Below are 115,343 nucleotides of genomic sequence, written 5' to 3'. Positions count from 1 at the left end.
CAAAAGCCAGCATTTCCGGCTTCATTCCTGACGTAATCCTAAGCGTTTCCAAGAATATGGCTAGCTGCTGGCCATTCATCTTTTTCCAATAGTGTTCCTGCGGCTCCATCCGTTTCTCCGCCATTCCGGCCTCCCTCATACGCATCCTGCAAAATTTCCCCTTACCTCGGATGAATGTTATAATGCGGTCAACTTCTATTCTTTCATAAGGAGGTAGGCCATGTCCACCCTCGGCATTATTGCGATACTCACCCTCCTCTACTGGCTATTCATCTCGCTTGATGCTCACAAAGGGATGCATCTGCTGCACAACCTGGCTCGGTCCACCAAGCTCCCGGACAAGCCTCCGCTCGTCTCCGTCATTATTGCTGCCAAAGAAGAGGAAAGCACGATCCTCGAAACGGTTCGCTATTTGCTTTCTCAGAATTATCCACGACTGGAGATCATCGCTGTCAATGACCGCTCCCAGGACGCGACCGGCGTCCGGCTTGAAGAATTGCGGAGGTGGTCGCAGCGTAAGAAAGATGTTCAAACTCCCTTGCAAATTATCCACATTACGCATTTGCCAGAGGGCTGGCTGGGCAAGAACCATGCTCTCTATCAAGGCTATCAGCAAGCCCGGGGCCAATATTTGCTCTTCACGGACGCCGATATCCTATTCGCTCCCCATACGATTACAGATGCCGTTTCCTATATGAAGGAACAGGATGTGCACCACCTCACGTTAACACCTAATATGCTTGCACGAGGCACTTTGCTGAATGGCTTCGTACATTTCTTCTTGTTCTCCTTCTCGCTCTTCGTGCGTCCTTGGCGAGCTAATCTGGACAATTCCCGTGAACCAGGCATCGGAATCGGTGCTTTCAACATGGTCAGCCGTACGGCTTATGAGGCGATCGGCACGCATAAAGCTATCGCGCTGAGGCCTGATGATGATCTGCAATTAGGCATTTCCTTAAAAAAAGCAGGCTTCCGTCAGAAGGTATTGTCTGGTAAACATGTCCTGCAAGTAGAATGGTATCGCTCACTGAAAGAAGCTATCGTCGGCCTTGAGAAAAATCTATTCTCTGGATTTCGGTACAGCTACACGGTCGCATTGCTTGCTTGTCTCGGGCAGCTCCTCTTTTTCATCTTCCCCTGGATCGGACTTCTCTTCCTGTGGGATTGGCGCGGAGCCCTATATGCCGTTGTAGTTGTTCTGCAAGTTTTGCTGTATCGCAAGCTGATGTCACGACTAATGAGCAAACGCAAAGACGAAGCTTATCTGCTGCCAGTCAGCTCTTCGCTGCTTCTGTATACCATTGTTCGATCCGTCTGGCTCACTTGGAAACAAGGTGGCATCTATTGGAGAGGAACGTTTTACTCGCTGCGCGAATTAAAGAAGAAGTAACTTCAGAGAGGATGATCCCTGCTATGCGTCACAGGCGTTACCGCACTTTCACTCACATCGCCATGCTGGGTTGTATGCTCTCGGCTGTCGCAATTTTCCCTTCGTCCGCTTCCGCTCTTGGAACGGTACAAACCAAGAGTCAGACCGTATCCCATAATGGCAAGTCTTTTACTGCGCAATGGGTGACCGTTGATCTGACTGACCCCTATTTGCGCGTTAAACCTGTTACGGCGGCTGAAGGCATCGGTCACGATGAGTCCTTCGCTTCAATGTTAGACAGAAGCCATGCGATTGCTGGCATCAACGGCACTTTTTTCGATGCGTATGAACAAAATGAAGCCAACCGATACCCGAACGGGCTGCTTGTCAGCTCCGGTGAAATCGTACATTCCGGCACGAACCCTGCCTTTCTTGTCAACGCCGACAAAACCGCAAGCTTGCAGCGCATGCAAACAGAGCAGCAAATCAGCGTTACCCATCAGGGCAAAGCCTATAAATTCGCAGCCTGGGGCGTGAATAAATACTGGGGCGATGACGTGGAAGATCAAGTCGTATGGTATACACGTGACTTCGGGGCTTCTATCGGCTTCCCCAATTCAACGAAGATTGTCTTGCGCGAAGGCAAGGTTACCAATATCACAACAGATAGCGTCAATATGCCGGAAGACGGGTATGTATTTTTATTAGGCAATAGCGCCAATAATCGCACCCATGTGCTGCCGAATATTCATCTCGGTGATTCCGTCCAACTCGTCTCCGCTCTCCATAACGAAGACAACGGCTCTGCCGTCCAATTGCCGACTGTTGATGCCGCTATTGGCGCAGGCCCGCATTTGCTGACCAATGGTGTGGTTGATTTGGATGCGCAGCGGGATGGATTTACCGATCCTAAGATAACGACAAGCGCTAACGTGCGCAGCTTCATTGGGATAGATGCTTCCCGTCAAATGGTCATGGGGACGCTATCTACGGCCACTATGGCCGATATGGCGGAGGTCCTGCTGAAGATCGGACTAACGGATGCAATGAATCTGGATGGAGGCGCAAGCTCATCTCTGTATGCGAACGGCACTATGCTGCGAAGTGCAGGACGTGAGCTTAGCAATGCTTTCGTGGTGGAACGCTTGGATCATCCACAGATCCAGCTTGAGGTGAATGGGCAGTTCGTCCATGAATTCCGAGGTTATTTGCTGCAGGAAACCAGCATGGTTCCTTTTCGCGGGATATTGGAGAGAATTGGAGCCAAGTTTCAGTGGCAGGAAGCTACGCGTACATTAAGTGTTCAGTATGGGTCCAAACAGCTTGAACTGCAGCCGGATCATGCTGTCATGAAAGTCAACGGCAAATCCGTTACGCTCCCCGAGGCGCCAACGATTAAGGATGGTCATATTTATATGCCGCTTAGGGCCATCATGGAGTCCTTGGGCGGAAAAGTTCAGTGGGATCCTTCCCTGTACCGGGCGTCCCTTCAGTTCTAAGTCCCTAGTGAACGCGGTTCATTCGCACAACATGGTAATACAGGTAGCTGCTCACTTCTTGCTCGACTTCCAGGTAACCCTCAACATGCACGTAATCACCCAACATGAAGGTGGATGCATCCAAGGAACTCGTGTGCGTCAGGAAGAGGAGAGCAGCCTTTTCATTCCCAATCACAAATCCGGTTTGTTCTTTCACTTGGAACTTATCCAACACCTTGCCATGATGGGATCTTGCAATATGATGGAATCGCCATGATTCATTTTCCTTCATAATAAAATAAAGCACACGATTTCGCTGATTGTTGCTGAACTCTCTAGTCACACCGATCATGCGCACATTGTCGCCCAAGCTCAAGTACTCATCTACGACATAGGATTTCAACCGCAATCTATGTTTATTTTTGTACTGAATATAGGCTTCCATCTCTTCAATGGATCTTTGATCTGTCGGGTCCTGCTTGGTGGCATAGAAGACTTCTTTAATAAACGTGTCCGTTTGGAGGCTGCGCGCCCCTTTGAAATGGTTGTACGTCCGAAAAAATTGTTCGATGACTTCCCGGATATCCTCCGGTATGGCAGGTCTTTGCTCCACGGTATCCATGCTGTTGGTTCGTTCCGAATGTTTTCTTTTGTGAAACCAGCTTTTCCAGACGCTTAATTGCATGGCATTCGTGTCCCCCGCTCTTTCTTCCAAACATTTCTTCATTATAGGCTAAAATCCATAAAAATTCGATAAAAATCGCATCTTTTCGCACAAAAAAAGAACATCTGCCTGCTATGCTTTCCATAGAAAGCAACCTAGCAAACAAATGTTCGATAAAGTCAATGATTACAGGACTCTTTTGGCTCCTACATACCTTGCGCTCCAATACGAGCTCGATAGGCTCTCGACTGTAACGCCTCGAGATGTTGTGGACGAAATGAACTGATCATTCCCCAGATAAATGCCTACATGATTCACCGTTTTGGCTGCAAAGAAAACCAAATCGCCTACTTGCAAATCGGTTACTGAATTACTGAGCGCACTGTGCATTTCCGCGGATGTTCGAGGCAGTTCAATGCCTTTGGCTTCAAATACATAGCGTACAAAACCGGAACAATCGAATCCTCTCGGCGTTGTACCTCCCCACATATAGGGCACACCCATGTACGCATTGGCCGTCTGGACAATCTGCTCCGGCATAGAAGGAACAACGGCTGCTGCTTTCATCACAGGCGGCGCAGGCGGCGGTGCAATCCAAGCAGGCTTGTGCGACTTCCCGTCGACATCCACAATAGCAATCTGATTAGCTTCATTCCATTCTATCGGAGATCCGAAGGTTTCGGTAATGAAACGCAGCGGAACGTATGTGTTGCCTTGATAGACCGTTGGACTGCTCTCTAAACTGATTTTCTTGCTGTTCACAATCGCTTGCTGCTGATCTGTGATCAATAGAATCGACTGCTGCTTGTTCAGCAGCGTAACGACAATCGCATCTGCTTGCTTCGTCCAGCTCACTTGATAGCCCAGTTTCTCAGATAGAACTCGGAGCGGAACCTGCATGACGCCTTGCTCATCAATGTAAGGCTGCACTTCCGGAAACTTAAGCAATTCGTCATTGACCTGAACCTTTACAGGATGGTCAGCTGGCGATGCCGCTGCTGCTTGCGCGGTAAATAAGGGTACTGCGGCGCAAAGAACTGCGCAGGAACCAATAAAACGTTTAGCCAAAACCTTCAAACCCTTGCCTCCTTGAAGCCTCCGAGGTTAGTTGACGGGTTCGGGAAGAGGTTCCCTAGTCCAATTGGCAAGCCAACTGATCATTCACCCCAAGTAAAGAAGTCCCCCGTACCAGAGCTTTTGCTGCTCATGGATTCGGCATTTTTTGTCTATGTTAGACTAGCACAGTTCGACGCAAGGTTACAACTTTTGCGGAATAGAAACAATTACCAACTAGTTTAATAACCGTACTTATTACGAATCAACCGCTAATTGATCCTCGTCAGGATGATGCTATCATGCGCCAAGGTCAAGCTCGCACTTCCCGGATCCTTGCCGGTAATTTGGAACTTGAACAGCTTGTTGCCCGCCGTTGGGAAGATCTTCTCGCCCAATCCGACGATCGCATAGCCCTGCGGGCTATCATGCTGATCGATAGGGCTTCCCTGCGCCACGCCGTCAATCAGCAGTTGCTCCGTCCCACGGTCCGGGTGCTTCTTGACTCTGGCGCTGATGGCGTAAGTCCCCGCTGTCGGCACATTCACCGTGTACTGAATCCAATCGCCTACGGCATTGAAATTGCCGTAACTCACGCTGCCGCCACTTGCAGCCGTGTCCACCGTATTGGCGAAGCTGTCGCCGGAAGAAACGGACGTCGTTAAGCTCTCATTTTCCAATATGAGCGGTTGCTTCGTCAGTGAAATATAATCCGTTGCCAAGCCGTAGGAAGCACTGCTGGCATTCTTTCCTGTCACTTGGAATTTGAACTGTTTATTGCCAGGCGCAGCGAAGGTCACATCGCCTAGATCAACCACGACATACGCCTGCGCACTTTGGTATTCGTCGATTGGCGCGCCTTGAGCCGCTCCATCAATATACAGTTGCGCGATCCCGCGACTTGGATGCTTCTTGACTTGCACTCTGACGCGGTACGTGCCGGTAGACGGTACATTCACGGTGTACTGTACCCAGTTGCCTACAGCGGTTGCATTGCCATAGCTCAACGAGCCATTACTTGCAGCCGTGTCCGCCGCAATCGCGGAAGTCATTCCCGATGAGACGGTCGTCGTCAAACTCTCATTCTCGTACTTCACCGCTTCCGGCACCGCAGGCGGGAGCAGAATATCCGGCGACTGATAGGTTAGCCGGATATAATCCGTTGCCAGCCCGTAACCGCTGCTGCTCGCGTTCTTGCCTGTCACTTGGAATTTGAACAGCTTGTTGCCCGCCGTGTTGAAGGTAACGTTGCCCAGATCCACCTCGACATAGGCTTGAGCGCTTTGGTACTCGTCTATGGGAGAACCTTGAGCTGTCCCGTCGATGTACAATTGCGCCGTCCCTCGGCTTGGATGCTTCTTTACTTGTGTCTTCAATCGGTAAGTGCCAGGACTTGGCACATTCACCGTGTATTGTATCCAATCCCCTGCAGCGTTGAAATTGCCATAGCTTAACGAACCGTTGCTCGCTGCCGCATCCGCACCGTTCGCCGAAGTGTCGCCCGTAGAGACCAGCGTTGTCAGACTTTCCGCCTCGAACTTCGTTCCGGAATTGATTGTCACACTGCCCGTGCCGCCGGCGCCGATGGCAACATCGCTCGTAATCGCTTTATTGGCTGTCCGGTCAAAGACGATAACTTTCCCGGTTGAATTAGCCGTCCCGGTCACATTCACCATCAAGCTGGAAGCGCCTTCCACTTGTGTAAAAGAGGAAACTTTCTCATCCGCATAGAGAACTTGCATGCCAGACGAGGCATTGTCCTCTTGCAGCCAGAACGCTTTGCCTTTGGACGTATTTTCAGCTAGATTAATGGATAATCCGGTGGATTTCAATTGTGCTCCGGTAAACTTTCCTTTATACATATAGGAGCTGTTGCCGCTGTCATCCATCGTAATGTCTTCCACCAAATACGTTTTGTTGCTGTCCAACCAACGCAGATTGAGCGTTACATCTGTTGCCCCGCCAGTATTGGCCGCCGTCGCAATAACAAGCGCTTGGGCTTTATCCTCCGTCGTATACATCCAGGCATAGGAACCTGACGTATCGAAGTCTGGACCCGCATACAAAGGTCTTGTCGTCTGATCAGTCAATGCCTTGATCCGCGGACTTTTGCGCCAGTCATTGAATTTCCGCAAGGAGCTGATCCCCGCTGTCGTCCAGCTGGTCGGGTCCGTATTGAACTTGATGACCCTCGCCATCATGTACGAGTAATAATCCTCCACTTTACCAGATGGATTACCGCCGTAATAGACCGAATTCATAGGCAGATAGCCGAAACTGTCCATGCCTATTTTCATACTGGTGCCTACGCCGCCATTGGCAGATAGAAAGCCGTTATCTGATATATGCAGCAGACCATTATTCCGGTCGCCTTGCGTCGGATAAATATCCACTTCACTGGTGAGTTTCCCGATGAAATCCGGGTGTCTGGACACCAGATCGTTCATGTAGTTCCGGACCAGCACATTTTTGCGATACACGCTGTCGCTTGGATGTGAAGTTGTCGTAGCCGCTGTATTCGGCCAGAATTCCGTCAAATCAATCATCTGGTGCGATAAATGATACTGTGGAATCAGGGTATCCTCGACCTGGCTTCGCTTAAATTCAATATTCGCCGGATCGGCCAAATCTCGGCCGAGATCATGGTTATCACCCGTCATGCTGAACCACAAGCCAAACCGTAAACCCTGTGAAACAATGTAATCCGTCAGTGAGGCCAAATTCGTAGTAAAACTCGTCTTGGCCGTTGTCGTATCCCGGGTTGTATTCCAAAGATCATCCACCATAACCATATCCAAACCAGCTTGTGCAGCCTTGGGGATCACTGTATTTCGGAAGAAGGCATCCGAACGGCTGGCAATATAGTCCCAATCATTGGTCGTAAACAGCGAGGTCACATCGTGATACTTGAATCTTTTTCTAAAATGTTCTTCCACCGCCATTTTCCCATCCACAATATCTCCCTTGAACACGGTCATATTGACGGAAATGTACTCGAATTCCTCATTCGGGAACAGCACTAGCTGCAGTGCTTCGGTATTCGTGGAAAGCTTGACATTCGTGATCCCGCTCCAAGCATTGATGCTGGCGAATGGCAGCCTGTTCGGCGCCCCTTCGGTTTTCCAGTTCATCTCCGGCTGCAAACCCCAGCCATCCCCTGTGTCATACACCGTGATCGCGTTGCGTCCTGTATTCGGAGCGAGCGCACCTGTTGTACTGAACCACGCCATGTTCGGAACATAGTGCAGCGTATGAGGATCATTCGGCAAGTTAAGCGCCAGAATATCTGAATTCGTAATCGTCTTATCGGAGGCGGCATTATTTTTGATTGAATTGCTGTATTTGATGCCGGAATTACCGTTATAGATTTCGAACTTCAGATTAATCGTGACATTCTGCGGTGTGCTCCGGGTGACCGGAATCGTCAGCAGCTTGCCCCAATTGGTGCCGAATTTGGTGATATCCGTCACGGTTGCGGTACCTAGCGTCCATCCGCCATCGTTCGCGTACAGATCACTTCCGCCATAATTGTAATAAAATAAATACTGACTTCCTGTACCGGTCAAATACTCCTTGCTGGCCTCCTTGTTGTAGAAGCTTGTCATTTGAATGCTTCCGCTGGCAAAAGAGACCACCGACTTCATAACATCATTTTCCAGCGTCCACACATTCCCGCTTCGAGTTACCAAAGCATTCGCTGCCTGAGCCGTCGGGATGCTGCCTTGCGAAGCAAAAGGAATACCTGTGAATCCAATTGTGATCATAAGCAAGAGGGACATCACTATGCGCATTGTTTTACCGTGCATCAACTTTTCATTCCTCCTCATGAAGTGGATGAAATCTCGTAGTCGGGCAAATCTCTGGTAGCCTACTTCCCTTGAACGGCGCGCTGTTGTTTGAAAATATCATAAATATCCTTGGTCAAAATGATTTTGTCGCGATCTTTGGCATAGAAGTTCTTATACCAGTCGTCCACCTGTTTCCCGCCTGCTTTCTCCCAAGCCGCAATCGCATCTTGTTTCGCTTGTTCCGGTGTATAATTGGCTGTCAGGATCGACTTCACCCAAATATCGCCTTCCCCTACACCTACTTGTTTCGTTGTGTTCGTTAGAATCAGCTGCAGCTCCTTAGGCAGCTGCGGCATTTGCTCCGCATGCGTCGGTCCAGCCACAGGCAGATCAAAATTAACGAACGTCGAGTTCAGCTCGAACATCGTCTTCACTTGATTCTGAGTCGCATCCTTCGCGTCCAGCTTCTCTGTGCCAAAGTAGCATTTGCCAGCCAAAGTCGGCGAAGCCAGCATTCCAAAATCTCCAGCGCCGAAATTGAATTCGGTTTTCCACTTATCCATGTCCGTGATTTGTGTACATTTATTTGCTTCCGATTTGCTGTGCACGCCCTCAAACCCGTAGTACATCGTCTTCATGAATTTCTCCGACGAAGCGAAATCCACGTATTTCATCACTGCTTCCGGGTCCTTCGCTTGTGAGTTCACGACAGCCGTCATTTGAATTGGATTGACGAAGATGGAGTTGAATTGACCGACTGGAGTTTTGGGATATGGAATCACCGTTATCTCCGCATCCGGCACGTTCTTTTTCAAATTCAAATAGAAATCATTATAAAAGACGAAGGGCACATTGAATTGCTCCATATAGATGCCGATTTTGCCGTTCAGGAAATCCTGCTTTGCTTTCGAACCATTTTTATCATTGAGGTAATCCTTATCAACCAATCCTTCGCTGTAGAGCTTCCTTTTAAACTCTGTAACCGCCTTAATATTGTCCCACCCGTGAACGAGTTCATTGTTTTGCACGATGAAGCCTGGATACGTTACGCCGAACATTTCATCCAATATTGCGCCTGAATTGTACGACATCGCAATGCCGTAAGTATCCTTCTTGCCATTGCCGTCCGGATCCTGTTCCGTAAACGCTTTCGCAATTTGGTACAGCTCTTCTGTCGTTTTGGGCGGCTGAAGGTTCAGTTTCTTTAACCAATCCGTACGAATGAACAGCCCCCGCTGCGGAATCGTTTCATTAATGCGTCCGAACTGGTACAGCTTGCCGTCAGCCCCGGTTCCTGCCTTTTTCAAAGCTGGATACTTTTGCATCAGCGCTTTATATTCCACACTGTATTTCTCAATCATGTCGTCAATTGGGCGCAGCTGCTTCTGGTCGATCAATGGATTCTTAATTTGCGGTGCATATTCCAGAATTAAATCGGGTGCCCCGCCGCTGGCGAACAGCGTATTAAGCTTTTGCTCAGACTGCGACCGTGGCACAGGAACGAATTTGACATCCGTGGGCCCCGCTTCATTAATCCATTTGGTTATTTTATTATTTTCAATGGTGCCTTCGCTGGAAGGAATATTGCCACGGTCATAAATCGTCGCCGTAATGGCTCCGCGTTTGGCCGGTTTCTGTGTTTCACCTGTTGTTTTTTCCTTGGTTTCCGTTGCACATCCCGCTACTACTGCCGTAACCGCCAAAGCGGCTGCCACGGAAAGGACAACCCGTTTCTTCTTGTTGGACATCTGCTTTCCCCTCTCTTCATAACAAGCCTATCATACCATTTCCTTTGCATTTCAAGCTCCACGCGAATGTCGCTCTGTCTCCCGGGTCTCATCACCTCCTTAGCAAAATGTACTTTACCGCGTGCGGCGGCGAACGATCTCAAATCCTAGCCCTTCACAGCGCCGAGCATAACGCCTTTCACGAAAAACTTCTGGACGAACGGATACACCACCAGCATCGGAATCATCATGAGGACAATCGCCGCTGCTTTCACGCCTTCCGCCACAAGCTGCACTGTATCCTCAGGGGAACGGAGTTCATTGAGCAGCTGCTGATTTTGCACCATTTGCTGCACAAGGACCGTCATATTGTACTTATCTGTGGAGTTGATATAGAGCAGAACGCTCATGAAGTAATTCCAATAGGATACTCCGTAAAATAGCGTCAGCGTAGCCAGCACCGGCATCGACAGCGGAAGCACGATTTGTGCCAGCAGCCGCCATTCTCCGCAGCCATCTATCCTCGCAGCTTCTTCCAATTCAGCAGGAATGCCTTCGAAATAGGTACGCATAATCAGCATGTTATAGGTGCTAACCAAAGCCGGAAGCCAAAGTGCGCCATAGGAGTCTATCAGCCCTAAGCCTTTAATCACTAAGAAAGTTGGAATAATTCCGCCGTTAAACAACATCGTGAATACCATCGCCAGCGTAAAAAAGCGACGCGCATAGAAAGAGTTTTTGGACAGCGGATAAGCCGCTAAGACCGTGGTCAGCATACTAAGCGCAACGCCAACCCCCGTAATGAGGACACTGTTTCCGAACGACTGCACAATCTTCGTCCCTTTAAATACCTCATGATACGTATCCAGCGTAATATCTACCGGCCACATGCCTACTTCCCCAGAGGCGATCGCCCTTGCACCGCTCAGAGACAAAGCAAACACATGAATTAACGGAAGCAAACACGATAGCGCCAAGACCGTCAGAATCACATAATTAATCAGATAAAATAGTTTCTCGCCACGCGTTGATTTCATATGACTATCCCCCTACCAAAGTCCCTGCTTAAATTTCCGGGCAATCCCATTCGCCGACAGCACCAGAAGGAAAGAAACGACCGACTCGAACAACCCCATAGCCGAAGTCAAGCTGAACTGCCCCTGCTGTACGCCAACCCGGTACACATACGTGCTGATAACTTCGGAGACACTGCTGACGACGTTATTCTGCAAGTTAAACACCGGATCGAATCCGACATCCATGACTTTGCCAATGGCCAAAATAACGAGCAGCACGATGGTAGTCTGTATGCCCGGTAAAGTGACATGCCAAATCTGTTTCAGCTTACCTGCCCCGTCAATAGCAGCAGATTCATACAAGCTGGGGTCAATGGAGCTCAATGCAGCCAAGTAAATGATGGCGTTGAACCCCATCTCCTTCCATACGCCTGAGGCAACAAATACAGCAATCCAGGAACCTGGATTATAGAGGAATGGGTACGGCTCCCCGAAGCGCCGCTCAATCCAATGGTTGATGGCGCTCGACTCCATCGAAAATATCGTGAGCACGAGCCCGCCTACCACAACCCACGAAAGAAAATGCGGCAAATAGACAACCGTCTGCACGAATTTCTTGAACCACATTCTGCGCACTTCATTCAGCAATATCGCCAAAATAATCGGCACTGGAAAGCCGAAGATAAGACTGAGCAAGCTGAGCACCAGCGTATTGCGAATAATATTGAGCGTTTGCGACTGGTGAAACAGCGTAATGAAATTATTCAAGCCCACCCAAGGGCTGTGCAGTACGCCGTCCGTGAAGTTGTAATCCTTAAAAGCGATCATCAGTCCAAACATCGGGAGATATTTGAAAATGAGAAAAAATAACACGACGGGAACAAACATCACCAGCAAAGGTATATTTTGATTTAACCTTTTTTTGTCGATTTTCCAAACACCCATCCACCGCACCATCCTGACTCGTTGTTTATCTTGTACCCCTATTGTAAGAAATCGGGCCCCCTGCAACATCTACGATATATGGGGAAAAGGATACGATTTTTAGGTCTTTGCTTCTCTTCCGTGCACAAAAAAACGCCCAAATCGTCTGTAGCAGACAATTTGAGCGTGGAGGGCTTTTTTAGGCATTTCTACCTTATTTTTGATGCAGCTTGCGGTAATCCTTTGGCGATAGCCCTGTCGTTTGCTTAAACAGTTTGGCAAAATAATTCGGCAAATCATAGCCGATCATCCCCGATACATCCGTTATTTTCAAATCCGTATTGGACAGCAGCTGTTTGGCTTTCTCCATGCGCAATTCGATCAAATAATCGATGAAGCTGCGCCCTGTTACCTTTTTGAACAAATGACTGAAATACGTAACATTCAAATGCACATGAGAGGCCACGAGCTGCAAGGGCAGCGCCTCTGCATAGTGATCTTCCATATACCGGGCCGCCTTCTGGATCGCATTCCCGCTGTATTTCTCCTGCCATTTATCAAAGTTGCCCAAGAATCGGTCAATCTCCGCATGCATCCAAGCCTCGATTTCTGCCATGTTCGCGCAGGCATGCAGCATGCCAATCCGATCTGTTAGAGTAGAAGAATCCTGCTCCAACTCAAACTGCTTGCGGGCGGTATCCTGCAAAGCAAAGCTCAGTGACAAAGCCTCAATCGGCCGATTGGCCGGCGGCATTCCGCGAACTTCCTCCATCCATTGCGCCAAGTATTGTTTCAGCAAATCCACTTGCCCAGCTACGATATAGGCGACAATCTGAGCGCTGATGAGCTGCTGGCGAGCTCCGCTTATCGGCGAATCTACACCGGAACGGTCATCTTGGTTCCGCTCCACTTTGCCCACATCCAGCCCGGCCTCATACAAATCGGCCAGCTTCGTGATATCCGCAATGACCCCAGCGGGATAAGAAACAACCGAAAGTCCCAGTAGACGCTGAATCGTCTCGCTGGCAGCCGCACTAGCTTGGTCCGCATCACCTGCATCCCTCATCACAAGGGCGATCCGCCCGTATTCAATGAGCAGCAGCTTGCCCGTTATCCCGTGTTGATTCACCAATTCACTGATAATATTCAAGACCGCAAATTGCAGCAAAGGAACGTCACTTTTGGCATACTGCTTATGAGCAGGATGGTAGTCCATAATTTGAAATAAAATAAGCTTGGAGCCCGTATAACTCTGTTCCAGTTCTGCAAGGACTTCTGTGCGATAGGGAAATCGCAGGAAAATCCCCCTTAATGTATGTTCCAGCAGCAATTGGTGCTCATTCTGCGCTTTGCGGAGCCTTGCTTGCTTCTCAAGCAGAAGGACCTCTACCTTCGCTAACGCGTCATAAATATCCTGTTGGCTGCATGGCTTAATCAATAAATCGAGGGCACCGTAGCGCAAAGCAGTCTGAGCATACTGAAAGTCTTGGAAGCCCGTGATGACAATAAATTCAATTCCCGGGAACTTGCTTTTCGTACGTTTCAGCAGCTCTAAACCATCCATTAAAGGCATTCGAATATCCGTTATCACCAAATCCGGCTGGGTTTGTTCAATCAAGCATTCCGCTTCTTGACCGTTCTCCGCTTCTCCGCATACGTGCCAGTCGGTTCCAGAGCCGCTGATCATCTTGGCTAGCCCTTTGCGGAAGAGAGGCTCATCCTCAACCAGAAGAATTTGATTCATCCAACGTCACTCCTTTGACGGCATGCCTAGCTTCGCACGGTAAAATTAATCTCATGAGCGTTCCCTGCTCCAAACCCTTAATCTCCAACTTGTACGGCTCGCCGCCATGCACCAGATCAATACGTCTCATCACATTGCGAACACCTATGCTCTCCCGTTCCCGCTGCGGATCATAGATCGTCTGATCTTCCTGCAGCGTGCGAATGGTATCCGGGTGAATTCCGCAGCCATTGTCCTCGATTTCGATATGCATATTAGCCTCGTGCCGATAGGCTCGAATCATCAAGCGTTTGTTGTCCGTCTGATCACGGAAGGCATGAACAAACACATTCTCTACTATAGGCTGCAGCAGCAGTCGCTGCATTCGGTAGTCCGTTAACTCCTCTTCAACTTCTATATGGACATAAAGATTTTCCCCGTGCCTTGCTTCCTGAATCGTAATATAGTTGCGAACCTGAGCCAGCTCATCCTGCAGTGTGCTCGGCGTCGAAATGGAGGCCAGCGAGTACTTGAGCAGTTCCGAGAGACTGGTGACGAGAGACGCCGTCTCTGCATCATCGTAAAGAAGAATGATTTTCCAATAAATTGAATTCAGGGCATTATGCAAAAAATGCGGGTTCAACTGCGCTTGAAGCGCCTTAAGCTCGGCCTCTTTTTCACTCAGCTTACTGACATACACTTCCTGAATGAGCGATTGGATGTTCGCTACCATCGTATTGAAGCTCTCCGCTAAGAAGGCAAACTCATCCTTCGAAGTGGTCACAATCTCCACCTGGAGATTCCCTTTGCGCAACTGCTGCATGCCCTTCACGAGCATGTGCAGAGGCTTGAGCAGTCTGCCGCTGAAGAACGAGACACTGACCGCCATGAGGAGGACACTGACGAGACCGGAGATGATTGCGACTTGATACACCCTTCGTCCTTTTGCTTTGATGTCAGCGAGCGATATGCCGCTCACAAGCGTGAATGATCTCGGCTCGTATTTGCTTTTCACAAATAGATACTCATTCCCGTGGTTCCTCTGAATAAACGTACCTTCCCGATTCTCCCATTGTGGAATAAAGGCTTCCTTGCTGTCCGGTTCCCGGCTGTAGAGCAGTTGATTATACTGGTCGTACAAGTAAGCGCCTGTGGTCCGACCAGCCATCAGCGGCTTCATAGGATCCTCCAGGAACGACTCATCAATGATCAGGATCAGCATGCCATAGACGGTTTGCTGCTTCGTCGATTTGAGCAGCCTTGCAGCAACCAGACTGCTTTTCTCCCCAGAGGGCTCCGAGAAGTCAGGAATCTTCATCCGCTGCCACACAATCTCGGCCTGCGTGCTTTTCAAACCGCTTTTTACCTTCGTGTAGAAGTCAGGAAACGTAATTTGAAAAGAGGGATTCGTATGGCTGAAGTAATAATTGTTCCCCTCCAAATCAACGATGTACAGTGCTCTGATTTGTTGTGTTTCATTTTTGAGGGGGAGCAGAATGTCCGATAAATCCCGTTCCAGCAGATAAGTTTTGAAAGCCTTGCTCTCTCCTGCCGCTGGCTCGGCATGCATGTTCTGAACGATCTGCTCGACCAGCGGGTGAAAGAAAATAAAATCCGTGATCCGGTACATATCTTGGATTTTCGACCCGATCTGACCGATCGATTGTTCACTCGTATTCAAATATTGCTTGCTGATCTCCGTCTCAAACAGATTCAAATAGATCCTATACGAAACGTATCCCGTCACCAAGGAGCATACGATAATAATCACAGACAGCGTTGCGATTAATTTCACTTTGAAATGCTGATGAATGTATTGGAGAACATGCTTTGGTTTCATCGATAACCCTCAACTCGATCCCTATTTAGGTAAACACAGTCGGATCAAATCATCCACATGAGCGGTTGCGAGACACTCTACCGTGTCGGCCGCTCCATAATAGATCTTGACCTCGCCATCCTCCTCCAGAATCATCCCGCCGGGGAAAATGACATCATTGCGGAACCCGCCACCCGTCTCGTAGCTGACTTCAGGTGCGAGCAAAGGCTCAGGGCATACGCCGATAATCTTGTACGGATTATCCAAATCCAGCAGCATGATACCTGCTGAATAGCGCTTCTTCCAAGACGGCTCCCAGCCGTTCTTGCCTCGGGATGCGTCAATATCGACCGCATGGAACGTAGTCAGCCAGCCTTGGGCGGTTTTGACCGGCGGCGCTCCGGGTCCGATCTTGTCATTGGCATACGGAACGTGCTCCAAGCCCATGAGCAGTTCAGTATTACCCCAGTATTTCAAGTCGGGAGAATCCGAAATCCACATGTCGAAGCTGTCCTTGCCCCCTTTCCCGTAGACGGGGAAGGGGCGTTCCAAACGTACGTATTTGCCGCCGATCCGTTCGGGAAACAGGACCATATTGCGGTTGTCCGGCGCCGACAAGCTGAGAATCTCGAAGCTCGCGAAGTCATCGGTCACAGCAACCCCGCCTCGCACACCATGCTTCGTATCTACAGCAAAACAAAGATAGCAGCGCCCGTCAATAACGGTCAGGCGCGGGTCGTACGTTCTAATAATCTCTTCGTCCTCAAGGCCGAAGACCGGTTTGTCCTGCACCTGCCAATCAACGCCGTCCTTGCTGTAGGCAAGCCCCAGATTCGTTGTATTTATCGGGAACAGTGTTTCGTCTTCAGCATTTCCGTAATCATTACGGAACATCATGACATACTGCCCCTGGAATTTGGTTACCCCCGCGTTGAAAACAAGGGCTGGTTTATAAGGCACATCCTGAGAAGTCAGAATAGGATTATTCGGATGACGCAGGATGCACGGGTTTGACGTTAACGTTCCACTTACTGGCATAGTAGATTTCCTCCGTACTATATAATATTTCGACATAATGCGCACGCATTTTCATCGAGGGGGAGAGTACTTGACGTCTCTCTATGCCAGTGTACGCGTTATGTTTAGGGATAACATTCAATAACTATCGAAAAATGGAGACAATATTTAGATGCTGCGGCGAGGAAGCCTATTCATTGGATAAATCCAATGGAAGTTCCTGATTTGCTTCCTAAAGGTGAGTTTCATTGGAATTTTCCAATGAAACTCACTTCTAGAGAGCCCCCCGCGATAAGCACCATCCCATCCAATAGCCTGATTCAGCTAAAGCTTCATCTCTAACCCACAAATAAGAGCCCCCAGAGGCTCCTATTCCGCGCAAAACCCCACTTTCCCCGCAGATAGAAGTCTCCAAAGGCTCTTATCCCTTCAACTAGCCCGCTCTACTACGCCAAATTACAAATAAGAGCCCCCAGAGGCTCCTATTCCGCTCAAACTCCCACTTTCCCCGCAGATAGAAGTCTCCAAAGGCTCTTATCCCTTCAACTAGCCCGCTCTACTACGCCAAACTACAAATAAGAGCCTCCAGAGGCTCCTATTCCGCGCAAAACCCCACTTTCCCCGCAAATAGAAGTCTCCAAAGGCTCTTATCCCTTCAACTAGCCCGCTCTACTACGCCAAACTACAAATAAGAGCCCCCAAAGGCTCCTATTCCGCGCAAAACCCCACTTTCCCCGCAGATAGAAGTCTCCAAAGGCTCTTATTCCCCTTGCAATCGTACTTGCTTATGCCTCCACATCTGCAGCCACTCGAGCAAACAAGCACTCTCCGCTACCTTATGTCCGTTTCGAACCACGCAGAAAGGTCCTTTAACAAACTCAGGGAGCCAAGCCCTAAGCCCAAGTACATAACAAAAAGACCACCCGAAGGTGGTCTTTCCTCATTCCTACATGCTGTAAGCGGGCGGCGGGAATCGAACCCGCGCGATCAGCTTGGAAGGCTGAAGTTCTACCATTAAACTACGCCCGCGTAGTTTGTAAAGATCGGGACGACACGATTTGAACATGCGACCCCCTGCTCCCAAAGCAGGTGCTCTACCAAGCTGAGCTACGTCCCGAAGTGTATAAAGAGTAAAAATGGCGCGCCCTGAGAGATTCGAACTCCCGACCTTTTGATTCGTAGTCAAATACTCTATCCAGCTGAGCTAAGGGCGCTTAAAAATTGGAGCGGAAGACGGGGATCGAACCCGCGACCCTCGCCTTGGCAAGGCGATGCTCTACCGCTGAGCCACTTCCGCATGGGTCATTTTACTTGTCGTTCTGGCTGATGTTTCTCCGAGGCGACAAGGAATAATATATCAGGATTCCAGGACAAATGCAAATGTTTTTTATTACCTTTTTTTATTTAATGAAAATTCCGCCGAAAGGTATCACTTCTTTGGCAATTCTCCGCAGCAAACTGTCGCTCTGCATATGCTCATCCAGCTTGCGATCCGGCTTACAAGGCTGCATCAGAACATGCCCCTTCCCCGTTATCTCCCAATGATAATTCATATGTTGGCTCGCCAGCGTATTCCCATACACACATAAACGCAGCTGAGCATTTCTCGGGTAAGCTACGAGACAGCTGATATCGACATACAAAGGCTCCTTCGCATCCAGCGCCATTTGAAACATCGGTCCCGTAGTTAGCAGTCCTAAGCTGCCAGGCCCTTTAAACTGCATCTTCACGAGATCTTGGGTGATCAGTGTATTTTTCACGTTTTGCAAATGGGAAGTAAAACTTACCCCCTCTGTATAGAACAACACGTGACGAAATTCATACAAAAGATCATCTTCAGGCCCAATCGATATTACAGACATACTGTAGCCTTCAGGCAGCCCCAGCATGACATGCGCAGGACCGCGAACACGCGATTGGATTAAGCGTTTTTTCCTATACATGCTTGGCAGCTTCATGAAAGAATCTTCTCTCAGCTCCGACTTCCCTTGAAAAGCAACTATTTGGTTCGGATGCAGCACATGCACGGACTCGTCCTTTTCCAAGCGTAATGTGGTGATCCTTGCCTGTGAACTTGATTTCTCGAAGGATACCTCCATACACGCTGACCTCCCCTTAGCTGCAATTCTCTACTTCCTAAGACGCTTTTGCCTGCGCCAGACAATAAGTCGAAACACGCGGCCAAGCACAAAATAAAACACAACGAGCAAAACAGCCGTCACAACCATATACATAATCTTTCGATTTCGCTTGTCTTTATCAAGCGCTATTTGCTCCATTGCTTTTATTCGTTCTTGCAGCTGCTCATTTTCCTTTTTAAGCGTATCATTCTGCCCTAGAAGCCGTTCTTCCGTTTCCTGCGAGCGCTTGATCGATTCAGCCAACTTATCTTTCTGATCCTCTAATTGCTGCTTAGTAGCGTCATAGTCTTTCTGAATTTGTTCCACATTCTCCGGGAGTTGATAGATTTCCTTCATCCGGTCTAACCAGGAGGCCTGAGCGGCAGATGCAGGATACATAAACCCAATCAAGATCAGCAGCATGCCTATACCTTTGGCGATCCCTGTGAAATGACGCGTTCCTTTCTGCATCTGCCAGCCCCCCCATGCATGTATCGACATTTTCTTCTATTTTACCGCAAAAATCAGACCTGCACCACTTCTATCGCTGCTATGGGATAACGCAAAATCGTCTTCATCCTCGAAGGCTCCACTTTTCTTTGATCTGATAAATAAATCTCATGATGAAGCCCAGTGATACGATATTTGTGCTCCGCCAAATAATGCTCAAGTTGCTCCAAGGACTCCGGTTCTGTCGCATAAGGCCCCACATGGAGCATTTGTACACAAGTCCCTTCGTGCAGGGTTTCATAGTGAATACTCGAAATAACTTCCAGTTCCCTCTTCTTATCCATCGCTATCGCAAGCGCTTCTCCGAAACTCTCCGTCCTGACGTAATCAGGCATACGAATTAGAAGCTTCCAGTGCCATTCTTCCCTTGGAACGTCCAAAGCTTTACTAACGTCTCCGTCAACCCACCATAGGCCCTCTAGCTTGGCCACAGTGAAATCTTTCCCTTCTTTCTTATAAATCCCCTTGATGCTGTAAGAAAGCGTGTAAAGTGCTTCTACCGCATTTGAAAAGGTGGTACCATCAGGATCCCCTTGACCTTGAATGCTTACGTATCGAATAGGATCGAATTCCACGATTTGGGGTTTTGTTGGTGCTGAGTAATAACTTTTGTACGTTTTAGCTAAATCTAACTTGTCCATGCGAACACATCCTTTTCCTATTTTCCCCAGTATATAAAAGGACTCCTGACAACTGTACGTCAGCAGACAAAAAAAACTTACCCTTCGCTAAAATTCGCGAACTGGGTAAGTTTCATCCTCATAAAAACATATGTAATTATTCCGCTGTTGGTGGCGTGAATGAACGCAGTGCAAATTCAGCATCCAACATATAAAAAGCGTTGCTGTCTTTGTCGATACGCTTGAGTTTATTGATAATGCTGTCGAACATGGCTTCTTCCTCGACCTGCTCATCAATGAACCATTTGAGGAACTGCATCGTCGCATGCTCTCTATCATTAAGTGCCAAATCTGACAGATGGTAAATGCGTTTGGTTACCTCTTGCTCGTGGAGGTAGGCGTGCTCGAAAGCATCCAGAATGGATTTATATTCATTGACTGGAGTTTCCATACCAGCAAAGCTGACCTTTTTACCGCGGTCATTGATATATTTGAAAATCTTCATCGCATGGAACTTCTCTTCTTCCGCTTGCACTTTGAAAAAGTTGGAGAAGCCATCCAAGCTCTCCCCTGCACAGTAACCTGCAATCGCTAAATAGACGTGCGCCGAGTAAAATTCATAGTTCATTTGCTCGTTAAGAGCGCCAGTTAGTGTATCGTTTAACATTGATGCACACATCCCTTCTGTATGGTTAGCTTTTATTAATTCCCCATACATACAAGATTACCAGAACTCCGCATACAAATACAAACGGAAGTAACAATTTTAACAGATCTATATTCATGCCATCACGCTTTCAACTCTAGATTCAGCAATAATTTGCTTAATCTGAGCATAAAGTAAATCTGGCGAAGCCGCGCACAGCAATTCTTTTTTACCAATCATCGCGATACATTCTTTCTTGCAATGCTTGCAGTTGCCTAAGCAATCTTTCTTTTTCTGCTTGAGGTCAGGATACTCGTTTTTCAAGGATTTGAAAATTTGCTTGGACCCGAACTTCTCATTTCTACAGCAGTATTTAATCGTTTTCATCTCGATCACTCCCCGCCACTCACTTCAATCGCTACACTTGATATTAGTGATAATAATAATCAATGTCAACACTATTTTGTATGATTCGCAAAAAAAAGAGCTTTCCCTCATCCCTGTAAAAGGATAAAGGAAAACTCTTTGCGTGATGCGGTCAAGAGGACTCGAACCTCCACGGGGGGTTAGCCCACACGGACCTGAACCGTGCGCGTCTGCCAATTCCGCCATGACCGCATAAACAGAAAAACTTTGATCGATGATCAAAGAATGGTGAGTCATGTAGGATTCGAACCTACGACACCCTGATTAAAAGTCAGGTGCTCTACCAACTGAGCTAATGACTCATGCCATAAATAAAAAATGGCGGAGCTGACGGGATTCGAACCCGCGGTCTCCTGCGTGACAGGCAGGCATGTTGGGCCACTACACCACAGCTCCACACTATGTACAATATCTTCTGTAAGAAGATTGGTTGCGGGGGCAGGATTTGAACCTGCGGCCTTCGGGTTATGAGCCCGACGAGCTACCGGGCTGCTCCACCCCGCGTCATTAAGCATATAAATTTCATCGACCCCGTTAAAGGGATATATGGTGGAGGCTGACGGGATCGAACCGCCGACCCTCTGCTTGTAAGGCAGATGCTCTCCCAGCTGAGCTAAGCCTCCATGGGAAGTGTTGTACCGGCCCACGCAAAGTAATCGGAATATGCTTCGTCAGCAATACGTCACTTTGTGGGGATTAGTTGGTGACCCGTAGGGGACTCGAACCCCTGTTACCTCCGTGAAAGGGAGGTGTCTTAACCACTTGACCAACGGGCCTCGTAAAACAGGCTTCTCGGATGTATAAGCTAGATATGGCGGAGAGAGAGGGATTCGAACCCTCGAGACGCTTGTGACGTCTACACGATTTCCAATCGTGCTCCTTCGGCCAGCTCGGACACCTCTCCATGAAAAGCCTGGTATGTTATAAAAATGGCTCCCCGAACAGGACTCGAACCTGTGACAACTCGATTAACAGTCGAGTGCTCTACCAACTGAGCTATCAGGGAAAACTGCTTGGCAACGTTCTACTCTCCCAGAACCCTGCGGTTCAAGTACCATCGACGCTGGAGGGCTTAACGGTCGTGTTCGAGATGGGAACGCGTGGGTCCCCTCCGCCATCATCACCAAACAGTCAAAGCGTGGTTTGCGCCTTGAAAACTAGATACGAAACGTGCGTAAAGTTAGATATTCTTAGGATTTCTGGTTCCCAATCAAGTAGTCGGAATTAGCTACAAAGCTTATCTTCACTTGGTTGGGATTAGGTTAAGCCCTCGACCGATTAGTATTCGTCAGCTGCATACGTTGCCGCACTTCCACCTCGAACCTATCAACCTCGTCGTCTACAAGGGGTCTTACATACTGGGAAATCTCATCTTGAGGGGGGCTTCGCGCTTAGATGCTTTCAGCGCTTATCCCCTCCGTACATAGCTACCCAGCTATGCCTCTGGCGAGACAACTGGTACACCAGCGGTACGTCCATCCCGGTCCTCTCGTACTAAGGACAGCTCCTCTCAAATTTCCTACGCCCGCGACAGATAGGGACCGAACTGTCTCACGACGTTCTGAACCCAGCTCGCGTACCGCTTTAATGGGCGAACAGCCCAACCCTTGGGACCTACTTCAGCCCCAGGATGCGATGAGCCGACATCGAGGTGCCAAACCTCCCCGTCGATGTGGACTCTTGGGGGAGATAAGCCTGTTATCCCCAGGGTAGCTTTTATCCGTTGAGCGATGGCCCTTCCATTCGGTACCACCGGATCACTAAGTCCGACTTTCGTCCCTGCTCGACTTGTAGGTCTCGCAGTCAAGCTCCCTTATGCCTTTGCACTCTGCGAATGATTTCCAACCATTCTGAGGGAACCTTTAAACGCCTCCGTTACATTTTAGGAGGCGACCGCCCCAGTCAAACTGCCCACCTGACACTGTCCCCATACCGGATCACGGTACCAGGTTAGAACTCCGATACGATCAGGGTGGTATCCCAACGGCGCCTCCACCCAAGCTGGCGCTCAGGCTTCAAAGGCTCCCACCTATCCTGTACAGATCGTACCAAAGTCCAATATCAAGCTGCAGTAAAGCTCCATGGGGTCTTTCCGTCTTGTCGCGGGTAACCTGCATCTTCACAGGTATTAAAATTTCACCGGATCTCTCGTTGAGACAGCGCCCAAGTCGTTACGCCATTCGTGCGGGTCAGAATTTACCTGACAAGGAATTTCGCTACCTTAGGACCGTTATAGTTACGGCCGCCGTTTACTGGGGCTTCAATTCATAGCTTCGGGTTGCCCCTAACCACTCCTCTTAACCTTCCAGCACCGGGCAGGCGTCAGCCCGTATACTTCGCCTTGCGGCTTCGCACAGACCTGTGTTTTTGCTAAACAGTCGCTTGGGCCTTTTCACTGCGGCCCCCTCGGGCTATTCACCCTACCGAGGCACCCCTTCTCCCGAAGTTACGGGGTCATTTTGCCGAGTTCCTTAACGAGAGTTCTTCCGCGCGCCTTAGAATTCTCTTCTCACCCACCTGTGTCGGTTTGCGGTACGGGCACCTTCGCCTGGCTAGAAGCTTTTCTTGGCAGTGTGAAATCATGACCTACGGTACTTAAAGTTTCCCTCCCCATCACAGCCCAGCCTTACGATGTGCGGATTTGCCTACACATCAGCCTCACTGCTTGGACAGACATCCATCAGTCTGCGTCACTATCCTTCTGCGTCACTCCATTGCTCATAACGGCTACGGTGGTACAGGAATTTCCACCTGTTGTCCATCGACTACGCCTTTCGGCCTCGCCTTAGGTCCCGACTTACCCTGAGCGGACGAGCCTTCCTCAGGAACCCTTAGGTTTTCGGCGGATCAGATTCTCACTGATCTTTTCGTTACTTATACCGGCATTCTCACTTGTATGCGCTCCACCTGTCCTTACGGTCAGAATTCAACGTACATACAACGCTCCCCTACCCATGCACAAAGTGCAAGCCATAGCTTCGGTGGCGTGTTTAGCCCCGTTACATTTTCGGCGCAGAGTCACTCGACCAGTGAGCTATTACGCACTCTTTCAATGGTGGCTGCTTCTAAGCCAACATCCTGGTTGTCTGTGCAACTCCACATCCTTTCCCACTTAACACACACTTGGGGACCTTAGCTGATGGTCTGGGCTGTTTCCCTTTTGACAATGGATCTTAGCACTCACTGTCTGACTCCCGGAATAAAGTTTGTGGCATTCAGAGTTTGACTGGACTTGGTAACCCTTGGCGGGCCCCGCACCCAATCAGTGCTTTACCTCCACAACTCATCTTCCGAGGCTAGCCCTAAAGCTATTTCGGGGAGAACCAGCTATCTCCGAGTTCGATTGGAATTTCTCCGCTACCCCCACCTCATCCCCGCATTTTTCAACATGCGTGGGTTCGGGCCTCCAGTGAGTGTTACCTCACCTTCACCCTGGACAGGGGTAGATCACACGGTTTCGGGTCTACGTCCACGTACTAAAGCGCCCTATTCAGACTCGCTTTCGCTGCGGCTCCGTCTCTTCGACTTAACCTCGCACGGGAACGTAACTCGCCGGTTCATTCTACAAAAGGCACGCCATCACCCATAAAGAGGGCTCTGACTTTTTGTAAGCACACGGTTTCAGGTTCTTTTTCACTCCGCTTCCGCGGTGCTTTTCACCTTTCCCTCACGGTACTGCTTCACTATCGGTCACTAGGGAGTATTTAGCCTTGGCAGATGGTCCTGCCGGATTCCGACGGGGTTTCACGTGACCCGCCGTACTCAGGATACCTCTAGGGATTTCGTTCGATTTGGGCTACAGGGCTTTTACCTTCTATGCCGGACCTTTCCAGATCACTTCGCCTATCGAACTAACCCCATATCGAGGTCCTACAACCCCAAGGAGCAAGCTCCTTGGTTTGGGCTATTCCGCTTTCGCTCGCCGCTACTGACGGAATCACTTTTGTTTTCTTTTCCTCCAGGTACTTAGATGTTTCAGTTCCCTGGGTATGCCTCTACTAAAGCTATGTATTCACTTTAGAGTAACTGCGCATTACCACAGCTGGGTTCCCCCATTCGGACATCCCCGGATCAAAGCCTGCTTACGGCTCCCCGAGGCATTTCGTCGTTCGCCACGTCCTTCTTCGGCTCCTAGTGCCTAGGCATCCTCCGTGTGCTCTTTCTAGCTTAACCTAGAAAAAACTTTAAAGATTTTTGTGCAACCCGAAGGTTAACACAACCTAAGTTCTTACTTTACGTTTCATTTCGTTATCTAGTTTTCAAGGAACAAAAGTATTACATTGAAAGATTGCTCTTTCAAAACTGAACACGAGTGAGTAAGCGATGTGTATCCGAAGATACTTGACTGGATCTATCAGATCCGAGTCTCCATAGAAAGGAGGTGATCCAGCCGCACCTTCCGATACGGCTACCTTGTTACGACTTCACCCCAATCATCTACCCCACCTTCGGCGGCTGGCTCCCTTGCGGGTTACCCCACCGACTTCGGGTGTTGTAAACTCTCGTGGTGTGACGGGCGGTGTGTACAAGACCCGGGAACGTATTCACCGCGGCATGCTGATCCGCGATTACTAGCAATTCCGACTTCATGCAGGCGAGTTGCAGCCTGCAATCCGAACTGAGATCGGCTTATAAGGATTCGCTCCGCCTCGCGGCTTCGCTTCCCGTTGTACCGACCATTGTAGTACGTGTGTAGCCCAGGTCATAAGGGGCATGATGATTTGACGTCATCCCCACCTTCCTCCGGTTTGTCACCGGCAGTCATCTTAGAGTGCCCACCCGAAGTGCTGGCAACTAAGATCAAGGGTTGCGCTCGTTGCGGGACTTAACCCAACATCTCACGACACGAGCTGACGACAACCATGCACCACCTGTCTTGGGTGCTCCGAAGAGGGGCACTATCTCTAGTGCTTACACCCAGATGTCAAGACCTGGTAAGGTTCTTCGCGTTGCTTCGAATTAAACCACATACTCCACTGCTTGTGCGGGTCCCCGTCAATTCCTTTGAGTTTCACTCTTGCGAGCGTACTCCCCAGGCGGCATACTTACTGTGTTAACTTCGGCACCGAGAAATCGAATCCCCGACACCTAGTATGCATCGTTTACGGCGTGGACTACCAGGGTATCTAATCCTGTTTGCTCCCCACGCTTTCGCGCCTCAGCGTCAGTTATAGGCCAGAAAGTCGCCTTCGCCACTGGTGTTCCTCCACATCTCTACGCATTTCACCGCTACACGTGGAATTCCACTTTCCTCTCCTACACTCAAGTTCACCAGTTTTGGATGCGAACCGGGGTTGAGCCCCGGGCTTAAACACCCAACTTAATGAACCGCCTGCGCGCGCTTTACGCCCAATAATTCCGGACAACGCTTGCCCCCTACGTATTACCGCGGCTGCTGGCACGTAGTTAGCCGGGGCTTTCTTCTCCTATACCGTCACACACAAGGCAGTTACTCCTCATGCTGTTCGTCTAGGGCAACAGAGCTTTACGATCCGAAAACCTTCATCACTCACGCGGCGTTGCTCCGTCAGACTTGCGTCCATTGCGGAAGATTCCCTACTGCTGCCTCCCGTAGGAGTCTGGGCCGTGTCTCAGTCCCAGTGTGGCCGTTCACCCTCTCAGGTCGGCTACGCATCGTCGCCTTGGTGAGCCGTTACCTCACCAACTAGCTAATGCGCCGCAGGCCCATCTACCAGCCACAGATTGCTCCGTGTTTCATAATTCTCTCATGCGAGAAAACCAATTATCCGGTCTTAGCTATCGTTTCCGATAGTTATCCCGATCTGGTAGGCAGGTTACCTACGTGTTACTCACCCGTCCGCCGCTAACTTGTCCCCGAAGGAACAAATCCGCTCGACTTGCATGTATTAGGCACGCCGCCAGCGTTCGTCCTGAGCCAGGATCAAACTCTCCATAGTAGCGAACGATTGCTCGTCCGTATATCTGAAAGCTGAAATGTTCATTGACTTGCTAGCGAGATTTTGCAATCTCTTTTTTGAACGATTTCTCGTTCGTGCTTACTCACTCGTTGTTCAGTTTTCAAAGATCAATTTCTTTCGCTCACTGCCGTGTTACCGAAGCAGCGAGAAGTAATATACCACAGCTCGTTCATCAATTGCAAGCATTTATTTTTCTCAGCAATTTCTGTCGCTATCTGTCGGTGTTTGCTGCTTCAAAAGCAACGAGGACTAATGTACCATGCTCAGCCAGCAATTACAACCCCTTTGGAAATGTTCCACTATTGCCATTGTTTTGAATGTTCTCTCATACTCTTGCAAATAAAAAAGCACCTCTTTACCAGAGTTGTTCAACTCTAATAAAAGGATGCCCGTATTTAACGGAATATAGTAGTAAGGATCATCGCGTCGATTGAAAAAATTCAATGCGCTCTCCGTCCAAACCATTAAAGAAAAAGTATCTCGAGCCGTTCGGAAGCGCAGTAATTTCCGTATCCAATTGCTCAACGTTCAATCCTTGTATTCTAGCAAATTCAATTTCAATGTCATCCACAGTAAAAGCTAAATGATGAACTTTGCCTTCTTGCGGCAGGTTTCCGTTATAACCTTCAATCAATTCTACTTCCGTTTCATTCAACTGTTCAAATCCGAGAAAGCCAAGTCGAATCACTCCATTGGTATGAAGCAGCGTACCTTTGTGTTTAAGCCCGATAACTTCTTCATAGAAACGGATGGATGCTTCCAAATTTGCAACCATGACACCGACATGCTCCAATTTCAAAACTGCCAATACGATTACCTCCCTCATTCATCTTCTTCTATTGTAATGAAATAAGTGCAGGAGGGCTAGATCTCGAAGTTAAGAAATACACAGTGTCTCCATTTCGCCGTCTAACGAATAAAGCGTTACTTCTTGACTCGTAATATTGACTAAGCCAAGATCATCAAATATTTTTTTCACCTGAGCATTCGCTAGATGCTTAATTATCGTCTCGGCAGCCACATGGATGTAACCCTGATAGTTGGGCTCAAAAAACACAAGAACCTCTTTTCCTTCAACTACTATTTTCGTATGCATCATGCCGGCAACACCCCCAATTCGGATAGTTCAATTGTATATATTGGAAACTAGGAAAGTGTGAAGATCATATTAGTTATTTGTTAGGTCATGAAATTTCACTTCATCGTTAGACTCGGTGTATACTGAATATAAAGGATCCGATTGGAGGGTACAGATCATGAGATTGCTAAAGCTTCTTCAAATTTACGAGGTGGATGGATTTACCCCTAAGCATCGTTCGGAACGTTTCGATTTTGATCAGATTCAAGGGCAAACTTTCTGTGAGATGAACCCTACCGAGGTCGGGTCTTCTATGATGCTAACTGCTGTGAACCGCTATATCCCTTTCAAAACAACCAGCGTGCAAGCAATAGATCGAGACGGCATGGATTTCCGGGTGCTGACTCGCAACACGATATATCACTTTGAAGTTCATATGGATCGCAAAGCCAATTAACCCTTGGAAGGTGAACGGCTTTTTTTGTGTATTTTTATAATAATAATTTCTTCACTTCTCAAAAACTAGCAATCTCCTATATACTTATAGACGTATTATTAACCTGCGTTCTATTAATTGAAGGAGGACGATTTCACTTTATGAAAAAAACATTGACCACCCGTCTCACTGCACTTGCTCTTGTAACCGTTCTTACCAGTTCATTCGCCAGCAGTATGGCCTTCGCTGAATCCGCAGCAGCTACTTCCCCAACTACGATAAAATCAGATATGCGCCTTGCCGTTGAAAAAGGAGCCGTTGAGGGCTACGGCGATAATGACTATCGCGGTGCTAATGAAGCAACACGCGCTGAAGTTGTGACCATGATCAATCGGGCTGCTAATTTAACGAAGGCGGATGCCGGGTCTGCGACATTCTCCGACCTTGCTGCTTGGCAGAAACAAGCTGTAGCAAATGCGGTTGCAGCTAAGTTGATCAGCGGTTTCGCTGACGGGACGTTTCACCCGAATGCTTCTGTTACACGTCAAGAGCTGGCTGAGCTGATCGTGAAAGTTGTCACGGGCGGTCAGATGCCGAAGGTGAATGAGAATGTTTTGAACTATTTTAAAGACTCCGCTTCGATTGCCCAGGCGTCTCGCCCTTATGCGGCCTATGCCGTCATTAGCGGGATTTTCGCTCCTTCACTCGACGGCAACTTCAATCCGACCGCCGCTGTAACGCGCGATGAAGTCGCTAAAGCGCTGAAGCCTGTACTATTTAAAGTGGTTGATATTTTATCGACAAATGATATTCATGGTAAAATCGAAGTCGGTTTTGATAAAAAACGCAATCAAGAGCAAGGCGGTATCGAAACGCTCGGTGGGATTGTGAATGATTTCCGTGCTGTTAATCCGAAAGGCACTGTCGTTGTTGACGGCGGAGACGCTTGGCAGGGAACACTGATTTCCAATACGACGAACGGTCAGTCCGTGATGGATACTATGGCTCAGGTCAACTATGATGCTGCCGCGATTGGCAACCACGAATTCGATTTTGGCCGCGACGTTCTCATCAACAACATCAAAAACGCCAAGTTCCCAATTCTCGGAGCGAACATTATTGATGACAAAAGCGGCAAACGTGTCGACTGGACACAGCCGTACGTCATTGTTGAAAAAGATGGCCTCAAGATCGGCATTATCGGCTTCGCCACACCGCAAACAACGACAACGACCAAGTCAACCAATATCGCAGGACTCTCTTTTGTAAATCCAGCTCCGCTTGCCAAGGAATTGTCCGAGGAACTGCGCGCCAAAGGCGTTGATATCATTATGGTCACTTCCCACCTGCCTGGTGAGCAGAACCAAAAATCACAGGAAATCATCAGTGAACTAGCCGATTTGGCCAATGGCACAGGAAACGGAACGCTGGATGCGATCGTTGGCGGACACTCGCATTTGCGTGTTTCCGGCATTGTGAACGGAATTCCCGTGGTTGAAGCGCAAAGCTGGCTTTATGCGGTCGGCCATATTCAACTATTCGTGGATAAAACCACTAAAAAAGTCGTATCTTCGAATGCTAGTTTGCTAGAAACGTATACGAACTTAACCACGGCTGATTCCAAAATTCATCAGACGGTTGAGGATTACAAAGCTAAAATCTCAACGAAATCCAGCGAAGTGGAAGTTGTGGTTGCTGAACCGCTTACCCGGAAATCATTCCGTTATGCAGCGAATGGCAGCGTTGAACGCGATGGCGCTACACAGCTCGGAAACAGCATCACGGATGCGATGCGGGCTGCCGAGAAGTCGGACATTGCCTTCACCAACATCGGCGGCGTTCGCGCTGATTTGGATAAAGGCAATCTGACGTATGGTAAAATGTTTGAAGTTTTCCCTTTCGGCAATTACAACGTTACAGGTACCATGACAGCTGCCCAAATCAAGAAGGCTTTGGAAGTAACCGATAAATACTCCAATCTCCCGGCTATCCAATTCTCTGGCTTAAAAGTCGAGTGGGATAGCACGAAACCGCTTGGCGAGAAATATTCGAAGATCGCCCTCGTAGATGGAACTCCCATTTATGTAGATGGCAAGTTCAATACGGAGCGGACCTTCAAAGTGACAACCAATGATTTCATGGCAACGGGCAGCGGTGACGGATTTACCGTTTTCGGGGAAGTGAAAGACTGGAAAGACGGAGCCGTTATGCTGGATGCTTGGGTAGATTATGCGAAATCATTGAAGGCTGCAGGCAAGGAACTGTCCGTGCAAGACGATGGACGCGATGTGCGTTTGGATTTGAAAAAATAGTAGCAGCTATCATTTGTAACTAGAGCCTTTGATCTTGTCCGAGTGTTGGATAAGGTCAGAGGCTTTTTATCACTTAAAATACTTTACTACTTTACCAAGTTAATGTATTATTACAGTAAAGTAATCATGAATAGGAGTGACTCTGTATGAGCAACCGAACTACCGTAAACATTCGTCCTCGCAATGTGTTAAGTGGCATGAAACCTTATTCCCCTGGCAAGCCGATCTGGGAGGTCCAACGTGAATTAGGCATCGAAAAGGTGATTAAACTCGCTTCCAATGAGAATCCGCTCGGCCCCTCCCCACTTGCGCTTGCGGCGATTCAAGCCTATCTCTCGGATATCCACCGCTACCCTGACGCGGACACCGTAGATCTACGTGCTGCGATCGCCACAAAGTATCAGTTCACTTCTGATGAAGTGCTTGTTACGAATGGCGCCGACGAGCTCATAACGCTCATATCGGAAGCCTTCCTGGAACCAGGCGATGAAATCGTTGTGCCTTCTCCAACGTTCAGCGAATATGAATTCGGGGCGAATCTGATGGGAACCCGCGTCGTCGAGGTGCCACTGCGTGAAGATTACAGTTATGATATCCAGGATATCCTTGCCGCTGTAACTGCCAAAACCAAACTGCTTTACATTTGCTCCCCTAACAATCCAACAGGCACATATATGAAGAAACAGGATTTGCACCAGCTGGTGGATCAGCTTCCTGCACACGTTTTGGTGATTTTTGACGGTGCCTACAGTCACTTCGTGACAGCAGACGATTACTGCGATGGCCTAGAGCTTGTCAAAGCGGGCTACCCGATCATTGTGACCCAAACTTTCTCCAAAATATATGGGTTGGCAGGCATCCGGGTTGGTTATGGCATCGCGTCACCGGCTATTTTGCAGCATATTCGCCAGGTCAAAGAACCTTTTAACGTCAATGCGCTAGCCCAAGTAGGCGCTGTGGCGGCTATCTTGGATGACGAGCATGTGCAAGCCACGCGCAATTCGAATGCTCTTGAACGCGAAAAACTATACGGAAATTTGCAAGCGTTAGGGATCCATTTCACACGCAGCATGAGTAACTTTGTCTTAATTGATCTTGGACCTGAAGCCAAATCAATCTATGATAAACTGATGCGCAAAGGGATCATCGTTCGTTACGGAGCCGGTTGGAATCTCCCCAATCATGTGCGGATATCCATCGGATCAGCGGAAGAACAAGAAGCATTCCTTGTCGCCCTTCGCGAAGTGCTGCAAGAAGCTTGAAACATCTGCCAGGCCTCTCCGACAAAAAGAGGCTGCCCACAAGTCAATTTTATGACTTAAGGGCAGCCTCTTGCTTTCAATATTGCACTACATGGAAAAGCTACCGTTAATTTAGACATTTTTCCATGAAAACCCGGTTTTCATGGAAAATCTCCTGTTATTTCTGTTACTTTCTCATTAAATAGCGATTTTCCTCTAAATTAGCGGGAGGTTTTCCAGTTAGATGACCTTTTAGAGTTAGTAAAGCCAAAAATAGCAGGAGAAATTCCTGTTAGATTTCGCTCCCCATCGAAACAAAGTAGAGGCTGCTCTCTAGGTTTGTAACCTTTTGAGTCAGCCTCTTTTTGTTACATAGGAGGAAGATTGTGAATCCTAGGAGTTACCGCCGATTTGCGAACGATGAGATCACCGCGTATCTGGATCGTTTCGGCTGGCGAGTCCCGGTTGGCGATTCGCCAAAACAACACATCGACCCCTCGCTTGCCAATGGTTTCTTTGGTTACGTTCACTGTCGTAAGCTCTTGAACGCCCGGATAATCAGGCTCAATATTATCGAATCCCGTCACGGATACTTCATCCGGAACGGAAACTCCTAACGAGCGTAAAGCAGCAACCGCTGCAAAAGCGACACGATCGTTCGCACATACAAGCGCTGAGGGCAGCGTCGTTCGCTCCAAATGAGGCCGCAGCGCCTCGCGAATCTGCTCTTCTTGAATGTGCGCATCGAGGTATTCAAGATGAAGCAGCTTCTGAAAAGGCTCCGGCGAGTAAGCTATGCCAGCCTCCTCAAGCGCTTCTCGGAAACCATGCCAACGTTCACGGAAGCTTTTGGAGAAAGCCGTATTGCCGATGAATTGAACAGACCGATGTTCAAGTCCCAATAAATATTGCACAATGCGATAGGCGCTGTCACGGTTGTTGGCAAACACTTGGTCCGCAGATATAAAAGGGTCATCATGGTCTAGCAGAACAAGCGGCAATCCAAGACGCTGAACCTCAAGCAAAAGTGAACGGGAGATTTCACCGACACCGATGACTCCAGCGAGCCCCTGCGGCCGCAAACTGCTATTGAGTCCTTCCGCTGAATTCAGCGTGAGTGTCAGCATATCTGCCCCTCTGTTCTCTAGCTCTTTGGAAATTCCATCGAGAATTTTCCCCCAATACGTTGATTCCTTCGTTTGATGCCGGATGTTAGGCATCAGCACAAGTACTGTACCTATCCCCTCTTCCAATCCTTGGGTTCCCCAACGTTTATCCGAATCTGTCGGTGGGGCGGGCGTTTTTTTCTGCGCAAGGTAACCGAGCTGCCCTGCCATTTGCATGACACGCTGCCTGGTCGCTTCACTAACACCTGACTTTCCGGAAAGTGCTTTGGACACGACATATTTGGAGACACTGAGACGATCGGCAATCTCTTGCATCGTTATCTTTTGTGACACTAGGGTTCCCCCGTTTCATTTAGCAACCACGGCTAGATTGGTGTATACTATTTGTTAGTATTATATTATCATAACAAACGAAATTAGTGCTACCTATTTCAGACGATTTCAAAAAAGATTGGGGATATGCACAAAATGACAACGACAGAAACGGTAAAATCAACTTTAGCTGAGCAGATGCACAAGGAACTTCTATCTCTTCTCTCGTTCTGGGCAGATTACACAGTTGATGAACAACATGGCGGTTTCCTTGGTGCAATCGACAGCGATATGACCGTACAAGCAGAAGCCCCTAAAGGCTTGGTGCTCAACGCACGCATTTTATGGACGTTTGCCAGAGGTTATCGCGTGTTCCAAACAGAGCGATACCTGCACTTGGCGCAGCGTGCCTATGACTATTTGACCACTTATTTCTATGACCCAACTTATGGCGGCTATTATTGGGCGATTGATTACAAAGGCCAACCTTTAGAGCCAAGGAAGCATATCTACGGGCAGGCCTTTACTCTATACGCATTATCGGAGTTTTATCTGGCCTCTGGTTCCCCAGAAGTTTTGGAAAAGGCCAAGAAGCTCTATGCCGAGATGGAAGCCTACAGCTATGACCCTGTAAACAAAGGGTATTATGAGGCATTTGCCCAAGATTGGTCACGGCAAGAAGGTAACGCGCGCTTCAACATCTACGCTCAAAATGATGCGAAATCGATGAACTCCCATCTTCACATTATGGAAGCCTACACGAACTTGCTTCGTGCCTGGGATCTGCCCCATCTGCGCAGCAGGCTGAAAGAACTGATTGAAGTGACACTGGAACATATCGTGGTCGCGTCCAATGAAAGTTTTGCGCTGTACTTTGATGCCCAGTGGCAGGTGACTTCCCATGAGGTATCTCCTGGGCATGATATCGAGGGCAGTTGGCTGTTAGATGAAGCCGCTCATGTCCTTGGCGATGAAGCTTTGCTCGCCAAGGTTAAGAAAGTGGCGCTAGAGATGGCGGAAGCCGTGCTTCAACACGGCGTGGACACAGACGGAGCCGTATGGAACGAAACCGACGGCCACGGCAAGGTCCTTGATGCCGATAAGGATTGGTGGCCGCAGGCCGAGGCCGTCGTCGGCTTCGTCAATGCCTACACTTCCTCCGGCGAGGAGAAGTTCCTTGAAGCTGCGGTGAAGACGTGGGACTTCATCGAGACGACCCTCATTGACCGCGAGCATGGCGAGTGGCATGGCCGCGTGTCCCAGGACCGCGTCCCTTACGCCAAGGACCAGAAGGTCAACGCTTGGAAGTGCCCGTATCATAACAGCCGCGCTTGTTTTGAAGTGGTTGAGCGGTTCGAGCGTTAAATACAAAAAAACCCGCCCATAACCCGGGCGGGTACAATCAAATCCTTAAACCTGCTGACGATAGAAAGCCTCAATCGTCTTCCCAGCCGGCTTGCCGTACATGCAGTAGTCGTCGTTGCGCGCAGCCTCGGTTTCAGGGTACAGCTGCGCAGGCCAATCCCACAGCATGAAGCCGCGAAACCATGGCTTGCTGCCGATCTTCGCCAACATGACGCGGTAGTACTCGTCTTGTTCTTCCAGGCTGACTGGCCCCTCAAGGCCCCAGTCATTGGGCAAGAAGGAAGAACCTTGCCGGCTTGGGCAGCCTGCTTCCATGAAGAAGAACGGCTTGTCATGCTTGGCTGCAAAAGCCTCCAGCGTCGCAACACGTTCTTCCCATGAATCAATCGGATAGTAACCGCTTGAGGAGATCACATCAACGGCATCCCACCAAGTCACATTCGTTTCTTGATATTTATCACAGTTATAAGTAATAACGCCCGTATAGACCTCTCGCACTTGGCTGATCAGTGCTCTCCATTCCGCTGCGCGCCGATCGGTTTGCACCATTTCACAGCCGACGCAGAACATTTCACAGCCTGAATCCTGAGCAATTCCGGCATAATGAAGAATGAATGCGGTATAACTTGCGAACCACTCGCTCCATTTGGGCTCACAGGGCACGTCCATGTCAAAGAAATTAATATGTGCGCGCCATACGCCATTCGCACAATTCACAACCGGTTTCAAACAGACTTTCAGCCCCAACTCATGGGCTTTGTCGATCGCCCAAATGACCTCGGTATCAGTCACCGCAGGCTCATCTTGATAGTTAATTTGGGTCGCTTGCGGATGATCCTGCAAAGCGGACAAAGCAATCGCCGTCCAATTAACGCCAAGCTTCGTCATTTCCGTCATCGAAAAGTTTGCGGCTTCATTCGCCCATGTCCCACGAGTGCCAACCCAGCCCCATGTCATGCCTTTGATATATTCCACTTTCCACACGTCCTTATCTTTGTCAGTCGCGCTCTCTACACCTGCCGTCTATTCCTTAACAGATCCACTTACAATTCCAGAGAAAATGAAACGCTGCAAAATTAAATAAACGATCATCGTCGGCAGCATAACAATCAGAATGGCCGCACAAATAAGTTCCCAGTGCGCACTATTGGGCCCTGCAAAGCGCATGAGTGACGTTGAAACAACCCCAAGCTTTTGTGAAGGCATATAGAGATACGGGATATACATGTCGTTGTAAATATTAATGGTTTTCAAAATAATGGCCGTTGCCGTTGCCGGTCCCAGTAATGGGAAAATAATCGTACGATAAATCCGGAAAAGGGAAGCTCCTTCCATCATGGCACTCTCATCGAGGGAATACGGAATTTTGCTAATAAACTGCAAATACAAGTAAATTTGCACAGCATCCGTGCTTGCATACAGCAGGATCGCTGCCCCCCGCGAGTTGAATAAGTGCAGACCCTGAATAATGCTGAAGGTAGCCACTTGCGTTGTGATTAAGGGGATGAACGTAGCAATAAGGTAAGCACCCAGAATCAGGCCTTTCCCTTTGAAAGTAAACCGCCCCAAAGCGTAAGCAACCATCGTGCCCAGCACAATATTAATCAGAAGCGAAGAAACAACGATAATGCCTGTATTTTTAAATGCTTGACCTAATTTGCCTACTTCCAACACTTTCGCAAAGTTGGCAAAGTTAAAGATATTCGTTGGTAAACTGAAGGGACTAGAGGCCGCATATTCCGCTGCACTTTTGAAGGCATTGACGACCACCACATAAGGAGGAATCAACACAGTCAGCACAGCAAGCAGCAGCGACACATATTTGAGTACGCTCAAAACACTCGCAGAGAGTCTGTTTTCCATGATTTAATCCTCCCCGCGCAAAATGAATTTACGTTGAATAGTAATAACAACTGTAACGATGATTAACAGCACGATGGCCATCGCGGAGGCTAAGCCAATGTTATTGAATTTAAAGGCAACATCATTCACCTTGGTTACAAAAGTATCACTGCCTGGCGCAGCCCCGGTTATAATGTATGGAATATCGAATACTTCCAGTGCTCCTGAAACCGTGAGCAGCATGTTCAGCTCAATGATTTTCCGAATATTTGGCAAGGTAATGTAAATTAACGTTTTGAAAGCATTCGCTCCATCAATCTTGGCAGCCTCGTATAGATCACCAGGAATGGATTGCAAGACACCTAAGTAAATGACCATGTTAAAGCCCATGAATTTCCATAAGGAAACAGATGCTAATGAAATATTGACCAAGCTCTGATTGCCCAGCCAACTTTGCTTATAAGCACCCAAACCTACAGCATCCAAAAGCGTGTTGAGTGTGCCGTGGTCGGTATTGAAAATAAACTGGAACATATACGCCGTTGCGACACTGTTAAGAATATAAGGTAAAAATAAAAAGACCCGGAACATATTGCGCCCTTTTATTTTGGAATTCAAAATAATCGCGAAATACAGAGCTAGAATGTTCTGAATGATACCGCCGACGAAATAATATAAGTTATGGCTAAAGACGCCAAAAATTTCACTGTTCGAGAAAATTTCTTTGTAGTTCGCAAATCCAATCCATTTGAACGACTTCCCTACACCGTCCCAATCCGTAAAACTTAGCTGAACCAAACGCAGGGCTGGGTAGAACGTGAAGGTTGCAAGCAAAATGAGCGGAATGGTCAAAAAGGATAATAAAATAATCACACGCTGTGTTTTGTAGGTCAGATTTAGCATGACAACCCCTCCTTTTCCCGATAATTTCAAACAAAATTCGAACACAAATGACCTCTATTTGCGGCCGCTCATAGGTGAATGACCGCAACAGAGGTATGAATTATGTGATTATTGACCTACCGCTTTTTTGGCATCTGCCCACTTTTTGTTCAACTCTTCTAATCCCGCTTTAAAATCTTTCGCCAGAACTAATTTTTGAACATACGTTCCACCCATGAAGTCGATTTGCGCTTTATTGGCGATTGCACTGTAAGCATCCGGATCCGGTTTGCCTTGCAATGTGTTAGGCTTCATAGCCAGAAATTCTTTGAGCTGCGGCATCGTGGATACTTTGGATTTCAAAGGAGGAATCATACCCGCATAGTCCGCATAGTCGGATTCTTCAATCATAAATTTCACAAATGCTTTGGCTGTGTCGATGTTCTTGCTGTTTTTTGCAACGCCATACATATAGTCAGGGCCCATGTTAGCGTTGTATTTACCGCTGTTGTCATAAGGCATAGGGAAGAATCCGATATCCTCTGATTTGGCCCCGTTCTCGATAATTTGCGGGATAACCCAGTTTCCTAGGAAGTACATCGCTGTTTTACCGCTTGCTACATCTTTCTTCGAGGATTCCCAATCTGTCGACATCAAATCTTTCTCGGTATATCCTTTTGTAACAAACGTTTTCAGAATGGTCAGCGCTTTATTGTACGGCGTTCCTTCTGCGAATGGCGCATCTGTTTTCGTCATCGAACCACGGAATTCTGGATCTCCTGAAATTTCAAAAGCAATGATATCCCACTCGCTCAATGGCCATTTATCTTTGAAGTTTGTGGCCAATGGCGTGATGCCAGCCGTTTTCAATTTTTCGGCGGCTGCATAAAGTTCATCCAATGTTTTGGGCACGGATGTAATTCCGGCTTTGGCAAATGCTTGTTTATTGTAAGCAACACCATTTGTATTTACACCGCTTGGCAGACCAAGTGTTTTGCCATCAGACGCTTTAATGTCAGGGAAATAAACTTTATCATTCAAGCCAAGGTCATTAAGCGGAGCATAGTACTCAGCCAATTTGTTATTAGGCACACCGTCCGGGATCATATTGACATCGCCCAGCTCGCCTGTTGATAATCTGACTTTCATTGTTGGACCATAGTCTTTGATTGATTCAATCGCTACTTCTGTTACGCCTGGGTATTTCTTCTTGAAAGCGTCCGTCCACTCTTTGAACTTTGTATCGACTAAGTCGGTACGGTGCGTAACGACAGTAATTTTACCTTTGACGCTCGCATTAGCAGCTCCACCTGCATCTGTTGTTGCCGGTGCGTTCGTTCCCGCAGGTGACGTAGTTGCCGAGCCGTTATCTGTTGTTTTACCACATGCCGCTGTTATAGACATAACCAATACTAACGCCATGCTGGATGTTAGCCACTTTTTCATTTTCAAAAACCCCCTTGAAAGTTTGAAAATCCATTTGTTATCGCTTACATTTCTAATTATATGGCGATTCAGGAGGGATTAATAGGCACTTTTTTTGTTTTTATTGTATTATCTTCGCATTATTATCGAAAATTATGCTAACAAACTAGCTAACAACATCCCTAAATTCCTTTGGCGTGAGACCAACTACCTTTTTGAACTGTTTGTTGAAATAGGCGGGATCCCGGTAACCAACCAATTCACCAACCTGATAGGTTTTCAACTGCATCTGATTAATCAACAGTTCCTTGGCTTTATTCATACGTACAGATATGATGTACTCGATGATGGTCGTGCCCGTTTCCTGTCTGAAAAGCTTGCTTAAATAACTCGGCGTCAGGAATACCCGTTTGGCCAAGCTGTTTAAATCCAAGGAGTCCGCATACTCCAACTCGATAATTTTTTTGATTTGATAAATGGTCCCGGCCCCCTGCACATTTCTCTCATTCAGCAGCAAGCTGAGGCCTTCTACGAGACTAGTCTCAATTAAGGATTTGGCTTCACCAAACGTGAAACATTGCTTGAGCGCATTTCCCCAATCCCATTGAGCGGCGCCCTGATTCGCTGTTTCCGGCCGCTTCCCCGCTTCTTTATGCAAGGCGTAGAACAACGTTTCCACAAGCTCAATCAGATGATTCATCCGAATCTTCACCGCACCGATTTCTCGCAACATCTCTCTTAAATGCAGTTCCATACCCGCAACATCGAGAATTTCCATACTCTCCAAGACACGCTTGCGATAAGATTCCACACGGTGCAGAGTGCCAAACTGACTATGAGCGGCCCGTGAAAGCGGACATCGCTCAGTACTGTAAAAGTTGATTTCAATAGCATCCAGCGACTCGCGATATGCCTCCGCTAGTTCTTCGACATGACTATGTATGCAACTGATTCCCACAGAGGCTTGGAACGCATGCTCAATGGCTAGTATGTAACTTATATGGTTTTCTAATGCGTGCAGCGCTGCTTCCTCTTGCACAGCAAAAACAGCGATCATGGCGAGAGTTCGTTCATCCATCTCGACCAGCTCCAAGGAGGCAATACGATTCGGTTGATTGAGCTGCAGCCAATGTCGAAAAGCCGTTCGCGGCACAACCGTGTCCGTGACAATCACAGCGACGCAATAGGATGACAGTTCTGTAATCCATGCTAATTGCTGCGTAGATGTGGTGTCTGCTTGGATAACTATTTTGCCTAGCAGCCTATTTTTTAGCAGATGATCCTCCTGGACAGGAACCGCAGCTTGCTGGGAATTCGTATTTTCTCTCTGCAGTTTGGCTAGTAATTCATACAGTTCCTGTTTATCGACCGGTTTCAGTAAATAGGCAGAGACACCTGCTGCAATGGCTGTTCGCGCATACTCAAACTCGCCGAATCCACTTAAAATCACACATTTGATATGCAGATAGAATTGATGAATCGTCTTTGCAAGTTCTAATCCTGACATGCCGGGCATTTTGATATCCGTAACGACGACATCCGGTTGATTGTCCCGCAACGCTTCCAGGCATTCAGCTCCGCTGGCATACACACCGATAATTTCATAATCCGCAGACGCCTTAACGATCAATTTGGACAGACCTAGACGAATCTTTTCCTCATCATCAACGATCATAATTCTCATAAGAAAGCACCCTCCCAGGCTTCACAAATTATAAGGCAGCGTCAACGTGACGACCGTTCCTTCTCCTTCTTGACTTGCAAGCTCCAATCCATAGGCAGGTCCATAATGAAGCTTGAGTCTCTCATCGACATTCAGCAAACCAATGCCCGTAGTCGACTCCTCTTTATCGGGATTTATTCCGCTTAGGAGCCGCTCATGCAGCATGTTCAAGCGTTCCTGGCGAATGCCAATCCCGTTATCCCGAATATAAAAGGTGAGGATATGGCCGCTGATTTCATAGCAGATATGAATATCTATCGTTTCATTGCCAGCTTCCGTTTGCCCGTGAACAACAGTGTTCTCTATAATAGGCTGTAGGATCAGGGGGATGACGGGATAGTGCTGCAGCATTTGCATAGCTTCCAAATGTAAGGTGAATTTGTTGTGGTAGCGGTAATTAACGATTTGGATATACGTTTCCAAATGCTCAAATTCCTGCCCCAGTGTGACCACTCCGTTGGTCGACTTCGTGCTGTGACGGAATAATTTACCTAGCGCCGCGATCATTTCCGCCGTTTCTTCATCATCATTGATCTCTGCCGTCATCCGAATCGTTTCCAGCGTATTGTACAGAAAATGCGGATTGATCTGATTTTGCAAGGCAGAAAGCTCCGCCTCTTTCTTACGGCCCTCGATGTAATAGACTTGTCCAATCAGTTCTTTCATTCGCTCCAGCATCGAATTGAAATGCATGCCCAACCGTCCCGCTTCATCCCGGGTTTGCACAGGATAACTAACGTCCAGATCACCATTCTCCGCTTTCTTCATTAATCTCATTAATCGCTTCATCGGCTTCGTTAGCGCAAAAGAGAGCAAAATCGAAACAAAGAGCGCAAAACTTACCACCAAACAGGTCACAAGCAGCGTAATATTCTGTGTTTGCATCGCTTCTTTCATCATTTGATCCAAGGGAATCCGAATGATCGTTTTCCAGCCGGTTTTCAGAGACTGCGAGTAAATGCATAAATATTTAACACCGTTAATCTCTTTGATGAAATCACCGGACGTTCCTGCGGCCAGTTTCACAAGCGGATCATCGGAAATTCGTTCCGTCATTCTTTGCTGCTCTGTATCATAAATGACATGATCATTCTGATCGATCATCAGCACCTTGCCATTGCCTGCCGTTTCCAAATCCCGCACTAAATTCTGAATAACGCTGATGTTCGCATCCACAGCAATCGTTCCAATCGGCTCTTGCGTATAGAAATCGCGAATATCCCGAATCACAGTAAACGCAAACTTCCCTGTTTGCCAATTCGCTACTTGCTGTGTGCTCAAGAAAATCGATTTGCCGCCGGCATCCCGGGCCAGACGTTTCCATTGATCCGATCTTTCAGCCAAATCTGTGCGAACCCCGCCAGAAACAATCATGTAATATTTGTTATTATCGTTATCAAAAATATAGATCGAATTGGTGCCTCGTTTGATATTGTTCATGATTCGTATGTAGTTCTCCATCTCTACCTGTTTAGCCGTCAGGCTCTGCGACTTATCCTCCAGCAGCTGTTGAAGGGAGGTTAAATACAGCGGAATTTGTGAGATCTGTTCCATATCGCCAATGTAATCGTCCAGCCGATTCGTAATATTGTTGGTGAGTTGAGTGGCATATAAACCTGTATTTTTCTTAATCGATTTCGAATAGTTTTGATAAGAAATATAGCCGGTTAGCATGATGGGCAAAATAATAAGAAAAACAAAGACGATGATCAACTTCTTCTCCATCGACAAGTTCGACATGAGGCTCCCCCTCTAATTAGCTGGAAATAAGCGCTGCTTGATGTTCATTATAGCCACATGCCGTCGAAATGAAAATCAAACCGCTTACAGGCTTAAATAAATTGTCGGAAACAGGAACTAACGATTTGTTTGCGCGTGGCAAAATATGCTACAATGCTAACAATTGCAATCTTTGGAGGTTCACTATGTTAAAGGAATTTAAAGAATTTGCATTCAAAGGAAACATGCTTGATTTGGCAGTCGGGGTTATTATCGGGGGCGCTTTCGGAAAGGTCATTACTTCGATTGTAAATGATTTGATTATGCCGTTGGTAGGACTTCTATTAGGCAAAGTGAAGTTCAATGATTTGTTCATTTCATTGAATGGCACACACTATGACACTTTGGCTGATGCCGTCAAAGCTAGTGCGCCAACATTTAATTATGGTCAATTCATCTCGACGTTTTTGGACTTTTTAATCGTTGCTTTTGTTATCTTCCTTGTGGTCAAGCAGCTCGGCAAATTGCGTAAAAAAGAAGTACATAAAGAAAAGGTCGTTACATCCAAATCGTGTCCGCATTGCTTGTCCGAAATTCCGGCACAGGCTACGCGCTGCAAGTTCTGTACATCAGAACTATCCTCAGGTCCGAGCGTATCGGGCAGCATTCAATAGGCAAAAGCCCGAATCGGCGTTTACGATTCGGGCTTTTTGGTACGCAGATCGGCGATTTCCCCCTGCGCGAATGCATTGCTGTGCAGCAAATGAAGCAGCTGCTTCGCGGTGTCCTCCGGCGACTGCAGCTCGCCGCTGTCATGCAGCCCTATGAAGCGCTGCACCTGCGGAAAGTCGTCTTCGGAAGCAGCGCGAATTTCCCGCTGCATATCGGTGTCCACCACCCCCGGCGCAATGGCGTATGCCTCCACCGGGTAGGGCTGGTTCAACTGCTCGACGCCGATGCACCGCGTCAGCATGTCGAGCCCGGCCTTGGCGGTGCAATACGCCCCCCAGCCGGGATAGGGCTTCTTCCCCGCGCCCGAAGAGATGTGGACGACCCGCTTCTTCATCGGCAGCGCCTGCGTCAGCCAGATGAAGCTGTTCGTCAAGATCGCGGGCGCGATCAGATTGACCTGCAAGCTGCGCTGCAGGTCGTGCGGGTCAGCCCGGCCGATCGATGTCATCGGCTCGAGCTGGCCCGCGTTGTTGATGAGCGTGATGGACTCCACGCCATCGAGATTGTCCAGGATGCGCGCCAGCAGCGCATCCAGGCTCGCGGTCTGCGCCAAATCGCAAGCGTGAAAGGTGAGTTCACCTTTCGCGCGCAGCGCCTCTTGGCGCAGGGTCTCGTTCTCGCTGCGGGAGATGCAGTGAACCGCAGCGCCGTCTTGCACAAGCTGCCGCGTCAGCGCAGCTCCGAGGCCTTTGGAGCCTCCTGTGATGAGATACATATGCATAAGAGTGACCTCGTTTCGTAAGTATGACTGCGAACATTTTACCATAACTACAAGGACGAGTCTCTTCTCACTCTTCGCACGCTTCTCCTACAGGACTGTCATTTTCTTCTTCGCTGGCGTACGAGATTTTGATTTGGGAATGTGATCGAAATATCCTATATACAACATCCCTACTACGCATTCATCGGAACCAACCCCAATGTCCTTGCACAAGGTTGGATTGCCGCATACCGTGTCTTCCATCGACCAGATCATGCCGACTTCCCGCTCCCATGCGCATAGCTGTAAATTCTGAATCAAGGCGCAAGCAGCAGCGAAGTCTTCCTCACGTTTCAAACGATTTTTGTCTTGTTTGACAACAACAAATAAAATGGCCGGTATTTGCTGCATTTTCTGCTTGTACATCTCTTTCAGCTTCCCTGGCAACCACTTGTACCGTTTGAGTTCCGAGATTGCCCTGACAACACCATCCGCCAGCTGCTCCTTTGCCTGATCGCTCGCCGCACAGATGAATCGCCACGGCTCCCGCATCCCATGATTCGGCGCCCAGACAGCAATATCCAAAAGTTCGTTAATCAGTTCTATAGAAACCGGTTTTTCGTTGAAACGCCGAATCGTTCTGCGAGCTTGAATCACATCCGCTATGCTCAATCTGTCACGCTCCTCTCTAACCGAACATTTTCATAAATGATAGCCGCCCCAACAGCCCGGCGTGAGCAATCCCACCAATAACGGCCAACGAGATGAACCAATATGCAGCCAAGAAAATCCAATCACGCGCGCGAAAGGAAAACGGCCGATAATAGGTGCGCACGCGACGCGAGCCGATTCCTCTGGCATCCATCGCATAGGATGTGCGTTCCGCTCGCCGGATTGCCGCTGCCAGAAGCGGCACCATATACCTGCGCAGTCGTTCTACAAGACTTCCTTTCCGGTTAGTGCCTCCCATCCCTCTTACAAAATGCGCTGCACGCACTGCCTCCAACTCCCGTCGCAGGTCAGGAATAAACCGGAAAACAGCCAATGTGGCATACCCGAATCGGTCCTGCAGCTTCCATTGCTGAATCATCGCCCGAATGAAGTCGGAAGGGTCTGTCGTCATCACGAACATCAGCGTAACACTGTAAATCGCATACAACCTTAGCGCTGTTGCTGCGCCATAAATAACACCAGCCCTATACACTTCGATTGGGCCCAGATCAAGCCAGATCGGCGAGCCAGCCGTTATGCGGGAACTCGTTAGAAATGGATAAGCTACCGCGATTCCACAGGCCATCACAAGCATCGGCATGCTGCTTCGCGCGAATTGCCGCGGGGAAATGCGACCGCCCAGGATCACAAGTGCATTGTTAATCAGAATGAAGACCAGCGGTGTCCACGCATCCGTCACCAGGGTTAGAAACAGGATGACAGGCACAGCCGCAATTAACTTAATTAAGGGATTGAGCCCATGAATGCGTGAATTTCCCGAGATGTACAGACCTGTCATTGCACACCTTCCCCTTCCTTACAGGAAGCCAGCGCCTCCATGCACCGCTGGGCCCAATCCTCGGTTGTAAATGGCCGTATGCCCTCTTTGTTCCTGCGCGGCAGCAGGTCTGAGAGCAGATGAATTAATTCCGCAGCAGGGGGACGTCTTAGCCCGGCTCGGGCCAATAGCTTATCATCAGTAAATAGATCGTCCACCGTTCCAGACAGAAGCAATTCTCCTTCAGACAAGACAGCGACATGATCGGCATACTCAGCAACAAGTGTCATATCATGCGTAATCATCAGAATTGTCTTGCCTTCTCTCTGCAAGGCTGTCAACATATTCATCAACTCCGCTGTATGCTGCTGATCCTGACCGAAGGTTGGCTCGTCGAGGATAAGCAAATCCTGACCGACCGCCAACATAACAGCTACACTCAACCTTCTTTTCTGTCCATGGCTCAGGCTAAAAGGATGTGCGTTCGCATATTCAGTTAAACCAATTCGCGCAAGATGGCGCTCCACACTAGCTGCAATATCTTCCGCTTGCCAGCCTAGATTTTTCAAACCAAAGGCTATCTCATCCTTCACCCGTTCCGTGACGAACTGATGCTCCGGATTCTGAAAGACATAACCAATTTTGCGAGCAAGTTCGCTCGCAGGCAACGTTGTCGCGTCGGAACCATCGATATAAATCGTACCTGGCCGCGTCGGAATCAGACCCATGATATGGCGAGCTAGCGTAGTTTTGCCAGCTCCATTCTCTCCGACAATCGCCCAGAATTGTCCTTGATGCACTTGCAGCGAGAGCGGCTTTAACCAGCTGCTTTTTCGGGACAAACAGGCCGTTGGACGTATGTCCAGCAACGGCCTGCCTGCTCTGCCTTTTGATGATGCGGATTGTGTTTCTCTTGCTTCCATGTCCCCCCTGGCAAGCAGTGTATGCCGTACCATCTCAGCCAGTTCATTCAAACAGAGCGGTCTACCTGCGATCGGGAAGCCAGCAGTTCGCAGAGTAGATGTCAACTCTACAGCTTGCGGAAACCAGACCCCAAGACGATGCAGCTCCGCAGCCTTGTCATCAAATAGGGTTCTGGGCGACCCGCTGCATACCAGTGCCCCCGTATGATCCAGCACAACGACACGGTCAACCAGATCCATCAGGCCATCCAGCTTATGTTCGATAAGCACAATCGTTGGCCTGACGGACCTTTTCAATTTGCGCAGCGTGCTGAATACTTGAGCCGTTCCTACCGGATCCAGATTAGCTGTCGGCTCATCGAGCAGGAGTATTGCCGGCTTCATCGCCAGCACGGAAGCAAGGGCAAGCCGCTGCTTCTGCCCCCCTGAGAGCTGATCAATCGGCGTCCCTCTGGGTAGCGATAAGCCTGCCATGCGTAGGGCTTCAGCAATCCGCGCGCTCATTTCACCAGCGGGCACCCCCATATTTTCCAAACCAAACGCCACTTCATCTTCTATTGTCATCATGATGATCTGAGCATCCGGATCTTGAAAAACGGTGCCAATCACCTCGGCCAATTCAGCGGGCTCTGTCTCTCGGGTATCGACACCCGCAAGTCGGATCCGTCCTTTCATATTCCCTACAACTGCATGTGGAATTAGGCCGCACATGCATAGTGCCAGCGTGCTTTTGCCCGATCCGGATGGGCCCAGCAGCAAGACCGTTTCCCCCTCTGCAATTTGCATAGAAAGACCGCTTCTAGTCATCCTGCTGTTTCCTGCATAAGTAAAGATGACATCCTCAACTTCGATACTCATTGTCCGCACGCTCCCCTAGCTCTAGGAGTGCGCATCAGCATAGCCTGAGAGCAGCCCGGTCTTCAGCAGCGAATCCGTCAGCCGTTTGCACAACCATCCGCACAGCCCGCCACTGATTAAGCTGGATGTCAAAAGCCCGATTTGAATTGGCGTTGAAAGCCCCCCATAACCAGAAGATCCATACTCTGCCAACGTGTATATCAGACTTAACATACTCATTCCAATCACCATGACCGCCGTGTTGTACCGTTTGTACCGCGTCACCAGAAAAACCAGCTCCGTGAGCAATCCATTCACAAAGGTTCCGAATAGCATCATAATCCCGAACGGGGTGAGCGGACTCATCACAAGACCCGCAATGATCTGAGAAGCAAAGCCAATACCCGGCTTGCGGATAATTGCCAAAGCCATGAAGCCAGACATGAACCACAGCCCATTGAGCAGTCGGGCATACACAGGGCCAACGGCTGAAGTCATAGCCATGAATGCGTATGTTGCGCCAATTTGTATAAACGCGAAAACAACCGCAATCATCCCTGCCACAAGGATGTCCTTCGTTTTCCAAGCTCTTTTTTTACGCGTTGAACTTGGCAACGGAATGTTTGAAGCGAGTGTTTTGGTTTTCATCGAAGTTCCTCCATTCAACTTATCATCTTTCTTATGAGAAAGATTATCATTTTCACAAGAGAATGTCCGCCACTGTACGGTTAAAATCAGCCAATTGCGGTTGAACACAAGAAAGAGGCTGACTCAAGAGGTTCATTACCTAGCGAGCAGCCTCTAGTAGGATCTGACGAAGTGCTGTTCTCCTCTCGAACGAAGGCATGCAGGAAAACTCCCCCTCATATATTCTAAAAACGAGCAACGGAGTGATCGAATATGAGCAAAAAGCCAATTCCTCAGAAACCTAACATTCTTGTCATACTCGTCGATGAGGAACGATATCCGCCTCCTTATGAAAGCCATGACACCCACGTATGGCGCAAAAACAACTTTGTTGCACACGAGCGTTTAAGATCCAATGGTCTTGAATTTCATCGACACTACATCGACAGCGCTGCTTGCTGTCCCAGCCGAGCCACCTTATTTACGGGGCAATATCCGTCCCTGCATGGTGTCAGCCAGACGAACGGCATCGCCAAGGATGCCTTCGACTCGGATATGTTTTGGTTAAACCAAAACACCGTGCCCACGATGGGCGATTATTTTCAGGAAGCAGGCTATCGTACCTTCTATAAAGGTAAATGGCATATTTCGCATGAGGACATCGTCACGCCAGGCACACACCAAAGCTTAACGAGTTATAACCCTGCAAACGGTGTCCCTGATGTTAGGAAATCCGACTTATACATTCAGGCTAATCCCCTTGGCAATTACGGATTCTCGGATTGGGTCGGACCTGAGCCACACGGGAAAAATCCTAGAAATTCCGCTTCTTCCGCTTCCAGCGGTGTAAGCGGCCGGGACGTCGTGTATGCGGAAGAAGTGGTTGAACTCATCGAGTCGCTTGATCATAGGAAACAGACCCAAGGAGATGAACAGCCTTGGCTGATCGTTTCATCCTTCTTGAACCCCCATGATATTGTGTTATATGGCGCTTTGACAGCCCATAATCCACTGTTCAATTTCGCCGTAGAACCTATGCCGCAGGTAAGTCCCCCGCCTACCCAGTCTGAGGACCTGAGTACCAAACCGCGATGCCAAGCAAGCTATCGAGATACCTACCCGCGAGCGCTGCAGCCCATTTGGAATCACCCTCACTATCGTCAGTTATACTACCAGCTGCAGAAAAATGCCGATGAGCAGGCGAACAAGGTCTTGGACAGCCTGATGCATTCTTCCTTTTATGAGCAAACGATTGTCATCTTCACCTCGGATCATGGCGATTTGCTTGGTTCTCATGGGGATCTGCATCAAAAATGGTACTGCGCTTACGAAGAAATGCTGCATGTGCCGCTTATCATTCATAACCCCCACTTGTTCACACAACATGAGAATATCGATAAACTAACGAGCCATGTTGATCTGCTGCCGACACTGTTGGGACTCGCTCATGCCGATGCGGGAGAGATCCAAAATCGCTTGAAACAGCGGTTCAGTGAAGTACGCCCTTTGATCGGACGGGATCTTTCTGCCTCTATTCTGGGTTTCCCTGAAGAGCTTGATCCTATGGATGAGCCGATCTACTTTATGACGGATGACGATGTGACGCGTGGCCAACATCAGGTTAATCCTTTAGGAGTTCCTTATCCGTCTGTTATCCAGCCCAATCACATCGAAACCATTCTTGTCTATTTAACCAGACATCAGAATAAAGAGTTGTGGAAATACACGCGCTATTTTGACAACCCTCAATTCTGGAGCCAGCCAGGGAAGCGTGATGTGACACTTGAAACGGTTAAAGGAACAGACTCGGCTCACTGCAGCATGACAGTGAAAACCGAGCCTGTTCCCGAGGAATATGAGCTTTACAATGTAACGAACGATCCACTTGAAGTGAGAAACCTTGCCTATCCAGCTTTCGCAACGGAAGAATCGCGTTCCATCCAACCGTACATGGCAATGCTTCTGAACGAACAGCGGAAACGCAAGCGTTTGGTGCCTACTGGGGTCTAATTAACAATCACATAATCAAGATTGACACTTCCGCTATCACCTGAATCAAATTGATAAGCGATCGTGTTGGTGCCAGCATGAAGCAGCAATACTTCCGTCTTATTCCCCCATGTCTCCCAATTGCCTATATTCGGGAGACTGGTCTGCTTTATTTTAATCCCATTCACATAAATGCTAAGCGTTCTTGCCGTTGGGTTGCTATTGGCAAATCGCAAGGTAACCTCATGATTGCCGGATTCATTCGCGTTGACAGTGAATGTAGTTCCCGCTCCTACGGCACCGTAACCAGCAACAAATCCACTTCCGGAATATCCGGTATGATTGCTCTTCCCAACAGCTCCTCCAGAAAGAACTGCGTTCTCTGCTTCATATTTCGTATTCGTTCCCGGTTGTACTGTTGGCCCTGTCTGCAAAGCCGTACTTACGACATTCGTTGTTGTATCGGTTGTACGGAAGTAGTAGGAATGCGTTCCCGCTGGCAGCTTGGTAGTGAACGTATAGGTTTTGCCATCCGTATAAGTTGTATCGTTTACGTTCAACTCCTGCATATCTTTAATTACACCGTCGATAATCAACTGCATCCGGAATGGCTTCTGATTCTCTGCATCGGTATAAGTAGCTTGATAGGTAAACAAGGTCGCCTCATTGCCTGCCGCTGCATTCAAGCCAGCTCCCGTAATCGTAGGCGCTGTGCCGCTGACTTGATTGGAGGCATAGATTTCATCGATCAGCAATTCGCCGTAAACGCCGGTTGTCTGCTTGAGGAACAGCTCCAGATGAACCGCTTTTTTATCTAATTTCGTATTTTGATCCAAATCATAAGAGATCGTTGTCCAGGTGTTCGGAACGGTTATCCAACCGGGACTGAGACCGGTTATATTGACTTGACTGTTCGGGTAGCCAGGGTTTTTCATCACGAAGTTGATATATTTATAGCCGGATAAGTCCACTGTATCTTTCCACGGTTCAAACTTGGCTTGCGATGCAGCTGATGCTGGCGTATGTGCAAATCGACCAACCGTTCGCCCATCTGCTGTGATTTCCTTAAATTCGGCTGTGCCTCCATTCTGATTGTACCAGTTGACCCATCCCTGTTTGGATTTCCCCCAAGTTCCCTTGTCGTCAAAGTCATCATACAGGAGCGGATGCGCAGGATCTGGCAGTGGAGCAGCAACCGTGAAATGAGCAGCGCTATAAGTGAAGTTTCCGAGCGCATCGGTGCCTCTTACATAAATTCGCTTATTGGTATAGGGGGCATCGCCATCTGCGTGATAAATATCCGAGTAAATCCCATTTGTGACGGTCATAGGTGCATAGACACTGCCAGCTACATTGGATTCCACCGCACTCAAAGCCGCATTAGGCTGGGCAAAAATAGTCACATCCCCCGTCACGAAATCTCCGGTTTGCGGGGAAGTAATCGGCAGCTTGATCGGCTCCGTCCCCCCAATTGAAGATCCGTGCGTATCCGAAAGGGCCATAATCGAATAAAATAGTCCGGCTACAATGCTAATGCTGAATTCATTATACCGCCATTGGCTCATATCGTCTGCGTATAGACCTCTGTCCATATACCATGGGCTTACACTTGCTGGATCCTTCGTATCCTTCATGTTAGGCCCGGATGCCATCGCTCCCGGGATCACGACCCCTTTATTGTTCAGATCGTAGGAATCCTCATCCAGATGCGTATGCAGGAAGTCCACGTAATCGGTACCAATGCCCGAAACCCAGCTCATGTTCCACGGATTATTGCCGAATATCCAATACAGTCCCTTCAAAGCAGCGCGCATGACGGCCGGATCAGGGAAAAGCTCATTGTACCTGATCGCATCGCCAATATACGATGCCAATGGTTCATTGACGCCGAAATTGCTAAATTCGTTCAGCACCCCATAGGGTGTATCGTCCATCGAAGATACGAAATATGCCATTTGTTTCTTAAGCAGACTCTGGATTTGCACCTGTGCTGCCGCATCGGCAACTGGATAAAACTCCGCCAATGTCATTGGGCGCAAATCCCAGTAGTTCGTCGATTTGATATCGTTCTCGGTAAGTGGTGCAATTCGCGATTGCGCGCTATTTTTGTAGGCATCATCATTCGTCAGCAGGTATAGTTCTACTTCCGCCCATAGCAAGGTATTCGGAATCCCGCCAATCGTTTCATAAGATCCCTGTGATCCATACTGATTGGCTACGGCATAATTGTAGAAAGTAACAGCAGCATTGGCACATGCCGTGGCAAATGACTGCATTTCCGCTATTTTGGCTGCAGCAATTTTACCGCCTGCCAAAGCTATGTTGATGGCACGCGCCGTTGCAGCCAGAGAGCCGGCTGCTTTCCCAGAACCCCCTACCTGGACAATGGGTACAAAATAAGGATCATCTTGCGTACCGACGATATTATCCGTCACTTTCTCAGGATGCACAAAACCTGCCGTATGTTTGATACTATACATAGCTCCGCCGAATTGATTAGCAAATTTGATTAAGTTTTCGCTGCCATACTTGGCCTCGTCAATCAAATCAGGAATGTCATTGGCATCATTATCATAGTTAACCAAGGCTGAATTCGCATGTCTGGCATAGGACAACGCGATTTCGCCTTGTACCCATTGGTTTCCACCGTACTTGCCATAGTCGCCAGCATCAAACCAGCCTCCCGACAGGTCATAATGGACACCTGTATCATAATTGTAGGCATCATCCAGAAATGAATCCGGGTGGAATAATTTAGTGGATGGCGCTATATCACTGTAGCCAGCCGGATAAGCTATGGTTGTATCGTTCGTGCGCTGCAGCCTGTAGAAGGCCGTCATTTCATCCTTATAAGAGTTCCACATGTTTGCCTGAATAGGAAAAGCGTAAGAAGAAACGCCATTCGTTCTGATCGTAAAATTCGTCCCCGTCTGAGCCAACGATGAGAAATCAATGGCATATACCCGTTTCCCCCACGTCTTCCCCTCATCCTTCATGTTTCCGGAAGCAACTACGTTGGCACCGTCCAAGACCTGATAGGTGGTATCACTCAAGGAATCCGTAGCAGTAACCGTGGCATATTTGTAATCCCCTGAGCTGTATCCCCCTTGAGAAACATTGATACTGTCGATCAAGCTCCCGACATAGAGCGTTGCACGCACCCGATCAACAGAGATGCGGGTTCCTGTCGAGCTTGCTTGCTTTTGCCCAGTGACCCTCACTTTTACGGTATGAATCCCTTTAGACAGTTGTGGACTTGTGTAAAGCAATACATTGTCTTGTCTAGAGGAAGCATATGTGTCAACATTCAGCTCCGTTCCCCCGTCAATGGAGATTGCGGCAATGCCGCCAGCAGGGTCCTTTGCACCATAAACGTTCACCAAGGTTCCGATAAAAGGAAACGAGGCCGTATCGTTCGCATTTGAGGAATAATGGTTATCCAACTGATAGCTTCCCGCTGGAGCAGTATCGTATATCCAACCGTTTCCTGCATATTGAAATTGATTGTAAACGCTTCCAATTACATTATCATTTACATCGACGGTTTGCGTTACACTGCCGACTGCTATACTTTGACTTGTCGTTTTAACCTGATCTGATGTCCCTTCACCTGTACGGAAATAATACGTATGATTGCCCGCTGCCAGTTTCGTCGAGAATGAATAGGCTTTACCATCCGTATAGGTAAGATCCCCTCGATCTACTTCGTCCATCTCATAAATGTCCTTATCATCTACAATGACTTGTATCGCTAACGGCTTCTCATTATCCACTTCGGTATAAGTTGCCTTAAAGGTAAACCGCGTATTCTCATCTCCGGAGCTTGTGTTCACACTGATCCCCGTAATCGTTGGTGCTGCGCCACTTTGAACGGAAGTAGCTCTGATATTGTCGAGTAACATTTCTCCATATTGTCCACTCGTTTGGCTCAGCCATATCGCAATATGAACACTTTTTTTGTTAAGTTTCGGGAATTTATTCATGTCAAAACTAAACGTGGTCCAATCCGTCGGAACCGCTATGAACCCACTGGATAAATCATAGGTTTTTCCTGTATCATCGGAAATTTCGAATCGTATTCGGCTGTTGGCATATCCGGAATTTTTCATTTCCAGAGTTACATAGCGATAGCCGACAAAATTACCTTTGTCATGCTGAGGTTCAAACTTGGCCCATGACGAGCTCGAAGCTGGCGTCTGCGTGAATTTCCCGACAGTCCGACTGTCAATTGTCGTCTTCGCAAAGGTGCCCGTACCTCCACTCTGGTTATACCAATTGGCCCAAACCGACTTGAAGGTGCCTCCTCCTGCAAAATCATCATAGTTCAATGGATTCGACGGTCCGGGAAGTGCGGGTACCGCAGCAAAAGCGGACATCGGCGACATGCAAACCAGCAGAAGAGCTAAATACAAACTAAGGATACGTTTATGTAAGTTCACGAATTTAATCATTTTTGACATTATTAATCCCTCCTTATTTGTTTCACCTCTACATCAACTTTCATTTCCGTTCGTCTGGGACGTATCCCTCATTTTTTGTCTATACTCGTTTGGCGTAATCCCTTGTATTTTTTTGAACACTCTGCCAAAATAGCTCATACTGGCAAAGCCCGTATCCTTGGATATTTCCGTAATCGTCTTATTCGAAGAGGCTAGCATTTCCGTTGATTTCTCGATTCTGACTTCTATAATGTAGTCGTTAATGGTCTTAGATGTATATTTCTTGATCAATCTGCCCAAATAAACGGAAGACATATTCAGAATATCCGCGATACTATCAATGCTTAAATCATCTTTCATATACTGCAATTCAATGATACCGCGTATTCTCCGCATCAATTCATCATATCGGGTGTTTTTTCGCTCGCCCAGCTTCTCTTCAATACGTTGAAACAACTCCAGAAATTGGTTCTGAATATCCGAGAGCCGCTCTAATTCAGATAACGCTGCAAACACTTCACCGAAATTGATAGAGAATCCGTATCCAGACGCCTTCTCGAGCGTATCTACGACCATATTAACGGCAAAAAATAAGCGGAATACGGTCAGTTGAAGATCTTTGTACGCATACCCTTCCGTCGACGCCAGAATCACAGAGCAAAGATTCTTCACATCTTCCATCCGTCCTGACATCAAAGCATCCGTCAACTGCTCCTCCTGTTGAATCGGGTAGCGGAACGTTCGACAGTTTCTTTCAGCCGTGAGCTCCGCGTGAATTAGCGAGCCCCACCCGTAAAAGACCCGGAACTGAGAAGCCTCAAGAGCATCCGTATAACATTGACGGCAATCCCAAATGTCTACACCGAGTCGACTGACAGCGGCCGTAACCGACATTTTAAGATGCTTATTGATCGCCTGTTGAATGTCCGAAATCAGTTTATCGAGATCTACACCTCTACTTTCATTCATCATGAAGACCACGTGATCATCTCCGAGATCCACCGCTTCGCAAGACATATAACCGGATAGAATCTCCGAAGCAATATTCATAACTCCAAATCGGAACAAACCCCTGTCCTTGAAGCTATACTGCATAGAAAATTCTTTGAAGTGATCGATTTTCAAAAGGAGTATCACAATGGGACTATGGGTATCCAAACTAATCTCGAAATGTTCCAATTGCTTTATCAGAATAGGCTTAGAAACTTGACCATCCGATAACATCCATTGTCTTAAGAAATCCTGCTTCAATTTGTAGGAGTTTTCTCTTAAAGCTTGATCTTGTATCCCAACTCTCTTCAGCATAGCGGTCATCGGGCGGTTCAATCTCTTGGAAGATAAATAAGACAACGCAAAGCCCACGACGATCAGCAACAGGCAAATTCCCAGCGTTCTCGTTCTCATCGTATTGACATCCTTAACGACTACCTCATAAGGCGTATAGCGGACGAATTTCCAATCAAGGGAATCCGATGAGGCGAACGTGATTAAAGACTTAACGCCATCCACTTTTCCGATGAAATGTCCCGACTTTTCTTTGGAATGTAAGATATCCTGCACAAATTCTTGATCCGATAAGGCACTTAGCATACTGTTCTTATAGATGCTGCTGAACATAACTCCTTGCGAATCCATCATGATGATGCTTCCATTGCGGTTCTTATCCATGCCTTCAATGACCTTCTTCATCCAGGAATCAGAGACATTCAAGACGATAGCGCTTCCTTCTTCCAAGCCCGTTGCTTCATAATAAATAAAGGTATACACATTGTATTCGATTCCGACGAAGTTGGATTGCCTTTTGATGGTACGTGTAATCGGTTTCAAATTCATATCTGGTTTAAAATCCTTGATAATATCCACAATCTCTTGATCATCCACATTGGATTTTTTTTGCAAGCCGTAATTGCTGATATAATAAACATCCAGCTTGCCATTGTACAGATAGACGGAATGGAGGAACGGCATTGAAGCAATCAGATTGAGCCTATCCGTGATGTTTTTCATATCGACGGGATCGGTCGCTGCTGGATAGAAAATTTTGGACATATCCTTATCGAGCAGAATTTGGGCTATGGCCATTTTGGCATTCTCCAGCACAGAATCCGCCGCCGAACTGATCTGCGACAACGATTCCTCGGAAAACGTATAGATTTTTCTCTGTTCGATCTTCACAAACTGGAGATACAAAATAAAGGATACAGCGAGCACAACGACCGCCATTAAAGTCGATAAATAAACGAACAGGCTGGAGAAGTAACGACTTTCCAGCATGCGAGACGGAACTTTCATTACTTCTCCTCCTGTCCACAACCATTTTATTTTTTAGCTGATGCTTTCCAGCTGTCATATTGCTTATTCATTTCCTGAAGCACCTTATCAATGCCTGCCGCTTTCAGCTTTTCCTTGAATTTGGGCACGTAAGCTTCCGGATCAACCGAACCGGTTTCCAAGATCGGCCTAAATTCGCTTTCCACGTTTTTGATGGCTGCGACTTCTGACGTTAAAGTCGAGCTGTCAAAGTTAAAGCCCAAATCCGGAACAATTTCTGATTCGTCATTGAATTTCTTGAATTGCGCCCAGATATCGTCCGGTTCGCCAGGCATCAAATAGGTCTGGAATTGGTTACCATACGCCCAAGTCGTATTGGGCTTGTATCCTGATTTTTTCCCATTATCCGTATCTGGTGCATAGTCGATCCGTTTATCACCTTTTTTGACATAATGCTTGCCTTCGATTCCCCGCCCTACCAAATTGATCAGTTTCTCATTGGCATACATCATATTATAAAACATCAATACGCGGTCAGGATTTTTGGAATTCGTAGGAATAGCCATCATAGAGCCGACCAAATCGTTGGTTGTAGTAATCGGCTTGCCAAAGTTCTGGTACACCATCGGTATTCCGATTGCATTCCCCACTTGAACATCAACATACGGCTTCAATTGAGAGAGTATAAAGCCAGCTTTGGCTTTGTCATCATTGGTAACCTTCTTAACAGCCGCGTCTGCCGGAATGTATCCCGCCTTGTAATATTTATTCATCGTTTTCAACGTACTCATGTAGGCCGGCTCATCCAACTCCAGTGTATAGCCGCTTCCGTCCTTTTTCAACATAAGCGATTGAATCGGCGATACATTCCAGAAGTCCCGATTATTAAAATTAGGAGCTCGGGTTGTCATGGTAGCTAGAAATGGCGTAATTCCCGGTTCATTCTCTTTGATGATTTTTAGAGCTGGTTCCATATCTTCTATGCTCTTCATTTGAGAAATATTGATTTTATACTTTTCCATCAAATTTTTACTTGCTATAAGGCCGAGCCATGAGCCCTTCTCCTTATACGCAGCCAACGTGTAATTTCGTCCCTTAATCGCGCTGGCTTGCAAGAAACCTTCCGACAACAGCTTTTTCGCATCAGGCGCTAATTTATCGAGCTTATCCGTCAGATCGACGAATGCCCCTTTCCCTACCATCGTATTGTAGTTCATATTCCCATTGGAGGTAAACATGAGATCTACCTTCTCGCCGGTTGCCAGGGACGCAGTCATCTTGTTGTCATAATCCCCGAAAGGAATAACATGCATCTTGACCGTAGCATTGATTGCTGGTTGCGTAATCTTATTAATTTCGGCTTCTACCAGTTCATTATCCGGTTGAGGTGCTGTGCCAATGATATACCAGTCGATTTGATACGGCGCTAACTCCGCTTGAGTCCCTTTGGCACTCGGACTTGGCGTAGTGGTGACACTTGCCTGATTGCTGTTGCTGCTGCAGCCTGCTAATACGATGGACAGTGACAACATCCCCACTGTCAACGCTTGCATCTGCCTTTTCCCCTTTGCCATCTTGATAACCTCCCAATTTGTGAGTATCTATGCTAACCAATATGATTGGATTTAGCCTTTAATTGCACCTACTGTCAAGCCCTGGACAAAATACTTTTGAAAAAACGGATAAGCGAGCACAATCGGGCCTATTCCAACCACGGCAAGCGCCATTCGAACCGTAAGCGAAGGTGGCGAAATCTGCATAACGGTCCCATAATTCTGTCCACTCACGGAGGATAGGAAGTCCGCTGTACTCTGCGCTTTATATAACAAATATTGAATATTCAATATCTTGTCATCTTGAACTAACATAAGGGGCAGCCACCAATCGTTCCAATATACAATGGAACTGAATAGACCGATCGTCGCTAAGCCTGGCAAGGACAGCCGTAACACAATAGAAAAGAAGATTCGATATTCACCGGCTCCATCGATTTTGGCTGATTCAATAATCCCGTCAGGAATCGATGTCATGAAATAAGTTCTCATGATCATTACATACCATCCATTAAATAGATACGGAACGATCAATGCCCACACATTATTCTTGAGTTGAAAGAGTTGCGTCGTCACCATATACCAGGAGACCATGCCACCTGAGAATAACAGTGTAAAGACCACCAGAAAGGTAAATAGCTTGCGATAGGCAAAATCCTTTCTAGACAATGGATACGCAAATGATGAGATAACGAACAGGCTCAATATCGTCCCTACGACGGTTACGAAGATTGTTACGCCATAAGCTTGAATGATGGTTTTACCTTCCTGCAAAAGGTACTTGTAAGCCTCCAATGAAAATTGCTGAGGCCAGAACCTGTATCCGTCAATAACTACGGATTGTTCGTCGGTTATGGAAACCACTACCACCAGGAGCAGCGGAACTACGCAAGTCAAAGCCATTAGGATAAACAACGCGTGAATAATCAAGTTGGCCGTAGCCGATATGGAATTGATTTTTATAGCAGATTTCATCGATCTCCCCCCTTAGAAAATGGCTTTGTCTTTATCTATTTTTCGAACCACGTAGTTCGATAAAAGAACGAATATAAATCCTACGAACGCTTGGAACGTACTTGCGGCTGAAGACATTCCGATATCCCCGCTATTCATCAATGCCCGGAAAACGTAAGTGTCGATTACATTGGTGACGTCAAACAGGGCACCGGAATTCATGGGAACCTGATAGAATAAACCAAAATCCGCAAAAAACATTCGTCCGATTCCTAACAGCACGAGTAACGTTATGACTGTGGAGATGGATGGAATCGTAATATGGCGAATTTGTTGCCATTTGGACGCGCCATCAAGTGCAGCAGCTTCGTAGTATTCATGAGCGATCCCCGTAATCGAGGCCAAATAGACGATACAATTATAACCGGCATATTTCCATATATTAGTGAAGACAAGGATATAAGGCCAATACTTGGTGTCGCTGTACCACTGCACGGCATCTATGCCAAGCGGCTGCAGAATCAATTGGTTGATGATCCCTTTATCGACGCTAAGAAATCCGTAGAACAGGTAGCTGACCGCAATCCATGATAGAAAATAGGGCAGCAAGATCGTCGTCTGATACACTTTGGCTAGCCGTCTATTTCTGATCTCATTTAAAGCGATTGCAAGAAATAGGGCAATTAGAGAACCCAATGCAATAAATATCAAATTGTAGACGACGGTATTGCGTGTTATAAGGAATGCATCCGGCGCTTTCAAAAAAAACTCAAAGTTTTTGAAGCCGACCCACGGGCTATTTTGGAAGTTCGTGAAGAAGCTTCCCCCCGAATAACGGAAATTTTTGAACGCGATCAGTATGCCGCCAATGGGCAAGTAATGAAACGCAATCAATAGAAGCAAACCAGGTAATGTCATAAGCAGTAAAGCGCTATTTTTTGTGAAAGTTCTCATTCAAAATCCTCCCTCGCTCTCTCCAACCTAGATTATCACCTGTTTTCAAGGACCGTAAATCGCAAATCGCGTAACATTTCCGCATTTTAGCGAACAAATGTCATTAAATCCGAATATGTTCTTTCTGGATAATGCTGAAATACGAGAAAACCAGCTTCGCCGCCCTGAGAGATCAGCCTCTTCGTAGCGACAAAACCTGTTAAGGGAACTAGAGGACGCTATTTTGGCAAATAGCAGGGATGCTAGGGCATTAGCGGAACTACAGGGTCTTATTTCCACGAAAAACGCTGAATTTGCCTTGAAACAGCAAAATAGCGGACTGGAGTTCCCTCACCCCCGCGATATGGATACTTTTGGCTAGAATAGCGGACTGTAGTTCCCTCAACTTCGCAATAATGACACTTTTTGCTGGAATCATAACCCAAAAACATATTATTGTGGTAACAAAAGAGGCCCCGCAAAATGCAGGGCCCCTTCATTGTATTGCTTAACAGTCCATTTCCTGAAAAGCCTTAACTGGCGCAGATATCCTTTTCCTCAGAACAAAAAAGCTGGACATGCCAATCAAAAGCACACAAAAGGAGTAAGGAAATGCCGAATTGGCGGTATATAAAGCCGTGCCTGCGATAGGTCCTAAGCATGATCCTCCACCCTGCAAAGCGGCAATGTAAGCAGCAACACTTCTTTGTTCATGATTTTGAACGGCTGCAGAGGCTCCGGCACTATATCCGAGCAAAGTAAATCCGATTCCGATTCCGAGTACAGCAAAATCTAAGTAAGCGAAACGGATAACCGTTAAAAGCCCCGCCAATCCCAAAGCGACAAAAGTGAGTCCAATGATGATGATCCGCTTATATGGCCACATGAGATATTTGCTTATGACAATTTGCGATAGCACGACCATGACACCGGAAATAGCAAGCCCAAGCCCAATTAACTGAGTAGCTTGCTTGGCACTGTACCCCAATCTATCTTGCACATAGAATCCAATCGTTACCTGAACGATATTTAAGGCAAACGATAGCACCAGCCCGATCCACAAGTAGAGGCGAATCCGTCCATCATTAGGTGACAGTGCATTGGCCTGACGCTCTATGGCCTTTTCCTGTTCTTTTGGAATCGCAGCTAGAAATAGGATCGCAAGCAGAAAAAGCAGGAGAGCAGCCGCGTACATCGGAGCTGTAAGACCCAGTGCCACCATGCCGCCACTCATCGCAGGTCCTAACACGAAACCTAATCCATTGGCAGCACCGAACAAGGCCATGCCTCGGGTCCGTGTTTCCTCTGTTGTCCAGCCCATGATATAGGCTTGGGCTAGTGCTGGAATGCCGCCAAAGAAGAAACCAGCGATCGCCCGCAGCAAGAAGAAACTCCAAAACAAGCTGGTTGAGCTGCTAGCTTGTGTCGAGTAGTCAGCTAACCGCGCAAAGATAATCAGCGTCGCCACATAGATAATTATAATGGAAGCTAACCGGATTTTGCGGCTCATGAACGTTTGCTTTTCCCAGAAATATCCGCCAAGGAGCCAGCATAAGCCTGCAATCGATACTAAGCTTCCGGATTGAACATCACTCAGTCCCAGATTACGTGAAAGTGGACCAATGATAGGATTGAAAGCAGCTATGGATATCATCCCGCCCAAGACAATTAGAAACATAATAACCAATCTACTTTTCAAGTCATACCCTCTCCTTTCCTATCCATGGTACTACGCATCCAAGATGACCTTCTACCAGCAGCCGGACTATTGGACTGGTTATAAGGATATCCGAGCAACAAAAAAACTGCTCTCAAGGAGAGCAGTCTACAGGAATTCAATGCGATTGTTTGAATCGCGCCTAGCGGCAGAATGACGAATAAATTCTCCCGGGTTCACGCCATATTTATCACGGAATACCTCAGAGAAGTAGCTGCAATTGGAGTAACCTACTTCGCAGGAAGTTTCAGTCACATTCAACATTCCCTGCTGCAGCAACTGGTAGGCCTTCTCTAGCCGCTTATCCCGCAAGTACCCGAAAACCGTAGTACCATACAGTTCTTTAAATCCTTTTTTGAGCTTGCAGTCATTCAAACCAATCATCCGGGACAATTCAATCAGTGTGGGGGGATCTGTCATTCGTTCCAGTATGATGTCTCTTGCTTCCCGAATTTTGTGCCAATCACGTTTAGGCAGTTTAGCTTGAGATGAATCTCCGTCAATCAGGAAGGACTGAAAAGTACTGGAAATGAGTTCCAATACGCGGCATTCCATTTCGATATTCTTGGTGCCACTAGATTGGGTGCTTTGCAAAACTCGCTGAAGGATAACAGAGACTGCTGGGTCAATCGCCTCCTGAAACATTTGGAATGAGCGTTGGCCCATAATTTGAAAGAAGTCGAAGGATCTCGTGCCCCCAACCTCCGCCATGTAATGATGAAACGTTGAAACAGGAATACCTATACCCAGCATCAGATAAGGATGATTCCCGGTAAATTGAAATTCAACATCCACTTCATTCATAAACTGGAGCGAGCAGCTTCCCGGAACATATTCGTAGTGGGCTCCATCGACATGAATCTCTCGCTTCCCTTGCAAGCAATAATTAAGCTCAACCATCGCTGTTTGTGTGCCAAAAAGCAGCTTCCGATTGCGATGGAAGGTAAAATCCGAAATCACAACCTCAATATCCGGTCTGGGTACAAAGCGGCGAATTCCCCCCTCACCCATATGGGAATGAAGCTGCATCTGTTCGGAACGATTCTGATGTTGGCGAGACATCTCAAGCCCATCGAAAAAAAGATTAAAGTTTTGATGGAAATCTGTCATCTTGATTCCGCGCCTCCCTCATGGAACGGGAGTTTGAGCGAGTTTCCCGGAAATCCAGCCTTCTTGGGCCATTGTCCCGGATTAATCCCATATGTCTCGCGAAATACGGCGGCAAAATGTCCAGGATTGGAATAACCGACCGCTATAGCTGCTTCATAGACGTTGGTCCGCTCCGTTTCTAGCAGAAACACGGCCCGTTCCATTCTTTTGTTGCGCAAATAACCAAATACTGTCGTACCAAACAGCTCCTTGAATCCCGCTTTCAGCTTAAAATCACTGATCCCGGTCAGACGGGATAGTTCCAGAAGCGAGGGCGGCTGTTCCATCCGGCATGCCAGTATATTCGCCGCCTCGCGTATCTTATCCAGATCGGTTCTTCGCAATCCCCTGCCTCTGCCCGGAGTCGAACTGTCGACGTCAAACAGTAACCGCTGCATATAAATGGCTAGCAGTTCCAGCGCTTTCCCTTCCAGGTACATTTTACGCAAAGGCGGTGCCACCGGGCATGTCAACATTTGACGCACAAGCTGCTCCTCGGCTGGCGGAATCGCCTGCTGGAAGACCCGAACAGCTTGAGAACCGAGCAGCTTGTTCATATCCAAATTCACGTCGCCGCCAAAAGCATCTACCAGCTCTCGGAAGACAGACTCTGCTATTCTAATCTCACAGGCTAACATAGGTTCCTTGGCGTCATAACACATCTCCGCCTCCAAATTCCGTATGAAAGCAAGCTGACACTGGTTGTTCTGTATATGCAAATGGTGTCCTGACAGATTGACTTCACTTGCTCCGTTCAACCAGAAACTGAGTTCAATCATCGGAACATCGGATTGGAAACGGAGCGTCTGCGACTGGTAAAAACGGCAGTCTGCAACAATCAGCTCGATACCTGGCCGCAGCTTCGTTCGAATAACGGTACCTGCGCCGTAGTCATCTAACATATCGATCCTGTCCATGGAGGAATCGCTGACGTTCAATACATCTACCATTCCCAAATATTGATGATAGAAATCACGAAAATCGTCATGCTCCAAATTTGCTCCCTGTTCGATATACGACCACCCCATCTCTTCCCTGATAGGATTATCTTACGTCAATTGAGAATGATTTTCAATAAGCAAAAAGATTATAGTTTCACCCTTTGCAGTCGCAACGCATTCAACACAACGGATACCGAACTAAGTGCCATAGCCGCCCCTGCTACCCAAGGCGCCAACAGGCCCAGAGCTGCAATTGGGATTCCAAGCGCATTGTACCCGAGCGCCCAGAACAAGTTTTGTTTAATATTGGTCATCGTTTTACGGCTCATGACAATCGCGTCCGCGATACTTGTCAGTTCCCCGCGCATGAGCGTCACATCTGCCGCTTCCATCGCAATATCCGTTCCCGTGCCTATCGCCAAGCCCACGTCAGCCGTCGCTAAAGCCGGGGCATCATTGATGCCGTCGCCCACCATAGCCACGGTTACGCCTTGGCTTTGAAGCTTTCTCACTTCTTCCGCCTTACCTTCGGGAAGAACTTCTGCAAGCACATGATCAATGCCGACTTGTTGAGCTATCGCTTGTGCCGTGCGCTCATTATCGCCAGTCATCATGATGACCTTGATCCCCATTTGCTTCAACTGTGAGATGGCCGCTTTGGATGTGTCCTTGATCGTATCTGCTACGGCAACCAAACCGGCATAGCGTTGATCCACTGCGACAAGCATCGCTGTTTTGCCCTCAGACTCCAGTCTTTCCATCACGGTTGACGCTTTGCCATAATCAATGGCTTCACGCTGCAGCAGCTTGCGAGTTCCTATCAGAACCTCGCGGCCTGCGACAACCGCTCGAATCCCGTAACCGGGAATCGCCTCGAACTGCTCGGCAGCGGTCAGTTCGATCCCTTTGGCCATGATCCCTGCTACAATCGCTTCCGCTAGCGGATGCTCTGATTGTTTTTCCGCTGAGCCGATTAGACGAAGAGCTACCTTTTCATCCATAGCCTCGATGCGAACGTCGGTTAGTTCCGGTTTACCTTTGGTCACTGTGCCTGTTTTGTCCAGCACAATCGTTTGCACTTTCTGCATGGCTTCCAAATGCTCGCCACCCTTGAAAAGAATGCCAAGCTCCGCGGCGCGGCCCGATCCTGCCATGATGGAGGTCGGAGTAGCCAGACCGAGCGCGCATGGGCAAGCGATCACTAGAACGGCAATAGCCTTCTCTAATGCTGTTGCAAATTCACCGGGCGCCGCCCAAATAAACCAAATCAAAAAAGTCACAACAGCCAACCCCACCACAATAGGGACAAAAATACCCGATATCACATCAGCGATCCGCTGAATCGGTGCTTTGGAACCTTGTGCTTCTTCGACAACTCGAATGATGTGAGCGAGCGCTGTGTCTTTGCCGACACGTGTCGCTTTCATCTTCAAGCTGCCGTTTTTGTTCACGGTCGAACCGATCAACGTATCTCCCGCTTTTTTCTCAACCGGTAAGCTTTCTCCTGTGAGCATCGACTCATCCACCGCAGAAAATCCCTCTGCGACTTGACCGTCAACAGGAATTTTCTCACCAGGTTTCACAAGCACTAGGTCGCCAATCAACACCTCTTCCACCGGTATCGAAATTTCTTCGCCATCACGGATAACCAAAGCTGTTTTGGCTTGAAGCCCCATCAATTTCTGGATGGCTTCCGACGTACGGCCTTTGGCCAAAACTTCAAATAATTTTCCTAAAATGATCAAAGTAATCAAGATCGCGCTAGTTTCGTAGTACATATCTGGCGCATGGCGATGAACATCCGTTGAACCCGCCCATTGCAGTGTCAACACCAAACTATAAAAGTATGCCGCTGACGTCCCGAGAGAGACAAGCACATCCATATTCGCGCTTTTGTTGCGAAGTGCTTTGTATGCGGAAACGTAAAATTGTCGGCCTATGATGAACTGAACTGGCGTAGCTAGCACTAGCTGCACCCAAGGATTCATCAGAAACTCAGGCAGATAAATCCAGGATGTAAATGAAAAGTGGCTGACCATTGCCCATAACAGCGGAAACGAGAGCACCGCGGACACAGCAAGCTGCATTTTCTTATGGCGAATCTCCTGCTGCTTGTGATCACCGACAGCTTCCTCTTTGGGGATGGCTTTGTAGCCCAATTGCGCTACTTTATTAACCATCTCTCTGGTTGAAACCTCAGCGGCGCTATACTCAACATGCGCTGTTTCTAGCGCAAGATTAACCACAGCTTTGCTAATGCCTGGCAGTTTGTTCAACCCTTTTTCGATCCGCGTAGCACAAGCTGCGCAAGTCATGCCGACGATCGTGAAATCCGCGGTGTCCTTAACCGTGGCATACCCCAAAGCTTGAATCTTGCCTTCAAGGTCAGCCACATTTACTTGTGATGGATCAAAGGTGACAGAAGCCTTTTCCAGCGCAAAGTTAACATTAGCTTCTGCAACGCCTTCCATTTTCTTTAATCCTTTTTCGATTCTATTCGCACACGCCGCGCAGGTCATTCCTGAGATCTGCAGACTTGTTTGTTGCTGTTCACTTTGTTTATCCATATCGGCCCTCCCACATCAATACCCCCGTGGGGTATATTTCTTTCCAAAAAAATAGGTACTGCAAAGAAAAAGCCGCTAGAAGCGGCTCAACCTCTTACTTCGCGACGTCATAGCCTTGCTCTTCTATCGCTTCCTTAATCGTGTCCACAGAAACTTTCGATTCATCGAATTCCACAGTTACAGAGCCAGCGCTCAAATCCACTTTACCCACAGCACCTAATTTCTTGACCGCACCTTCGACGGAATTCACACAATGACCACAGGACATACCTTCTACTTTCAATGTAACGCTTTGCATATTGGATCTCTCCCTTATTATTTCATTAATTTATTCACGGTAATCATGAGTTCCTTAATAACCTCATTATCACCTTCTTGAATTCGTTCGATCACGCAACTGTTAAGATGATGCTCAAGAAGCAGTTTGCCAACGCCGTTCAATGCTGATTGAATCGCAGCGATCTGATTTAACACATCGTCGCAATACGTATCCTTCTCAATCAAACCTTTCACACCGCGGATTTGCCCTTCGATGCGATTAAGCCGTGTAACCAAATTGCTCTTGGTCTTATCGGAATGATGACTTTTGCGGTCACTGCCGGAGTGGCAGCTGGCCTCATGGCCTTCTGGCTTATCCTGATGTTCCATTTCCATAACCTCCTCACAACTCAAATATAGCATACCCCCCTACCCTATATCAAGCCCTTTATTAAAAAAAGCTGTCTCCAGGTAGTATGTACCCAGAAATCAGCTCTACACTTCATCATTCATCACATGCTTACACCCAAACATCTAATCTCGTCTTCCATCTCACGCCGCAGCGATAATTTATCGTCCGCATCCAGAAAAGCCGCGTCAACGCCATTCATAATGAGCTTCACAAGCTCCGGTGTCGTAAAGCCAAACCGGTCCGCTAACACGCGGTATTCGTTCGTAATATCTGTTCCTGAAACACTCGGATTATCTGTATTAATCGTGACGAGCAGCCCTTCGTCCAAATATTCGCGTATCGGATAAGCCTCCCAACCCGGAACGGCTTTCGTTTGGATGTTGCTGATCGGGCACATTTCCAAGGGAATGCGTCGTTCTTTGACCATGTCCAGAATCGTCCTGTTCTCCTTCAATCTCACACCATGCCCAATGCGGGTTGCCCCCAGATTCGTGACCGCTTCATACACATTAACCGCTCCAGCAGCTTCCCCTGCATGAATCGTGACAGGGATGCCCAGCCTTGTGGATTCCGCAAACACTTCCCGGAAAAACTCCGGTGGATACGTTGCCTCATCTCCAGCCAAATCGACGGCAACCACGCCTTTCCCGACAAATTTAGCTGCCGCCTCGATGACTTCTAGATTGCTTTGACTGGAATGATTTCTCATGCAAATAACAATGACGCCGCCCTTTACACCAAAATCCCGCAGCCCTCGCTTCATCCCCTCCACAACATGATGTATCGTTTCCTCCACCGTCAAACCGTTATTCCGATGAAGTTGCGGGGCAAAACGAACCTCCACATACTTGCAGTTATGCGCCGCCGATTGCTCGGCGACCTCATAGGCAATCCGCTCCAGCGCTTCGCCAGATTGCATGAATTTCGTCGTGAAATGGAATTTGCTCAAATATTCAATGAGACTGCCGCATTCATTACCTACACGCATATGGGGAATTAAGCCTTCTTTATGGTAAACGGGAAGATCGATGCCTTGTTGCATAGCGAGCTCCAGGATCGTTTCCGGCTTCACACTCCCATCCAAGTGCAAGTGAAGATCAACTTTGGGCAGTCGCGATAACAGATCAAGCGTCCGATTATGTGCCATCTTCTATCATTCCCTTCTTTTCATTTGGATAAATACGAGACCAACTGGTGCAACTCATTTCAAAGAATTTCACTAACTTTAAACCAACGTCACTTATATGTCAATATATATGTCATGTATTTTATTTTATTATAGTATGTGTGAGAATACATAACGTTTCGGGCGAAATAAAATAAAAAAAGGCTTTGCCGCCCTGAGAGATCAACCTCTTCAGAGCGACAAAACACTACAGGGTCTCATTCGGGGTGCCGACTACATCTCCTGCGCTGCCTTCCGCTGCATGACCTTCAAAGCTTCCTTCACACTTAGTGGTGAAAGCTCGGTTTCCGCAACGAATGAACGAACAGCCGCGGCATCCGTTTTGGAATACTCGCGAAGCGCCCAGCCGATCGCTTTGCGGATGAAGAATTCTTGGGAATCCGCCATTTGCCGGATTACGCGATACAAGAGCTCCACATCGGTGCGCTGCTTATATTTCAATTGAAACAAAATTGCTGTTCGCTGCAGCCACATATTCCCCGAAGCCAGCCATTTGTCCACATAGGCCGGGATCAACTCCGGGTATTTCTGCAAATGATAGCCAATCAGATGATCCGCGATCGTATCCACGGAATCCCACCACGATTGGGTGACGACCATTCGCTCCAGCACTTCAATATGCCTTTCACCCATTTCCTTACGCAGTTGAGTCAGCAGCAACAGCGCTGTGTATGCGAATTCCCGCTCCGGCAGCGCCCATAGTTCTTCTGCAACGCACACACCTTCCTCCCCTTTGGGGAAGCCGTTTTCTTTCCAGAACTGCTTCGTCAAAGCTACACGCTGTGGGTTGCGAATGCCCAGAAAAAGAAACTGATTCCGCATATAAGCCGCCATAGCCTCAGCATCTGCCGCGTTGCCATGGGGTCGCAGCCATCCTTCCAGCTTGTCTGTATAAGATGATGCCATCGTATGTAAGCCTCCTTAAGCCTAATTCTTGCTACGCTTTATTCTAGCAATTCCGTCATGATTCGGGTATGCTTATAGCAGAATTTTTCACATAGACTACTTACCCGGATCGGAGAGAAACAGATGACTTACAAGTTAGTTGCTGCTGATTTAGATGATACTTTGCTTCGCGATGATTTGACCATTGCCCAAGAAACGATCGATGCCATGCATCAAGCGGTTGCCAAGGGTGTCACGGTGACCATTGCTACGGGAAGAAGCTTCCCGTCTGCGGCCCGAATTGCCAACCAAATCGGCCTCAACGTCCCGATCATTACGTACCAAGGCGCCCTAATCAAAAATCTATTAGATGAAGAAGTGCTCTACGAGCGCACGGTTCCCGTGGAAAGCGCCCGCTTCTTGCTCGACTTTTGCGAAAAGAGAAACCTTCATCTCCAGCTTTACCATGGCGACCAGCTTTATGCAGGTGAAGATAATGATAAAATCAAAAACTATGTTCGTCTTTCCAAAACGCCGTACATTATCGGGGATCTCCGCCAATGGATCGATATTCCGCAGCCAAAACTGCTGATCGTCGATACGCCTGAGGTTTGCGATCAAATTCGCGAAGAGTTACTTCCTCTGCTCGGGGACCAGATGCATATCACGAAATCCAAGCCGCACTATTTGGAATTCATGCACAAAGAAGGGACCAAAGGGCATGCGATTACCTTCCTCGCCGCGCATATCGGCTGCTCCTTGGAAGAAGTCATCGCCCTCGGAGATGCCTGGAATGATCGCGAAATGCTGGAAGTCGCAGGACTTGGCGTCGCGATGGACAACGCTTTGCCAGAACTTAAAGCGCTGGCGAATTACGTCACCAAAAGCAATAATGATAACGGTGTGGGACATGTCATCGAGAAGTTTATTTTGAACGTTTAATTCGAATTTCAACCGATTCCAGCTGCATGATTGACTTGTGCCGGCCAGAGTCGGTTTTTTCTTGGTATTTGCTCGTTTAATGGACATATCCTGTCTCTGCCGTTGATATATTACAGTAGACTCAGACTATTTCCGGAGGTGTTTCCACATGGAAAATTATCCGTTAACGCTGCGCGCACTCTTCGACCGTTCCCAATCACTGTTTGGCAAAAAAGAGGTCGTTTCCCGCACTAACTCCGGCATCTCTCGCTATACATACGCTGATTTCGGCAGGCGTACAAGGCAGCTATCCAGTGCTTTGCAAGGACTTGGCGTTAAGCCCGGTGATCGAATAGCCACGTTCGCTTGGAATCATCATTGGCATTTAGAGACCTATTTCGCTATCCCTTGCATGGGCGCTGTGCTGCATACGGTCAATATTCGTCTCCCCCTTGAGCATATTGTGTACATATTGAACCATGCCCAGGACCGCTTTCTTTTCGTTGATGAGACCCTGCTCCCGGTTATCGAGAAGATTCAAGATCAACTTACAACCATCGAAGGCTATATCATTATGACCGATCGTCAGGAATTGCCGCCTACTTCTTTACAGCCCGTCTATGGATATGAGAACATATTAAATGATGGAGATCCGCAATACATCTTTCGCGACGATATAAATGAAAGCGCTCCCGCTGGTTTGTGCTATACCTCGGCTACTACAGGCAAACCTAAGGGTGTGCTGTACTCACATCGCGGCATCTACCTGCACTCTTTGTCCATCGGCCTTGCCGATACACTCGGTTTATCCGAACGGGATACGGTCATGCCCATTGTGCCCATGTTTCATGTGAATGCGTGGGGACTCCCCTTCGCATCTGTCTGGTTCGGCAGCAAACAAGTGCTGCCGGGACCAGCGCCCACACCGGATATTCTGCTTGGCCTGATGGCTGATGAACAGGTTACGATTGCAGCCGGAGTGCCCACCGTGTGGACAGCGACGCTGAAAGCGCAAGAAGCCAAACAAGCAGATCTCTCCACCCTGAGAGCCGTCGTTTGCGGAGGGTCTGCCGCCCCCAGAAGTCTGATAGAAAGCTACGAGCAGCGGCTCGGAATACCTTTCTATCATGCCTATGGCATGACGGAAACATGTCCGCTAGTCACCGTCGCCAGACTCAAAAGCTATCAATGTGCTGCCTCTTACGATGAACAGTACAATACCAGAGCCACACAGGGCTTGCTAGCGCCTGGCCTGGAAATGAAAATCGTCGGCCCTCGCGGTGAAGTCGCCTGGGATGGCCATGAAATGGGTGAAATTCTGCTGCGCGGCCCTTGGGTCGCTACCGCCTATTACCAAGATGAGCGCACACAAGAATCGTTCCAGGATGGCTGGTTTCATAGCGGAGATATCGCGGTCATTGACCAGGAAGGATTCGTCAAACTGGTTGACAGAGCCAAGGATTTAGTGAAGAGCGGCGGTGAATGGATCTCCTCCCTCGATTTGGAAAATACTTTGATGGCACATCCGAATGTATTCGAGGCCTGTGTAATAGGCGTCCCCCACCCCAAATGGGATGAGCGCCCACTTGCTTTCGTCGTCCTGAAAGACTTCGCATTGCAAGCAGGCGACAAAGCCGATTTACTGCATTTTTTGACGCCTAAATTCGCCAAATGGTGGATTCCTGACGACGTTATTTTCCTCCAGGAAATCCCGCGATCCTCCGTCGGCAAATTTATGAAACGCGAGCTGCGCGAGCAGTATCAATCTTATTTTACAGGAGACTAGAATCGTTATGACCAATCCTGAATTAACAGGCTTTCGCTTTTATTCACCGACGAAGGTTCGGTTTTGTGAGACCGATGCGAATGGACATTTGAGTCACGTTTCATCCGTTATTTATATGGAGCAAGCGCGTTGTGAGTATATGAATGGGTTAGGCTTATTTTTTGCCGATACAGCCGGTGAGCCGGTGGATAAAACCTTCTTTCTCGTCAGTCAATCCGTCGAGTATAAATCGCAAGCGCATTTCAACGATACCCTCGATATCTATATGAAGGTACACCGACTCGGGAAATCATCGATCGAGACCCACTATGCGATTGTCAAAAGAGATACCCAACAGGTCGTGAGCTTCGCCACGAGCACAGGTGTGTACATCGATGTCCATACTCAAAAAAGCACCCCGCTGCCGCAAGATTTAGCAAGCCGAATTGAACAGTTCGAAGCAGCATTCGAACCAAATAACCGATGAAGGGCGTGCGTTCTTGATGTTCGACGAGAGCTTACTGAAGGATAAGGTCATTCTCATTACGGGCGGAGGCACCGGCCTTGGCCGGGCTATGGGAGAGAAGTTTCTGACGCTTGGCGCCAAATTGGCGATTACGAGCCGTCGTGAAGAGGTTCTGGTCAAAGCGGCCGCTGAAATGGGGCATGACGGCAAGGAAGTTTTCTACCATAGCTGTGATGTGCGCGATGCGCAGCAGGTTGCCGAGATGGTATCCGCGGTAGAAGAGCACTATGGCCGCGTTGATGTCCTGATCAATAACGCAGCCGGCAATTTCGCCAGCCCGACGGAGAATCTGTCTCCGCGGGCAGTTGATGCGGTGCTGAATATCGTCCTCCACGGCACGTTCTATACGACCCTGGAAGTGGGCAAAAGATGGATCGAGCAAGGGCGCGGCGGTACGATGCTGAACATCGTCACCTCTTACGCCTCGACTGGCTCGGGTTTCGTCGTCCCGTCGGCTGCAGCCAAAGCTGGCGTATTGGCCTTGACGCGCTCGTTGGCTGTCGAGTGGGCGCGGTACGGCATCCGCCAGGTGGCCATCGCGCCAGGGCTCTTCCCGACCGACGGCGCGTGGAGCCGACTGGCTCCGACACCCGAGCTGTCGGAGAAGCTCCTGAACCGCGTACCGCTGGGGCGGGTCGGCGAGAAAGATGAGCTCGCGAACCTCGCGGCTTATCTAATTTCGGACTTCGCCGCCTATATTAACGGCGAAGTGATCACGATCGACGGCGGCGAATGGCTGCAAGGCGCCGGGCAGTTCAACGACCTGCTCGAGGTCACCGACGAGCAGTGGGTTACCCTTGCGGAGATGACGCGCAAGGGCAAATCGTGAGCAGCGTATCCGCGCTGCTCTAAGAAAGAATCAAAGAGCTACGAATCGACAGTTTCAGCACATGCCGCTTCATAGCTTCCTGCCCCTCATATACAAATAGGTCTTTCACTAATTCCTAAACTGAGTAATATCAAAAACCACTTTTTTTTCATGAAATCGCCCCAACTGGTCTCCTTCTTCAATGTCGGACTAGGAGTTTCTTATTTTTCTTTAACAAATTCATAATTGCAGAAGCCATGAAAGCACCAGCTAAAGCCAAAACCAGCTGCGAAGCACGAAACTAAAGTAATGAGATGCTGAGAATAACCAAAAATACACAAGCTCAAGAACTTCCAATCACAAGATCAAATACCATATCACAAAAAAGATAAGATAGACCAAAGCTGAAAATAGTAATGATTGGATCTGCGCGGCTTGAAAGATGCTTCGGCAGAAATAGAACAGCATCGCAGTTGCAAAAATAAAAAAGGGATTAACCAAAAACAGCCAAATACCATCTTTACTCTGAGATATAAACAACTTATCAAGCAATGCCCCCAAGGCATAAACAATATTGCAAAGCAAGGAAACTCTATATAACATCTTGTAATCCGAATTTATTCTAAACAAATTCCGTGCAGTAGCATACATTAATAAACCAATACCTTTAATTATTAAATATGTAAATGCCAAAATAATTAATAAACCTGATCCGAAAACTGCAATGGCTTGTACTGTCTTAATCAAGAATAAATCCTTGATGGCATAGACCTCATCACCTATTTCTAAGACTATGGTCGTTAGAATCACAGTCAAATTTAGCAGATATGCGGCTGCCTGCAAAAAATATCCTGTATTCTTGTGTTCCATACATACTTTTACCATCTGGCCCTCCCTAATAATTAACCGCATTAATAATCAAGTACCTACTAACTCGTTATCCATTCTATCCACTATTCTCTCGGCCTCAATATCCAAAAGACTAATCCACGCATCTTGGAAATCCGTAAACTCCCCAAAAATATTCATTTACTTCCTCTCCTTACATGGAAATACATCATATATTTTACAATAGTTACCTTTTATAAGAATTTTATATAATATATGAACATATGGCAACTATTATCTATACCTCTCCCTAATTTCTCCCATATTCTATTTCCCAAACAGTAAAATTTTACTAGATTTTTACTGTTAAAATATGGTATTCTCATCTTGTAAGAAAAATAACCTAGTAGGAGTGATCAAGATGTCAACGGAAATTTTAACAACGAAAATTGTTCAAAAGGCTTGGGAAGACCCTTCTTTCAAGGAACTGCTTCTTTCAAATCCCAAAGCTGCTCTTAAAGAAGCATTCGGCATCGTGATTCCTGATCATGTAGGACTCAAAGCGGTAGAAGAGACTGAGAACGAATTCGTTCTTGTCATTCCTACAAATCCTGCAAAAATGTTGGTTACTCCAAACGGTTCAGACACGCAGTGGTAATTCCTATCTCTTCATAATGAAAGAGGCTGCCCTTAAGTCATTAAATTGACTTGGGACAGCCTCTTTTTTTTATTCAGGTGCTCTCTGACTGACAGCCGGGAAGCGAATCATGACCTCCGTCCCCACATGCTTTTGACTGCTGAATTCGATTGTTCCTTTCATGGCTTCTATCAGACGGAAGGTCACCATTAGCCCAAGGCCGGTTCCTTTTGTTTTCGTGGAGAAATAAGGCTCCCCCAGCTTGGCTAATTGTGCAGGTTCAATGCCTGCCCCGTTGTCTTTGATTTGTATCACAACATTGTTGTTGTGTTCGTAAGCCTGAATATGAATCTGACCATCCTTTTGAAAAGCCTCAATGCTATTTTTAATGATATTAATTAACGCTTGTTTTAATTTGGATGAATTCCCGCAGATATAGAGATCAGTAGGAATATTAAGAAAAACCATCCCGCCATGGGAAGTTGCCAAGGGCACGATAATGCCTTCGATTTGCTTCAATTCTTTGGATATGTTTAACTCGGTGACCTCATCCAACTGGGGTTTGGCAAAGGTTAAGAAATCGGTAATAATTTCGGCAGCCCGATCTAACTCGCCAATGGCGATTTCGACAAACTTCTTATTCTTCTCATTGGAATCTTCGGATACGAGCTGCAGGAACCCCCGTGTAACTTGCAGCGGATTTCTAATTTCATGCGCGACAGAGGCTGTGAGGGAACTAATCACCTCCATTTTCTCCGATGCCTGCAAATGCTGATTATAAAATTCAAGCTCTTTGGAGTAATTCATTAATAAATCTTGATGGGCAGCGAATCTTCTTCCCAATATAATAATGAGCGCAAAATTAAACCCTACAATCCCCCACTTCCATAGGAAAAGTTGATGTATTTGCGAACTGAAATAGTACCAAACGAGATCGATTGTTCCTAATAAGGCAAAAAAGGCAAAGCCTTTGGAAAAGATGACGGCATCTTTATTGCCCCTCTTCGCATAAAGGACCGAAAAGCTAACCAACAGAACGAATTGAACGATCATAATGTAACCTAAGACGGTAGAGGTCATGAAATAATAAGCTTTATTAAACTTGTAGTCATTAATTTGATTAACCACCATAAATAATAGGTAGAAAATAGAGTAGATGACTTGGAATCTTCTAAAATTGCGAATGACAACCAGTTGTCCATTTTCAAAAACTTTTTCGAAATAGTAGCTTAGCATCGGTAGGAAGATCGCGAGCGAGAGGTCGAACATATTCGAATACATTGCGCCGTAATCCCCAAAATAGACATAGGTAAACGGTGCGTTCGTAATAAAAATAATACCCATTGTGATAAAAATAATACTTAATGAAAGCCAACTGGCAATCTGATTTCTTTTGAGATACATGGAACAAATCAGCATGATCAGAGCGATACAGATAAAGGAACAGCCGATAATGATACTGGCTAAATCATGCACGACGAAGGGCCGCATTAACTCCGTATGGTTACCAAGCTTGATCGGTGAATTGATTCCCAAACGATCAAGACTTGTTTCTAGTTTAATATAAACAATTTTGCCTGCATCTCCATGATTGATCGGGATTAGAATTCGCTGCACATCGAACGTAAACCGATAGTGTCTCTCATGGACTAGTTGATCCCCTAAGTATACGCTTACCTGCTGCGCATAGATTTCAGTGATTAATATACTGGATTGGTCCGGAAGATCGAGCGGCAGATCCAATTTGACCCAAGCGGTCGAGATGTTGGAAGGCTTCGCCGGGCTTGCTCTGTAATCGGAGATTTTCATCCATTTGGAGTCGGGAACTTCGGATATCTCCTTCTTCCCATCCGTCTCCATCCCCCACAGCATGCTCCATTCTTTGATAGAATTAGCACTATCCTGACTGGATGCATGCACAGAAGAAGAACTATAACAACAACCAATGATGATCATCAGAAAAGCGATCGAGCGCATTCTTTCCGAGAATTTCATTATCGTCACCTTTTCCAAGATATTATAGCAAAATTGTGATAACCTTCTAATTTCTGCAAATTTTATGGTTATCCTGCTTTTTGCTGCAACTTGAAAATAAAAAAAGCCGCTCTGTCCTGTTCGCAGTGGAATTCTAGCAAACTAACGCAAATCGGCATTTTTCATAAGGTAGTCTACGACACTGATCAAAATCTCGAAGGTTTCGGCACGTTGGTTAAGCAATAAGGAGCGTTCAAATTTGTCTTGTTCCAAATCGAATTCGATTAATATAAGAACCCAGACGGAGTAAAGTGCACAATATCTATGATAATCGTAGATGAACGATTCATTTACATCTGTTTGCAATTTGCCGCGCACTGCAGTGTAAGTCATTAAAATGGAGAGTCTGTCTCTAAGGTTTGACATCGGCCTTCTATAGAAGGGACTTGTAATATCCAACAGGCAAAATAAATCCCAGTATACACTATTCACATGCAGATACTCCCAATCAATGATAACCAAGCCGGCATTAGCCATGGCGATGTTCAGAGGATTCAAGTCACCGTGAGAAACGACCGTCTCTTCCCTCCAATGATGATGCACTACTTCCCGGTAAAAGAAGTCTACAACCGTAGGCTTAAACTCTGGAGCAGCGAGTATGCTGCGAACTTGCTGATCTTTGGTCCGTAAATAAGCCTGGACTGCGGCTGCTTCAGGTGTGTGTCCTGTGAACTCACCAACAAGCAGCTCCTTAGACAGCAAGTGCCATGCAGGTATTAATGAAGCCGTACGCTTTAGTACCTCTGTTTCAAAACCATGCTGCAGAGGCCCCATGTCCTCAATAATCATCCAGTAGTTCTCAGGTTCATTCGTTCTAGCCTCTAGGAAGATTCTTGGAACGCGAACACTCGGGATCAAGGGAATAATATGGTCTTGCACCCACATTTCCTTTCCTAAGCTGGGGAAATTGGTTAGGCGTTTATAGATAAAACTATCCGTATGATTTTCCAAATGAACCCGTATGCGCTCCACTTTTTGACCATTTCGCCCCACATAAATCTCTTCACGCTCATGAGGAATGCCGTTTCGAATGTTCCCTTGATCGGTAAAGATGAGTTCTATCTTAGCTTTCATGGACGAATCGCCACCTTGTAGATTTCTTATTATGATTGTAGAAGAAGACAGAGCAAAAAGCCACCCTATGACTCTGTGAAAGCAGTCCCGTGGTGGCTTTTCTCAATCTGACTCTTATCCTTTGACAGCGCCAGCCGTCATGCCCTTCATAATCTGTTCCTGGAACAGTAAGAAGACGATAATCGTTGGCAATACAGCAATCGCTAAAGCTGCCATTGTTAATTCATAATCGGTCATATACCCGGTCGCAAAAGCGGATAAGCTAAGCGGAACGGTCTTAAGCGCAGGCTTGCTGATAAAGACAAGCGCAAAGGCAAAGTCGTTCCAGAAGCGTAGAAACGCTAGAATTGCGACAGTCGATAGCGCCGGCATACTAAGCGGAAGCATCATCCGGAAGAAAATTCCCCAATAACCTGTTCCGTCGATTAGCGCGGCTTCTTCAATCTCTTTGGGAATCGTAATCAAATAAGCGGCGATGACGAAAATAGCCAGTGGCAGCTCGAAAGCCACATAAGGCAGAATAAGTGCTCCGTACGAATTCAACAGCCCTATTTTTTTCATAATAATGAACAAAGGAACTAGGGTGCTATGAATAGGAATGAGCATGCCTAATAGAAATAAACCCATAAAAAATGGTTTTAATTTAAATGAAAAGCGCGATAATACATAAGCAGCCAGTGCCCCAATGACTAACGTGAGCACTAAGGAAGCTACCGTGACGACGGTTGAATTCCAAAGTGACAGCCCCATCCCCGATACTTTCCATGCGCGGACGACATTGTCCCACTTCCACACGGTTGGCAATAAAAAGGGCCGCGAGTAAAACTCTTCATTCGATTTAAACGCACTGATAAACAACCAAATCAATGGATATATGGTGACAAGCGCGTACAAGGATAGACCAGCGTTAACAAGTCCTTGTATCCATGCCTTTCGCTTCTTGCCTCCAGCGGGAAATCCCGTCTGCGTCGATACAGCCTGCGCCATAGATGTCCCTCCCTAGAGCATTTTCTTCCTATCGATAATCCTTTTTCATCAGGTATTGACTGCCGACAATCAAAATCAAGCTAAGAATGATGATAGCCGTAGAAATCGCGCTGCCAAAACCGAAACGGTAAACGTTGAACGTGCTGTTGTACATATATGAAGCTAATAATTCCGTGGAATGTGCAGGTCCGCCGCCCGTCATCACATAGATGAGGTCGAACGCCTTCAAACTTCCGGAAATACATAAGACGACGGCTACTTTGACGGTATCCCAGATCATCGGCAAGGTGACCGCGAATAATTTGCGAACCGGACCTACGCCATCCAGTTGGGCCGCATCTTCAATCTCAGGCGAAATATTTTGGAGAGCAGCAATAAACATAATCATGTAGGGACCAATATAATTCCAGATGATCGGCACCATCAGTGCGTACATCGATACTTTCGGATCCGAGAGCCAAGCTTTTTTCCAACTATCAAGACCAATGCCATCAAGCAAGAAGTTTAGAATCCCAATTTGCGGGTGGTAGATATAACCCCAGATAATCCCGACTACAACCGAGGATAGTACCATGGGCATAAAGACAGACGCTCGAATCACACGTTGAAAAAAAGTGCTGCGCATTAGAAGAAGCGCTAGAATCATAGCAATGGGAACCTGACCAAACACGGAAGCTGCCACGATAAGCATATTGTTTTTGAAAGACTTCCAGAAAATTGGATCCTTGATGACTTCAACATAATTGTCAAATCCGATGAATTTAGCGGCTCCGATCCCTTTCCAGTCAAAAAAGCCGTAGTACGCCGACCAAAAAATTGGCACAATCACAAAAAACAAGTAAATGACTAAGGCCGGAAGGAGCCCTATGGTAATGAATCCTCTGATTCTTGCAGATGCAGTCATGACTTCCCTCCTTCTCATCTTTTTTGAAAAAAGGCTCCAGCCGGGCTTTGGCTGGAGTCCTGGTGCCGTACCTTATTTACCGACGGCTTTAGCTTGCGCGTCTTGAATTTTCTTAGCGATATCCTCTGGCTTGCCGCCCATAAGGAGCTCTTGCAAGCCATTATTTACGACATCGGCACTGGCGGAAGTAAGTCTTCCATCATAAACCGGCGTTTTCTTAACGGTATTCATCATTTTATAAACATCTGCGAATAAAGAGGATACTTTGGAAGTGTCCAAGTCTACCTTGTAGCTCACGAGCTGATTGCTTTCTAGAATTGCTTTTTGTGCTTCAGGACCAGACAGCGCGTAGATCAATTCGTAAGCTGCTGCTTTCTGCGCGCCGCTTACTTTCTTGCTCATTCCCAAACCAGTTCCTACAACACCGGAAAGTGAGTTAGGATCACCTTTGCCATTAGGCACTGAAGGCAGAACCGTAACAGCCAAATTCGCTAAAGCTTCTTTGGACGTATTCGCTGCTAAGTTAGGCAATGCCCAACCGCCATCAATCATCATGGCCGCTTTGCCTTGAGCGAACATTTGTTCCATTTGTGTGTTATCGATGCTGTTAAAGCCTTCTTGGAACGCGCCTGCTTTACCGAGTTGTTGAAGGTACGTCAAAGATTGAACGAATTCTGGATCGGTGAATTTCGCGCCATTTTGATCAACAGCTTTCAAGAACCATTCGGTTCCAGTCACACGGTCAGCCAAGGAACTAAGGATACTGGACTGTGCAACCCAGGCAGCTTTGTTACCAAGCGCAATTGGCGTTACGTTATTCTTTTTGAACGTATCCACCAGTTTCATGAGATCGTCCCATGTTTTTGGAGGTTGAACGCTATATTTATTGAAGATTTCTTTGTTGTAATAAAGAATGGAAGTTGGTGATAACGCCATTGGCGCGCTGTACGTTTTGCCAGAGATGGTGAAGTCATCGAAGGATCCTGGCATAAAACCGTTTTTCCAATCGGCTTTGCTGTCCAGCAATTCATTAATTGGCTGAATCAAGTCGCCGGCAACGAATTCTTTGGTCATAACGCCCGGCCACATGACGAATAGATCAGGCATTTCATTAGCTGCAGCAACGGTTTTCAGACGTGGACGGTAACCATCGGGCGGAATCCCTTGGATATCCAACTCTACGTTAGGATGATCTTTCTTGAATTTCTCCATGTAATCACGCATGGTTTTGGCGCGTAAATCTTCGCCCGTATAGTTGTGCCAAATGGATAATTTGACTTTTTCGGCTGGTTTTCCAGCATCTGTTGTTTTAGGAGCTGTGCTCTCTTTGGTCCCGCCTGTTGTTCCTGTTGAACCACAACCAGCCAGCAAAGCTACTGATACTGTAGTTACGAGTGTAACGATTAATGACTTTTTCATGTGTTCGGACCTCCCTAAAGGTTTTCGTAGAAAACTTGCTTCTTATCAACTCAATCTCTCTCGCTACACCTTTAGTATAGGGGACAATTTCAGGAGAAGGTACGGGAGAGACTTCGGCGCAGAGGGGGACATTATTCAGTCTTTCCCCCCTGCCGAAATTCGGAAGGCGTCTTTCCGGTATACTTTTTAAACTGTTGTGTAAAGTATTTAATGTCCTCATATCCGACTCTTCGGGCAATATCACTGACCTTCGTTTGGGTCCCTTGCAGGATATCGATGGCGCGTTTCATCCGCTCCTGCGTGACGAATTCAATATAGGTGCAGCCGGTTTCCCTTTTGAACACTTCGCTGAAATGATTGGGATTCACATGGACGAATCCCGCCACCTGTTGAAGGGAAATCGGCTGATGCAAATTATCTCGAATATAAGCAATGGACTTGTACACATAGGCATAACGGTTCTGATCCAAGCCTTGATGGAATCGCGACATCACCGCGGACAGCACCTTAAAGACCTCATCTTCGGGACGCCCCTCCCCCTCGTACGTAGGAAGCGTGCTGAGCGAGGCTGTCCCATTCTGTGCTGAACAGGCGCGCTCCAGCCAGCGATGTCCGGCAATAATCATCGACTGCAAATACCCATGAACGGTTAGCGGGGTCGCTACCGTATCCTCCATCAATGCGCGCACTTTCTGGTTCACCCAGTGTCGCAGCTCCGTCGCATTGTCGCTCATCAGAATGGCTGTCAGCTCGGCTTCTTCCTTCTCTGTGCACACCGTTCTGCCTCCGCTGCGTTCGCGGATATCATCCAAGGTGAACAGCCCCTTCGATCCGATTAGCCCTTGGTAAGCAAATACTTCCTTCGCTGCACGATAAGATTCCCGCAGCGTCTCATAGTCCGGAGCGACTGTGCCCATAGCCGCAAAGGCGGAACATTTGAGCGTATCCGTTACTCGCTTGAGAGCCTTAATGAGTCCAGCTTGATCGGTAAATCCGGCTTCGTGACGCACCACCATCAGCAAATGATCCTTTTTCATCAACGTTACACAAGGGAGCAGCTCGAACAGAATATTCTCCGCTGCGCCTTGCAGCAGTTCCGTAATGGGCGACTCCCCCCAGCCGGAAGCGGCAATGAGGAGCACTTGCATGGGGGCTGGCAAACCAGACACCGGGTCCACATCTACGCCGTATTTGTGAAACCATACCTGGAGCTGTTCCTTGGCAATCTCATCGTCCTGCAAGCCGCGGCTGAGAACCCGGTCCAGCAGTTGACTGCGCAAAGCAGCCTGCTGCATCATATCTTGCTTCACGGATTCCCATTTCTCCATAATGTTCATCTTCGCTTTCAGCGCAGCCTTAATAATTTCTTCCGGTCGACTCGTCTTCAGCAAATAATCCGTTACTCCTTCACGCAGCGCTTGCTGGGCATAGCTGAAGTCATCGTAGCCAGTAAGAATGACAATCTCGGTATCCGGCAGGAGCACTTTCACCTCACGGGCAAGTTCTATGCCGTCCATTCCGGACATGCGGATGTCCGTCAGGACAATATGCGGCTTCTCGACGGGAATACGTTCTAGAGCCTCCTCCGCGGAAGAAGCGGCCGGAAGCAATTCGAGTCCGAGCTCTTTCCAATCGATGACGGTACAGAGACCCGTTCGAATAATAACCTCGTCATCTACAATCAAGATTCTCATAGTGCTAACTCTCCCTTCTCAAGCGGAATTGTGAATGTAATCGTCGTCCCGACACCTGGCGTACTGTCGACCACAAGCCCGGAGCCAAGGCCATAATGCAATAAAAGCCTGCGGTGAACATTGATAAGCCCATAGCTCGTTACCACGATTTTGGCATCTTTGACCGCTTCATTGCGAAGGCCGAGCTGGTGATTAGCCAATGTGAGCTGAGCTTGGATATCGCGAAGCTTCGCCTCTTCCATCCCGATGCCTGTGTCTTCGACAACGAATTTCATTTGATTGTCGCGCAGCTCGCCGTGCACATAGATATGTCCCTTCGCCTTCTTCTTCTGGATACCGTGAATCAAGCTATTCTCGATCAACGGCTGCAGAAGCAGCTTCAACATCGTGCTTTGAATCATCGCCGGAGCGATAAAAAACTCAATATCGAATTGCTCGGGAAAGCGGATGGCTTGGATATACGCATAGTTCTGAGCATGAGAAATTTCCTGCTGAACCGTGCAGAACTCTTCCCCTTTATTTAAACTAAAGCGCAAGAAATCACTAAGCGCACCCACCATATCGGCGATCTGCCGATCTTTGTTCATTAAGGCGATCCAATGGATGGATGAGAGTGTATTGTAGAGGAAATGCGGATTAATCTGTGCTTGCAGCGCCAAAATATCCGCCTCCTTTTTCATCGCTTCGTTCAACTGAACCTGATCTTTCAAGCGGCTGATCCGCTCACTAAGTTTATTATAGCTGTGAACAAGCAGTCCGACTTCGTCGACACTTTTCACCTCATAGGTGGGAATCGTCTCCTCCGGGTTCAAATCCTTCAGATATTTGGTTAATTTGGTCAAAGGTTTCGTCACCCACTGCAGGAAGTAGAGGACCAGTCCCATAGCCAGCAGCAGCGCGATAACGATCGTAATCGCAGTTACGGTCAGCACGTACCCGTTCTGTTTCTGATATATCTCAGTCGGAATGAACCCGATCAGCGTCCAGCCTAATCGCGGGATCTGATTATATAAAACCGTATGCGGCTGTTCCTTCCACTGCACATTCAGCACGCCGCTGGTCTCTACCAGTTTCCCCAAATTCGGAAATACTTCCGTTACTTTTTGCGCCAGCCAGCGGGTATCTCCACCGGAAATGATCCGATCATACTGATCCCGCAGCATGACAAATCCACTGCTTTCCCAACCGGCGTCGGTCAAATAACTTCCGATCTCGGCTTGATCCAGCGAAACGGTTAAGGTCCCTAGCGTTTTATATGTGCTCACATCCCGTATCGGTCTGACCAGTGAAATCACTTTTTTGGCACCATCGGAGGTTTGAAGTTCGTAAAGCGGCGACCACCACTTCGTTGCTGACTTGTAGACGGATTCATATTGCACGAGAAGCGGCTGTAAGCCCGAATTCGTTACGGTCGTGGTAAAAAGCACGGGATTGCCGTTAGTCGGCGTAATAGTGATGTTAGCGATATATTTCTTGGAATACGATAAATTCCATAGCGTACCCACGATTTGCGAATAGCTGTTGACATCGCCTTCCTTGTTGTCCAAATAGGTTTGGATATCCTTTTGGCCAATCAGAAAGATCGACATGTTCTCGACGTCCTGTATGACAAAATCGAGTTTATCGGTCATCTGCTTAAGGGTATTCATCCCCGCCTGCTTCGCTTTATCTTCGGTCACGGAGGTAGCGATTTTGTAAGACACGGTTCCCATCGAAAGCAACGGCAGCACCACGGCGAATAAAATGAGTAAAGACAGCTTACGTTTCAGTGATTTGGCAAACCAACGTCTCACGGGAAATCTCTCCTTTACAATTCCAACATCTTTTTTCATAGTACCAGAGCACACCTTAAAAATCATACTTTTTTTTAGCATCCCAAACTTTTTGTTTGACATTTATCGCGATTGTGATACTATTTGGCTCAGAATAATCTTCAAGGGGAGATAACGGGCATGGAATCCATTCAAGATGAATTTGGCTTTTTGACGGAACTGGTCACAGGATTAGCCGCCCAATTTGGAAATAACTGTGAGGTTGTGCTCCATGATCTGACCGGCTCTTACGAGAGTTCCATCGTTGCCATTGCCAACGGTCACATTACCGGACGCAAAGTGGGAGATCCTGGGACCAATCTGGGTCTGGAACTGCTGCGCGGGAACCATGTAAACGGGAATAAATATAATTATTTAACGCAAACCAAAGACGGACGCATTTTACGCTCAAGTTCGATGTATATGAAAAATAAAGCCGGACGCATCATCGGCTCTCTCTGTATCAATTTTGATATTACAGAGCTGATGATTGCTGAGAAGACGCTGCAAACCTTGATTAATCCAGGACAGGAGTCCGAAGTGAAGGAATCCTTCGTCACGAGCGTCAGCGATTTGCTCGATGCCCTCATTCAAGAAGCCCAGGAGCAGGTCGGCAAGCCTGTCGCGGTGATGACCAAGGATGACAAAATGCGTATGATTCAATTGCTCGACGCCAAAGGTGCCTTTCTCATTAAAAAAGGCGGCGAGAAAATTTGCGCCTACCTGAACATTTCGAAATATACCCTTTACAGCCATTTAGAAGAAGGCAAAAGTGCCGTGAAAGAGAGTGAAGTGTGATGACAGAAACTTTACAAACCTCGGAAGCCCTGGAAACACTGGAAACTTTGGAAACACCTTGCCTGATTATTGATACGGAGCGGATGGATCACAACATTCAAACCATGGCGGAGAAAGTCAACGCCCTTCAAGTGAAGCTGCGTCCTCATGCCAAAACTCACAAAATGCCGGCCATTGCCCTCCAGCAGATGGAAGCAGGCGCCGTCGGCATCACCGTAGCCAAAGTATCGGAAGCGGAGGTGATGGCGGCAAATGGCGTCAGCAATATTTTCATCGCTTATCCGCTTGTAACTCCGAGCAAGATCCGAAGAGCGATCCGTCTAAGTGAGCAAATCGAATTAATCGTTGCTGTGGACAGCTTGGCAGGCGCGCAGCGGATGGAACAAATCGCTAGCGAACAGGGCCACTCCCTGCAAGTCCGGCTAGAGATCGATACCGGTTTGCGCCGCACTGGCGTGCTGTTCGACCAAGCCGCTGCGCTCGCAGCCGACATTGCCCGCATGCCCCATCTGCGGCTCACCGGCATCTATACGTTCCGCGGCTCGCTGGTAGGAGGCAAATCTACCCTCGACGTTGCGGCGGCTGGGCATGAAGAAGGCACGCTAATGGTAGAGCTTGCCGAACGTCTTAGAGCGCAAGGCATCGCGATCGCCGATGTCAGCGTAGGCTCTACGCCGACTGCGTTATACGCCGCTGCGGTGGCTGGCGTAACGGAGGTCCGCCCCGGCACCTATGTGTTCCATGACCGGATGCAAGCCCGCCTTGGCGTCTGCGATATCACCGATTGCGCGGGCAGCGTGCTCGTCACCGTCGTCAGCCGCCCTTCGGCGGATCTGGCCATCGTCGACGGCGGCAGCAAAACGTTCGCGACGGATGTGCAGCCTGGCACCGATCCCCTTCAGCTTCGCGGCTTCGGCTACATCATGAACCTCGAGGATGCGCTGCTCATTCGCATGACGGAAGAGCATGGCATGATCGAACTCGGGCCGCTCGCCCAAGCTGCCAACTTACAGGTCGGCGATACGCTGCGCATTATTCCTAATCACATATGCAGCACGGTCAACTTGCATAATCAAGTGGTTATGCAGCGCGGCCATGCTTATGAACGCGTACCTGTCCTTGCACGGGGAATGCTAGAGTAATCACTCAGGAGGTGTAGCCATTATGTTGGATCTTATCTTGAAAAATGGCCGGATTGTCGATGGCACCGGTAATCCTTGGTTTGCCGGCGATGTCGCCATTCAAGGCCATACAATTGTAGCTGTTGGCCAAATTCATGAGGAAGCCGCACAAGTCATCGATGTGCAGCGCCAAGTGATTGCCCCTGGTTTTATCGATGGGCATTGCCATTCCGATTTAATGATTTTCGATTATCCGCACAGCGAAATCAAGATGCGCCAAGGCGTTACAACCGAAGTCGTCGGCAACTGCGGGTTGGCGCCTGCGCCCTTCGTCCCTGCCCAAGCTGAGCTGCTCCAAAGCTATATCCAACCTGTCATCGGCCAAACCAAATGGGCTTGGCCATGGGAAACCGTCGGACAATACATGGATGCTGTTGCCGACTCCCGCCCTTCCGAGCACATGGCTACCTATGTAGCCCACGGTGCCCTGCGCATTGCCGTGATGGGCTTTGCCAACCGTCCAGCGACCACACTCGAAGTTGCGCAGATGAAGCAAATCCTGGAAGAGGGCTTGAAGGCCGGGGCGATCGGATTATCGATCGGACTTCTATACGCTCCTGGCAGCTACACGAGCAAAGAAGAAATCGCTGAGCTATGTTCGGTGCTGCCAGCCTATAACGGTCTCTTCTCCACACATATTCGCGGAGAGGGCAATAATTTGCTGCCATCCGTTCAAGAGGTCATCTGGATTGCTGAGAAGGCCGGCGTTTCGCTGCATATCAGCCATCTTAAAGCAGCGGGCAAACGAAATTGGGGACAAATTGTCGATGCCCTGGAACTTATTGAAGACGCCAGAGCGCGCGGCATGGATGTAACCTGTGACGTGTATCCCTACAATGCGGGATCTACAAGTTTGACAACCATTCTACCTCCATGGGTACTGGAAGGCGGTATCGAGAAAGTACTCGATTTGCTGCGCAGTCCTAAGATACGTGCCGTTATCCGTGAGGAGCTAAGCCATGAACAGGTCACTTGGGACAATCTCATTTGCTCCACAGGTTGGCAAAGTGTGTTCTTGTCCGCGATGCACACAGAGAAAAACCGTCATCTCGAAGGCAAGCACATCGCCGAAATCAGCGAAATGCGCGGTCAGCATCCAGCGGATTGCATGATGGATCTGCTGCTGGAAGAAGAAGGCCGAATCTCCATTGTCTACTTCCACATGTCCGATGATGATGTGAAGCAAGTCGTTGCCTACGACAAATCACTCATTGCCTCGGATAGTCTTACTTGCGATACAGGTAAGCCGCATCCGCGGTTATACGGAACGTTTCCGCGCGTCTTCGCCAAATTTGTGCGCGAGCACCGTGTCCTTACTCTGGAGCAAGCGGTACGCAAAGTGACTTCCTTCCCTGTGCAGCGCTTTAAGCTGGGGAAACGCGGACTCATTGTCCCGGGCTACATCGCCGATGTCACTGTTTTCAACCCAGATACCATTCAAGATCATGCTACGTTCGAGGAACCTAGACTTTATCCAGATGGCATCCCGCACGTTGTCGTGAATGGAAAACTTACCTTGTCTAACGGTGAGCATACCCATGCACGCGAAGGGATATTCATCCGAGCGCAGCACTGCTGCCGTCATTAATCATTTATCCAAATCTACTAACTAATCCGGAGGTTACTACCATGTCCCAAATCGAACAACGTTTATTAGAACTAGGCATCACGCTTCCCCCATCCCCAGAACCGCGTTTCACGTATATTCCTTGCAATCAAACAGGCAATCTGATCTATTTGTCCGGCCAAGACTGCCGCATCAATGGCGATCTGATGTTTGAAGGTAAAGTCGGCCGCGAAGTTACGATCGAGCAAGGCCAAGCTGCAGCTCGTCAAACGATCATCAACTGCTTAGCGGTTATGAAAGGGTACCTGGGCGACCTTGACCGTGTTGTGAAAATCGTGAAAATGCTCGGCTTCGTGAACAGCGCACCTGGTTTCGGCGATCAGCCTTACGTTATCAACGGCGCGTCCGATTTGCTTGTCGCTGTGTTCGGCGAACAAGGCAAACACGCTCGTTCCGCGATCGGGACAAGTGATCTGCCCTTTCATACGCCAGTCGAAATTGAGCTTATCGTAGAAGTACGCGATTAGGAAAAACTGAAAAGGACCTGAGGCTGCTGCCTTAGGTCCTTTTCTATCATTAAACGAACCGCTAGAGGGAACTATAATCCCTTATTTGTGCCAAAACCCGTCTAAAACCACCACAGAAGGAACTATGGTACGCTATCTTTTCAAATCCATGCTTCAAATCGAGCAAACTACTGATATAGCGTATCCTAGTTCCCTTTGAGCATAGAAACAGAAGTTATTGGAGCATATAGCGTACTGTAGTTCCCTCCCTGATTATGGCACTCTCAAGCATCACGTCCCTACCAGGAACACACTCTGCTGCTCAATGAACCACACTTCACACTTCATTTCTACTCTCCCACATTAAGCTCATTTTCCGGCCTTTCAACACATCTTCCCACGCCGCATCCTCATCTTAAGGCTGCTCTGACCAACCGACTACATCAATCACACACGGAAGCGGCCAATCAGCGTCTGCAAGTCCGCCGCCATGCTATTCAGCACCGTCGCCGATGAAACAATCTCCTGCATACTCGCGTATTGCCCCTCGATGTTGGAGGAAACCACACGGGTTCCCGAAGCCGTTTGCCCGGCGACTTCGTCAATCGCCCGGATCACATCCACGGCTGCGCGTGTCTTCTCCGAGATCGATGCCGAGCTGCCGGCGACATCCGTGATCTGTCTGGCGAGCTCATCCATCGCCCCACGAATGCGCTTGAACGTCATCTGCGCCACGCCGACAACCTCAAGCCCAGTCTCTACCTCGCGGGTTCCCGCCTCGGTAGAGCCAACAACACTTCTGGTCTCCTCCTGAATGCTGGTCACCAGAGCCGCCACATCTTCAGCCGCCGCTCCCGTCTGCATAGACAGCTTGCGGACTTCGTCGGCCACAACCGCGAAACCTTTGCCGGCAGCGCCAGCACGAGCCGCTTCAATAGAAGCATTAAGCGCGAGCATATTCGTTTGTCGCGCAATATTAGCGATCATGCTGTTCGCATGAACGATTTGTTCAGAGCGCTGGCCGAGTCTTTGCACCGATTCGGCCAGTTCTTTCATCTTCTGATGGATGGCATGCATCTGAGCTATCGCTGTCTCAACAGCAGCGTTGCCTGCCCCTGCCTCCTGTTGGGCGAGAGAGGACTGTTCGTTCGCGGACTGCGTAACACCGGCAATCTGAATCACAGCTGCCGACATTTCTTCCATGATGGCAACAGCCAGATGAACGCTCCTTACTTGCTCATCCGTACCGATCGAAATATGCTGGATCGTATTCGTAATTCGCTCAGAGGACTCGCTGACATGCTCAGAATTGCTGCTCAATGCTGCCGAAGCTGCGGCAACTTGCTGAGCACTGCCGCCTACTTGACTAATTAAGCGATGTAAATTAGCTTTCATTTGGTTAAAAGCGTTAGCCAGATCTCTCAATTCATCTCGATTCTTCACTTGAATATCGCTAACGGTTAAGTCGCAGGCAGCGATTCGCTCAGCTGCTCGCACCATGAAACGCATGGGGGTCACGATCATCCGTGACAATACAAGACCCATGGCCAAAGCAAGTAGGAACGCCCCCAAGCTAACCCAAATCAGCGTTTGCACCGTCGATTTCACCACATCGTGATTACGCGCAGAAGCATCCTCTTGGGTCGACTTTTCGAGGTCTTCAATTTTCGCAGCAGCCTGCGTTAAGGTTTCTGTCGTCGGGATGGCCCACTGCGTCGCTTCCGCCTTAGCCAAGGCAACATTGCCTTTGTTCGCATACTCTGTTACTTTCTTCACAAGACGTGCAAACGTCATGTTGGAATCCATAGTAGACTGAATAGCGCTCTGCTCATCTTCGTTATGGGACAACTCCCCCATCTGGGCAATGACAGCAGCAAGCGCTGCATTCATATCCATCAAACGCTGCTCCTTCTCCTTAGTCGGATCCAGCACATACCCGAAGAGCATGCTGTTCTGCATTTGTGTTTTTTCTTTAATTTCTGAAACAACGCGCAGGATGGAGACATTGTCGCCTAACAGCTTGGCATAGGAGCTGTCCACTTTGTTCAAATAGGTATACGACATACCGCTGGTCGCCGCCACAAGCAAAGAAACGATGACGAAAGCTCCCACAATTTTGCTTCTCAAAGACAACACCAACAGCCTTTTCTTCCAAACAGCTACAAAGTTTTTAGACATAGGTATGCCACCTCTCATGTAGAAAACGCTTTCAATATAGACGCGATAACAGACTGCCCATTAGTTGCGACAGCCTGTTTCACCTCGATATTCAACTTGCCAGCTTACTTCGAGTTCATATATTTGCGCATATCAAACGCTACCGCGGCGACGATGATGACACCTTTAATAATTAACTGCCAGTAAGGGCTAATCCCAATAAACGTCAAACCGTAGTTGATAACGCTGAAGATCAATACCCCGGCAAGAACGCCCGGCACCGTCCCGATACCACCCGAAGTCGATACACCGCCGACCACACAAGCGGCAATGGCATCAAGCTCGTACATATTCCCATAGTTGTTCGTAGCTCCGCCGGTTCTGGCTGCTTCAAGCACCCCGGCTAATCCGTACAAAGCACCTGCAATGGAGTAAATGTAGATCAGGTAACGGTTTACATTAATCCCCGAAACGACTGCTGCATGAATGTTGCCGCCAATGGCGTACATGTATTTGCCAAGCTTCGTTTTATTGAAGACAATCCACACGATAATCGCTACGACAATGGCAATGATGACAATGTAAGGAATAGAATACGTAGCATTTGAACCGATGGAACCTGTTCCAATTTTACTGAAGTCCGGTCTCAAACCGCCGATAGGCTGAGATTGATTCGGCTTCATATCGAAGTAAAGGGAGTTTGCACCGTATACCGCAACCATCGTCCCTAAGGTAGCAATGAAAGGCGGTACTTTTAATTTTGCTACAATTATTCCGTTGATGAGACCTACCAACAAACCTGCGATAATCGCCAGGATAATCGGAACCAGAAGCGGCAGATGCGGCAGATCCGGGAAGAATCTCCGGCCATATTCCTGCGTTTGCAGCATGGAAGCTGAGATGACGGCAGTCAGACCAACGATCCGTCCGGTCGATAGATCGGTTCCCCCAGTAATCAAGATGAACGCAGCACCCAAGGCGATAATAACGCGTGTAGACGACTGCAGCAAAATATCTCTAAGAATACTCACCGATAAAAAGCGTGGATCATAAATTGCAATTCCGACAACCAGCACGACAAGCACGATGTAGATTGCGTATTTGGTCACGAACCCACTGATGTCTCTGGATTTTATAGTTTCTGTCTTGGTACTCATGGTTTCTTGGCCCCCTCCATTATGCCATGTGCTGTGCAGCAAGGCGCATGATCTCTTCTTCTGTTGCTTTGTTTCCATCTACAATCCCCGTAAGGCGTCCTTCGCACATGACCATGATTCGGTCTGACATCCCGAGAAGTTCAGGCATTTCAGAAGAGATCATGATAATACTTTTCCCCTGCTTGGCAAGATCAGCAATGATGGAGTAAATCTCAAATTTAGCCCCTACGTCGATCCCCCGTGTTGGTTCATCGAGCAAAAGCACATCAGGCTCCGTAAGAAGCCATCTCGCGAGCAGCACTTTTTGCTGGTTGCCACCAGACAAGTTTTTGATCAAAGCATGCATATTAGGCGTCTTTACCCTAAGCATTTCGATGCTTCGCTCGACTTCGACTTTCCGTTTAGCTTCATTAATGAAGCCAAGCGGATTCATGTATCTGCCCAAATTAGCGATAACCGTGTTTTCCAGTACCGATAATACAGGGAAAATCCCGGTCACACGACGCTCTTCCGTGAGCAGCGCGATTTTATGTTTAATGGCATCAATCGGTGATTTGAGCTTAACCGGCTTCCCATTCATCGCAATGCTGCCGGACGCTATGCCTCTCATCCCGAACAAAGCTTCAATCAGTTCTGTACGTTGCGCCCCGACTAGTCCACCCACGCCGAGGATTTCACCTTTGCGAAGATCAAAAGAGACATTCTTAAACGATTTGGGAATGACAGACGTCAATCCGTCAACCTTCATTAATACACCGTTAGGCACATTGTGACGCTCAGGAAACCGCTCTTTCAGATCACGTCCGACCATCTTGGAGATGATCATATCTGTTGTTAAATCGGCGGATGGCCAGGTGCCAATCTTCGTTCCGTCACGCATAATTGTAACTTCATCCGAAATCTCGAGAATTTCTTCCATTTTATGTGAAATATAGATGATCGAAACGCCACGACTTTTCAGGTCGCGAATGATGCGAAACAACTGCTCAACTTCATTGCCTGTCAACGACGATGTCGGCTCATCCATAACAATGACTTTCGAATTAAAAGAAACGGCCTTGGCAATTTCAATGGATTGCACTTTGGAAACCGATAACGTTCCCACCAGTGTATCCGGCTTAATATCCATTTGGAGTTGATTGAACAGGTTCTCTGTATCTTTACGCATCTTCTTGTGATCCACTAATTTCAAAGGTCCGATCCCTTTAAGCGGGAAACGTCCTAACCAAATGTTCTCCATCACATTGCGATGAGGAACCGGGTGAAGCTCTTGATGAATCATGGAAATGCCGTTTGATAAAGCAACCTTGGAATTAGGAATGGAAACAACTTCACCATTCAGCTTGATTTCTCCGCCATCCGGTTTATAAATACCGAACAAGCATTTCATTAATGTCGATTTCCCAGCCCCGTTCTCTCCCATCAGTGCATGTACGCTGCCTGGGCGAACTTGGAGGGTGACGTTATCCAGCGCCTTCACGCCAGGGAACTCTTTGGATATTTGAATCATTTCCAGTAAATAGTCTGCAGTCATGGTAACTCCCCCTACCAGCTCACGATAATCCCCACAAAGTGAAGCCTTTCTTTGAAGCTTTAGTCTCTTAGCCTTTGCACGGGTCCCAAATAAGGAAGGCAAGAGCTTGACGCTGCTGCTCTTGCCCGCTTCACTCTGGATTACTTCGCTTCGCTCATGTTCTCTTTGGTAATCTTTTTGTAGGAAATCCATACATATTTACCGTCAGTTACGTCATACCCAGTTGTTTCTTTGCTAGGCGTTTTGCCGTTAGCAAGTGCCGCTGCTACGTTCGTCGTTGCTGCACCTTGGTTCTTCGCATCGTTCAGAACTGTTCCAAGCAATGTGCCATCGCTAAGTGCTTGCAGCGCAGGAGCTGTAGCATCTACACCAACAACCGGCAGGAATTTATTGTCTTTGAAATAACCTTTTGCTTTCAAAGCTTCGATCGCGCCAAGCGCCATATCATCGTTGTTCGCAAGAACAGCTTCGATTTTGCTTTCGCTGGAAGCTAGGAACGCCGCCATTTTCTCTTGACCTTTAACGCGATCCCACATCGCTGTATCTTCTGCTACTTTTTCTACACCCAGACCAGCATCTGTAATCGCTTGGATGGAGAACTTCGTGCGAAGCTCAGCATCTTGATGTCCTGGCTCGCCTTTAAGCATGACGTATTGGATTTTACCGTCTTTATTTTTGTCCGCTTCCGGATGAGCTTTGAAGTAATCAACCAACAATTGGCCTTCCATGGTACCGGATTGCTCCGCTTTTGCGCCTACGTAGTAAACTTTATCCCATTTCTTCATATCATCAGCCAAAGGCTCACGGTTCAAGAAGACGACTGGCACGTTCGCTGCTTTCGCTTTATCGATGATAACGCCTGCTGCCGTACGGTCAACTGCATTGATCGCTAGAGCGTTTACTTTTTTCGTGATGAAAAGGTCAACTTTATCATTTTGCGTTGGTTGGGAGTTCTGGCTGTCAACGATATCGACCGTTGCTTTGTCTTTCGCTGCATCAGCGATTGCTGCGCGAACACCGGACATGAAAGTATCATCAAATTTATAGATCGCTACACCGATAGTTGGTTTTTTACCTGTGTCAGCTGCTTTTGGTGTTGCTGTTGCTGCTGCACCCGTTGTTGCAGCTGGAGCTGGTGTTGCTGTTTCTGTTTTATTACCGCAGCCTGCTACGGTTGCAACCAGTGCGCCTGCCACTGCTAGAGTAAGAAGTTTTTTCAAAGTAAGACCCTCCCTAAAAGGTTGTTTGTTTGGTTTGTTTACATTTCTTACTATAAACTTTCGCGTGTTCAAAACAAATGCAATATCCTCACATGTTCTATCGAAATTCTCATCACTTTATAAAGGGAAATAACAGCTTCTGATTGTCCGACCAGAACATATTCGTCAGGTCAATCGCTCGAATACCTGTATCCACACGGCTTGGGACCTTCTTCCCCTTGGCCGCCTCGACCGCATTCTTCACGCCCAAATACCCGATGCTGAACGGATTCTGAATAATCGTCGCTTGGATGACGCCTTCTTGCAGCAGTTCCAATTCTTCCGATGTGCTGTCGAAAGTAATAATCTTGATCTTGTCCTGTAAATTCAATTGTTGGACAGCATCCGCCACGCCAATCGATGAAATTTCATTCAAGGCAACAATCCCGTCCAAATCCGGATATTTGGCAACGATGTTCTGCGTCATCTGGGCAGCAAGCTCCCGGTCTGTCAGACTATACACTTTATCAATGACACGAACGTCCGGATATTGGGCGATTTCGTCCAAAAGACCCTGTTCACGAAGCTCCGTATTCCGCTCGCCTTGCTTAAAGCTGACAATCGCAATCTGACCGCTCGTTCCAGCGAGCTTAATGAGCTGTTTGCCGGCCAACTGCCCCGCCTCATAATTATTAGCGCCAATAAAACTCTTCGCTTTGCGTGACTCCACTTCGGAATCAATCGTAATGACCGGGATGCCGAAAGCGTTCGCATCTTCCACAACCTGAGACAACTCTTTGTAATCGTTAGCCGCGAGAACAATCGCGTCCGGTCTGCTGCTGATGGACTGCTCCATCAAAGCAATCTGACCCTTCACATCCGCCTCATCACCTGGTGCGCGGAAATCCAGGGTAACATCGAATTCCTTCGCCGCCACCTCGGCACCCATCTTCACCGTCTTCCAATAATCGCCGTTTTGGCTTCTAAGCACGACTTCCAAGTGCCGCTTTTGCTCGGCTGGCGTCATCTCGTCTTGTCTGGAGCAGGAGGACACGGAGACGACAGCAATCAGGATGGCAAAAAGCAAGGGTCCTAGTTTCATTGTTTTAACCATCGTATCTCCTTCCTATTCATCATCAGGTCTAATCGTAGAGCCTGCTCCATCACGGCTGCACCTTCTCGGCAGGAATCCAGATCTTCACCAGCGTCCCTTCCTCCAGCTCACTTTCCACCGTAACCCCGTAATCAGGGCCAAAATAAAGCTGAATTCGCTCATTCACATTCCGCAGTCCGACACCGGAGCCTTTCTCGCTTTTCACCTGACCGGAGAGAATATTCTTGAGCGTCTCTTCCGACATGCCGACCCCGTTATCGCGAATTTGAAATAATATCCGCTCCTCTTGCCTGCTCGCCGATATGTGTATATGACCTTCATCCACCATATATTCGATCCCGTGATACAACGCATTTTCCACAAATGGCTGCAAGATTAACTTCAGGGTCTGGTACTCCAGAACCTCGTTATCCACCTCAATGTCGTAATCAAACTTGTCCTTATAGCGCATCTTCTGGATGATCAAATAATTGCGAATATGCTCAATCTCTTCCCCGATCGTAATGATGTTCTTTCCTTTGCTGAGGGATATCCGAAAGAACTTGGACAACGAAGTAATCGTCGTTACAACCTCCTCATTCTTGCCATTGCCGACCATCCGCACGACCGAATTGAGTGTATTGTATAAAAAATGCGGATTAATCTGAGACTGCAGAACCTCCAGCTCATTTTTCCGTTTCGTCTCCTGCTCATGGATGCTTTGATCCATCAGTTCTCGAACCCGCGAAACCATCAGGTTGAATCTGCGTGAAAGCTGCTCCACCTCATCGGCTCCGCGAACATGAATATACGTATCGAAGTGTCCCTTCTCCACCATTTCCATCGACTTCTTCAACCGCTTGATCGGCTTGGAAATCCGAGCGGACATGAAAGAAGAGATCAGTAAAATAAAGATAAGCACAATAACCAGCAGCCAAATCATGAACGTACTGACTTCCTTGCGGGTCGTCATCATTTCATCGAGATAAGAGACCCCAATGATTTTCCACCCGATGTTATTGACGGTTCTGACCACATTAAGCCGGGGCTCGCCTTCGCTGACGTCCATATATTTGCCATAAGAGAATTTAAGAGCTTGTTCCACATTTTCATATTTCAAGCCAATATAAATAAGCTGCTGCTGCGGATGATACACAATGTTTCCCGCGGAGTCATCGATAATGTACACGTATCCCTTCTTGCCCAAAGACACAGTGCGAAACACATCATCCAACGTCTTGAAATTGATGTCGACGAGTAAGACCGCATCCTCCCATCTCCCATTTTGCATAATGGAAACCCCTTTGCTCATCGAAACCACCCATTTGTAGGGGTCCTTGAACAGGTTCTGGATATGCGGCAGGGAGAAGGTAAGATGGTTAGGATTATCCAGCGCAGAACGAAACCACGACTGCTCGAGCAGCCGCGTATTCTTGCGCATTTCCGTTGTGTGAATGCCCGTCACAAGTCCACCATCAGCCGTAAATAGATTGATCGAGACGATATCCTCCCTGGTGCTGGCGATCGTCTCCAACTGCTCAAGCAATTTATCCGTCGGAATACCGCGGCTCTTGGCAATCTTGGCATCGACCACTTCGAACGTATCCGCCATGCCTTTAATATAATTTTCCAGGTTAAGTTGCACCTGTTCGATGACTTGCTGCGTACTCAGGAATGCATTTTCTTCCGCTGTTGTGGAGAATTTATTGTACAACACGAGGGAAACGACCAGCATAACGACCACCGTAATCAAAATAAATGACATCGTAATCGTAAATTGAATGCTCTTCACTCTCAGCGTGTCCATCAGCACATCGTACAAGGTTTGGAAAAGCTCTTTCACTTTTCGCCTCAAGCTGTCACCCCCATTCTAGAGCCCCTGTATTACTCTGCATTCGAGCTGTTATTGCGATATTCTTTGGGCGAAACCCCGACATTTTTGCGGAACGAGAAGCTGAAATAATTCGCATCGGCATAGCCCACCTTCTCAGCAATCTCCAAAGCCTTCATATCGGTCGTGCGCAAGAGCTCCTTAGCGGCTTCCATCCGAATATGATTGAGATAGTTCACGAACGTCATTTTGGTCTCTTTTTTGAAAATACTGCTGAAATAGCCCGCGCTGATATGCAGGTGACCACACACTTTATTAATCGTGATGTCTCCTTCATGGTAGTTGCTCTTCGTATAGTCTTTGGCCATTTCAACCAAGTTCTTATACGTATACTGGCGATCCGTCGCAATATGCGTCATCATTTTCGCACACAAATCGACCAACCACATCTTCGCTTCCTCGAGCGAGGTGAATTTATTAATCTCCGTAAAAGGAACGAAGTTATCGCCGAATACCTCGTCAACATTCAAGTTGGAGTCCTTCGCTGCTTTCAGGATGCAGGTAAGAATTTCGAGCAGATAGATTTGATAATCCTTAACGGAAACACCACCCTCAATGCCTTGAAAGAGCTCGTCCATCGTTTCCCGAATCTCCGCGGCCGTCCCCACCTTAATACAGCGGGTCAAAGCGTGCTCTTTCACATCATCGAAGCGGATTTTGTCCACCGTTCGTTTCTCTACATCATCGATGCAGATCATTCGGTTATTGCCCAGAATAAGTCGGTAATCCAGCGCAAGGACCGCATCTTCATACGAATAGCTGATATTCGTGACTTCATTCATCACCGTGCCAATTCCTACCGTCAGTGTAAATTTCAAATATTTCTCCACGCTCTGCCGGACTTCTTCCAGCACCTTCATTGTTTCCTGCAGCGCAGTTGCTCTATCCCTGCTTTCTCTCAATGCTAGAACAACGACCTCATCGTTATGCATAAAAACAAGGCCAAGCCCCCGCTTCTCGGCAATTTCCTCTGTAATATTCAGCAGGGCAAAATATTTCAACGCCTGATCCTCGGAATACTTGAGTGAAACTGATTTCGCCAACTCGCTGCGATTCTCCAGATCATCTTCCTGAATAAGCACTCCGTCAATGCTGAGAACGGCTGCGATAAATCCTTGGCCACTCAGATCAATCCCATAGTTCGCCGCTTTCTCATAGACTTCATCCCGCGGAAGTTTACGGTTCATTAACGTCGCTAAGAAGTTTTCTTTCAGCACTGGCATGCTTTTGCGGTAATGTTCCTTCAAGAGCTGCACATCTTCCCGATGAGCTACTTCCTCCTGAATTTGCCCTTTCACTTTCAATAAAGCATTAACCAGCTCCTGCGCGGAAAAAGGCTTGAGCACATATTCGTCAATGTGCAGCTTAATCGCCCTTTGGGCATATTCGAACTCATCGTGCCCCGTCAAGATAATGAGTTTAATCGTGGGAAAACGCTCGCGAATAGCTTCAGCAAGTTGAAGCCCGTTCATGAACGGCATCTGAATGTCTGTTACAACCACGTCCGGCTGCAAACGCTCTACCATTTCCAGTGCTTCTCTCCCATTCTCTGCTTTCTCTATCACTTCCAAGCCAATCGCTTCCCAGTTGATTTCACGCACAACACCTTCGCGCACATCCTCTTCGTCATCCACTAATAAAAGCTTATACATAATAGACCTCCCATGAAGCTCTGATTCTATTCAAATTTTTTCCTTTTAATTGTCTTTTTTCACCATCATTGTACTAACTGCCTCTCGATTACACAACTAGCTAATACACGAATGAGGAAATAATGGGAAAATTCACCTGATCTCTGTTAAAATCAAGAGGATAACTATGGCCTTCATTCCTATCTGAATAAAATTGATCTTTCCCCATGCCTAGGAGGTAACGACTTTGGATTTAACGCCAATCAAACGCATCGCATCCCTTATACAAGATAATGTTAGCAAAGTCATCGTCGGTAAAGACGATACCGTCGAATTGATGGTCATCGCCCTTATCGCCTCGGGTCATGTCCTCCTGGAGGATGTTCCCGGCACTGGCAAAACGCAGCTCGCCAAAGCGCTCGCCCGCTCCCTGGACGGCACCATGAAGCGCATTCAGTTTACGCCTGATCTGCTGCCGTCCGATGTAAGCGGCATCAATTTCTTCAACCAGAAGCTGGGCGACTTCGAATTCCGCCCTGGACCGCTGTTCGCTCACATCGTGCTCGCCGATGAGATTAACCGCGCGACCCCGCGCACGCAGTCCAGCCTGCTCGAAAGCATGGAGGAACGCCAAGTGAGCATCGACGGGGAAACCCGCAAGCTCGAGGCGCCGTTCCTCGTTATTGCGACGCAGAACCCCGTCGAGAATCAGGGGACGTTCCCGCTGCCAGAAGCACAGCTTGACCGCTTCCTGATGAAGCTCTCGCTCGGCTATCCGTCCGCCGCCGAGCAGTTCTTGATCCTGCAGCGATACCGGCAGCAGGATCCGCTGGATCAGCTTCTGCCGGTGGTCGGGCGCGCCGAGCTGCTCGAAGCCCAGCATCTCTTCACGCAGGTGCGCGTCAGCGACGAGCTGCTGCACTACATCGTGCAGCTCGCGGAGGCGACGCGCTCGCATGCGGACAGCGCGCTTGGCGTCAGCCCGCGCGGCGTGCGCGCCTTGATGAAGTCGGCGCAGGTGTACGCGGCGCTGCGCGACCGCGACTACGTGCTGCCTGACGACATCAAGGCGTTGGCGAAGCCCGTATGGGCGCATCGCATCATGCTGCGCACACGCTCGCGCCAACAGGACCTGCAGGTGCATGCGCTGCTGACCAGCATTCTAGCCGTTACCCCCGTTCCTACGGAAGTGAAGCTGGGGTAGCCGATGGGAATAAGCTGGATTCTCGTCATCGCTGTCGCTCTGTATGTTCTCCAGCATATGTTCATGGCCCGCCTCGGATTTCGCGGGCTGCGCATTGCACGAGCCTTCAACAAAACCCACTGCCATGTGGGAGATGACATCGAGATGATCGAAACGATCGTCAATCGCAAGCTCATTCCTCTCCCCTGGCTGCGCTTAGAATCAACGATCCACGCGGGACTGCATTTTGCGAAGCAAAGCAATCTGGAAGTGAGCAGTGGCACCATTTTCCAGAATCACCGCAGTTTATTCAGCCTCATGCCCTACACGCGAATCGTCCGCCGCCACCGGGTGAAGGCGGCCAAACGAGGCTGGTATAAGCTCGAAACCGTGGCTGCATCCATTGGAGATTTCGTGGGGATGGCGGCGGCGACACGGACGCATCGCTTCGAGCTGGAACTGCTCGTCTATCCGCGCCTCGTGAGCCGAGAGGACATCCCCCTCGTCTCCAGCCGCTGGCAAGGAGATGTTACAGTCAAACGATGGATCATGCCAGACCCGTTTCTTGTTTCGGGTGTGCGTGAATATCGTTTCGGAGATACAATGAACAGCATTCACTGGAAAGCCACTGCTCGCAGCCAAAGACTACAGGTCTACAACCGTGAATTCACCGCAGATCCTCGCTTGCTGATCATCGTGAATACACAAGTCACCGAGACCATGTGGGACGCGGTGAGTGATCCGGAGCTCGTGGAGAAAGGCTTGTCCTATGCCGCTACACTCGCCGAATATGCCGTCAGCCAAGGAGTCCCCGTTGGTTTCGGCTATAACGGCTCGTTGGTCGGGCAACCGGGCGTGCCCATTTATATGGCTCCTGAAGGCGGGGCCGCTCACTTGGAGTACCTTTTCGAAACGATGGCGAAGTTGGCCGTCTCCTGCACTCGCTCGTGCAGCAACTTTCTCGATTTGGAAGTTGAACAAGTAGGAACCGCCATGGATATTATCCTGTTGACCGCGTTCGTTTCACCTGATATGGAAGAAAGCATAGAGCGGTTGGAAGCACTAGGTCACTCGGTCTTTCTGGTGCCCTTGCAGCATCATCTGCTATCTCTAACTGAACAGGAGGCGAATCCAGCCGATGACTTCCCCCATTCCAACGCCACCTCAGGGAGCTGATCAGTCTCTATGGCTTAGAAACCTCGGCTCTGCGTTCTTATTCGGTGGATTTGAGCTGATTCTCTTCTATCCGCTTATTGTGCTGATTCACCTCTATGGCTCTGTGACTCCGTTATGGACATCATGTTTACAATTCTGGCTGATCTTTGTTCTTGGAAGTTTATTGGGACGTGTACGCTGGGTTAATCGCCTAATTTATGAAATAGCTTCTAGTGTCATCGTAGGCTCTATCATCGCCTTCCTTATCCAAGGGACCGACTGGCACAGCTGGTTGTTCGCGGTGATCGGCACTATCGTCGCTTATCGTGGGCTGCGCAGCGCTAAGGAAGGGTGGGAGGCTATCTTCCCGGTGGCGACCTTTGTTGTCGCAGGGATGATTTATTTGGCGGGTGTGCCGATTATGGGGCGTATCGTCAGTTTCCAGCCCTATATGTTCGGGCTGAACGGCTTCGGATTCTGTTCGTTGATCCTATTTTTCTTCACGACGAATCGCTCTCAGCTTCTCAACGCAACGTTGGCGAGCTCCGAGCGTGCGGCGGCATCATCCCTCTCGACTACCGTCAAACGTTCCAGCCGTATCTGGTTAATCACCTTCATTGTGCTGATTGTCGCCGTCGCTTACTTTAGGCAAATTCAGCACGCTATGCTGGCCTTTCTCCGAGGAGCCATCCTCTGGATGCTCGAGCTGTTTCGATCGGATGCTCCGGCAAACCCGCCGGAACCTAGTCCATCTGCTCCGCCTCCTGTTCTTCCACCGGCTGGACCTGCCGGAGATCCGAGTTGGCTGAGCATCCTGATGCACTACGTGCAGGTCGTTGTCGGTTATCTGCTTGTCATTGCCTTTATCCTGTTCGTTCTCTATCTGATCGTCTCCAAGCTTGCACCGCTTGTGGCCTCGCTGCTGCGGCGGTTAATGAACCGCTCGCTTAGCGAGCAGCAAGGCGCGGATGTCGAGGGCTTCACCGATGAGAAAGAAAACCTTCTCACTTGGCATGAGCTGCCCCGCCTGTGGTGGCAGCAAGCGATGAATCGCAGAGAGCAGGACAAATCCGCAGCCAAGTGGGCCCAGTTGCCCAATAACCAAGAGCGCATCCGCCTGCTCTATCGCATCGTGATGCGGCAGGCAGCCAAGAGCGGATATTCGTACAAAAAATCTCTCACGCCTAATGAGACAGAGCTTGATCTTCGCAGCATCGATCAGCTGCCTGACCAAACCATCCAAGCGGTCACGTCTGTTTATAACAAAATTCGCTACGGCAATGAGGATATCTCCGATCAGGAGCTCGACCAACTGCTTCGAACGATTGATCCCGGCATTCGCAATCAAGTGAAGTGATGCTGTCGCCAATGGATTGCGCCAGGCTTATTTTTCCGTTTTCTGAAAAATCATGCACATCTTTTCATCCACAGGCATATAGATAATTGTTTGAATACATTCGACTGAGGTGGTTTTGAGATGTTAGCATTAAAAACTGGCTGCGAAAGACATGAAGTTGTTCAAACTTTATGTGAGATGGGATTGGATCAAATCGCAAAATGGATTATGGTACTACCTGAAGACAGGTGGGAAAACATGTTTCTCTCTACATGGCCAACACTTGCCAAAAAATGCGGCTTCAACAGGTAAGCTGCTTTTACATAAACAGAGGATAGGCCTACACACCCTAACGCTCCTTGCGCTTGCTGCAGGGAGCGCTTTTTTTTCTCGAGCGCATCGGTGTGCAAATTGCCGGCATGCCTGCTTGCTGATGTGCCCTACTTGCTGATATGCCCTACTTGCCCGATGACCATCTTTTTAATTTCGGAATATTTCTCGTAAAAAGCCCCGTCAGAAACCTTGGAAACCCGAACTCGACAAGCTTCTGTTTCACCCGATCCTTCATCTGCTCTGCCGTAAGATCAGGCTGCGTGAACTCCCCGTTCTCATAGCAATGACTGCAATAGACTTTACTCTTCGCTCCTGATTTCTCAGTTCCCCCGCCCTGTTCATCACGGGCCAACGGCATCCCGCAGCTTTGACAATTTTTATAAACAGCATCCATCTTTGAAATCCCCCTTGCAAGCTTTTCTCTTTATCATAACAAGAATGCCTTCAGATGCAATGTCAAAAGCTTGCAGCGCTCATCTTTCAAGCGCTTACAGGGAAGGAATTCAGCGACTCCAGCGCGAATAATATAGATATCGTACAATCTAAGGAGGAGCAATTGTGAAGCCCGTTACAGTCAAAGATTTGGTTGAGCGCTTTTCGCTCGAGGTACTTGCCGGACATTCGGAACTGCACCGTCCGATTACCAAAACGAAGGCGCATCGCCCCGGACTCGAGTTTGTGGGATACTTCGAATACTTCCCCCAAGCCCATGTTCAGCTTTTAGGCCGGAAAGAAATCACCTATTTGCATAAACTTAGTGAAAATGAACGAAATCTTCACATCGGTAATATTGTCAAATATCACCCGCCTTGTTTCGTTGTCACCAGAAACCAAGAGGGCTTGAAATATTTAACCAAATATTGCGAAGAAGAACACATCCCTCTGCTCCGCACAGCTGCTCCTACGAGCAAGTTTCAAGACTTGGTTGATTTGTATTTGAGCAAATCCTTGGCCCAAGAAATCGCGGTTCACGGCGTCTGCGTCAACGTATCCGGCATCGGAATTCTGCTGCGCGGCAAATCGGGCGTTGGCAAAAGCGAGACCGCTCATACGCTGATTCACCGGGGGCATCGTCTCGTTGCGGATGATATCGTCGTACTCAAGAAAATCAGCCCAGAGACGCTCCTCGGCACCCATAACGGAAAGACCAAGGAATTCCTGGCACTGCGCAGCATCGGCCTCGTCAACGTTTCGAGACTGTATGGCCGGAAAGCTTTTCAAGACGAGACCAGGATCGTGCTTGACATCGAGTTGACCAAATGGCAAGAGCATGCGCTCAACAACGATTTGGAGCTAGAGCCTAAGTTCACGGAGTATATGGATATCAAAATCCCCCATATCGAGATCCAGCTGCAGCCTGGGCGCGATGTTGCCGGACTCGTTGAAGCCGCCGCCAACAACTGGTATTTGCGCCAACAAGGCTACAGTGCAGCTGAAGAATTCATGCAGCGGCTGCAGAACAGCAATGACTAAAGATAAGAGCCTCCAGAGACTTCTATTGCTGAGGAATACTGCTTTTTTAGGGATTTACGAGCTTCTAGAGACTCTTAATGCTTAGTTTGAAGTAGCTTTGACTGGTTTCGCTGAAGATAAGAGTCTCCGGAGACTTCTATCTCTGAAAAAGTGCTGCTTCTTGCGCGCATAAGAGCCCATAGAGGCTCTTATTTAATCGGAATACACGAAAAACCTAGCCTGCGGCTAGGTCATCAAGTCCATGCACCTTCGCAAGCTTCCTTACGAACTCCATACCCTTTATTCGGCCAAAATCGCTCATTCTGAAAATCTAATGAATGCCAGATGCGCTATTTCAAGCATTTGCTAACCATTCGGCCAATAAAGTACCAGGTAACGCCAATCCAGTTCATTACATCTCCAAAGCAGCCATTTTCTCGTCGATAAGCATCCTACAGTTCATTAGATGCCACTCAAGACCGCAAACCTCCAAAGCAAAGAGGCCTGCGGTGGACGTCAACTAAAAAGGGAGTACCACCTTAGATCTACCCCCAAATTTATACTTTCTAAGAAAGAGATAGGGCTGTTCTCCAGGTTTATAACCTTGAGAGACAGCCCTATCTTCTTTTCCTCCGCTGCCAACCCTTAGGCGTGGTACCGCCCCAAATCGGGATCAAGAGTCGAAACCTGTAAGCGGAGGTGTTTCTTATGCGCAAACGAATATCCATCATTTTCATATCCGTCACCCTGGCAGCTGTTATGCTTTACGGATGGACCGCCTATGCGGCAACTTCGCCAACCCAAATCACATCTACATCCACAAAGGGGACATTCACTTCTGTCGATTCAGCTACCGTTAAGTTATCCACAGATACTGTAGAGCAAACCGTCCCTCTGGCCAAGTCGGTCTGGGTTTATCGAGATGAGCAGAAAGCTCAACTTACTGATTTAGTGGCAGGCGATCAGATTGAACTTGTCCTGAACAGCAAGCAGCAAGCAGCCTATATCAAAGCGACTTCTGCCAACGCATCGAAGCCTGATGCAGCAGCGTCAGGAGCAGCGAATCCTATGGATTCATCAACAGCACAACCTACAGCCACACCATCGCCTACGCCGCTTCCTGCGGGAACGCCAGAACCAACACCGCAAGGGGCAGCTGCTAAACCTGTGACGCCTGCACAACCTGAGCGGAATCAAGAAGTTTACCCTAACCTGGAAGGTATGGATGTGTCCGTAGATGGCAAGCACTTTAAGCTTCATATCCGCCAATCCCAAGGACCTCATGGCAGCTTGTACGATTTAAGCATTAAACCAGAAGATGCAGGAATGATTCACCTCAGTGGAGATCAAGCAGCAGCCTGGATCCACGAGCTGCTCGCCTCTATCGATCTCAAATCATCTGACGCTAAACAGACTCTCGCTGCGCAGCTGGCTGAGCATTATGGTTTGGATGCGAGCAAACTGACTATCCAAATGAAAACGCAATGGAAGCCGGACCAAGCGCCTGCTGCCAAGGAATATGAGGATCGCAAAGATAATAGCAAGGATAAAAGCAAGGATAAAAGCAAGGACAAGAAGAACAAAGATAAAGACAAGGACAACGAAGAAAACCACAAAAGAGGCAATAACTCACGTGGCGATGTTCAGCGCAATTCAGATCGCTAAACGCCTTCCACAAACAGGCAGGCGTTCAGGTTTTATTACCTTCCGGGCCTGCCTATTTGTCATTTCTTTTTCCCCTTCTCATGCCCGTGACCAGGCGGCTTCTTCTCTTCCTTTCCAGATTTTTCTGTCTCCGCCTGCTCTTCCTTCACATCCAGAGACTTACTGCTTATAGGCGGTACATCAAACGGAACAATCGGCGCTCCTGCCAATGCTCGCCCCATCATCTCACGAAACACTACCGCTGGTACTGCACCGCCTGAGGTCGTTAGATAATGCGTCTTGTCCGTTCGATCATAGCCAACCCATACGGCAGCTGTAAGCTCTGGTGTGTACCCAACGAACCAGGCATCCTTCGCACTCCCGCTGCCTATCCCTTCGAACTCCTTCGTCTGTGGCAGCTGCGTAGTACCGGATTTCCCCGCTACAGGACGATTCATGGCTGCATTCTTGCCTGTTCCCTGGATCACTGCTGCCTGCAGCATCGAGGTCATCGCATTTGCTGTTCCAGGCTGCATCACAGAGACCGCCTTAGAACTGCGCTCAACTAAAACGTGACCGCTGCTGGTTTCAATCTTCGTAATGGTATGTGCTTGATGCAGCTTCCCTTTATTCGCGAACGCACTGAAGGCTTGCGCCATCTGAAGCGGCGATACCCCTGTGGATAACCCTCCTAGCGCGATACCAAGTTGCCTATCCTCTTTGGGCAGCGGAATCCCCAGTGCTTTGGCGAATTGCAGTCCACGATCAATGCCAATCTCATGGAGGAGCCATACAGCTGGCACATTCCAGGAAGAAATGATCGCCTCCTGCATCGTCACTTGCCCTCGTGTTTGATGGTCCCAATCCTGCGGTTGATATCCTTCGATGTTGAGCGGCCCGTCGAATAGGGCAGAATTAGGATTGTAGCCGTTCTCTAAGGCCGGACCATAGACAGCAATAGGTTTAAAAGCAGATCCTGGCTGCCTCTTTAGCTGAGTTGCATGACTAAAACCACGAAAAACCTCTTCGCCACGACCTCCTGCCAAAGCGCGAATGCCTCCTGTTTGCTGATCAAGGATGACCGCACCGCTTTGAATACGTTGATCCGGCTGGCTTGCCGGGAATAGACTTTCGTTCTGAAATACTTCCGCAACTGCGTTCTGAACGGCGGGATCCAGCTCGGTTGTAATGCGCAATCCACCTGTGAGAAGCTGCTCCTCTGTGAATCCATATGTCTGCACCGCCTCGCGAATAACCTCATCCACATAAGCTGGGTAGCGCCCCTTCAGATCATTCCCATTATCTGATTTCATGACGCCTAGCGGAGCTGCCTTCGCTTTCTCGTAAGCTTCAATTGAAATCACACCCTCATCGCGCATCAGCATCAACACTGTATTTCGCCGCTCGAGTGCCTGATTCTCATCCTGAAACGGGGAATATCTGCTAGGAGCCTTAGGTAGTGCTGCTAGTACTGCAGCCTCCGGCAAGCTTAACTCTTGCACATTTTTGTTAAAATACGTCCTCGAGGCCCCCTGCACACCCCAGCTCCCTTCTCCAAAATAAATACGATTAAGATACATTCCCAAAATCTCATCTTTCCCGAATGTCCTATCTATTTTGATCGCATAGGCGGCTTCTTTCAGTTTACGACCAAGCGTTTTGTCTGCACTTAGAAATAAATTGCGGGCAAGCTGCTGTGTAATCGTACTGGCCCCCTCGGAATAGCCGCCCTTCACTACATCGCGGGCAATCGCACGTACAATAGACTTCATATCAATCCCCGAATGCGAATAAAATCTTCGGTCTTCCACAGCTACAATCGCATCGGTCAATACTTTGGGCATTTGTGAAATCGGTACAGGCTCAATCTTCGAACTCGATAGCTGTGCAGCCGCTTTACCGTCCTTATCCAACACGAGCGTTGCCTCAGGAAGCGGTTGATTAATGAGCGATACATCGAGCCCGCGAATGTAGACATAACAAGCCACGAATAGACCTAGGCACCCGGCAATAACGATTCCACCACTCCATTGCCAGAATCGTTTTCTTTTCCAAAATGATTGCTTCATCTAGCCTTCCCCCTTATATCCCTTATAGATATTCGCAGGATTAGCAAGGTTAGCGACGCATCACCAAAAAACGCGCCTTCTCCCATTGGGAAAAGACGCGTTTGCTTCTGTCAGGCTATTGAAGTCGGCGCTTGATCAAAAGGCCATACCAAGTCCCCGCATTAGATATCTTTGATGCCCCGCTGCTCGAAAACGGTCATGACCTGCGTCATAGCGCTGCATGCTTTTGGGAAACCCACATAGGCTGCGCTATGAATAACCAGCTCTACAATCTCTTTGGGGGTTAGTCCGACATTCAGGGCAGCATTCAAGTGAAAAGGCATTTGCTCAAAAGCTCCCTGGGTAATTAACGCCGTTAACGTAATGAGTTCTCTTTGTTTGTAATCCAGCGCTTCGCGAGAATAAATTTCTCCAAAGCCAAAAGAAACGAGAAAATCAGCGAAATCTGGGTAAAATTTTTCAAATACCCCGATCGCTTTTAAACCTGGTTCGCCAACCATGTCATTCAAAACTTCAATGCCTTTATTATAGCTTTCCGGATTTCTACTCATCGCTATCCCCTCTTTGCCGTTGGTGGAAGTTCTACAGGATCAACAATAACCTCAATGACAACCGTTGTATTGGCTGCTTGCGCTTGACGAATGGCGTCTTCCAGCTCTTGTGCCGTTGAGCACTTGAAGGCGAGCGCCCCCATGGATTCCGCATACTTTTGAGCGTCTAGCATCGTTCTATATACGGTGCCGATAGCTTTCCCTAAGTGGAGTGTCATCCCGTTATCTACCATATCGATTTTCCCGTTATTGAACACCACAAAAATAACATTAGCTCCATAATTAACAGCTGTTGAAATCTCCGAACCATGCATAAACGTGCATCCATCGCCGGTTAAGCAGACAATTTTGGCATCCGGCTTTGCCAGTTTGGCTCCAATTGCATACCCAATCGCATGGCCCATGGTTCCGAACACATCATCAAAATAAAAGGTGCCGGGTCTCTTTACGTCATAATTCTGAATCGCATAAAACGTATGACTGCCATCATCGCCAAAAATGACCGTGTCTTCATCGAATGTTGCGCTCATAACCTTAGCTGCTTCCACCGCTCTTATGGGAGACTTACTCTCTACGTAAGATTCAATCCCTTTATACTTGTCCACATCAAAAGGCTTTTTAATGATTTCCTTATAATTTAATTTATCAAAAAGTGCAAGAAGATTAGTTTTGATGTCACCCAGAATCGGCAGCGTTTCGACCTGAATGGTTTTACCAATAAATGTTTGATCATAATCAAAATGAATCATTTTTTTGGGATATAAGGAAGGGTTTAGTCCAGCTACAGACATATCGGAAAGCTTAGTCCCAATAACAATCATTAAATCCAGACCGCTCTCCACATAAGCACTTGCTTCCTGCGTACCGCCCAGACCGAAAGCACCCAAAGACAAGTGATGTTTGCTTTCAAAAGCTCCCTTGCCGCCAGGCGTTGTCATAACGGGAATATCGAAAATCTCGGCTAACATTTTCACTTCGCGATAAGCTCTGCTTGAATGTACCCCTTTGCCCACAAAGATGACTTTCTTCTCGGAACGATTGATCAACTCCTTGCATTGCTCTAAATTCGAGGCAACAGGGTGAATCACTTCCGGTAGATCCATGTGAAATTCTTCGATACTTTCCGCCAAAACGTCTGCTGCAATCGACAGATGCACTGGACCCTTAACACCTGAGTAAGCCTTCTCGATCGCATGCTCAAAATAAGCCTTGAACGTATCCGCTCGTTCTACCCGGGCGCTGAACTTGGTTACAGGCTCAAACATTTTGACGACATCCGTTCCGAACATGGTGGAGTCCTGCCCTAACGCCCTGCCTGAGTCTTTAATCGAAGGATGCCCTGTGATGAATAAAACGGGAAGGTGCGACGCTTTGGCTTGACCGGCTGAAGTTAAGAGATTCGTTCCGCCGGGGCCGGATGTTCCAATCGCTACCGCCAATTGATTCTTCATCAATGCATATCCAGCCGCCTCGAAGCCAGCTCCGGATTCATGTTTCGCAAGCACAAATTCGATATCATGGTTGTGTAAGTCTAGGATGAGTGCGGTGACAGCTTTGCCAGGAATGCCAAATACGTGGTTGATTCCCCACTTTTTCAAATGGACTGCTATTATCTCGGAAATTTTTTTCATTTACAAACCATCCATTTCATTTGTGAAATTGATTTCGATCCCCTCATTAATTTTGTGAAATGACTTTTCAAAATCATCGGCAGAAAGAGGCTTACTAAAATAATATCCTTGAACGACATCGCATTTTCTCATCTGTAAAAAATCAAGTTGATCTTTCGTTTCGACACCCTCAGCTACAACATCCAAATTCAAATTGTGCGCCATCGAAATAATGGTACTGACAATGTTTGAATCATTCTTATCCAACATGATATCTCGTACGAACGATTTATCTATCTTCAACGTATGGATAGAGAACTTTTTCAAATAATTTAACGAACTGTAACCCGTTCCGAAATCATCAATGCTGATCCTCACGCCCAAGGCATTCAACTGGCCCAAAACATTGATCGCACGCTCCACATCCATTGTCATGGTTTCCGTAATTTCTAACTCCAAATAATTAGGATCCATGCCAAATTCAATGAGCGTATTGTTGATGATTTCTACCAAATTGTCTTTCAAAAACTGTTGGGAAGAGAGATTCACTGCCATTCGAATGCGTGGAAACCCTTTCTCGACCCATCTCTTGCTTTGATTGCAGACTTCGCTTAAAACCCACTCGCCAACTTGAGAAATCAGCCCGTTTTCTTCTAGAATCGGAATAAAATTCTCTGGTGACACGATGCCGTATTCAGGACTATTCCATCTTAGCAGCGCTTCCACACCAATCACTTTCTTCTTCATTAGATCAACTTGTGGCTGATAATACACCATGAATTCTTTTTTTTCCAATGCCCTTCTTAAGAGAACTTCCAAAGATAACTTATCTTTTTCTTTCGAATAGGTCTTCATATTGGAATCAAACAGTGTATAATTATTTCTCCCCTTTGATTTGGATTTGTACATGGCATTATCTGCATACACCATGAACGTTTCGGCATCCGTCCCATCATTCGGATAAATGGCGATACCAATACTTGCCGTGACATGAAATTTCGAAGAGTTAATCGTGAATGGAGTGTCAAATAAATCAATGATCTGTTTGCCTTTATTGATAACTTCCTTTTGCCCAGTAATGTCACTGAACAAGAAAATAAATTCATCTCCGCCCATTCTAAATACTTTACCATAATCACCTAAACATTCTGTTAACCGGCTGGATACCTGTTTTAGCAGCACATCCCCATTGGAATGACCAAAAGCATCATTAATGGTTTTAAAGTGATCCAAATCTAGAAACATAAGTGCCAAATCTATATTTTTACCCGTAGATAACGAGGAGGAGATATAAGAGTTCAAGGTTTCTTTCAGCGATCTGCGATTCGGAAGCGAAGTCAATTCATCATGATAGGCCAAATAGTTATGTTTTTCTTCATTGAGATAACGCTCAGTTATATCTCTTAGCTGCGAATACGAGCCGATAAAATTATTCGTTTCATCGTAGATAGGCTGTGCATCAAACAAGCAGACCACCTTTTGATTATCGACCGTTTTCAACATCATCTGCACGTTGTCGAAACTCTTTTTGTTGTTAATCACTTTCTTCATATGACTGCTGATTAAGCATCCAGGATTCTCTGCGCTTCTTTCCAGAATGCTGATATCTCTCTGAATCCCGAATTTCCCGATAACAAAATCATTCACCGAATTGATGACCCCATCCGCATTCGTGATAATGATACCGTTTCTATTTTTATTGACCATAATCTGGTTCAACATATTTAACTTTCGATTCTGCTTTCTAAGAAGAAGCTCTCTCTCGATCGAGTCTACTACCGTAGTCAGCATGGTCAAGAAAAATGGATTATGTAATTCCGTAGCTGTCATGATGCATATGCTTCCAAGCAAATTATTTACATCCGTATAATGGAAAGCAACCCCATAACAAGCTGTACCATGAAGAATCGTGTGATAATGATTGGAGCCCACAAGCTGGATCGGATGCGTTTGCTGCAACGATAAACTCACAACATTCGTCCCCATATCCTCTTGCGTAAATTGTGCACCTACACGTATGCCAAGTTGATTAATGGTAATCCGGATGGTTTCGTCTCCAACCATATGAATCAAATATCCGTTTTCGTCCGAGATTACGATGAGTACAGGCGTCCCACTTAATGAGTCTAGAATTTTTTTTGAAAAGAAATCAATAACGGACAGAATTTCGTTATATGTATTTCTCTTTGCCAACAACTGTTTTTCTGACATTGAACGTTTTGGCTTTCTAATTTCATTAGGGTCCATTCCTGCTGCAATACATTTTCTCTTAGACTCAACGATATAGTCAGGTTCATGATTCAGTTGTTCCAATTTAACCACCGCCCATTTATTTAAACTTTTATAGTAGTATCTTTTTGTTTGAGCCTATAGGTTCAATTTCTTTATTTTACGTAGATCCGATTTAATTCTTTCAGTATAATTCGACAAAAAAAGATATTACCCTGCAAAACTGTTTAGAATTGGTTACAATTGTTTACACTTGGAAGTTTCTTTTAAAAAAGACACCTGCCTAATTAAGCAGGTGCCACTTTTGGAAACAACAAGAGCATGTGTCACATGGAATAATTTACACCCCTACCGTCTTCTCCTTCACCTTGAACAACGCAGCTTTCACTTCCAAGCTGCGCACCCCAGTAATTAGAAAGACAGACGTGTACCCCACCCATTATGCAAAGAACACATCCATGCAGAAGGTCATAAGAATGGGTTCTCAGCGGGTATTCCTTGCTGCCACCATCTAGTTATGTCAATCGTACCAACTACTATTCATGAGGAACATATAACACTACTATACATTAATTTTGGAATTAATCATATTGCTAAAATGATAGATATTTGTATATTAAAAAAAGCATAAACAGATCAGCTTACGCGCTGACTGACTATGCTAATTCTGTATCGGGACGACACGATTTGAACATGCGACCCCCTGCTCCCAAAGCAGGTGCTCTACCAAGCTGAGCTACGTCCCGAAAGTATGTAAGCTATTCATATAAATAAAAATGGCGCGCCCTGAGAGATTCGAACTCCCGACCTTTTGATTCGTAGTCAAATACTCTATCCAGCTGAGCTAAGGGCGCTTAATAAAAATGGAGCGGAAGACGGGGATCGAACCCGCGACCCTCGCCTTGGCAAGGCGATGCTCTACCGCTGAGCCACTTCCGCATAGGGATCCCCAAGGCGTGTAACACTCCTTGGGGATGATTGATGCGCGTAGAGGGACTTGAACCCCCACGGTCGCCCGCTAGATCCTAAGTCTAGTGCGTCTGCCAATTCCGCCATACGCGCATGCTGTAAATAAGGCAAATGGTGAGTCATGTAGGATTCGAACCTACGACACCCTGATTAAAAGTCAGGTGCTCTACCAACTGAGCTAATGACTCGCATCATTGGTTGCGGGGGCAGGATTTGAACCTGCGGCCTTCGGGTTATGAGCCCGACGAGCTACCGGGCTGCTCCACCCCGCGTCATAGTTAGATGCCCTACAATCTCTTGCTGTTAAATATCCCAAAAGGGATACTGCTTGGCAACGTTCTACTCTCCCAGAACCCTGCGGTTCAAGTACCATCGACGCTGGAGGGCTTAACGGTCGTGTTCGAGATGGGAACGCGTGGGTCCCCTCCGCCATCATCACCAAACAGTCAAAGCGTAATTTGCGCCTTGAAAACTAGATACGAAACGTGCGTAAAGTTAGATATTCTTAGGTTTTCTGGGCCCCAATCAAGTATTCGGAATTCGCTACAAAGCTTTTCTTCACTTGGTTGGGATTAGGTTAAGCCCTCGACCGATTAGTATTCGTCAGCTGCATACGTTGCCGCACTTCCACCTCGAACCTATCAACCTCGTCGTCTACAAGGGGTCTTACATACTGGGAAATCTCATCTTGAGGGGGGCTTCGCGCTTAGATGCTTTCAGCGCTTATCCCCTCCGTACATAGCTACCCAGCTATGCCTCTGGCGAGACAACTGGTACACCAGCGGTACGTCCATCCCGGTCCTCTCGTACTAAGGACAGCTCCTCTCAAATTTCCTACGCCCGCGACAGATAGGGACCGAACTGTCTCACGACGTTCTGAACCCAGCTCGCGTACCGCTTTAATGGGCGAACAGCCCAACCCTTGGGACCTACTTCAGCCCCAGGATGCGATGAGCCGACATCGAGGTGCCAAACCTCCCCGTCGATGTGGACTCTTGGGGGAGATAAGCCTGTTATCCCCAGGGTAGCTTTTATCCGTTGAGCGATGGCCCTTCCATTCGGTACCACCGGATCACTAAGTCCGACTTTCGTCCCTGCTCGACTTGTAGGTCTCGCAGTCAAGCTCCCTTATGCCTTTGCACTCTGCGAATGATTTCCAACCATTCTGAGGGAACCTTTAAACGCCTCCGTTACATTTTAGGAGGCGACCGCCCCAGTCAAACTGCCCACCTGACACTGTCCCCATACCGGATCACGGTACCAGGTTAGAACTCCGATACGATCAGGGTGGTATCCCAACGGCGCCTCCACCCAAGCTGGCGCTCAGGCTTCAAAGGCTCCCACCTATCCTGTACAGATCGTACCAAAGTCCAATATCAAGCTGCAGTAAAGCTCCATGGGGTCTTTCCGTCTTGTCGCGGGTAACCTGCATCTTCACAGGTATTAAAATTTCACCGGATCTCTCGTTGAGACAGCGCCCAAGTCGTTACGCCATTCGTGCGGGTCAGAATTTACCTGACAAGGAATTTCGCTACCTTAGGACCGTTATAGTTACGGCCGCCGTTTACTGGGGCTTCAATTCATAGCTTCGGGTTGCCCCTAACCACTCCTCTTAACCTTCCAGCACCGGGCAGGCGTCAGCCCGTATACTTCGCCTTGCGGCTTCGCACAGACCTGTGTTTTTGCTAAACAGTCGCTTGGGCCTTTTCACTGCGGCCCCCTCGGGCTATTCACCCTACCGAGGCACCCCTTCTCCCGAAGTTACGGGGTCATTTTGCCGAGTTCCTTAACGAGAGTTCTTCCGCGCGCCTTAGAATTCTCTTCTCA

General features: G+C 47.9%; 85 protein-coding genes, 18 tRNA genes, 5 rRNA genes and 1 riboswitch (2 of these 109 cut by a window edge). Of the genes, 23 read left to right on the top strand and 85 right to left on the bottom strand.

The window, feature by feature from the left end; genetic code table 11:
• On the bottom strand, positions 1-124 hold the beginning of the coding sequence (yyaC, locus tag LOZ80_RS36020) for a spore protease YyaC (protein WP_238168973.1). Its footprint begins 413 nt before the window's first position; 124 of the gene's 537 nt are visible here — the first part of the coding sequence; the start codon lies at positions 122-124; the stop codon falls past the left edge of the window.
• 96 nt (positions 125-220) lie between these two features.
• Between yyaC and LOZ80_RS36015 the strand changes: the two genes are divergently transcribed.
• Both LOZ80_RS36015 and LOZ80_RS36010 read left to right on the top strand, forming a co-directional pair.
• Positions 221-1,390, top strand: coding sequence for a glycosyltransferase family 2 protein (locus LOZ80_RS36015; protein ID WP_238168972.1), 1,170 nt, complete (start codon positions 221-223; stop codon positions 1,388-1,390).
• Positions 1,391-1,413: 23 nt separating this feature from the next.
• Positions 1,414-2,868, top strand: a complete 1,455-nt coding sequence (locus tag LOZ80_RS36010) for a phosphodiester glycosidase family protein (RefSeq protein ID WP_238168971.1) — start codon at positions 1,414-1,416, stop codon at positions 2,866-2,868.
• A gap of 4 nt (positions 2,869-2,872) precedes the next feature.
• On the opposite strand, the gene LOZ80_RS36005 is transcribed toward LOZ80_RS36010, so the two are convergent.
• From LOZ80_RS36005 to LOZ80_RS35855, 31 genes are all read right to left on the bottom strand, one after another.
• Positions 2,873-3,574, bottom strand: coding sequence for a hypothetical protein (locus tag LOZ80_RS36005; protein WP_238168970.1), 702 nt, complete (start codon positions 3,572-3,574; stop codon positions 2,873-2,875).
• A 123-nt stretch (positions 3,575-3,697) separates the two neighbouring features.
• Positions 3,698-4,588, bottom strand: a complete 891-nt coding sequence (locus LOZ80_RS36000; RefSeq protein WP_238168969.1) for a C40 family peptidase — start codon at positions 4,586-4,588, stop codon at positions 3,698-3,700.
• A 1-nt stretch (position 4,589) separates the two neighbouring features.
• Positions 4,590-4,739: riboswitch (cyclic di-AMP (ydaO/yuaA leader) on the bottom strand.
• A gap of 97 nt (positions 4,740-4,836) precedes the next feature.
• Positions 4,837-8,370 (bottom strand): GH36 C-terminal domain-containing protein, encoded by a 3,534-nt coding sequence (locus LOZ80_RS35995; protein WP_238168968.1) that lies wholly within the window; start codon positions 8,368-8,370, stop codon positions 4,837-4,839.
• Positions 8,371-8,432: 62 nt separating this feature from the next.
• Positions 8,433-10,100, bottom strand: coding sequence for an extracellular solute-binding protein (locus LOZ80_RS35990; protein WP_238168967.1), 1,668 nt, complete (start codon positions 10,098-10,100; stop codon positions 8,433-8,435).
• Positions 10,101-10,246: 146 nt separating this feature from the next.
• A complete protein-coding gene (locus LOZ80_RS35985; RefSeq protein ID WP_238168966.1) occupies positions 10,247-11,116 on the bottom strand; it encodes a carbohydrate ABC transporter permease in 870 nt (289 codons plus the stop codon).
• A 12-nt stretch (positions 11,117-11,128) separates the two neighbouring features.
• Complete coding sequence (locus tag LOZ80_RS35980; protein ID WP_238168965.1) at positions 11,129-12,040, bottom strand: ABC transporter permease; 912 nt, start codon at positions 12,038-12,040, stop codon at positions 11,129-11,131.
• Between the two features lie 193 nt (positions 12,041-12,233).
• Positions 12,234-13,763 (bottom strand): response regulator transcription factor, encoded by a 1,530-nt coding sequence (locus LOZ80_RS35975; RefSeq protein ID WP_238168964.1) that lies wholly within the window; start codon positions 13,761-13,763, stop codon positions 12,234-12,236.
• Entirely contained in the window at positions 13,741-15,582 is a 1,842-nt protein-coding gene (locus LOZ80_RS35970; protein ID WP_238168963.1) for a sensor histidine kinase, read from the bottom strand. The genes LOZ80_RS35975 and LOZ80_RS35970 overlap by 23 nt, the downstream gene beginning before the upstream one ends.
• A 21-nt stretch (positions 15,583-15,603) precedes the next feature.
• A complete protein-coding gene (locus LOZ80_RS35965) occupies positions 15,604-16,599 on the bottom strand; it encodes a glycoside hydrolase family 130 protein (protein WP_443147094.1) in 996 nt (331 codons plus the stop codon).
• 937 nt (positions 16,600-17,536) lie between these two features.
• Positions 17,537-17,607: transfer RNA gene (locus LOZ80_RS35960), tRNA-Gly, on the bottom strand.
• 14 nt (positions 17,608-17,621) lie between these two features.
• A tRNA-Pro gene (locus tag LOZ80_RS35955) sits at positions 17,622-17,695 on the bottom strand.
• A gap of 20 nt (positions 17,696-17,715) precedes the next feature.
• Positions 17,716-17,792: transfer RNA gene (locus LOZ80_RS35950), tRNA-Arg, on the bottom strand.
• Between the two features lie 8 nt (positions 17,793-17,800).
• A tRNA-Gly gene (locus LOZ80_RS35945) sits at positions 17,801-17,875 on the bottom strand.
• Between the two features lie 103 nt (positions 17,876-17,978).
• Positions 17,979-18,677, bottom strand: coding sequence for an AIM24 family protein (locus LOZ80_RS35940; RefSeq protein ID WP_238168962.1), 699 nt, complete (start codon positions 18,675-18,677; stop codon positions 17,979-17,981).
• A gap of 30 nt (positions 18,678-18,707) precedes the next feature.
• A complete protein-coding gene (locus LOZ80_RS35935) occupies positions 18,708-19,169 on the bottom strand; it encodes a hypothetical protein (RefSeq protein WP_238168961.1) in 462 nt (153 codons plus the stop codon).
• A gap of 53 nt (positions 19,170-19,222) precedes the next feature.
• On the bottom strand, positions 19,223-19,849 hold the full coding sequence (locus LOZ80_RS35930; RefSeq protein ID WP_238168960.1) for a GyrI-like domain-containing protein: 627 nt from the start codon (positions 19,847-19,849) through the stop codon (positions 19,223-19,225).
• Positions 19,850-19,985: 136 nt separating this feature from the next.
• Entirely contained in the window at positions 19,986-20,495 is a 510-nt protein-coding gene (locus LOZ80_RS35925; protein WP_238168959.1) for a ferritin, read from the bottom strand.
• 114 nt (positions 20,496-20,609) lie between these two features.
• Complete coding sequence (locus LOZ80_RS35920) at positions 20,610-20,861, bottom strand: DUF1450 domain-containing protein (protein ID WP_238168958.1); 252 nt, start codon at positions 20,859-20,861, stop codon at positions 20,610-20,612.
• Between the two features lie 146 nt (positions 20,862-21,007).
• Positions 21,008-21,092 (bottom strand) — tRNA-Leu (locus LOZ80_RS35915).
• A gap of 34 nt (positions 21,093-21,126) precedes the next feature.
• A tRNA-Lys gene (locus LOZ80_RS35910) sits at positions 21,127-21,202 on the bottom strand.
• Positions 21,203-21,219: 17 nt separating this feature from the next.
• Positions 21,220-21,296, bottom strand: a tRNA-Asp gene (locus LOZ80_RS35905).
• A 31-nt stretch (positions 21,297-21,327) separates the two neighbouring features.
• Positions 21,328-21,404: transfer RNA gene (locus LOZ80_RS35900), tRNA-Met, on the bottom strand.
• Positions 21,405-21,447: 43 nt separating this feature from the next.
• Positions 21,448-21,523, bottom strand: a tRNA-Val gene (locus LOZ80_RS35895).
• A 78-nt stretch (positions 21,524-21,601) separates the two neighbouring features.
• A tRNA-Glu gene (locus LOZ80_RS35890) sits at positions 21,602-21,676 on the bottom strand.
• A 36-nt stretch (positions 21,677-21,712) separates the two neighbouring features.
• Positions 21,713-21,804: transfer RNA gene (locus tag LOZ80_RS35885), tRNA-Ser, on the bottom strand.
• Positions 21,805-21,830: 26 nt separating this feature from the next.
• Positions 21,831-21,906 (bottom strand) — tRNA-Asn (locus LOZ80_RS35880).
• A gap of 5 nt (positions 21,907-21,911) precedes the next feature.
• Positions 21,912-22,028: ribosomal RNA gene (rrf, locus tag LOZ80_RS35875) — 5S ribosomal RNA — on the bottom strand.
• A 130-nt stretch (positions 22,029-22,158) separates the two neighbouring features.
• Positions 22,159-25,073 (bottom strand): 23S ribosomal RNA (locus LOZ80_RS35870).
• A gap of 201 nt (positions 25,074-25,274) precedes the next feature.
• Positions 25,275-26,818: ribosomal RNA gene (locus LOZ80_RS35865) — 16S ribosomal RNA — on the bottom strand.
• Together the 16S, 23S and 5S rRNA genes with 8 tRNA genes alongside form the textbook arrangement of a ribosomal RNA operon.
• Before the next feature lie 439 nt (positions 26,819-27,257).
• The gene (locus tag LOZ80_RS35860) at positions 27,258-27,647 is read right to left on the bottom strand and encodes a VOC family protein (protein ID WP_283214725.1); all 390 of its coding nucleotides are present in this window, start codon (positions 27,645-27,647) and stop codon (positions 27,258-27,260) included.
• Between the two features lie 69 nt (positions 27,648-27,716).
• On the bottom strand, positions 27,717-27,938 hold the full coding sequence (locus tag LOZ80_RS35855) for a hypothetical protein (protein ID WP_238168956.1): 222 nt from the start codon (positions 27,936-27,938) through the stop codon (positions 27,717-27,719).
• A gap of 157 nt (positions 27,939-28,095) precedes the next feature.
• Between LOZ80_RS35855 and LOZ80_RS35850 the strand changes: the two genes are divergently transcribed.
• From LOZ80_RS35850 to hisC, 3 genes are all read left to right on the top strand, one after another.
• Positions 28,096-28,374: a hypothetical protein gene (locus LOZ80_RS35850; RefSeq protein WP_238168955.1), complete on the top strand. Its 279-nt coding sequence runs from the start codon at positions 28,096-28,098 to the stop codon at positions 28,372-28,374.
• Positions 28,375-28,514: 140 nt separating this feature from the next.
• Positions 28,515-30,665, top strand: a complete 2,151-nt coding sequence (locus LOZ80_RS35845) for a 5'-nucleotidase C-terminal domain-containing protein (protein ID WP_238168954.1) — start codon at positions 28,515-28,517, stop codon at positions 30,663-30,665.
• 146 nt (positions 30,666-30,811) lie between these two features.
• Positions 30,812-31,927 (top strand): histidinol-phosphate transaminase, encoded by a 1,116-nt coding sequence (gene hisC / locus LOZ80_RS35840; protein WP_238168953.1) that lies wholly within the window; start codon positions 30,812-30,814, stop codon positions 31,925-31,927.
• A 347-nt stretch (positions 31,928-32,274) separates the two neighbouring features.
• Here hisC and LOZ80_RS35835 read toward each other — a convergent pair whose 3' ends face one another.
• On the bottom strand, positions 32,275-33,366 hold the full coding sequence (locus tag LOZ80_RS35835; protein ID WP_238168952.1) for a LacI family DNA-binding transcriptional regulator: 1,092 nt from the start codon (positions 33,364-33,366) through the stop codon (positions 32,275-32,277).
• A gap of 135 nt (positions 33,367-33,501) precedes the next feature.
• On the opposite strand from LOZ80_RS35835, the gene LOZ80_RS35830 reads away from it, so the two are divergent.
• Positions 33,502-34,710, top strand: a complete 1,209-nt coding sequence (locus tag LOZ80_RS35830; protein ID WP_238168951.1) for an AGE family epimerase/isomerase — start codon at positions 33,502-33,504, stop codon at positions 34,708-34,710.
• Between the two features lie 45 nt (positions 34,711-34,755).
• On the opposite strand, the gene LOZ80_RS35825 is transcribed toward LOZ80_RS35830, so the two are convergent.
• The 6 genes from LOZ80_RS35825 to LOZ80_RS35800 form a co-directional block, all read right to left on the bottom strand.
• Entirely contained in the window at positions 34,756-35,667 is a 912-nt protein-coding gene (locus tag LOZ80_RS35825) for a glycoside hydrolase family 113 (protein ID WP_238173211.1), read from the bottom strand.
• 66 nt (positions 35,668-35,733) lie between these two features.
• The gene (locus LOZ80_RS35820) at positions 35,734-36,573 is read right to left on the bottom strand and encodes a carbohydrate ABC transporter permease (RefSeq protein ID WP_189019255.1); all 840 of its coding nucleotides are present in this window, start codon (positions 36,571-36,573) and stop codon (positions 35,734-35,736) included.
• Positions 36,574-36,576: 3 nt separating this feature from the next.
• Positions 36,577-37,455, bottom strand: coding sequence for a carbohydrate ABC transporter permease (locus LOZ80_RS35815; RefSeq protein ID WP_238168950.1), 879 nt, complete (start codon positions 37,453-37,455; stop codon positions 36,577-36,579).
• A gap of 108 nt (positions 37,456-37,563) precedes the next feature.
• Positions 37,564-38,880 (bottom strand): ABC transporter substrate-binding protein, encoded by a 1,317-nt coding sequence (locus tag LOZ80_RS35810; protein WP_238168949.1) that lies wholly within the window; start codon positions 38,878-38,880, stop codon positions 37,564-37,566.
• A 145-nt stretch (positions 38,881-39,025) separates the two neighbouring features.
• Positions 39,026-40,543 carry a response regulator gene (locus tag LOZ80_RS35805; RefSeq protein ID WP_238168948.1) on the bottom strand — a complete coding sequence of 506 codons (1,518 nt, stop codon included), beginning with the start codon at positions 40,541-40,543 and terminating at the stop codon, positions 39,026-39,028.
• 21 nt (positions 40,544-40,564) lie between these two features.
• A complete protein-coding gene (locus LOZ80_RS35800; protein ID WP_238168947.1) occupies positions 40,565-42,322 on the bottom strand; it encodes a sensor histidine kinase in 1,758 nt (585 codons plus the stop codon).
• A gap of 185 nt (positions 42,323-42,507) precedes the next feature.
• On the opposite strand from LOZ80_RS35800, the gene mscL reads away from it, so the two are divergent.
• Positions 42,508-42,975 (top strand): large conductance mechanosensitive channel protein MscL, encoded by a 468-nt coding sequence (gene mscL / locus LOZ80_RS35795; protein ID WP_238168946.1) that lies wholly within the window; start codon positions 42,508-42,510, stop codon positions 42,973-42,975.
• Between the two features lie 20 nt (positions 42,976-42,995).
• On the opposite strand, the gene LOZ80_RS35790 is transcribed toward mscL, so the two are convergent.
• The 5 genes from LOZ80_RS35790 to LOZ80_RS35770 all read right to left on the bottom strand — a co-directional run bounded on the left by LOZ80_RS35790 (position 42,996) and on the right by LOZ80_RS35770 (position 47,630).
• Positions 42,996-43,754, bottom strand: a complete 759-nt coding sequence (locus tag LOZ80_RS35790; protein WP_238168945.1) for a (S)-benzoin forming benzil reductase — start codon at positions 43,752-43,754, stop codon at positions 42,996-42,998.
• An 87-nt stretch (positions 43,755-43,841) separates the two neighbouring features.
• A complete protein-coding gene (locus LOZ80_RS35785) occupies positions 43,842-44,405 on the bottom strand; it encodes a nitroreductase family protein (protein ID WP_238168944.1) in 564 nt (187 codons plus the stop codon).
• A gap of 16 nt (positions 44,406-44,421) precedes the next feature.
• On the bottom strand, positions 44,422-45,243 hold the full coding sequence (locus tag LOZ80_RS35780; RefSeq protein ID WP_238168943.1) for an energy-coupling factor transporter transmembrane component T family protein: 822 nt from the start codon (positions 45,241-45,243) through the stop codon (positions 44,422-44,424).
• A complete protein-coding gene (locus LOZ80_RS35775; protein ID WP_238168942.1) occupies positions 45,240-47,003 on the bottom strand; it encodes an ABC transporter ATP-binding protein in 1,764 nt (587 codons plus the stop codon). Before LOZ80_RS35775 ends, LOZ80_RS35780 begins: the two co-directional genes overlap by 4 nt.
• Before the next feature lie 21 nt (positions 47,004-47,024).
• A complete protein-coding gene (locus LOZ80_RS35770) occupies positions 47,025-47,630 on the bottom strand; it encodes an ECF transporter S component (RefSeq protein WP_238168941.1) in 606 nt (201 codons plus the stop codon).
• A gap of 252 nt (positions 47,631-47,882) precedes the next feature.
• Between LOZ80_RS35770 and LOZ80_RS35765 the strand changes: the two genes are divergently transcribed.
• Positions 47,883-49,619: a sulfatase family protein gene (locus LOZ80_RS35765; protein WP_238168940.1), complete on the top strand. Its 1,737-nt coding sequence runs from the start codon at positions 47,883-47,885 to the stop codon at positions 49,617-49,619.
• Here the strand turns inward: LOZ80_RS35765 and LOZ80_RS35760 are convergent.
• From LOZ80_RS35760 to LOZ80_RS35700, 13 genes are all read right to left on the bottom strand, one after another.
• The gene (locus tag LOZ80_RS35760) at positions 49,616-54,058 is read right to left on the bottom strand and encodes a glycoside hydrolase family 9 protein (protein WP_238168939.1); all 4,443 of its coding nucleotides are present in this window, start codon (positions 54,056-54,058) and stop codon (positions 49,616-49,618) included. The two genes, LOZ80_RS35765 and LOZ80_RS35760, sit on opposite strands and share 4 nt — an antisense overlap.
• Positions 54,059-54,091: 33 nt before the next feature.
• Positions 54,092-56,329 (bottom strand): AraC family transcriptional regulator, encoded by a 2,238-nt coding sequence (locus LOZ80_RS35755; RefSeq protein WP_238168938.1) that lies wholly within the window; start codon positions 56,327-56,329, stop codon positions 54,092-54,094.
• 26 nt (positions 56,330-56,355) lie between these two features.
• The gene (locus LOZ80_RS35750) at positions 56,356-57,882 is read right to left on the bottom strand and encodes an ABC transporter substrate-binding protein (protein ID WP_238168937.1); all 1,527 of its coding nucleotides are present in this window, start codon (positions 57,880-57,882) and stop codon (positions 56,356-56,358) included.
• A gap of 51 nt (positions 57,883-57,933) precedes the next feature.
• Positions 57,934-58,836 (bottom strand): carbohydrate ABC transporter permease, encoded by a 903-nt coding sequence (locus tag LOZ80_RS35745; protein WP_238168936.1) that lies wholly within the window; start codon positions 58,834-58,836, stop codon positions 57,934-57,936.
• Positions 58,837-58,848: 12 nt separating this feature from the next.
• Positions 58,849-59,769 carry an ABC transporter permease gene (locus LOZ80_RS35740; RefSeq protein ID WP_189019289.1) on the bottom strand — a complete coding sequence of 307 codons (921 nt, stop codon included), beginning with the start codon at positions 59,767-59,769 and terminating at the stop codon, positions 58,849-58,851.
• 487 nt (positions 59,770-60,256) lie between these two features.
• Complete coding sequence (locus tag LOZ80_RS35735; RefSeq protein ID WP_238168935.1) at positions 60,257-61,447, bottom strand: MFS transporter; 1,191 nt, start codon at positions 61,445-61,447, stop codon at positions 60,257-60,259.
• 126 nt (positions 61,448-61,573) lie between these two features.
• Positions 61,574-62,575, bottom strand: a complete 1,002-nt coding sequence (locus LOZ80_RS35730) for an AraC family transcriptional regulator (RefSeq protein ID WP_238168934.1) — start codon at positions 62,573-62,575, stop codon at positions 61,574-61,576.
• Positions 62,572-63,642 carry a helix-turn-helix transcriptional regulator gene (locus LOZ80_RS35725; protein ID WP_238168933.1) on the bottom strand — a complete coding sequence of 357 codons (1,071 nt, stop codon included), beginning with the start codon at positions 63,640-63,642 and terminating at the stop codon, positions 62,572-62,574. The genes LOZ80_RS35730 and LOZ80_RS35725 overlap by 4 nt, the downstream gene beginning before the upstream one ends.
• Positions 63,643-63,701: 59 nt before the next feature.
• Entirely contained in the window at positions 63,702-66,122 is a 2,421-nt protein-coding gene (locus tag LOZ80_RS35720; protein ID WP_238168932.1) for a heavy metal translocating P-type ATPase, read from the bottom strand.
• A gap of 94 nt (positions 66,123-66,216) precedes the next feature.
• Positions 66,217-66,420: a copper chaperone CopZ gene (gene copZ, locus LOZ80_RS35715; RefSeq protein WP_238168931.1), complete on the bottom strand. Its 204-nt coding sequence runs from the start codon at positions 66,418-66,420 to the stop codon at positions 66,217-66,219.
• A 17-nt stretch (positions 66,421-66,437) separates the two neighbouring features.
• A complete protein-coding gene (locus LOZ80_RS35710; protein WP_238168930.1) occupies positions 66,438-66,770 on the bottom strand; it encodes a metal-sensitive transcriptional regulator in 333 nt (110 codons plus the stop codon).
• 122 nt (positions 66,771-66,892) lie between these two features.
• Positions 66,893-67,939 carry an adenosine deaminase gene (add, locus tag LOZ80_RS35705; protein ID WP_238168929.1) on the bottom strand — a complete coding sequence of 349 codons (1,047 nt, stop codon included), beginning with the start codon at positions 67,937-67,939 and terminating at the stop codon, positions 66,893-66,895.
• 252 nt (positions 67,940-68,191) lie between these two features.
• Positions 68,192-68,884, bottom strand: coding sequence for a DNA alkylation repair protein (locus tag LOZ80_RS35700; RefSeq protein WP_238168928.1), 693 nt, complete (start codon positions 68,882-68,884; stop codon positions 68,192-68,194).
• A 123-nt stretch (positions 68,885-69,007) separates the two neighbouring features.
• Here LOZ80_RS35700 and LOZ80_RS35695 point away from each other — a divergent pair, with 123 nt between their 5' ends.
• The 4 genes from LOZ80_RS35695 to LOZ80_RS35680 all read left to right on the top strand — a co-directional run bounded on the left by LOZ80_RS35695 (position 69,008) and on the right by LOZ80_RS35680 (position 72,904).
• Entirely contained in the window at positions 69,008-69,805 is a 798-nt protein-coding gene (locus tag LOZ80_RS35695; RefSeq protein ID WP_238168927.1) for a Cof-type HAD-IIB family hydrolase, read from the top strand.
• A 148-nt stretch (positions 69,806-69,953) separates the two neighbouring features.
• Positions 69,954-71,570 (top strand): long-chain fatty acid--CoA ligase, encoded by a 1,617-nt coding sequence (locus LOZ80_RS35690; protein WP_238168926.1) that lies wholly within the window; start codon positions 69,954-69,956, stop codon positions 71,568-71,570.
• 7 nt (positions 71,571-71,577) lie between these two features.
• Entirely contained in the window at positions 71,578-72,036 is a 459-nt protein-coding gene (locus tag LOZ80_RS35685; protein ID WP_238168925.1) for an acyl-CoA thioesterase, read from the top strand.
• 16 nt (positions 72,037-72,052) lie between these two features.
• Positions 72,053-72,904: an SDR family oxidoreductase gene (locus LOZ80_RS35680; RefSeq protein ID WP_238173210.1), complete on the top strand. Its 852-nt coding sequence runs from the start codon at positions 72,053-72,055 to the stop codon at positions 72,902-72,904.
• A 336-nt stretch (positions 72,905-73,240) separates the two neighbouring features.
• Here the strand turns inward: LOZ80_RS35680 and LOZ80_RS35675 are convergent, their stop codons facing one another.
• Complete coding sequence (locus LOZ80_RS35675) at positions 73,241-73,768, bottom strand: hypothetical protein (protein WP_238168924.1); 528 nt, start codon at positions 73,766-73,768, stop codon at positions 73,241-73,243.
• 364 nt (positions 73,769-74,132) lie between these two features.
• On the opposite strand from LOZ80_RS35675, the gene LOZ80_RS35670 reads away from it, so the two are divergent.
• The gene (locus tag LOZ80_RS35670; protein ID WP_238168923.1) at positions 74,133-74,369 is read left to right on the top strand and encodes an NHLP leader peptide family RiPP precursor; all 237 of its coding nucleotides are present in this window, start codon (positions 74,133-74,135) and stop codon (positions 74,367-74,369) included.
• 69 nt (positions 74,370-74,438) lie between these two features.
• Here LOZ80_RS35670 and LOZ80_RS35665 read toward each other — a convergent pair whose 3' ends face one another.
• The 7 genes from LOZ80_RS35665 to LOZ80_RS35635 form a co-directional block, all read right to left on the bottom strand.
• Positions 74,439-76,343: an ATP-binding protein gene (locus LOZ80_RS35665; RefSeq protein WP_238168922.1), complete on the bottom strand. Its 1,905-nt coding sequence runs from the start codon at positions 76,341-76,343 to the stop codon at positions 74,439-74,441.
• Positions 76,344-76,484: 141 nt separating this feature from the next.
• Positions 76,485-77,456 carry a phosphotransferase gene (locus LOZ80_RS35660; protein ID WP_238168921.1) on the bottom strand — a complete coding sequence of 324 codons (972 nt, stop codon included), beginning with the start codon at positions 77,454-77,456 and terminating at the stop codon, positions 76,485-76,487.
• A 114-nt stretch (positions 77,457-77,570) separates the two neighbouring features.
• On the bottom strand, positions 77,571-78,443 hold the full coding sequence (locus LOZ80_RS35655) for a carbohydrate ABC transporter permease (protein ID WP_238168920.1): 873 nt from the start codon (positions 78,441-78,443) through the stop codon (positions 77,571-77,573).
• A 28-nt stretch (positions 78,444-78,471) separates the two neighbouring features.
• Positions 78,472-79,347 (bottom strand): carbohydrate ABC transporter permease, encoded by an 876-nt coding sequence (locus LOZ80_RS35650; RefSeq protein ID WP_238168919.1) that lies wholly within the window; start codon positions 79,345-79,347, stop codon positions 78,472-78,474.
• Positions 79,348-79,419: 72 nt separating this feature from the next.
• The gene (locus tag LOZ80_RS35645) at positions 79,420-80,766 is read right to left on the bottom strand and encodes an extracellular solute-binding protein (RefSeq protein WP_238168918.1); all 1,347 of its coding nucleotides are present in this window, start codon (positions 80,764-80,766) and stop codon (positions 79,420-79,422) included.
• Between the two features lie 131 nt (positions 80,767-80,897).
• Complete coding sequence (locus tag LOZ80_RS35640) at positions 80,898-82,460, bottom strand: response regulator transcription factor (protein ID WP_238168917.1); 1,563 nt, start codon at positions 82,458-82,460, stop codon at positions 80,898-80,900.
• Positions 82,457-84,253, bottom strand: coding sequence for a cache domain-containing sensor histidine kinase (locus LOZ80_RS35635; RefSeq protein ID WP_238168916.1), 1,797 nt, complete (start codon positions 84,251-84,253; stop codon positions 82,457-82,459). Before LOZ80_RS35635 ends, LOZ80_RS35640 begins: the two co-directional genes overlap by 4 nt.
• A gap of 159 nt (positions 84,254-84,412) precedes the next feature.
• Between LOZ80_RS35635 and LOZ80_RS35630 the strand changes: the two genes are divergently transcribed.
• The 4 genes from LOZ80_RS35630 to LOZ80_RS35615 are packed head-to-tail and all read left to right on the top strand — an operon-like array spanning position 84,413 to position 88,344.
• Positions 84,413-85,069, top strand: coding sequence for a helix-turn-helix transcriptional regulator (locus LOZ80_RS35630; RefSeq protein ID WP_238168915.1), 657 nt, complete (start codon positions 84,413-84,415; stop codon positions 85,067-85,069).
• The gene (locus tag LOZ80_RS35625) at positions 85,069-86,211 is read left to right on the top strand and encodes an alanine racemase (RefSeq protein WP_238168914.1); all 1,143 of its coding nucleotides are present in this window, start codon (positions 85,069-85,071) and stop codon (positions 86,209-86,211) included. Before LOZ80_RS35630 ends, LOZ80_RS35625 begins: the two co-directional genes overlap by 1 nt.
• Positions 86,212-86,233: 22 nt before the next feature.
• A complete protein-coding gene (locus tag LOZ80_RS35620; protein WP_238168913.1) occupies positions 86,234-87,838 on the top strand; it encodes an N-acyl-D-amino-acid deacylase family protein in 1,605 nt (534 codons plus the stop codon).
• A 41-nt stretch (positions 87,839-87,879) separates the two neighbouring features.
• The gene (locus LOZ80_RS35615; RefSeq protein ID WP_189019605.1) at positions 87,880-88,344 is read left to right on the top strand and encodes a RidA family protein; all 465 of its coding nucleotides are present in this window, start codon (positions 87,880-87,882) and stop codon (positions 88,342-88,344) included.
• Positions 88,345-88,770: 426 nt separating this feature from the next.
• On the opposite strand, the gene LOZ80_RS35610 is transcribed toward LOZ80_RS35615, so the two are convergent.
• The 7 genes from LOZ80_RS35610 to LOZ80_RS35580 form a co-directional block, all read right to left on the bottom strand.
• Positions 88,771-90,501: a methyl-accepting chemotaxis protein gene (locus LOZ80_RS35610; RefSeq protein WP_238168912.1), complete on the bottom strand. Its 1,731-nt coding sequence runs from the start codon at positions 90,499-90,501 to the stop codon at positions 88,771-88,773.
• 104 nt (positions 90,502-90,605) lie between these two features.
• Positions 90,606-91,637, bottom strand: coding sequence for a galactose/methyl galactoside ABC transporter permease MglC (gene mglC, locus LOZ80_RS35605; protein WP_238168911.1), 1,032 nt, complete (start codon positions 91,635-91,637; stop codon positions 90,606-90,608).
• Positions 91,638-91,656: 19 nt separating this feature from the next.
• Positions 91,657-93,171: a sugar ABC transporter ATP-binding protein gene (locus tag LOZ80_RS35600; RefSeq protein WP_238168910.1), complete on the bottom strand. Its 1,515-nt coding sequence runs from the start codon at positions 93,169-93,171 to the stop codon at positions 91,657-91,659.
• Positions 93,172-93,311: 140 nt separating this feature from the next.
• A complete protein-coding gene (locus LOZ80_RS35595) occupies positions 93,312-94,391 on the bottom strand; it encodes a galactose ABC transporter substrate-binding protein (RefSeq protein ID WP_238168909.1) in 1,080 nt (359 codons plus the stop codon).
• 112 nt (positions 94,392-94,503) lie between these two features.
• Positions 94,504-95,484 carry a substrate-binding domain-containing protein gene (locus tag LOZ80_RS35590; protein ID WP_238168908.1) on the bottom strand — a complete coding sequence of 327 codons (981 nt, stop codon included), beginning with the start codon at positions 95,482-95,484 and terminating at the stop codon, positions 94,504-94,506.
• A gap of 49 nt (positions 95,485-95,533) precedes the next feature.
• A complete protein-coding gene (locus LOZ80_RS35585; RefSeq protein ID WP_238173209.1) occupies positions 95,534-97,270 on the bottom strand; it encodes a cache domain-containing sensor histidine kinase in 1,737 nt (578 codons plus the stop codon).
• Between the two features lie 77 nt (positions 97,271-97,347).
• A complete protein-coding gene (locus LOZ80_RS35580) occupies positions 97,348-99,006 on the bottom strand; it encodes a response regulator (RefSeq protein ID WP_238168907.1) in 1,659 nt (552 codons plus the stop codon).
• Positions 99,007-99,232: 226 nt separating this feature from the next.
• Here LOZ80_RS35580 and LOZ80_RS35575 point away from each other — a divergent pair, with 226 nt between their 5' ends.
• The 4 genes from LOZ80_RS35575 (at position 99,233) to LOZ80_RS35560 (ending at position 102,971) form a co-directional block, all read left to right on the top strand.
• Positions 99,233-100,189, top strand: a complete 957-nt coding sequence (locus tag LOZ80_RS35575; protein ID WP_238168906.1) for an AAA family ATPase — start codon at positions 99,233-99,235, stop codon at positions 100,187-100,189.
• Positions 100,190-100,192: 3 nt separating this feature from the next.
• Positions 100,193-101,344 (top strand): DUF58 domain-containing protein, encoded by a 1,152-nt coding sequence (locus LOZ80_RS35570; protein WP_238168905.1) that lies wholly within the window; start codon positions 100,193-100,195, stop codon positions 101,342-101,344.
• Complete coding sequence (locus tag LOZ80_RS35565; protein WP_238168904.1) at positions 101,307-102,680, top strand: DUF4129 domain-containing protein; 1,374 nt, start codon at positions 101,307-101,309, stop codon at positions 102,678-102,680. The genes LOZ80_RS35570 and LOZ80_RS35565 overlap by 38 nt, the downstream gene beginning before the upstream one ends.
• A gap of 120 nt (positions 102,681-102,800) precedes the next feature.
• Positions 102,801-102,971 carry a hypothetical protein gene (locus LOZ80_RS35560; protein ID WP_189019623.1) on the top strand — a complete coding sequence of 57 codons (171 nt, stop codon included), beginning with the start codon at positions 102,801-102,803 and terminating at the stop codon, positions 102,969-102,971.
• Between the two features lie 145 nt (positions 102,972-103,116).
• On the opposite strand, the gene LOZ80_RS35555 is transcribed toward LOZ80_RS35560, so the two are convergent.
• Complete coding sequence (locus LOZ80_RS35555) at positions 103,117-103,386, bottom strand: zinc ribbon domain-containing protein (protein ID WP_238168903.1); 270 nt, start codon at positions 103,384-103,386, stop codon at positions 103,117-103,119.
• A 164-nt stretch (positions 103,387-103,550) separates the two neighbouring features.
• Between LOZ80_RS35555 and hprK the strand changes: the two genes are divergently transcribed.
• Together hprK and LOZ80_RS35545 are read left to right on the top strand one after the other, a co-directional pair.
• Complete coding sequence (gene hprK / locus LOZ80_RS35550) at positions 103,551-104,465, top strand: HPr(Ser) kinase/phosphatase (RefSeq protein ID WP_189019627.1); 915 nt, start codon at positions 103,551-103,553, stop codon at positions 104,463-104,465.
• 687 nt (positions 104,466-105,152) lie between these two features.
• Positions 105,153-106,109 carry a hypothetical protein gene (locus tag LOZ80_RS35545; RefSeq protein WP_238168902.1) on the top strand — a complete coding sequence of 319 codons (957 nt, stop codon included), beginning with the start codon at positions 105,153-105,155 and terminating at the stop codon, positions 106,107-106,109.
• Between the two features lie 59 nt (positions 106,110-106,168).
• Here LOZ80_RS35545 and LOZ80_RS35540 read toward each other — a convergent pair whose 3' ends face one another.
• From LOZ80_RS35540 to LOZ80_RS35485, 12 genes are all read right to left on the bottom strand, one after another.
• Positions 106,169-108,157 carry a transglycosylase domain-containing protein gene (locus LOZ80_RS35540; RefSeq protein WP_238168901.1) on the bottom strand — a complete coding sequence of 663 codons (1,989 nt, stop codon included), beginning with the start codon at positions 108,155-108,157 and terminating at the stop codon, positions 106,169-106,171.
• 161 nt (positions 108,158-108,318) lie between these two features.
• On the bottom strand, positions 108,319-108,708 hold the full coding sequence (locus tag LOZ80_RS35535; protein ID WP_238168900.1) for a carboxymuconolactone decarboxylase family protein: 390 nt from the start codon (positions 108,706-108,708) through the stop codon (positions 108,319-108,321).
• A 2-nt stretch (positions 108,709-108,710) separates the two neighbouring features.
• Complete coding sequence (locus LOZ80_RS35530; RefSeq protein ID WP_238168899.1) at positions 108,711-110,339, bottom strand: thiamine pyrophosphate-binding protein; 1,629 nt, start codon at positions 110,337-110,339, stop codon at positions 108,711-108,713.
• Entirely contained in the window at positions 110,340-112,529 is a 2,190-nt protein-coding gene (locus LOZ80_RS35525; protein ID WP_238168898.1) for a GGDEF and EAL domain-containing protein, read from the bottom strand.
• A gap of 690 nt (positions 112,530-113,219) precedes the next feature.
• Positions 113,220-113,293 (bottom strand) — tRNA-Pro (locus LOZ80_RS35520).
• 31 nt (positions 113,294-113,324) lie between these two features.
• Positions 113,325-113,401 (bottom strand) — tRNA-Arg (locus LOZ80_RS35515).
• A 10-nt stretch (positions 113,402-113,411) separates the two neighbouring features.
• Positions 113,412-113,486 (bottom strand) — tRNA-Gly (locus LOZ80_RS35510).
• Between the two features lie 43 nt (positions 113,487-113,529).
• A tRNA-Leu gene (locus LOZ80_RS35505) sits at positions 113,530-113,609 on the bottom strand.
• A 19-nt stretch (positions 113,610-113,628) separates the two neighbouring features.
• Positions 113,629-113,704 (bottom strand) — tRNA-Lys (locus LOZ80_RS35500).
• A 7-nt stretch (positions 113,705-113,711) separates the two neighbouring features.
• Positions 113,712-113,788 (bottom strand) — tRNA-Met (locus LOZ80_RS35495).
• 54 nt (positions 113,789-113,842) lie between these two features.
• Positions 113,843-113,959 (bottom strand): 5S ribosomal RNA (gene rrf / locus LOZ80_RS35490).
• 130 nt (positions 113,960-114,089) lie between these two features.
• Positions 114,090-115,343 (bottom strand): 23S ribosomal RNA (locus LOZ80_RS35485) (it continues 1,661 nt past the right edge of the window).

Source organism: Paenibacillus sp. HWE-109 (assembly GCF_022163125.1).
Lineage (GTDB): Bacteria > Bacillota > Bacilli > Paenibacillales > NBRC-103111 > Paenibacillus_E.
This window is presented reverse-complemented; position numbering and strand designations above follow the sequence as displayed.

Excerpts from the sequence above, each read along its gene's own strand:
- LOZ80_RS36015 (WP_238168972.1), top strand. The coding sequence starts at position 221 with ATGTCCACCCTCGGCATTATTGCGATACTCACCCTCCTCTACTGGCTA.
- LOZ80_RS36010 (WP_238168971.1), top strand. The coding sequence starts at position 1,414 with ATGCGTCACAGGCGTTACCGCACTTTCACTCACATCGCCATGCTGGGT.
- LOZ80_RS36005 (WP_238168970.1), bottom strand. The coding sequence starts at position 3,574 with ATGAAGAAATGTTTGGAAGAAAGAGCGGGGGACACGAATGCCATGCAA.
- LOZ80_RS35995 (WP_238168968.1), bottom strand. The coding sequence starts at position 8,370 with ATGCACGGTAAAACAATGCGCATAGTGATGTCCCTCTTGCTTATGATC.
- LOZ80_RS35990 (WP_238168967.1), bottom strand. The coding sequence starts at position 10,100 with ATGTCCAACAAGAAGAAACGGGTTGTCCTTTCCGTGGCAGCCGCTTTG.
- LOZ80_RS35985 (WP_238168966.1), bottom strand. The coding sequence starts at position 11,116 with ATGAAATCAACGCGTGGCGAGAAACTATTTTATCTGATTAATTATGTG.
- LOZ80_RS35980 (WP_238168965.1), bottom strand. The coding sequence starts at position 12,040 with ATGGGTGTTTGGAAAATCGACAAAAAAAGGTTAAATCAAAATATACCT.
- LOZ80_RS35975 (WP_238168964.1), bottom strand. The coding sequence starts at position 13,763 with ATGAATCAAATTCTTCTGGTTGAGGATGAGCCTCTCTTCCGCAAAGGG.
- LOZ80_RS35970 (WP_238168963.1), bottom strand. The coding sequence starts at position 15,582 with ATGAAACCAAAGCATGTTCTCCAATACATTCATCAGCATTTCAAAGTG.
- LOZ80_RS35965 (WP_443147094.1), bottom strand. The coding sequence starts at position 16,599 with ATGCCAGTAAGTGGAACGTTAACGTCAAACCCGTGCATCCTGCGTCAT.
- LOZ80_RS35940 (WP_238168962.1), bottom strand. The coding sequence starts at position 18,677 with ATGGAGGTATCCTTCGAGAAATCAAGTTCACAGGCAAGGATCACCACA.
- LOZ80_RS35935 (WP_238168961.1), bottom strand. The coding sequence starts at position 19,169 with ATGCAGAAAGGAACGCGTCATTTCACAGGGATCGCCAAAGGTATAGGC.
- LOZ80_RS35930 (WP_238168960.1), bottom strand. The coding sequence starts at position 19,849 with ATGGACAAGTTAGATTTAGCTAAAACGTACAAAAGTTATTACTCAGCA.
- LOZ80_RS35925 (WP_238168959.1), bottom strand. The coding sequence starts at position 20,495 with ATGTTAAACGATACACTAACTGGCGCTCTTAACGAGCAAATGAACTAT.
- LOZ80_RS35920 (WP_238168958.1), bottom strand. The coding sequence starts at position 20,861 with ATGAAAACGATTAAATACTGCTGTAGAAATGAGAAGTTCGGGTCCAAG.
- LOZ80_RS35855 (WP_238168956.1), bottom strand. The coding sequence starts at position 27,938 with ATGATGCATACGAAAATAGTAGTTGAAGGAAAAGAGGTTCTTGTGTTT.
- LOZ80_RS35850 (WP_238168955.1), top strand. The coding sequence starts at position 28,096 with ATGAGATTGCTAAAGCTTCTTCAAATTTACGAGGTGGATGGATTTACC.
- LOZ80_RS35845 (WP_238168954.1), top strand. The coding sequence starts at position 28,515 with ATGAAAAAAACATTGACCACCCGTCTCACTGCACTTGCTCTTGTAACC.
- hisC (WP_238168953.1), top strand. The coding sequence starts at position 30,812 with ATGAGCAACCGAACTACCGTAAACATTCGTCCTCGCAATGTGTTAAGT.
- LOZ80_RS35830 (WP_238168951.1), top strand. The coding sequence starts at position 33,502 with ATGACAACGACAGAAACGGTAAAATCAACTTTAGCTGAGCAGATGCAC.
- LOZ80_RS35825 (WP_238173211.1), bottom strand. The coding sequence starts at position 35,667 with ATGACATGGGGCTGGGTTGGCACTCGTGGGACATGGGCGAATGAAGCC.
- LOZ80_RS35820 (WP_189019255.1), bottom strand. The coding sequence starts at position 36,573 with ATGGAAAACAGACTCTCTGCGAGTGTTTTGAGCGTACTCAAATATGTG.
- LOZ80_RS35815 (WP_238168950.1), bottom strand. The coding sequence starts at position 37,455 with ATGCTAAATCTGACCTACAAAACACAGCGTGTGATTATTTTATTATCC.
- LOZ80_RS35810 (WP_238168949.1), bottom strand. The coding sequence starts at position 38,880 with ATGAAAAAGTGGCTAACATCCAGCATGGCGTTAGTATTGGTTATGTCT.
- LOZ80_RS35805 (WP_238168948.1), bottom strand. The coding sequence starts at position 40,543 with ATGAGAATTATGATCGTTGATGATGAGGAAAAGATTCGTCTAGGTCTG.
- LOZ80_RS35800 (WP_238168947.1), bottom strand. The coding sequence starts at position 42,322 with ATGTCGAACTTGTCGATGGAGAAGAAGTTGATCATCGTCTTTGTTTTT.
- mscL (WP_238168946.1), top strand. The coding sequence starts at position 42,508 with ATGTTAAAGGAATTTAAAGAATTTGCATTCAAAGGAAACATGCTTGAT.
- LOZ80_RS35790 (WP_238168945.1), bottom strand. The coding sequence starts at position 43,754 with ATGCATATGTATCTCATCACAGGAGGCTCCAAAGGCCTCGGAGCTGCG.
- LOZ80_RS35780 (WP_238168943.1), bottom strand. The coding sequence starts at position 45,243 with ATGACAGGTCTGTACATCTCGGGAAATTCACGCATTCATGGGCTCAAT.
- LOZ80_RS35775 (WP_238168942.1), bottom strand. The coding sequence starts at position 47,003 with ATGAGTATCGAAGTTGAGGATGTCATCTTTACTTATGCAGGAAACAGC.
- LOZ80_RS35770 (WP_238168941.1), bottom strand. The coding sequence starts at position 47,630 with ATGAAAACCAAAACACTCGCTTCAAACATTCCGTTGCCAAGTTCAACG.
- LOZ80_RS35765 (WP_238168940.1), top strand. The coding sequence starts at position 47,883 with ATGAGCAAAAAGCCAATTCCTCAGAAACCTAACATTCTTGTCATACTC.
- LOZ80_RS35760 (WP_238168939.1), bottom strand. The coding sequence starts at position 54,058 with ATGTCAAAAATGATTAAATTCGTGAACTTACATAAACGTATCCTTAGT.
- LOZ80_RS35755 (WP_238168938.1), bottom strand. The coding sequence starts at position 56,329 with ATGAAAGTTCCGTCTCGCATGCTGGAAAGTCGTTACTTCTCCAGCCTG.
- LOZ80_RS35750 (WP_238168937.1), bottom strand. The coding sequence starts at position 57,882 with ATGGCAAAGGGGAAAAGGCAGATGCAAGCGTTGACAGTGGGGATGTTG.
- LOZ80_RS35745 (WP_238168936.1), bottom strand. The coding sequence starts at position 58,836 with ATGAAATCTGCTATAAAAATCAATTCCATATCGGCTACGGCCAACTTG.
- LOZ80_RS35740 (WP_189019289.1), bottom strand. The coding sequence starts at position 59,769 with ATGAGAACTTTCACAAAAAATAGCGCTTTACTGCTTATGACATTACCT.
- LOZ80_RS35730 (WP_238168934.1), bottom strand. The coding sequence starts at position 62,575 with ATGACAGATTTCCATCAAAACTTTAATCTTTTTTTCGATGGGCTTGAG.
- LOZ80_RS35725 (WP_238168933.1), bottom strand. The coding sequence starts at position 63,642 with ATGGGGTGGTCGTATATCGAACAGGGAGCAAATTTGGAGCATGACGAT.
- LOZ80_RS35720 (WP_238168932.1), bottom strand. The coding sequence starts at position 66,122 with ATGGATAAACAAAGTGAACAGCAACAAACAAGTCTGCAGATCTCAGGA.
- copZ (WP_238168931.1), bottom strand. The coding sequence starts at position 66,420 with ATGCAAAGCGTTACATTGAAAGTAGAAGGTATGTCCTGTGGTCATTGT.
- LOZ80_RS35710 (WP_238168930.1), bottom strand. The coding sequence starts at position 66,770 with ATGGAACATCAGGATAAGCCAGAAGGCCATGAGGCCAGCTGCCACTCC.
- add (WP_238168929.1), bottom strand. The coding sequence starts at position 67,939 with ATGGCACATAATCGGACGCTTGATCTGTTATCGCGACTGCCCAAAGTT.
- LOZ80_RS35700 (WP_238168928.1), bottom strand. The coding sequence starts at position 68,884 with ATGGCATCATCTTATACAGACAAGCTGGAAGGATGGCTGCGACCCCAT.
- LOZ80_RS35695 (WP_238168927.1), top strand. The coding sequence starts at position 69,008 with ATGACTTACAAGTTAGTTGCTGCTGATTTAGATGATACTTTGCTTCGC.
- LOZ80_RS35690 (WP_238168926.1), top strand. The coding sequence starts at position 69,954 with ATGGAAAATTATCCGTTAACGCTGCGCGCACTCTTCGACCGTTCCCAA.
- LOZ80_RS35685 (WP_238168925.1), top strand. The coding sequence starts at position 71,578 with ATGACCAATCCTGAATTAACAGGCTTTCGCTTTTATTCACCGACGAAG.
- LOZ80_RS35680 (WP_238173210.1), top strand. The coding sequence starts at position 72,053 with ATGTTCGACGAGAGCTTACTGAAGGATAAGGTCATTCTCATTACGGGC.
- LOZ80_RS35675 (WP_238168924.1), bottom strand. The coding sequence starts at position 73,768 with ATGGTAAAAGTATGTATGGAACACAAGAATACAGGATATTTTTTGCAG.
- LOZ80_RS35670 (WP_238168923.1), top strand. The coding sequence starts at position 74,133 with ATGTCAACGGAAATTTTAACAACGAAAATTGTTCAAAAGGCTTGGGAA.
- LOZ80_RS35665 (WP_238168922.1), bottom strand. The coding sequence starts at position 76,343 with ATGAAATTCTCGGAAAGAATGCGCTCGATCGCTTTTCTGATGATCATC.
- LOZ80_RS35660 (WP_238168921.1), bottom strand. The coding sequence starts at position 77,456 with ATGAAAGCTAAGATAGAACTCATCTTTACCGATCAAGGGAACATTCGA.
- LOZ80_RS35655 (WP_238168920.1), bottom strand. The coding sequence starts at position 78,443 with ATGGCGCAGGCTGTATCGACGCAGACGGGATTTCCCGCTGGAGGCAAG.
- LOZ80_RS35650 (WP_238168919.1), bottom strand. The coding sequence starts at position 79,347 with ATGACTGCATCTGCAAGAATCAGAGGATTCATTACCATAGGGCTCCTT.
- LOZ80_RS35645 (WP_238168918.1), bottom strand. The coding sequence starts at position 80,766 with ATGAAAAAGTCATTAATCGTTACACTCGTAACTACAGTATCAGTAGCT.
- LOZ80_RS35640 (WP_238168917.1), bottom strand. The coding sequence starts at position 82,460 with ATGAGAATCTTGATTGTAGATGACGAGGTTATTATTCGAACGGGTCTC.
- LOZ80_RS35630 (WP_238168915.1), top strand. The coding sequence starts at position 84,413 with ATGGAATCCATTCAAGATGAATTTGGCTTTTTGACGGAACTGGTCACA.
- LOZ80_RS35625 (WP_238168914.1), top strand. The coding sequence starts at position 85,069 with ATGACAGAAACTTTACAAACCTCGGAAGCCCTGGAAACACTGGAAACT.
- LOZ80_RS35620 (WP_238168913.1), top strand. The coding sequence starts at position 86,234 with ATGTTGGATCTTATCTTGAAAAATGGCCGGATTGTCGATGGCACCGGT.
- LOZ80_RS35615 (WP_189019605.1), top strand. The coding sequence starts at position 87,880 with ATGTCCCAAATCGAACAACGTTTATTAGAACTAGGCATCACGCTTCCC.
- LOZ80_RS35610 (WP_238168912.1), bottom strand. The coding sequence starts at position 90,501 with ATGTCTAAAAACTTTGTAGCTGTTTGGAAGAAAAGGCTGTTGGTGTTG.
- mglC (WP_238168911.1), bottom strand. The coding sequence starts at position 91,637 with ATGAGTACCAAGACAGAAACTATAAAATCCAGAGACATCAGTGGGTTC.
- LOZ80_RS35600 (WP_238168910.1), bottom strand. The coding sequence starts at position 93,171 with ATGACTGCAGACTATTTACTGGAAATGATTCAAATATCCAAAGAGTTC.
- LOZ80_RS35590 (WP_238168908.1), bottom strand. The coding sequence starts at position 95,484 with ATGGTTAAAACAATGAAACTAGGACCCTTGCTTTTTGCCATCCTGATT.
- LOZ80_RS35585 (WP_238173209.1), bottom strand. The coding sequence starts at position 97,270 with ATGGACACGCTGAGAGTGAAGAGCATTCAATTTACGATTACGATGTCA.
- LOZ80_RS35580 (WP_238168907.1), bottom strand. The coding sequence starts at position 99,006 with ATGTATAAGCTTTTATTAGTGGATGACGAAGAGGATGTGCGCGAAGGT.
- LOZ80_RS35570 (WP_238168905.1), top strand. The coding sequence starts at position 100,193 with ATGGGAATAAGCTGGATTCTCGTCATCGCTGTCGCTCTGTATGTTCTC.
- LOZ80_RS35565 (WP_238168904.1), top strand. The coding sequence starts at position 101,307 with ATGACTTCCCCCATTCCAACGCCACCTCAGGGAGCTGATCAGTCTCTA.
- LOZ80_RS35560 (WP_189019623.1), top strand. The coding sequence starts at position 102,801 with ATGTTAGCATTAAAAACTGGCTGCGAAAGACATGAAGTTGTTCAAACT.
- LOZ80_RS35555 (WP_238168903.1), bottom strand. The coding sequence starts at position 103,386 with ATGGATGCTGTTTATAAAAATTGTCAAAGCTGCGGGATGCCGTTGGCC.
- LOZ80_RS35545 (WP_238168902.1), top strand. The coding sequence starts at position 105,153 with ATGCGCAAACGAATATCCATCATTTTCATATCCGTCACCCTGGCAGCT.
- LOZ80_RS35540 (WP_238168901.1), bottom strand. The coding sequence starts at position 108,157 with ATGAAGCAATCATTTTGGAAAAGAAAACGATTCTGGCAATGGAGTGGT.
- LOZ80_RS35535 (WP_238168900.1), bottom strand. The coding sequence starts at position 108,708 with ATGAGTAGAAATCCGGAAAGCTATAATAAAGGCATTGAAGTTTTGAAT.
- LOZ80_RS35530 (WP_238168899.1), bottom strand. The coding sequence starts at position 110,339 with ATGAAAAAAATTTCCGAGATAATAGCAGTCCATTTGAAAAAGTGGGGA.
- LOZ80_RS35525 (WP_238168898.1), bottom strand. The coding sequence starts at position 112,529 with ATGTCAGAAAAACAGTTGTTGGCAAAGAGAAATACATATAACGAAATT.